A 115,343-nucleotide genomic window follows, 5' to 3' on the forward strand; every position below is an offset into this window, starting at 1 on the left:
TGAATCGGTGACGACGGCCGGGTAGGGCGAATGGCCGGCCAGCACTGAATCGATGGCTGCCTTCACCGGCTGCATCTGCTCGGCATCGAGCGGGTGCTCTCCGTAGGCGGGAGCGTAGCCGCCGGCGAGCAGGAGCCGATTACGCGCGTTCAACGGGAGATCGAGCGACTCGCCGATGCGGAGCAGTAACGACCGGCTGGCGTTGGACCGCCCCGTTTCCACGAAGCTGAGATGGCGAGGCGAAACACCAATCTGGTGCGCCAGCTCCATCTGGCTCATCCGCCGGCGAGTGCGCCATTCGCGCACCCCGATACCCGCCGACACCGTCCCAACTTATCGCCGCGTGGCAACTGCGACCACTACCTCGCAGGTAATCGACACAGCTACCTCGACGGCCAAGACTGCGTTCATGAGCACAACACCACCAGCACAGCCCACCGTCTTGCGGCGCTCGTTCACCGCGGCGGCGATCGGCCGGATCATGCTGGGCGCGGCCGCATTCATGTCGCCGAGGTCCCAGACGCGGATGAACGGTTTGCCAGACGACACGCTCTCTACGGAAACGAGATATCTGATCCGGATCTTCGGAGCCCGCGCCCTGGGCCTGGGCCTCGGCTATCTGGCGAGCGATGAGGCTCATCGTCGGCGCTGGCAACGCATCGGTCTGGTAGTCGACACCTTGGACAACCTCAACGCGGTGATGGAGTTGCGGAAACTCGATCGCGGCGATAGCCGGATCCGTGCGCTGCTCAGCCTTGTCGCGGTGACCGGTCCGTACGCCGCGCTAGGCGCATTGGGCGTGGTGCACAGCCGGTTCACGCGCGCGCGTTGCGGCACTGTGACACACATGTGACTGATGCGACCAGTGTGTCACCTGATGTATCTGTCGTACCCTGTGGCATGTGCCACTGCCGCGGCGTGACGTCCTCAAACTCGCGGCCGCAACGCCGGGTCTGCTGGCCCTCGGGTTCGCGGGGGCGTCCACGTGCGCGGCACGGGCTTCGGCGGCGTCACTCGGGACACTGCTGGACTACGCGGCCGGCGTCATCCCCGCCCAGCAGATCAGGGCCGCCGGCGCGGTCGGGGCGATCCGCTATGTGTCGGACCGGCGGCCCGGTGGCAACTGGATGCTCGGCAAGCCGATCCAGGTCGCCGAGGCGCGCGACCTGAGCAGTAGTGGACTGAAGATCGTCTCGTGCTACCAGTACGGCAAGGGCGCCACGGCCGATTGGCTGGGCGGGGCCGCCGCTGGCACCCAGCACGCCCAGCGCGGAATGCAGCTGCACGCCGCCGCCGGAGGGCCCGCCAGCGCTCCGATCTATGCCTCGATCGACGACGACCCGTCGTATGACCAGTACAAACGACAAGTGCTGCCCTATCTAAAGGCGTGGGAGTCGGTCATCGGCCACCAGCGCACGGGTGTATACGCGAACTCGAAAACCATCGACTGGGCTTTGCATGACGGCGTGGGCTCGTATTTCTGGCAGCACAACTGGGGCTCGCCCAAGGGTTACGCCCACCCCGCTGCGCACCTGCACCAAGTCGAGATCGACAAGCGGTCCGTCGGCGGTGTCGGCGTTGACATCAACGAAATCCTCAAGCCGCAATTCGGGCAGTGGGGTTAGGCAGATCCAAACCGGCGCCGGCGACTGCGACGGTCGGCCAACCGCCCGCGGGAATCGACAGGCCGAAGCAATCGCCGCTCCAGCAAACACTCGTTCGCTCAATTCGGAGCGCCGGAGTCGTCGGACGGCGCACGCGTGCGCTGGCGGCCCGGTGCGAACTACCGCTGAAAGCCGAAATTTTTTACATAACGATTACATAACAATACTGCTTTGATCAGCGCCGTTGTTGCTACTCGACCGTAACCACCTACATGCAGGAGGTTTATCGGCACCGCCCGCGCCCGCCGTCGAAGCGGCTGTTACCCACGACACGGTTACCCGCGCGTAGAACTCACCAGTAACCGATCACCATGGTCTCCACCCCCAAATTCTTATGACACCCTTATGTGAGCCGAAGCCGTCTGCCGTGCCATGGGCCGGCCAATTGGCAGGCCCGCTGACGATACGAACGGTCAGTCGATTTTGGCGCCGATTCAACGCGGAATCGACGACGCCGGCCCGCCCGCGCTGACCGGGCCGCAAGACAGACGTCAAGAAAACTTCAAGAAAACGTTTAGACGCGACAGGGGAGATGTAGGCGTGACGATTCACGAGCACGAGCAGGTTTCCGCTGACCGCGACGGGACCGGCCCGCATAGCACGCATGCTCTGGTCGACCGCCTAGCCGCCGGCGAGCCCTATGCCGTCGCGTTCGGCGGCCAGGGCAGCGCTTGGCTGGAAACCCTCGAAGAGCTGGTGTCGTCGGCCGGAATCGAATCCGAGTTGGCCACGCTGGTCGGTGAGGCGGATCTGCTGCTCGAGCCGGTCGCCAAAGAATTGGTCGTGGTGCGTCCCGTCGGCTTCGAGCCGCTGCAGTGGGTTCGCGCGCTGGCGGCAGAGGAATCGGTCCCGTCCGACAAGCACCTGACATCGGCCGCGGTGTCGTTGCCTGGCGTGCTGCTCACCCAGATTGCTGCCATCCGCGCGCTGGCCCGTCAGGGCATGGATCTCATTGCCACCCCGCCGGTTGCTCTAGCAGGGCATTCGCAGGGCGTGCTGGCAGTCGAGGCGCTCAAAGCCGGGGGAGCCCGCGATGTCGAGCTGCTAGCCCTGGCCCAGCTCCTCGGCGCCGCCGGGACGCTGGTCGCGCGTCGCCGCGGCATCTCCGTTCTGGGTGACCGGCCGCCGATGGTCTCGGTCACCAACGCCGATCCGGCGCGCATCCAGCGGCTACTCGACGAGTTCGCCCAAGACGTTCGCACCGTGCTGCCGCCGGTGTTGTCCATCCGCAACGGCCGGCGGTCCGTCGTCATCACCGGAACCCCCGAGCAGCTCTCCCGCTTCGAGCTCTACTGCCGGCACATCTCGGAGAAAGAAGAGGCCGAGCGCAAGAACAAAATCCGCGGTGGCGACGTCTTCGCACCCGTCTTCGACCCGGTGCGGGTAGAGGTCGGATTCCACACCCCGCGGCTGGCCGACGGTATCGACATCGTCGGTCGCTGGGCGGAACAGGTCGGCTTGGACGTCGGCTTCGCCCGTGAGCTTGCCGAATCCATCCTGGTGAAGAAGGTCGACTGGGTGGACGAGATCACCCGCGTGCACGACGCCGGCGCACGCTGGATTCTCGACCTCGGTCCGGGCGACATCCTGACCCGGCTGACCGCGCCGGTGATCCGGGGCATCGGTGTCGGCATTGTGCCCGCGGCAACCCGGGGCGGTCAGCGCAACCTCTTTACCGTCGGGGCCACGCCCGAGGTGGCGCGAGCCTGGTCCAGCTACGCGCCGACCGTGGTGCGCCTGCCCGACGGCCGCGTCAAGCTCTCGACCAAGTTCACCCGGTTGACCGGCCGTTCGCCGATCCTGCTGGCGGGCATGACCCCGACCACCGTCGACGCCAAAATCGTTGCGGCCGCGGCCAATGCCGGGCATTGGGCCGAGCTGGCCGGCGGCGGCCAGGTCACCGAAGAAGTCTTCGCCAACCGCATCAAACAGATGTCCGGACTGCTCGAGCCCGGCCGCACCTATCAGTTCAACGCACTGTTCCTCGATCCTTATCTGTGGAAGCTGCAGGTCGGTGGTAAGCGGCTGGTGCAGAAGGCACGCCAATCCGGTGCCGCGATCGACGGCCTGGTGATTAGCGCCGGTATCCCGGACCTGGAGGAAGCCGTCGAGCTGATTCACGAGCTCAACGACGTCGGAATCAGCCACGTCGTGTTCAAGCCCGGCACCATCGAGCAGATCCGCTCGGTCATCCGCATCGCCACCGAGGTGCCCACCAAGCCGGTGATCATGCATGTCGAGGGCGGGCGTGCCGGTGGCCACCATTCCTGGGAAGACCTCGACGATCTGCTGCTGGCCACCTACTCGGAATTGCGGTCACGGCCCAACATCACGGTTTGCGTCGGCGGCGGCATCGGCACCCCGGAACGGGCGGCCGAATATCTGTCTGGGCGCTGGGCACAGGCGCACGGCTTCCCATTGATGCCCATCGACGGCATCCTGGTCGGCACCGCCGCGATGGCCACCCTGGAATCCACCACGTCGCCGTCGGTCAAGCGGATGCTGGTCGAGACCCAAGGCACCGACCAATGGATCAGTGCCGGAAAAGCCCAGGGCGGCATGGCTTCCAGCCGTAGCCAGCTCGGCGCCGACATCCACGAGATCGACAACACCGCTTCGCGTTGTGGTCGGCTGCTCGACGAAGTCGCCGGTGACGCGGAAAAGGTCGCAGAGCGGCGCGACGAGATCATCGCCGCAATGGCAAACACGGCCAAGCCGTACTTCGGCGACGTCGCGGAGATGACCTACCTGCAGTGGCTGCGGCGGTACGTCGAATTGACCATCGGCGAGGGCAATTCGACCGCAGACACCGCTGGACTGCTGGGCCCGGACAGCCCGTGGCTGGCCGACACCTGGCGCGACCGCTTCGCGCAGATGCTGCAACGGGCCGAAGCTCGCTTGCACCCAAAGGATTTCGGCCCCATCGAAACTCTCTTCGGCGACCCGGCGCTGCTGGAGAACCCCGAGCAGGCCATCGACACACTGCTGCAGCACTATCCCGACGCCGAGACCGTGCAGCTGCACCCGGCCGATGTGCCGTTCTTCGTCACGTTGTGCAAGACGCTGGGCAAGCCGGTGAACTTCGTGCCGGTCATCGACAAGGACGTGCGGCGGTGGTGGCGCAGTGACTCGCTGTGGCAGGCACACGACGCGCGCTACGACGCCGACCAGGTGTGCATCATCCCCGGCACCGCATCGGTGGCCGGGATCACCCGGATGGACGAACCCGTTGGTGAATTGCTGGACCGTTTCGAGCAGGCCGCCATCGACGAGGTGCTCGCCGCCGACGGACAACCGCAAGACGTCACGTCGCGTCGCCGGGGTCGCCCCGACGTGTCCGGGCCGCTGGCCGTCGTGCTCGATGCCCCCGATGTGCTGTGGGCCGGCCGGATCGCGACCAACCCCGCTCATCGTATCGCCGAGCCGAACGAGTGGCAGGTGCATGACGAGCCCGGAAACCCAAGGGCCACACACTCTTCCACCGGTGCCAGGCTGCAGGTGAACTCCGCCGACGAAGTGGTGCTCAGCGTTCCGGTATCGGGTACCTGGATCGACATCCCGTTGAGGTTGCCGGCCAACACCGTCGACGGCGGTGTTCCGGTGGTGTCCATCGAGGACGCCAGCACCGCCATGCGGTCCGTGCTCGCGATCGCCGCCGGCGTGGATGGCCCGGAGTTCCTGCCCCCGGTCGACGACGGAACCGCCACCGTCACGGTGGACTGGGACCCCGAGCGGGTTGCCGACCACACCGGTGTCACCGCCACCTTCGGTGAGCCGCTCGCTCCCGGGCTCACCACCGTGCCCGACGCGCTCGTCGGCCATTGCTGGCCAGCCGTTTTCGCCGCCATTGGATCGGCCGTCACCGACACCGGCATTCCGGTGGTGGAGGGGCTGCTGAGCCTGGTGCACCTCGATCATGCCGCCCACGTCGTCAGCCAGTTGCCGACCGTTCCGGCTCAATTGACCGTCACGGCAACCGCTTCCCAGGCGATCGACACCGAGATGGGCCGCGTCGTGCCGGTCTCGGTGACGATCACCGACAGTGACGGCACGGTGATCGCAACCCTGGAGGAGCGATTCGCGATCCTGGGCCGCACCGGCTCGGCGGAACTGGCCGACCCGGTCCGCGCCGGTGGCGCGGTGTCGGAGAACGCGACCGACACCCCGCGCCGTCGTCGTCGCGACGTCCGGATTACCGCACCCGCCGACATGCGGCCGTTCGCCGTTGTCTCCGGTGACCACAACCCGATTCACACCGACCGCGCCGCCGCACTGCTGGCCGGCCTGGAATCACCGATCGTGCACGGCATGTGGTTGTCGGCGGCCGCGCAGCACGCCGTGACCGCCACCGACGGTCAGGCCCGCCCGCCGGCGCGGCTGATCGGCTGGACGGCGCGATTCCTGGGCATGGTCCGCCCCGGCGACGAGGTGGATTTCCGGGTCGAGCGGGTCGGAATCGACCAGGGCGCCGAGGTTTTGGAGGTTACCGCGAAGATCGGGTCGGACCTGGTGATGTCGGCGACCGCCCGGCTTGCCGCGCCCAAGACGGTCTACGCGTTCCCCGGTCAGGGCATTCAGCACAAGGGCATGGGCATGGAGGTCCGGGCCCGGTCCAAGGCGGCCCGCAAGGTCTGGGACAAGGCGGACAAGTTCACCCGCGACACCCTGGGCTTCTCGGTGCTGCACGTGGTGCGCGACAACCCGACCAGCATCATCGCCAGCGGTGTGCACTATCACCACCCCGACGGCGTGCTGTACCTGACGCAGTTCACTCAGGTCGCTATGGCGACGGTGGCAGCCGCACAGGTCGCCGAGATGCGCGAGCAGGGCGCCTTCGTGGAAGGGGCCATCGCGTGTGGTCACTCCGTCGGCGAGTACACCGCACTGGCCTGCGTGACGGGAATCTACGAGCTGGAAGCCTTGCTGGAGACCGTGTTTCACCGCGGCTCGAAGATGCACGACATCGTGCCGCGCGACGAACTGGGCCGCTCCAACTACCGGCTGGCCGCCATCCGGCCGTCGCAGATCGACCTGCCCGATGCCGAGGTCACCGCGTTCGTCGCCGAAATCGCCGAGCGCACCGGAGAGTTTCTCGAGATCGTGAACTTCAACCTGCGCGGTTCGCAGTATGCCATCGCCGGGACGGTCCGCGGGCTGGAAGCGCTCGAGGAAGAGGTCGAGCGGCGACGCGAAATCACCGGCGGCAAGCGATCATTCATCCTGGTGCCGGGCATCGACGTGCCATTCCACTCGCGGGTGTTGCGGGTCGGTGTCGCCGAATTCCGCCGCTCGCTGGACCGGGTGATGCCGCGTGACAAGGATCCCGATCTGATCATCGGGCGCTACATCCCCAACCTGGTGCCGCGGCCGTTCACCCTGGACCGCGACTTCATCCAGGAGATCCGCGATCTCGTTCCCGCCGAACCGCTCGACGAAATCCTCGCCGACTACGACACCTGGCGCCGCGAGCGGCCAGGCGAGATGGCGCGGACGGTCTTGATCGAGCTGCTGGCGTGGCAGTTCGCCAGCCCCGTGCGCTGGATCGAGACGCAGGACCTGCTGTTCATCGAGGAGGCCGCCGGCGGCCTGGGGGTTGAACGGTTCGTCGAGATCGGCGTGAAGTCGGCGCCGACGGTCGCCGGACTGGCCACCAACACCCTCAAGCTTCCCGAATACGCCCACAGCACAGTGGAAGTACTCAACGCCGAGCGTGACGCGGCCGTGCTGTTCGCCACCGACACCGACCCCGAACCGGAACTCGAGGAGGAGTTGGGTGGCCCGGAGCCGATCGCGGAAACGGTTGCGGCAGAGGCTGCCCCCGCCGTCGCTCCGGCTCCCGCCGCAGCTGCGTCGGGCGCCCCCAGACCGGAAGACATTTCGTTCGATGCGGCCGACGCGACCCTGGCGCTGATTGCACTGTCCGCCAAGATGCGCATCGACCAGATCGAGGAGCTGGACTCCATCGAGTCCATCACCGACGGTGCCTCGTCGCGGCGCAACCAGCTATTGGTGGATCTAGGTTCCGAGTTGAACCTGGGTGCCATCGATGGCGCCGCCGAGTCCGACCTGGCCGGGCTGCGGTCGCAGGTCACGAAGCTGGCACGGACCTACAAGCCGTATGGGCCAGTGCTTTCCGATGCGATCAACGACCAGCTGCGAACGGTTCTGGGACCGTCGGGCAAGCGGCCCGGCGCCATTGCCGAGCGGGTCAGCAAGACGTGGGAGCTCGGCGAAGGCTGGGCCAAACACGTCACGGTCGAGGTCGCGCTGGGCACCCGGGAAGGCGCCAGCGTTCGCGGTGGTGCTCTTGGCCACCTACACGAGGGCGCGCTGGCCGACGCCGCCGCCGTCGACAAAGTCATTGACGCCGCAGTGACTTCGGTCGCCGCGCGCCGCGGCATCGCGGTGGCGTTGCCGTCGGCGGCGGGCGGTGGCGGCGCGACCGTCGATGCCGCCGCATTGTCGGAATTCACCGAACAGATCACCGGCCGCGACGGAGTCCTGGCCTCGGCGGCTCGGCTCGTGCTGGGCCAGCTGGGCCTGGACGACCCGGTCAGTGTGTCGCCGGCCGCAACCGATGCCGAGCTCATCGACCTCGTCACGGCCGAATTGGGCGCGGACTGGCCGCGTTTGGTGGCGCCGGTGTTCGACGGCAAGAAGGCTGTCGTTTTCGACGACCGCTGGGCCAGCGCGCGCGAAGACCTGGTGAAGCTGTGGCTGACCGACGAGAGTGACATTGATGCCCAGTGGTCTAGTCTCTCGGAAAGGTTCGAGGGCGCCGGGCACGTGGTCGCCAGCCAGGCCACCTGGTGGCAGGGCAAGTCGTTGGCCGCGGGCCGTCAGATTCACGCGTCGCTGTACGGGCGGATCGCCGCCGGTGCCGAAAACCCGGACCCCGGCCCCTACAGCAAGGAAGTCGCGGTGGTGACCGGCGCGTCGAAAGGTTCGATCGCCGCGTCAGTGGTCGCACGACTGCTCGACGGCGGTGCCACCGTCATCGCGACCACCTCCAAGCTCGACGACGACCGGTTGTCGTTCTACCGCAACCTGTATCGCGACCACGCTCGTTACGGCGCGGCGCTGTGGGTGGTGGCGGCCAACATGGCGTCCTACTCCGACATCGACGCCCTGGTGGACTGGGTGGGCAACGAGCAGACCGAAAGCCTTGGGCCGCAATCCATTCACATCAAGGATGCGCAGACTCCGACGCTGCTGTTCCCGTTCGCGGCACCGCGCGTGGTGGGTGATCTCTCCGAGGCCGGTTCGCGCGCCGAGATGGAGATGAAGGTTCTGCTGTGGGCGGTGCAGCGACTGATCGGTGGTCTGTCGAAGATCGGCGCCGAGCGTGACATCGCATCCCGGTTGCACGTGGTGCTGCCCGGCTCGCCCAACCGTGGAATGTTCGGCGGTGACGGCGCTTACGGCGAAGCCAAGTCGGCGCTGGATGCCGTGGTGAGCCGCTGGCACGCTGAATCCTCCTGGGCGGCACGGGTGAGTCTGGCGCACGCGCTGATCGGCTGGACCCGCGGCACCGGGCTGATGGGCCAGAACGACACGATCGTCTCGGCCGTCGAAGAGGCCGGTGTCACCACGTACTCCACCGACGAGATGGCTGCCATGCTGCTCGCGTTGTGCGACGTGGAATCCAAAGTCGCAGCGGCTAATTCGCCGATCAAGGCCGACCTGACCGGCGGGCTCGCCGAAGCCGACATCGACATGGCCGAGCTGGCCGCCAAGGCGCGCGAGGAAATGTCGTCGGAGGCGGCCGCCGAGAACGCGCCGGCCGAGGGCACCATCGCGGCGCTGCCGTCGCCCCCGCGGGGATACACGCCTGCACCGCCTCCGCAGTGGGACGACCTCGATGTCGACCCCGCGGACCTGGTGGTGATTGTGGGTGGCGCCGAAATCGGCCCGTATGGTTCGTCGCGCACCCGGTTCGAGATGGAGGTCGACAACGAGCTCTCCGCGGCCGGCGTGCTGGAGCTGGCCTGGACCACCGGGCTGATCCGGTGGGAGGACGACCCCCAACCGGGTTGGTATGACACCCAATCCGGCGACCTCGTCGACGAGGCTGAACTGGTCGAGCGTTATCACGACGCCGTCGTCGAAAGAGTGGGAATTCGCGAGTTTGTCGATGACGGCTCCATCAACCCCAACGAGGGCTCGCCGCTGCTGGTTTCGGTGTTCCTGGACAAAGACTTCAGCTTTGTCGTCTCGTCGGAGGCCGACGCCCGCGCCTTCGCCGAGTTCGACCCGGAGCACACGGTCATCCGCCCGCTTCCCGACTCCGGCGACTGGCAGGTTATCCGCAAGGCCGGCACCGAGATTCGCGTGCCGCGCAAGAACAAGCTGTCGCGGCTGGTCGGCGCCCAGGTGCCGACCGGGTTCGACCCCACGGTGTGGGGAATCAGCCCGGACATGGCGAGTTCCATCGACCGGCTCGCGGTATGGAACATCATTGCGACCGTCGACGCGTTCCTGACCGCTGGGTTCACCCCCGCCGAGGTGATGCGTTATGTGCACCCAAGTCTGGTGGCCAACACCATGGGCACCGGCATGGGCGGCGGTACCTCGATGCAGACGATGTACCACGGCAACCTGCTGGGCCGTAACAAGCCCAACGACATCTTCCAGGAAGTGTTGCCGAATATCGTTGCCGCGCATGTGGTTCAGTCCTACATCGGCAGCTACGGCGCGATGATCCACCCGGTTGCCGCCTGCGCGACGGCCGCGGTGTCCATCGAGGAGGGCGTCGACAAGATCCGGCTCGGCAAGGCCGAGATGGTAGTGACCGGCGGCATCGACGACCTGACGTTGGAAGGCATCATCGGCTTCGGTGACATGGCGGCCACCGCCGACACCGGCATGATGCGCGGCCGCGGCATCACCGACTCGAAGTTCTCTCGACCGAACGACCGGCGGCGGCTGGGCTTCGTCGAGGCCCAGGGTGGCGGGACCATCCTGTTGGCGCGCGGCGACCTGGCGCTGAAGATGGGGTTGCCGGTGCTGGCGGTGGTGGCGTTTGCCCAGTCGTTCGGCGACGGGGTGCACACGTCGATCCCGGCGCCCGGGTTGGGAGCGCTGGGAGCCGGCCGCGGCGGCAAGGACTCGCCCCTGGCCCGCTCGCTGGCCAAGCTGGGCGTCGGCCCCGACGACATCGCGGTGATCTCCAAGCACGACACGTCGACGCTGGCCAACGACCCCAACGAGACCGAGCTGCATGAGCGGCTGGCCGACTCGATGGGCCGATCCGCGGGGGCGCCACTGTTCGTGGTGTCGCAGAAGAGCCTGACCGGGCATGCCAAGGGTGGTGCGGCCGTCTTCCAGACGATGGGCCTGTGCCAGATGTTGCGGGACGGCGTGATTCCGCCCAACCGCAGCCTGGACTGCGTCGACGACGAGCTGGCCGGCGCCAAACACTTTGTGTGGGTGCGTGACACGCTGCGGCTCGGCGAGAAGTTCCCGCTCAAGGCCGGAATGCTGACCAGCCTCGGGTTCGGCCACGTGTCTGGTTTGGTCGCGCTGGTTCATCCGCAAGCCTTCATCGCCTCGCTGAGTGCGGACCAGCGCGCGGACTACCAGCGCCGTGCGGAGGCCCGGCTGTTGGCCGGCCAGCGGCGGCTGGCGTCGGCCATCGCCGGCGGCGAGCCGATGTATCAGCGGCCACCGGATCGTCGCTTCGACCACGGCGCGCCGGAAAAGCGTCAGGAGGCGACGATGCTGCTGAACCCGGCTGCCCGGCTGGGCGATGACGACGCGTACCAGGTCCCTGCGGGATAGGGCGGGGCATCCACTAACCTGGCGACCCATGGGCATTGTCGGAGTGGGGATCGACCTCGTCTCCATTCCCGATTTCGCCGAGCAGGTCGACCAGCCGGGAACGGTGTTCTCGGCGACGTTTACTCCCGGTGAGCGCCGCGACGCCTCCGACAAGAGTTCCTCGGCGGCGCGTCATTTGGCGGCCCGGTGGGCCGCGAAGGAGGCGGTGATCAAGGCCTGGTCCGGGTCGCGGTTCGCGCAACGGCCGGTGTTACCGGAGGACATCCACCGCGACATCGAAGTGGTCACCGACATGTGGGGCCGGCCGCGGGTGCGGTTGACCGGGGCGATCGCCAAGCATCTGGCCGACGTCACTATCCACGTGTCGCTGACGCATGAAGGCGACACCGCGGCCGCAGTTGCCATCCTCGAAGCGCCCTAGTTCAACGCTGTAGGCGTTGAGTCTGCGGTTGCGGTGCGGCTTACTCGCAAAACTCCTACCTGAGCGCAAAGTCAATTGGCGTCAGTAGGCCCCGGCCAACCAAAGTGATGCCTCGACATACGAGCGGCTTCCCGCGGAAGAAGGTGGCGTATTACTACACGCTGTGGTACTACAGAGAATAGTAGAAAGCCGTGCCCGCACCGGAGCGGATTCGGTCTTGAGGGGATGATCGCCGTGAGCCTCAACGTGGATGGCCTGGACACCCGATACCACCCGTCGGCTGCGCTGCGCAGACAGCTGAACAAGGTGTTCCCCACGCACTGGTCGTTCCTGTTGGGCGAGATCGCGCTGTACAGCTTCATCGTGCTGCTGATCACCGGCGTGTATTTGACGCTGTTCTTCGACCCGTCGATGACCGAGGTCACCTATCACGGCGTGTACGGCCCGCTGCGCGGGGTGGAGATGTCGCGCGCCTACGAGTCGGCGTTGAACATCTCCTTCGAGGTCCGCGGCGGGCTGTTCGTGCGTCAGATCCACCACTGGGCGGCGTTGATGTTCGCTGCGGCGATCATGGCGCATCTGGCCCGGGTTTTCTTCACCGGCGCGTTCCGGCGGCCCCGCGAGATGAACTGGGTGATCGGCTCACTGCTGTTGATCTTGTCCATGTTCGAGGGCTACTTCGGCTACTCGCTGCCCGACGACCTGCTCTCCGGGATCGGGCTGCGCGCGGCGTTGTCGTCGATCACACTGGGCCTGCCCGTGATTGGGACATGGCTGCATTGGGCGTTGTTCGGCGGCGACTTTCCGGGCACCACGCTGATACCCCGGCTCTACGCATTGCACGTGCTGTTGCTGCCCGCGATCATTCTGGCGTTGATCGGGCTACATGTGGCGTTGGTTTGGTTCCAGAAGCACACCCAGTTCCCCGGCCCGGGACGCACCGAGCACAACGTCGTCGGCGCGCGGGTGATGCCGGTGTTCGCGGTCAAATCCGGCGCCTTCTTCGCCACCATCGTCGGCGTGCTGGGCCTGATGGGCGGCCTGCTGCAGATCAACCCGATCTGGAACCTGGGCCCCTACCAGCCATCTCAGGTCTCGGCCGGTTCCCAGCCGGACTTCTACATGATGTGGCCGGACGGCCTACAGCGGCTGTGGCCGGCCTGGGAGCTCTACATCGGCCACCACACGGTGCCGGCGACGGTCGCCGTCGCATTGATCATGGGCCTGGTTTTCGTTCTGTTGATCGTTTATCCGTTCTTGGAGAAGCGGTTCACCGGTGACTATGCGCACCACAATCTGCTGCAGCGCCCGCGTGATGTGCCGGTGCGCACCGCGGTGGGCGCCATGGCGATCAGCTTCTACATGGTGCTCACGCTGGCGGCGATGAACGACATCATCGCGTTGAAGTTCCATATCTCGCTGAACGCGACGACCTGGATCGGGCGCATCGGCATGGTGATTTTGCCGCCGTTCGTCTACTTCATCACCTACCGGTGGTGCATCGGCTTGCAGCGCAGCGACCGCGCGGTGCTCGAGCACGGCGTGGAGACCGGCATCATCAAGCGGCTGCCGCACGGCGCCTACATCGAGTTGCACCAGCCGCTGGGCCCGGTCGACGAGCACGGCCACCCGCTACCGCTGGAATACCAAGGCGCACCGGTGCCCAAGCGCATGAACAAGCTGGGCGCCGGCGGACGGCCCGGCTCAGGCTTGTTCGTCCCCGATCCGGCGGCGGAGGACACGGCACTCTCGCAGGCCAGGCACGTGGCCGAGCGCCGCGCCCTCACCGCCCTCCGTGACGGTTAAGGCCGCGAGCAGACGCAAAGTCCCCCGATTTCGTGCCGAAATAGGGGATTTTGCGTCTGCTCGCCACAATTACTCGTCGAGGCCGTGCTCGATTGCGTAGCGGGTAAGCTCCACCCGATTGGCGACTTGCAACTTGCGAAATGTCGCCTGCACATGGTTCTCCACCGTTCGGTGGCTCAACGAGAGCTTCTGGGCTATCTGCTTGGCAGACAACCCTTTTGCCACGTAACGCAACACCTCGGTCTCGCGATCGGTGAGGCTCGGGCGCGTCGGCCCCGGGTCCGGGTTCTGCGCGATGCGCCGGTATTCGCCCAGCACCAGCCCCGCCAGGCTAGGGGTGAACACGGCCCGGCCGGCCGCGGTGGCCCGCACCGCGTCGCTGAGCTCAGACCTCGAAGCGCTTTTGACCAGATACCCACTGGCGCCTGCCTTCACGGCGTCCAGGACGTCGTCGCGTTCGTCCGAGGCCGACAGCACCAGCACCCGCGACGAGGGCGAGACCCCCAGCACCTCCGTCGTCGCCTGCACGCCGGTGCCATCGGCAAGCTGCATGTCCATCAGCACAACGTCGGGTTTGACCACTGCCGCACGACGTTTCGCCGCGGTGACCCCGTCGGCGGTGGCCACCACAGTGAACCCCTCCTCGGCAAGGTCGCGCGCCACCGCGTCGCGCCAGATCGGATGGTCGTCGACGACCATCACCGTCGGTACGGCGTCTTCAGCCATGGCCCGCCCTTCTCGAATTCGAACGCGGCAGCCGCAGCTCCCACTCGGTGCCCTCGCCTGCCGCAGTACGTAATTCTGCGTTGCCGCCCAGCGATACCATCCGTCCCACAATAGATTTCGAGATGCCGAGGCGTCCCTGGCCCGCCGCTTCCTCCAACCGTCCGGCCCCAATGCCGACGCCGTCGTCGCGAATGCTCACGGTGACCGAATCGCCCAGGTCTTCCAGCAGGACGAAAGCGTGGGCTTCCGGCCCGGCGTGCAGCCGCACGTTGTCGAGGGCGTTTCCCACGGCGGCATCCAGTTCGGCGGCCACCTGCCGCGCAAGCGGCACCGGGGTTCCCGGCAAGACGATCGACACCCGGTCACCCTCCCTACGGCGCAGCAGGGTGCGTAGGTCGACGGTTTGACTGTCGCCATCCTGCTCGATGCCGGCCGAGGTTATCCAGCGTCGCAGCGCGCGTTCCTGTTCGCCGGCCAAGTCCGCCAATTCGGATGTGGCACCGCCGATCTCGTGACCTCGTTTGGCGACCAAGGCCAGCACCTGGATGACGCCGTCGTGGACTTGCCGCGACAGCCGTTCCCGCTCCTCCACCGCGGCGGAGAGCTGGGCGGCTCGCTGCAATTCATCGTGGGCGCGGCGCGCCGTGCGGGCGGCCATACCTATCGCCAACCCGATCGTCAGCTCGATGATGATCGTCGCATTGTGTCCAAGGTTGAGAGTGAGGTAGTTCTTCACCGCGAAATTGGTGGCCATCACTATCAGGCCGGTCAGCATTCCGCCGGCCGGACCGAACTGCAGGGCCGCCGAGATCGTGGGGTTGCTTGCCCACAACGTGGTTGGCCAGGTTTGGTTGTCGGCCGCCCACTGCGGAGAGGCGACGATTCGGTTGGATCCCATGAGCAGGACCACGACGATGATCTCGGAGATCACCCAGGTCGGGCGGCGACCAAAACCGCGCAGGTAGGCGACCGCGCACGCCGCACTCCAGCCGATCAGCACCCAGAACAGCAGCCAACCCGTCAGTGGGTGGCGCAGGTCGGAGTTGATCGCAAGCTGGAAGCCCAGCGCGTAAAGGCAACTCAGCAGCCGGAAAACCTGCGCTGCGCGCCACAGCGGCGTGGTCGGGTCCGGACCGGAGGTCGGCACACGGCCAGACTAATGCCGCGGTCGCACACCACGCGTCAGGGCGGCACCGTTGTCATTTTTCGGACTGTCATTGTCGGAGCGTCGCCGCGGCCAACGCCTTGACATCGGGCAGTGAATGCCACAGTGCGTGACGCCCTGGGACAGGCAGGTCGCGCACCTCCATGTGAGCGCGCCGGCAGACATTCAGCAGGTGTGTCACATCGGCAACCCGGGAAAGCTTGCTTTCGACGCCATGCACGATCTCGACGGGGAACTGCTGGATGAGGTTCGCGCGCAACAGGTCCGAGACAAGGTGCCCCCGGCTGAGTGCGAAGCCCAGACGCGCCAGGTCCCGGCGGGAACGGTCGGGTAGTTCGGCGTCGCGTCGGTCGGGCGGCAGCACCGCGCCCGGAAAACCGCGGTTGTTCTCGAGATAGTCGTTGATGATGGTGTTTTCGGAGCGGACTGCTCGGATGAGGCGGGGCAGGCTCCACCGTCGAATGGCCACCGGTTCCACCAGCACCATGTCTGTAATTCGCAGGAGTCCGGGATCGGCCGCGGCCGCGCAGGCGAAGCTGCACCCAATGGAATAGCCGACGACGGCCATCGGGTCCTGCCGCAATGTCGGGTTGTGCTGTTGGGCGATGTGCACCAGTCTGCGTGCGACCGCGCTGAAGTCGCCTCGGCGCAATGCGCGGCGTTCCGTCTTGGTCAGCCGCGCCTTGCCATAGCCATAGCCCGGAACGTCGACGGCAGTGAGTTGGGCATTCCAGGCAGCGGCCAGCAACCTGAGCCGTTGCAGTTCGAACTGCTCGATACAAGCGCCCAGACCCATGAATAGCAGCACCTGGCGGTGCACGGCGTCAGCTCCGACGGTGACCGCGCGTAAACCGTCGATGGTCGAGCAACTACCGTGGTCTTCCTCCCAAAGAGGTTGCATCACAATCCTTATACTCGATTTTCACGGTCGTTTGCGGTAGCAGTACTGGGCGTCAACGCGTAGCCTCGCCACGAGCACGCCACTTGGTCAACGCCAACCGCACATCGGCGGCTTCGAAGAACTCACGGCATTGAGCGTTGGCTCCGAGGAAGTCGGTGATCGGGTTGAACTCGTCCCACACGCTGATGCTGTGCGGCAAGGCGTCTTCATCGATGACTGGCCACCGGTGTTGTTCGCGATCGACACTGAAGTCTTGGTAGATTTCGGCCAGTCGCAGTTGCCATTTGGCCATACAGGGTGCCAGGGTGTTCGCGAATGCGTTGAGGTTGGGGTTCAGCGTCACCTGCCGGATTTGGTTGGTCAGTGCGGGAATGAACCCACCGCGGGCCCGCAGATGGGTGAGTGCGTTGAGCCAGTCGAAGGCCTCATGGCCGCTGTAGGGCGTTTGCAGCAGTTCGTAAAATGCCGCCCGGGATTCGTCGACCCATTTCCATTGCGGGTTAAGGGTTTTGTATTGCGCCGGGTCTTGAAGTTCGGCGAACATCTCGTCGCCCAACGGCGTGTGCGGCTGGGAGAGCCGTTCGATGCTGAGGGGTTTGGCATCCAGCCACAGGCTGGCGGCGCTTATGAACAGCGGCGCGTGCGTGGCCGTCAAGTTCGTCAGCGCCCACAGTGGCATGGTGGGATCCAGACTATGCGCCCAGTCCAGTACGCCCAGACCGGTGGAGATCGGGTACAGGTGGCCGTCGGGCCCGGGCACGTCGATGCGCACGTGCGCCCAATTATCGCGGCGTTGTCCGCCCAGCTCGAAGTCCGCGATGACGCCGTCGATGGGCGGGTACTCGTCGGGCTTCTGCAACACGGTGACGGCGGCGCGTGGGCTGGCGACCGGGATGAACTGCACCCCGTAGTGTTTGCCGAACTTCATGTAGCCGTGTTTCTTGGTGGGATCATCCTCGGCGATCAGATACGTTTTCATGACCGCCGCCCTTCTGCCGCGGTGTCGTCGTAATCGGTGATCGGCGGTCGGTCGGCCCAGGAGGCGATGATTCTTTTGGTTCCGTCGCCGAGGTCTTCTTGAGTGAGTTCTCCGTTGAAATCCTCACGCAGCCACGAACGCAACGCTGCCAGCGTGCTGCCCTGCGCACACCAGTCCTCATCGCTGATCACCGGCAGATGATCACGGACGGCAAGATGGTAACGCAGGGCGCGCCCCTCGCCGGTCGTGTAGCCTTCCAGCACAAGCGCTTTGGGCACGTCACGAAATTCCGGCCGTCGGAGGTTTTGGCCCACGTTGTGAACCAACGCGGTCGTCATGCGGATGGCCACCTTGTGATCTTGTTTCCTCATATGCTCGGCGTCCCAACGGATGTCGTAGCTGACCTCCCGCCGGGAGATGCCGTAGGGGCCGATGAGTTTCTCGACCAGGTAGCTCAGTTCCATCCGCTGTGATGCGTAAATCCCCACCCGGGTGCTGAAATGCGTGAGGTAGGCCGCCAGTGTTTGCAGCTCGACGGCGTCTTGGTAGGCAACGCATTCGGCGCGGCTGGCCGCTTCGGCGGCGGCCTTCGCAGGCCCGAGGTCGTCGTGCACCACACCACCCAGCTCGGACCTGCCCGCCTGGACGGCGTCGCGTGCCACCAGCGCCGCCGCGGCGATCATGCGGTCGTGGTTGCGCAAGGTGCTGCCCAACAGCAGCGTGAGCGTGGCACACAGATAGGCCAGCGGCGTCAGCGGGGGTGGCCACAGATGCAGCAGGCTGCCGGTGGCCACCATGCCGCTCACGATCAGCAGGGACAGCGGTGGGGCATATGGTCGGATCCAGTGCATGACCGGGGGCATGACACTGCTCTCGGTGTAGTTGGGCGGGTCGAGCAGGGCACTGGCCATGCCCGAGTTGACGTAGAGGATGGCGGCTGCCAGCGCAGCGATCTTGACCCAGTCCCGGCCGCCATGAGTCGGCACCAGACAGACCGCAAGGACGTTCAACGGACATGCCGCGATGCCGAGGATGCCCGTAGCGTTGAGCAACATGGTCTGGAAATGTTTGTTGGCCATGTCGCGCATCCGGCGCACCCACGACCAGCGCGGCTCGGGCGTCGAGTCGAAAACGTACCTGTTCAAATAGATTTCGAGCAGCACCTGCAGCAGCGCCGGAGCCAGCATCAGCCAGCACCACCAGGGGGCCCGGAGCGCCCCAAAGCTGGCGCCGATCAACAACAGCAGCAGCGCGCGCGTGAGGGGTGGTCGTAGCCGGTCGTAGGATTTGACACGCGCTTCGGCGACCTTTTCATGCCATTCGCTGAACGTCGCCGGCGCCACCAGGTCAACCACGAGTTGCAGCCACGGTGATGCGGTGCGGGTGGGGTCGCCGGGCAGCTGCCACCAGTGCTCAAGGTCCTCGTCCCGGCGGGTGTGCGAACGAAGAAACTGGGATTTGAACCACTGAGTCGGATGGGGCGGCACCGCGTACCGCCCTATTGGCCTCGGGCGGCGGGAGTGGGGGCGGCCTCCAGCGGACGCATACAGCCAATATGGCAGATGCACGGCGGCGCCTAGCTGGATTTCGCGAGCCAGTATCTCCGGCACTATAGGTCGCCGACCATGATGAATCCATCCTGAATCGCCCGCGCGGTCAAGGCGGCCTTGGTCGACGCCGGCCGGCCGACCGCCTCGTACTTTTCGCGAATGCGCTGGATATGGGTTCGCACGGTGCTCAGCGAAATGAACAGCGCCTGCGCTACCGCGACCTTGCTGTCGGTCCTTAGCCATGCGATCAGCACTTCCTGCTCGCGGACCGACAGATCTGGCTTAGGCGCCGGTGTCGTCGGGGCACACCCGCCGGTCAGGCATCCGGCCCCGGGGGGTGTGTCCCGATGCGGGCTGTCATGCGTTGCCGCCGTGGGCATTTCGACCTCACAACATTGGCCTGTGTAGGGGCATCGCGGCCGCTGTTGCGATGGGTTTTCTCGGTGTGACGGCTGAGCCCCTAGCCCGGCAGCCAGCCCATCGCGACGCCGGGCAGCTTCGCCTCCGCCGAAGTTGTGGATTCGCCTCGGTTCGAGGCTTAATGCCCTATTACCGAACGAGCTGTCACAGAAGACGGTCATGGCCATCATCGTCCGACGTCGAGCGCCTTGCCCATTGTCTGCAGGCAATGCGGCCATGACCGGCCGATATTCGACGACGATTGCAAAAAACACCACTAATGGCCACATTGGCAACATCCGTCACGGTGGTCGGCTCGATGCGCTGCGGCGGTGGGATGCGGCAAGAAGGAAGTCGCTAGCCTCGACGACATGACCGAGCTGATCGAGCGTGTCCGCGAAGTGCTCCCGTCGGTGCGTCGCGATCTCGAAGACCTGGTGCGGATCGAATCGGTGTGGTCCGACCCGGCGCGGCGCGACGAGGTGCACCGCAGTGCCCAAGCCGTCTCGGACCTGTTGTCGCAGGCTGGATTCAGCGACGTGCGCATTGTCAGCGAAGGTGGGGCGCCGGCGGTCATCGCCCGATATCCGGCACCCCAGGGTGCACCTACGGTCCTGCTGTATGCCCACCACGATGTGCAGCCCGAAGGCGACCGGACCCAATGGTCGTCGCCGCCCTTCCAGCCGAGCGAGCGCGGCGGACGGCTGTACGGCCGCGGCAGCGCCGACGACAAGGCAGGCGTCGCAACGCATTTGGCGGCATTTCGGGCGCACGGCGGGCAACCGCCGGTCGGTGTCACGGTGTTCGTGGAAGGCGAGGAAGAATCCGGGTCGCCATCGCTGGCTCGGCTGCTTGCCGTGCACCGTGAGGCGCTGGCCGCTGACGTCATCGTCATCGCCGACTCGGACAACTGGAGCACTGAGGTTCCCGCGCTGACGGTTTCGCTGCGCGGCTTGGTCGACTGCGTGGTGGAGGTCGCCACCTTGGACCACGGGTTGCACTCCGGGTTGTGGGGCGGCGCAGTTCCTGATGCGCTGAGTGTGCTGGTGCGGCTGCTGGCCAGCCTGCATGACGACGACGGCAACGTGGCGGTGGCCGGCTTGCACGAAACCGACACCAGCGCACTGAATTTCCCGGACTTCCCAGCCGAGCGGCTACGACGGGATTCCGGAATGCTGCCCGGCGTCGTCGAGATCGGCTCCGGTTCGGTGCCGCAGCGGCTTTGGGCGAAGCCGGCGATCACGGTGATCGGCATCGACACCACATCGGTTGCGGCAGCGTCGAACACACTGATTCCGCGGGCCCGGGCCAAGATCAGCATGCGAGTCGCACCGGGCGGCGACGCCGAGGCGCACCTCGACGCGCTGACCGCCCATCTGCAGCGCAATGCACCGTGGGGTGCACAGGTCACCGTCACCCGCGGCGAGACAGGCCAGCCCTACGCCATCGAGGCCAGCGGCCCGGTCTATGACGCCACGCGGGCCGCGTTTCGGGAGGCGTGGGGTGCCGAGCCGATCGACATGGGAATGGGCGGCTCGATTCCGTTCATCGCCGAATTCGCCGCCGCCTTCCCGCAGGCCAAGATTCTGGTCACCGGCGTGGAAGACCCTGCGACACAAGCGCATAGCGTCAACGAAAGCCTGCACCTCGGGGTGTTGGAACGCGCGGCCATCGCCGAGGCACTCTTGCTGGCCAACCTCGCCAAGCTCGGATAAATGGGCTTGCGGGTGGCTATGACGCGCCCAGAAGTGCAATTGGCGGGCGGTGCATCGTCAGCCCGGCCTGTGACTGCCTCCTGGACAGGGAGTGCTCATCTGTTTGCCCGGCTCCGAGCGACTAATTGCCTTGGTGCGCAGCGGTTGCCGCTGTGAGCCGGGCAAAGACACACATGCTGCCAATCTTGTGACTTGTGAGACGGATGATGAACGCTCGGCTAAACAGTCAGCCTGCGTCGCCAAACGACGGTCAATGTCCGTTCGGGCGCTGTGAGACGGTGTTGTTGTTTCCGGTCTTGTTGATTGTGGGCGAACCGGAGTGGTAGATCATCACGTTGTCGTCCCCGAAAACACTGATGGTGTCGGCGCTGTCGACAGCGACGCGATTCGCGCTTCCAAACACCTCAAGTCTGCGGCAGTGGCCGGTGATGGTGTACGTGTTGTTGTCGCCGTCCAGCTTCACGGTGCCGTTGTTACAGTCGATCGTCTCTTTCGCGCCGCTGTTGATCATCACGAGGTTGCCCTGCACGGTGGTCTTCCCGCCGAAGTGCCAGAAGAACATCCCGACGGCGATCGCAGCCATGACCGCCAGCGCCAGCAGGACCCGTCCTGGCATTGTCGTCGCGAGGTACCAGACAATGCCGAATCGCCGACGTGAGGTGCCGCCGAGGACAGGCATGTCGTCCCGTCCAGCGCCTTGTTCACCGAATGACGTGGCGGACGGCGGGGATGGCTTCGCGGGGGAAGGAGTGTCCGGCGGTGTGGCTGAATCGGTGCTCGCAGGCTGCGGCACGGCCCCCTGCGTTTGGCTGATTCGCCGCTCCAGGTCCCGTATGTACTGCTCAGGGTCCACCGGATTCATCGCCGGTTCCTTCCGCTGCTCATCTGAGAGTGCGCCGTCAGTCTGCCGCACAGCACTTGCGACATTCTTGTCTGTTAAGCGGCGCTGAGCAGCTTATTGATGAACGACGCCGTATGCGCGGCCTTGACGTTGTATTGCGCGACGGCAATCTTGCCCTTTTCGTCGACGACGAAGGCGGACCGGATGACTCCGGTGACGGTCTTGCCGTACATCATCTTTTCCCCGTAGGCACCCCAGGCCGTCAGCACCTTGCGGTCCGGATCGGACAACAGCGGGAACGTCAGGCCCTCCGCGTCACGAAACTTCGCGAGCTTCTCCGGCTTGTCGGGGGAGATGCCGACGACATCGATGCCGGCGTCGTTGAGTTCATGCAGATTATCGCGAAAAGCACAGGCTTGTTTGGTGCATCCCGGAGTGGAGGCCGCCGGGTAGAAGTACACGACGACGCGGCGTCCCTTGTAGTCGGCCAGGGACACCGGGTTGCCGTCGGCGTCGGGCAGCTTGAATGCGGGCGCCTTGTCGCCTGGGGCCAGCCGCGGGGTCTGGGTCACATGCCTCCCTTTCTGTTCACCGGATCGTCGGCATCGGTATCGGCTGATCTAGGGTAGTTCGGGCAGGTGCATCAGCCGATAGTGGGCGACTGGGAGGACAGACACGTGGCGGAACGCGACCCCGATGCCATCAAGCAGGAGATCGACGTCGCCCGTGACCAGTTGGCGGCCACCGTGGACTCCCTTGCCGAGCGGGCCAATCCCCGCCGTCTGGCCGACGATCTGAAGGCCCGCGTGATCGAGTTCGTCAGAAAGCCCGCCGTGACGGCTTCACTGGCTGGGGTGGGGGTGCTGGTCGTTGTGGTGGTGGTGCATCGGGTCCGCAACCGCTGAATCTCAGCGGGTCGTGTAGCCGCCGTTGGCGAAGATGGTTTGCCCGGTGATCCACCAGCCGTCGCTCACCAGGAAGCGGATGAGCCGAACTATGTCGACGGGATCGGTGAGACCTGTCTCGGTGAATTTCGACAGGTCCGCGGCCGTCTGGTTGAACCGGGCCGATTCCTCGGTTTCCTGGCCGTAGAAGAACGGCGTCTCCATCGGACCCGGCGCCACCGCGACGACAGAGATACCGCGTTCCCCGAATTCCTTGGATGCCGCCCGGGTGAAATGCTCCACCGGGCTTTTGGAGCCGGCGTAGATCGAGTACAGCCCGGTGAACGCGGCCAGAAGTGACGTCACCAGGGTGACGAGTTTGCCGCCATCAGAGAGCTGCTTGCCCGCTTCCTGAATGAAGAAGAACGCAGCTTTGGAATTGATCGCGAAGATCTTGTCGTAGTCACTCTCGGTGATCTCTGGAATCGGCTTCTTGATCACCATGCCGGTGGTGTTGACCGCGATATCGATCGACCCCATGGCTGCATTCGCGTCGTCGAACAGCCTGGTCACCGCGGCGGCCGAGGTTAGGTCGCCCTGAAATGCGTACGCGTCCGGGCCGGACGCTTCGATGGCGGCGACGGTCTCCTCGGCGGCAGGCTTGGTGGCGTCGCTGTTGTAGTGAATCGCGACCGACTTGACGCCCTGGCCGGCAAGATCTCGGGCGAGCAATCCGCCCAGATTCTTCGCACCGCCGGTGATCAGAACTGTCTTGCCCCGCAAGTTGTGGTCGGTCACTAGGAGCCCCTCTCGTTTGGTGTCTTGCGGACGACGCTACGACCCATTCACACAAATGACCAACAGGATTTAGTAGTCTGCACACAATCACCATTTGTTGATTGGAGCGGCGCACCGTGGCGACGGAAACGCCAATCGACCTGTACCGGCTGACGCAGTTCGTCGCGGTAACGGATCACGGGAATCTCTCGGCGGCCGCAGAACACCTTCATCTGACCCAGCAGGCGTTGAGCACGGCGATGCACCGACTTGAGCGCGCGCTCGGTGTGGGCTTGTTCGAGCGCCGCGGACGCCGACTGGTGCTCACCGCGGCCGGCCGCAAACTGCGTGAGGGCGCACCGTTAGTGCTTTCGGCCGCAGCCGCACTCGCCACTGCGACGCGGCAGGTTGCGGCCGGAAGCAGCCCGCCTTTCGTCGTCGGGCATACGCCCGCGATCACCGCGGAAGAAATCTTCACGATCATCGAGCCACTGCGGAGGGAGCTGCCGGAGCTGTCCGTCACGGCACGTCAGATGTTTCCGGACGAGATGCAGCGGGCGCTGCTCGATCGCTCGATCGACGTCGGTCTTCGTCGCGGCGCCACCACGCCCGCCGACCTGGCGGGAACCGTCATCGGCTACGACGAACTGCGGGTCGCCGTGCGCGCCGGCCACCCGCTGGCCGCCCGGGCTCGAATCGCCCTGACCGATATCGCCGCCCACACCCTCGTCGTGTGGGCGCCGCCGACGTTCTCCTTCTACACCGACTTCCTGGTATCCGCTTGTCGCCGAGCCGGTTTCGAGCCGGCGCTGGTGGTGAACAAAACGCAGGGCACACCCCCGGTCACTGCGGTCGCCGACAACGACTACGTCGCCCTGGTCACCGCGCCCAGCGGTCCTGCACTACAAGGTCGCGTTGCGGTGCGGCCCTTGATCGATCCGCCGCTGGTGCCGGTCCAGGCGCTGTGGCTGCCGCACACCGTGTCAGGACCGCGAAGTCTACTGCTCGCGCGACGTTCAGCCGGCTGAAGGGGGCAGATCGGCACGCACGCTGCTTTGGACGTGCACGGGAATGTCGTCTGCCCACGGCTGAGCGTCGGCCATGTCCGCGACGTTGACGTAGCCGCGCTCGAACTCGCCCGTCGCCGCATCGACGAGCCGGTATTCCTGTCGCTGCTGATGAATTGGCTGCGAGTCGAGAATCACCACCCGCACCTCGCCGGGCTCGAACCCGCAGCGCTCCTGCAACGCCTCGATCAGGCATTCGTTGTGCATATGGCCGTCGCCGAAGTTCCAGCCGAGAACCATCGCGCAGAGGTTCTCGCCCTCGCACACGTTGTAGTCGTCCTCGTCGTAGCCGGCCAGCGCGCGATGCACCAGTGTGTAGAGCGCGCGACCGTGCGTGTTCATCCCACGGAACGCATAGGCGAGATGAATTGGGACCAAGGTTTCTTCTTTGGTCTTGTACAGCCGCTCGAGCTGAAGGTGATACATCGGTCCCAAAGCACGGGCGCCCACCCGAATCTTCTCGTCGGCCGACGGTTTGACGCACCACTGAGTGGTGTCCCAGTTACCGGCGTAATACCGCATGCCGGGCAAAAAGGAAACCTTGCGCGGGAACAGGTTTCCGGCGACGACGGTTCCGGCCATGACGGCGAACAGTACGGCCACCGGCAACGGGTGGGCAAGGTTTGACAGACCCAGTTGGGCGTGCGCGACGAATAGCCACAACACCCCGAAGATCATGAAGACGTTCCACTCGAGGGGCACACCCATGGGGAAGGCCAGCAGGATGTTCAGGTGGAAGATGATCATCACGACCGCGGCGATAGTCGTCGGCCAGCCACCGTGCGAGAAGAGCAGGACCAAAGGAACCAGCCCTTCCACCGCGGTGGAGAAGTGCGCAATGAAACCCGCTAACGCGCTGGGGCGCAAGTCATTTGGATAGGCCCTGAACAATGACCGCTTGAGAAACCCGGAGGGGATGAATGGGTTGTTGGCCAGCATCGTCGAGATCACGAACGGAAAGTGTTTGTTGAGTTTCGAGATCGCCGCACCCAGCCAGATGACCATGAAGGCCACCTTCGCCCCCACGACACCGTCGGCTCCGGAGAACAGGAACACCAGCGCCAGCGGCGCGTACACCTCGCCGCGGGCGGCCAGGAAGATCACCTTGTCGCGCAGGCCAAGCACAGCCAGCACGGACAGGATCGCCACGGTCTGCCACCACGGCAGCACGCCAATTACCGTGCCCAGCGCGGGAATTGGGCCCGTGCCGTCGGACACCAGCGCGACGACGAGCAACACCAGCAGGGTGCCGTAGAGCAGTGCGTCGAGCGGGGTTCTGGTGCTGCCTTGGGTCAACGGCACCCGGTTGGGCCACGGCGGCAACCGGATGGTGCCGGGGCGCAGCCAGTAGAGGATCGAACCCATGGGCGGAAAGTAGCGGCCGGCCAGCGGCCCGAAGCAGCAGCCGAGGCCGACGACTTCGAACAGCATCGTGTAGAGCACTGCCTTCTGAAAGACGATCGGCTCCGACCACCACGCGGTGACGTCGGTGAAGCCGTCGATTCCCTTGGTGGACAACGCGCACAGCCAGGCACCGAGGATGTACAGCGCAATTTTCACGCCATACATCACATGCATCACCAACGGAGTGCCGAACCCGTTCTCGGCGATATGGCGAGTCATCGGCACGATGCGCTCGGCACGAGTGCGCTTACTCCATTCCGCCAGGTCGACGACGGGCAAGTTGGGTTGGATGAATCCCACTGCAGGCTCCTTCGGCCCGTGCTGATCGGCATTCCGGTCAGCAAGAACGTACTCCTGTCCCGGGCCGGCGGTCCGCCACTTGACACTTTCGCACAGGCACGGGCGCGGGCCACACTTGTGCAATGAAGGTATACGAGCTCACCGCCCCGCCAGCTTCCTTCGCACCGCGCTGCCCACGCCCGGCCTCGACATCAGCGAGGCCGTCCTGATGGTCGCCGCGAGTAATCCTGACCCCAACGAGCGCCGCACCCTGCACGGACTCTCGGACGTACGGGCGTTCTTTCACAACAACAAGGTGCCGCTGTACTTCATCTCGCCGACCCCGTTCAACCTGCTCGGGATCGACCGCTGGGTACGGAACTTCTTTTACCTCAACTACTTTGACTCCTTTGAGGGCGTACATTCGCGCGTGTTCGTGCCCCGGCGCCGCGACCGCATCGATTTCGATTCCATGGGCGATGTATGCAATCACCTCCTGCGTGATCCCGAGACAAACGAGTTCATCGCGGGCCGAGGACCCGGTGGCAAGGCCTGCTTCGTGATGCTTGACGAGAAGACCCAGGCCCTCGCGGAGGACGCAGGGCTTGCAGTCATGCATCCCCCGGCCGAACTGCGCCACCGCCTCGGCTCCAAGCTCGTCATGACGCGCCTGGCCGACGAAGCAGGTGTGACGAGCGTGCCGCACGTGATCGGGCGGGCCGGGTCCTACGACGAGCTGTCGGCGCTCGCGCAAGGCGCCGGGCTAGGCGATGACCTCGTCGTCGTGGCCGCCTATGGCGATGCCGGCAGCGCGGTGTTCTTTGTGCGCGGCCAGCGCGACTGGGACACGCACGCCGCTGAACTGGCCGGGCAGGAAGTCAAAGTGATGAAGCGCATCCGCAATGTCGAGGTGTGCATCGAGGGCACCGTGACCCGCCACGGCACCGTGATCGGCCCCGCGATGACGAGTCTCGTCGGCTACCCGGAACTGACGCCGCACAAAGGCGGGTGGTGCGGCAATGACATCTGGCGCGATGTACTGCCACCCGCACAGACCCGCGCCGCGCGAGAAACCGTACGGAAGCTGGGTGACATCCTGAACCGCGAGGGATACCGCGGCTACTTCGAGGTGGACCTTCTTCATGACCTGGACTCCGACGAGCTCTATCTGGGTGAGGTGAACCCGCGCATCAGCGGTGCCAGCCCGATGACGAACCTGACCACCGAGGCCTACGCCGACATGCCGCTGTTCCTCTTCCACCTGCTCGAGTACATGGACGTGGAGTACGAGCTTGACATCGAGGAAATCAACTCGCGTTGGGAGCGGGGCTACGGCGAAGACGAAATCTGGGGTCAGCTGGTCATGTCCGAGACCTCCCCGGATATCGAGATTTTCACCGCGACGCCACGAACCGGTGTGTGGCGGATCGATGACGACGGGCATGTCTCCTTCGCGCGCCCCGCCAACGACTGGGCGACCCTGCTCGACGGCTCCGAGGCCTTCTATATGCGCGTCGCGGCGCCGGGCGACTTACGTCTCGAGGGTGCCCAACTCGGGGTGCTCTTCACGCGCGGGCATCTGCAGACCGCGGACTACCAGCTCACCGAGCGATGCCGGCGCTGGGTCAAAGGCCTTAAGGGGAAGTTCGTCTCCACACCACTGACGCCGACTGCGCCGATCGTTTCGCGCCTCGTGGCACGAGCGTGAGCAGCGTCCCGAGCGGGATCTCACTGGACAATTGGTTGTCGCCGCCGTATGCGCACTGGTCTTTCCAACACGTCGAAGACTTCGTGCCCACGGCGGTGATATCGCGCGGGACCGGCCGGGTGGCGTCGTTGCCGACAGCCACCAGTTCCCTGGCAGAGATCCGGGTGATCAACACCGGCGGCGTCGCCACCACCGTCGGCACGGTGATGGCCACCACCGCGACCGACGGGTGGGCCGTCGCCCACCGCGGTTCGATGGTTACCGAGGTATACCTCGACGGCTTGGGGGCCAAGACCCGGCATCTGCTGTTCTCGGTGAGCAAGACGTTGGTGGCAGCCGTGGTCGGCGCGCTGCACGACGGCGGAGCGATTAGGCTTGACGCACCCGTCACGGATTATGTTCCGGCCCTGGCGAATTGCGGCTACGCCGGTGCGACGGTGCGGCACCTGCTGGACATGAGGTCGGGTATCGCGTTCTCGGAAGATTACGGCGACCCGTCCGCCGAGATTCATGTTCTCGACCAGGCGATCGGCTGGGCACCCAGGACCGGGCCGAGCGTCCCATCCACGTTGAAGGACTTTCTGCTGACCTTGCGGCAGAAGTCGGCTCACGGCGGCCCGTTCGAATATCGCTCGTGTGAAACCGACGTGCTCGGCTGGATCTGCGAGGTCGCAGGAGGGCAGCGGATGCCCGAACTGATATCGGAGCTGCTGTGGAGTCGCATCGGCGCCCAATGCGACGCAACCATCGGCGTAGATGCCGACGGCACAGGGCTTTTCGACGGCGGCATCAGCGCCTGTCTTACCGACATGATCCGGTTCGGGTCGCTGTTCCTGCGCGACGGTGTCTCGTTGACCGGCCGGCAGGTGGTGCCGGCGGCGTGGATCGCCGACACGCTGGACGGCGGGCCCGACTCGCGTCAGGCGTTCGCCGCCAGCCCCGACGACACCGAAATGCCCGGCGGGATGTACCGCAACCAAACCTGGTTTCCCTTCCCGGGCAGCAACGTCGTCTTGTGCCTGGGCATGTGTGGCCAGATGATCTACGTCAACCGCGCCGCGGAGATGGTCGCCGCCAAGTTGTCCACCCAGCCGCACTCCCATGAGCCGCACATGTTGGACGCATTGCGTGCATTCGATGCGGTGGCACGCGAACTGGCTGAAATGCCCGGTTAGCGAGCAGGTTTGGGGGGAAATTCAGCGCGTGAGCGGATGGCATCGCGATAGGCGTAGACCCGGTTCGGAATCGTTCCCAGCACCGCGATGGTGTGGCCGTCACGCCCGTACGCGGCGACGAACTCCCATCCGCGGGGATAGCCCTCGATGACCTCGACTGCATCGTAATCGGTTGGGATACCGAGCATTTGCAGCTTGACGTCGTATTGATCGGACCAGAAATACGGCACCTCGTCGTAGACCACGGCGCGGTCAGGGCCTGCCAGTAGCGTACGGGCCGCGGCCGCGCCCTGACGTCCCGCGTCGTCCCAGTGCTCGGTACGCAAGTGCCGCTCATAGATCGGATGCCACCACCGGGCGACGTCTCCGGCGGCGACGACGCCCGTGCCGCCTTCGGCAGCACCCGTCGCATCGCAGACCACACCATCGTCGACGCGTAATCCCGAGCCGTCGAGCCAGTCGGTGGCTGGAGTCACGCCCAGTCCGACGATGACGAGATCGGCCGGGACCTGCATACCGTCGCTCAGCCGAACCGCTTGCACCCGACCGTTTCCGACGAACGCGTCGACGCCGACACCGACCCGCAAGTCGACGCCATGCCGGCGATGCAGCTCAGCCCAGCACGTCGCCATCTCCTCACCCAGCGCGCCCAGCAACGGGGCGGCGGCCTTCTCGACGAGCACCACGTCCAGCCCGAGCGATCGGCAACTCGCGGCGACCTCGGCACCGATGAACCCGCCGCCCACCACGACCACCCGGGTACCTGACCCCAGGCGCTCCCGAATCGCCAGGCAGTCCTCGACGGTGCGCAGCATCAGCACGCCGTCGGGAACCGGACCGCCCGGCCATTCGCGCGGGAATGCGCCGCTGGCGATCACCAGTCCGTCGAATTCCATTGATAGATCTTGGTTCTCGTCACGCACGTGAACGGTGCGGGCGGACATGTCCAGCTTGATCGCCGACGCGCCTCTCAGCACGCGTGCCTCGAGCTCGAATTGAGGCGCAAGGTCGACGCCCGCCCGGTGTACCTTTCCGGTGAGCAGTTTCTTCGAGAGCGGGGGACGGTGGTACGGGGCGTGCCGCTCGGTGCCCACGATGGTCAGGTCACCGTCGTAGCCCTCCTGTCGGAGCGTCTCCGCCGCGCGTGTTCCCGCCACGCCGGAACCGACGACGACAACCCGCTTGAGCTGACGATTGGGCATCGCGTCAGTCCTTCACCGTGATTGCCTGGGTGGGGCAGGACACCTCGGCACCGATCAACTGCTGTCGCAACTCCTCCGGCGGCTCCTCTTGGAGTACGTGCAGTCCGTCTTCTCGTACGTCGAACACCTCGTGGCAGATGCTCATGCAGACGCCGTTGCCGTCGCAGGTGTCCAGATCCACTAAAACCTTCATCGAACCGTCGCGCCTTCCATCGACTCCTCGGAACTGTCGGGTCCCTTTGATTGGGACCGCGCTCGCTCACGGGCAGCTTTGGCCACCGGTGAGTAGTTCAAGTAGTCGACCGCCATCTGCGTCGACGCCTCGTCGTTGGGATGATGGCTGGGCCGCATATACCGCACGGGAGTCGTCACCAGAAGCTTCCACGGCCCGGGCAACCGATACTCGCGGGCTGCCCAGAGCCAGTCCCGCCAGCGCCACTTGCGATCGATGGTCGGGTCTTGGGCCATCAGGTAACGAGCTCCGGCGATCCACCAGGCGATGAACAGCGGCGCGGTGAACAGCATCGAGAACGCCCTGATCCAATAGTTGCCGCAGACGTGCTGGTAGACGTCGAACACCAGGGAGCGGTGCTCGACCTCCTCGGCACCATGCCAGCGCAGCAGATCCAGCATCATCGGATCGGCCTTCGCGTAATCCAGACCCCGGTTCGTCAGCACCCACTGGCCCAACATCGCCGTGAAATGTTCCAATGCGGCCACGTCGGCCAGCCGCCGATACAGCCACCAGCGCTTCATCGCGGGCGGGAACCATCTGGGCGGATCACCCAACGTCACCGACAACAATCTGCCGAGGCGCTCGGTGTAGGGCCTGGTTTCGATGCCCTGTTCGGCTAAGTGGTCCAGCACTATTTGATGGGCCCAGGCGTGCCAGGACTCCTGCTGGATGAACGGCTTGATCGCCGCTTCCAACTCTGGATCGTCGACCAGGGACGACGCTTCGAGGACGGCCTTGATGAAGTGCCGCTCGCCCTCGGGCAGCAACAGATGCAGGACGTTGATCATGTGCGTGGAGAACGGGTCGCCCGGCACCCAATGCAGTGGCGTTTCCGACCAGTCGAAGCGCACCATCCGGCGATACTTCGGGTGTCCCTCGTGGTGAAGTTCGACTTCTGGCATGAATTCCTCCCGCCGACCGATGCAGCTCGGCCTGTTCGTTCCGCGCGCTTGAACCCAAGGGAAACCCCGCCCGACTTCCGCTGCACATCCGGCATCGAGGGCCGCAGCCACTTGGGACGTTCCAATTCGCCGTCTACCCGCCCAAGTCAGTGGTTATACGTAGCGATCCAGGATTCTTGGAAATGTTGTTTCACGAGCCTGGCCGCGCGGAGATATCGCACTTGACAGCTCGACACCCGCGCGGCACCTGTGTGACCGCTGTGGCTGTTGTGACTCGGCAACGGCTAACGGAGAAAGCGCGAAAAGGCCGCTATGCCAGCGGTTTTAAGTGGGACTGTGCGCCGTCAGGGTTTCGAACCCCGGACCCGCTGATTAAGAGTCAGCTGCTCTACCAACTGAGCTAACGGCGCTTAGACGGCCGAGACCGCGTACGCGACAATAACAGGCGTCCTGCCGCGGCGCGAAATCCCCGGACCCGTCCAGGATAGCTGCTGAGCCACCAGCAATCTGTGGCATCTACGGCGGCTCAGCCGGACTGGGGTCACCGCCGCGTGGCGGCCAGCCGCCGCGGTACCAAATAACCTGTGCCACAAAGCATCCCATCTAAGAACTCAGAACAACGTACCGCAGTAAGGAACCCGCTCGGTGCCGAATACCGCGTCCAGCTCACGCAACGCACCGGGGCGCAGCTCAGCGATGCGATTCGCTCGGCGAAGCTCGGCTACTCGATGTGCGCCCATGAAGATGGTTCCCAGTTCACCCAGACCGAGTTGGACGTCGGCCGGCCCGTCATGCGGTGTGCACTTCCCGACGCCATCCCGGGTCTGGAGCAGGAAGCGTCCGCCTGCGACGTTGAGGGGATCGGTGACTTCCAGTACGACGTCGGCGTCGGCGGCATACTCGCGCGCACCCAGCACTTCAGGCACGTCCATAATTCGCATCCACAGAAAATCGCACACGCCGGTCGTTTTCGCCGCAATAGGGTCCTTGACTTTCAGCGTAAGCGGATCATCAACGGGCACCTCGATGATGATGTTGTCAAACATTTTCGAGCCCAGTAGCGCCGCCAGCAGCTCGGTGTGGGCTGCGTCGGTCACCGGACAGAAGTCTTGGACCACCATCGTGCCAAAAGGACGCCGATACGCATGTGGCGACGCTCCGACCACTCGATATGCCAGAAAGCCGTCGGGATGCATGATGAAGTTCAGTGCCGATCCGTTTTCCCGTTGCGTCGCACGGTCTTCCAAGAAGTCGGCCCACCACGCGCTGTCCCGGCTCAGCGCCCCGGGAGTTATCGCACACCACCTTTCGTAGAGCTCAGGTAAATGGCGGGCGGCCTCCGGAGCGCCGACTTCGCGCGCCCGATTTCGAGCGGGTTTGTCGCGCAGGTCCGTGAATCGCGGCTCGATGTTCAAGGTCCGGGCGTAGCTGGCCACCCCGGCGCCCAAGATTTCATAAATCGCCGGCTGGGTAGGAACACCACACAGAATGGGACAACCGCGCTCCTGGAGAATTCCAAAGCCCTGGATGCTGAGACGCTGCCAAATTCCCTTTCGTTGATGTGTCGGAGCGACGGCGATCATCGCCAGCCACCCGGCATCCAGGGTGGCGCCACCGGGCACGGTCAGCCGCAGCCGGTAGTAAAGGGAAGTGCCGACTATGAAGGGGTGCTGCGGATCGGAGACATCCTCGGCGACCAGAATGTCGTCCAGGTTGACCCGTCGTTTCCAGGCTTCGACGTCGCCCGGCTCCATCGAAACGCCATAGGCGCGGGCCTGATTCTCATAGACCGCCTGCCAGTCGTCATCGGTCGCAAATCTCGTTCTGATGGCATCGTCCGTCGTGTTCATTGCTCACCCAACTGATCAACCAACGCTGTTGTTTCCTCGGGTACCGCTTGGTACCGGTACCCGAGCGGCTGGCCGCCAAACTTCGCTGCACGGGTCAGACGTCCACATCGGGGGTATAGCGAAACGTCGGAGGATGTCGAACCGGGAAGGACCTAGATGCTGCAAGCCATCACTCGACTTGCCATCGCCGCGCCCCGGCGCATCATCGCGATCGCGATATTGGTCCTGGTAGGTGCTGCCGCCTTCGGCCTACCGGTGATCAACAGCCTTTCGGCCGGCGGCTTCCAGGACCCGACCTCGGAGTCCTCGCGGGCGACCGACCTACTCCGGCAGAAGTTCGACCACACGGACCAGAAGATGCTGATCGTGGTGAGCACACCTGCCGGTGTCCGCAGCGAACAGGCGCGCCAGGTTGGCAGCGACATCGTCGGACAGCTGAAACGGTCGCCGTGGGTCCTCGATGTGTCTTCGCCGTGGACCCTGCCGCCCAATCAACCCCCGCAAGTGGCGGCAAAGCTGGTCAGCAAGGACAACAAATCGGGGCTGATCGTGGCGGACCTGCGCGGCGGCGAGAACAACGCGCAGAAATACGCCAGCACGCTCTCGCGCCAGCTGGTCCACGACCGCGACGGCGTCACCGTGCGCGCTGGCGGCATGGCCGTGGCGTACAACCAGATCAACCAGCAGAACGAGCGCGATCTGTTATTGATGGAAGCGATTGCGATTCCGCTGAGCTTTGCGGTACTGGTCTGGGTGTTCGGCGGTCTGGTTGCGGCAGCACTGCCGATTGTGGTGGGCGGTCTGGCCGTTGTCGGCACGTTGTCGGTGTTGCGGCTGATCAGCTTCACAACCGATGTGTCGACGTATGCACTGGATCTGAGCGTCGCGATGGGCCTCGCCCTGGCGATCGATTACAACCTGCTGATTATCAGCCGCTATCGGGAGGAACTCGCCCGGGTGGGCGATCGAGAGGAGGCGCTGCTGCGGACGATGACGACCGCTGGGCGAACCGTGCTGTTCTCGGCCACCACCGTCGCGTTGTCGATGGCGGTGATGGCGCTGTTCCCGATGTATTTCTTGAAGTCGTCCGCTTACACGGTCGTGGCCACGGCCGTCATAGTCGCGGTAACGGCCGTCGTGCTGACCCCGGCGGCGATCGTGCTGTTGGGGCCACGGCTGGACGCGCTGGATGTTCGGCCGCTGATTTGTCGGATGCTGCCGCGCGCGAAGTGGTGCCGGGACCATGCACACAAGCCGGCCCACTCGCTGTTCTGGTACCGATCGACCAAATTTGTCTTGCGCCACGCCGTGCCGGTCGGTCTCAGCGTGGTCGCACTGCTGCTCCTGCTGGGCGTCCCGTTCCTGGGGGTGAAGTGGGGCTTTCCCGACGAGCGCGTGCTGCCCCCGTCGGCGTCGGCGCGTCACGTCGCCGACATGTTGGACACCGAATTCACCGGCGAGGTGGGCACGGCGATCTCCGTCGTCGTCCCCGATGCCCGCGACGTCACGCCCGTCGACCTGGAGCGCTACGCCGCGCGGTTGTCGCGGGTCCCGGACGTTTCCGCGGTCACCGCGCCGACGGCGACTTTCGTCGCCGGAAACAAGTTGGGGCCGCCCGCAGCCCCGGCCGGCTTTGGCCGCGGCAGCGCCTTTCTTACCGTGGCCAGCACGGCACCCCTGTTCTCACATGCCTCCGACACACAGCTCGATCGATTGCACCGGGTCGCCGGGCCGGCGGGGCGGTCCGTGGAGCTGGCCGGCCTGGCCCAGATCAACCGCGACAGCGTCGACGCGATCACCGACAGGCTGCCGCTCGTGCTCGGCATCATCGCGGCCATCACCTTCGTGCTGCTTTTCCTGCTGACCGGAAGTGCGGTGCTTCCGCTACAAGCGCTGGTGTGCAACGTGTTGTCGCTGACGGCGGCCTTCGGGGCCATGGTGTGGATCTTCCAAGACGGCCACCTCGGCGCCCTGGGAACAACGCCTAAAGGCACGCTGAACGCCAACATCCCGGTGTTGCTGTTTTGCATCGCTTTCGGGCTGTCCATGGATTACGAGGTGTTCTTGGTCTCGCGTATCCATGAGTACTGGCGAGCCGCCCAAGCCTCGAGGGAGACGCCGCCAAGTGCTGCCGACGCGTGCGCCGACACCGACGAAAGCACGGCGTTGGGCATTGCCGGCATCGGGCGTGTGGTCACCAGCGCTGCGTTGGTGATGTCGATCTCGTTCGCCGCATTGATCCCGGCCCACGTGTCGTTCATGCGAATGCTCGGCGTTGGGTTGACGCTTGCCGTGCTGGTCGACGCGACCCTGGTTCGGATGGTGCTGATTCCGGCTTCTATCCATCTGCTCGGCCGGTGGACCTGGTGGGCGCCCAGACCGTTGGCCTGGCTGCGTGAACGGGCCGCGACCGGTGAAGCCGCCGCCGTCGCGGTGGGACGGCGCCGCTGGGCGCTCGACTCGTCCGACCCGACCCCTGACCACGAGTTGGCCATCACCCCAGCGGACGGCAACTAGGAATGGCCCATCCGGATATCGCCGCGCTGCTTGCCCTGAGTGCCGCGCTGTGCATTGCGCTCGGCGACGTGCTGCAGCAACACGTGGCGTACCGGATCACCGACGGGGCGGTTGGCCACCTCGGATTGTTCGTCAGCCTGCTGCGCAGTCGGCGGTGGTGGTACGGCACGTTGCTGCTCGCGGCGAGCATCGGCTTACAGGCGGCCGCGCTGGGGCAGGGTTCGGTGCTATTGGTGCAGGCGCTGCTCATGCTTTCGCTGCTGTTCGCGCTGCCGATCAATGCCAGGTCGTCGCGGCGCGCCGTAAGAGGGGGCGAGTGGATTTGGGCCGGCTTGCTTACCGCGGCGGTGATCGTGATCGTCACCGTCGGGAATCCGCAGGCCGGTCGGTCGAGTGCGTCGCTTTCGACCTGGGCCGCTGTGGCCGTCGTGCTAGGCCCACTGCTGGTGGCGTGCGTCGTGGCCGGCCGGATCTGGGGCGGCGCTGTGGCGGCGGTGCTGTTCGCCTTGGTATCGGGTTCGTTGTGGGGCGTGTTTGCGGTGCTGACCAAGGAAGTCATGGCCCGGCTCGGCGATGGCGGATGGGCGGTGGCCCGAACCCCTGAGCTGTACGCCTGTGTGCTGGTTGCGCTGGGCGGTGTGGTGTGGAGCCAGTCGGCGTTCCGGGCCGGGCCCTTGACCGCGTCGATGCCGACCCTGCAGATCTCGCAGCCGGTCGTTGCCGCAGTGCTGGGTGTACTTGTGCTCGACGAAACCCTGAATACCGGCGTGGGCGGTCTCATCGCCCTGACGGCCGCAGCGCCGGTGGCCGCTGCCGCCGTGGTCAAACTCGCTCGGGTGGAGGCTGTCGCGGCCCGCGGCAGCACCGAGGCGAAGCTGAACGATTCCGTCGACCAGCCGGCGTAGGCGTTCCGCGTTTGCGGACGCTCGGATGCTGGCTTAGTGTCACGAGCTTGTGTCAAAAAAGCCCGGACCGAGGCGCTCTTGCCCATGTTGGTTCGGGCAGCGGCTGTAACCCATTAGAATATCTGCAACTATTCGGGTCACTGGTGACCAAAACTAAGCCAAATTGCCTGAAAGGTGGCTTGATGACGCCCTCGCGCAGACCACGATTATCGCTGTTGCTGGCGATGATCTCGGTTGCTGTGTTTGGCGTTGCCTGCAGCAGCACTCCGGCCGCCGCCCCGGTGAAAGCCATCACAGACAAAGGCACGCCGTTTGCCGACCTGCTGGTGCCCAAGCTCACCGCCTCGGTGACCGACGGTGCCGTCGGCGTCACCGTGGACGCGCCCGTGACCGTCAGCGTTGCCGACGGTGTGTTGGCCTCGGTCACCATGGTCAACGACAACGGCAGGTCGGTGGCGGGCCAGCTCAGCCCCGACGGATTGCGCTGGTCGACGACGGAGCAACTCGGCTACAACCGGCACTACACGCTGAACGTGAAGGCGCACGGATTGGGCGGTACGGCGACCCGGCAGCTGAGCTTCGCGACCAGTTCGCCCGAGCACCTGACAATGCCCTACGTCACCCCCAGCGACGGTGAGGTCGTCGGCATCGGCCAGCCGGTGGCGATCCGGTTCGACGAGAACATCGCAAACCGCATGGCGGCCCAGAAGGCCATCACCATTACCACCAACCCGCCGGTCGAAGGAGCCTTCTACTGGCTGAACAACCGCGAAGTGCGTTGGCGCCCAGAGCATTACTGGAAGCCGGGCACCACTATCGATGTTGCGGTCAACACCTATGGCGTCGACCTGGGTGAGGGCATGTTCGGTGAAGATAATGTGAAGACGCACTTCACAATTGGCGACGAGTTCGTCGCGACGGCCGACGACAACACCAAGATGGTGACCGTGCGCATCAACGGTGAAGTCGTCAAGACCATGCCCACCTCGATGGGCAAGAACAGCACCCCGACCGCTAACGGCATCTACATCGTCGGTGCGCGGTTCAAGCACATCATCATGGACTCGTCGACCTATGGGGTTCCGGTCAACTCGCCCAACGGATATCGCACCGATGTCGACTGGGCCACGCAGATTTCCTACAGCGGTATCTTCGTGCACTCGGCGCCGTGGTCGGTCGGCGCCCAAGGCAACACCAACACCAGCCACGGGTGTCTGAATGTGAGCCCCAGCAACGCCGTGTGGTTCTACGAGCACGCCAAGCGCGGCGACATCGTCGAGGTGATCAACACCGTGGGCGGCACGCTGCCCGGGACCGACGGCCTGGGTGACTGGAACATTCCCTGGCCGCAGTGGAAGGCCGGCAACGCCAACACCTGACGCCTTGGCGCAAAAATCCGCCGCCCAAACGTGCGCCCTCATTTGCGAAGAGCCCGTAATGTACCGTTCACCCGGACGTCACCAACGCACGCAGCTCGGAATCGCCCCGACGAACCCAGAAGCTTAATGAGCAGGAGGATCGCACCCGTGAGCACAGATGTCAACGAAGACAAACTTCGGGCTGTAAAAGACCGCTGGTGGTTTTATGAATTTGAGCTTCCGGACGGCACCTGTACGCAATGTTACCTCCCCGAGAATATGCGTTCTGTGCACTCTTCGCGCCGACGTTATCTGCTTGACGCGATCCGGAAGTACGTCACAAACCCGCAGGATTTGACGGCAATCGACTTGGCTTCGCATGAAGGTTTCTTTTCCATCGAACTTGCTAAGCACTTTTCTCTGGTCCGAGGTTTCGAATTCCGATCGGAAAGTGTAGCAGCGGCACGACAAATATCCGATGTCCTGGGAGTGACAAACATAGAATTCGCCGTCGCCGATCTGCAGAATATGAAATTCGACGAAAGCCTGTGCGCCGATTTTGTACTCGTCTACGGGCTCCTTTACCACACTGAAAACCCCATCGGTGTCTTGCGCCTGGCTTCCCAGTTATCGCGTCGCCACATCTTGGTCGAAACGCAGGTGTTCCCGTATGACGTGACCGGGCAGATCGAGGATGGCGCCTATTTCAACCAACGCCCCGTCGAGGGGGTCTTTGCGTTGACGCCAGACGCTCCTATGGCACCGGAAGGCGGTTCGACCGAGATCGCACTGGTCCCTTCGCTGAATGCGCTTCTATTCTTGCTGCGCACCTTCGGTTTTCGCGATCTGCAGGTGATAGGTCCCGATCCAGATGATTACGAGCAGTTCCGCCGTGGCGCCCGCGCGGTCGTCTACGGCTCAAAATGAGTTGGCCAATGCCCGTTGGTGGCCCGTGCCCGCCCGGCGGGCATGCTCCCCATGGGCTATGCGCCACGCGCCACGTTCGACCGGGACGTAATGGTTCGGGAGCAAGTCTTGACGCGCACCGCGACCGTGCCGGTGAACGTGTACCAGCCATTGCTAGGGCCGGTAATTTCCACGATCCCGCTTTTGGGATCGCCGCAGCCGTGCCACCTCCGTGCCGGTTGTGGGATACCGGAGTGTGGGGAGCGTAACCCTGGCATCTGACGTCTGCTGGCAACACTCGCAAACGCAACAGGATGCGTGTAGGTCGCAGCACAATGCGTTCGCGCCACAAGCGGAAACGCAGCTGGGACCGTCGCTAGCCGCCACAGGATTGGCAAACTCGCTTGTTTGCCTATGACAGCAGAACCGTCGCACCGCCCGAGTACGCCGAGTCGTGCAACTGCAACTTGCTCGCATTTGTGCCGGGCGGGACATCAAACGCCACGCGAACCTGAAGCGAGAGACCCGGATTGATGTCAGCACTCGCATTGTTCGGACCCATCATCAGCTCGGCCTGGAAGTGCGCGCCGTACTGGCGCCCTGATGAGTCAATAAGTTTCTGGTTCGACGCAAAGTAGGTCTGTGGTTTGTCGCCAATGTTCTTTACAGAGAGCGTGACCAGGTAGAAAACGCCCTGCGCCTTGACTGGTTCGCTGTACGGGTTGCCGCTAGGGTCGGCGACCTCGTTTGCCTGCGTGATATCGAGTACTTGAAATTCAAACTTGCCATCACGCACTGCTGACCCCGAAGGGGCGGCAGCATCCGGCGAAGAGGCTGCGTTCGGCTGGTGCATCGTGTACGAGCCCGTTGCGCCCGCTCCCGATTTGGACGGCATCATGCATCCCGCCAACGACCCAGCTACGACTAGGGCCAGCAAGCATCTTGCGGCCCACAGACGTGTTCGCATCCTTCAACTTCCCTTCGCTGTCTATAGAGTGCGTCACTCGGTCGGAGAGCTTACGGCGTTTATGCAGCCCATTTTGGAGAATTGGCGGCTCGCCTTGCTGTGCGCCGGCTTAAGGGTGCAATAGCGTTGCAAAGGGTCTCGGTAGTAACAGGCCAGAGGAAGAAAATACCCTCTGATCTATGGGGTGGCTGACGGGACTCGAACCCGCGACACCCAGGATCACAACCTGGTGCTCTACCAGCTGAACTACAGCCACCGTGGCCGCGAGCCGGTTCCCTGCATATCGCAGCGAACCAACGAGCGGCGACGTCGATATTAGCGGGTGGGTGGCTCGTCGGCCGAATCGATTGATTCCGCTGTGCCCGAACTGTTCTGCAGTTCGGCGGCAACAGCAGCGATTTCGCTGGTAGACGGCCCGGGGGGCGGCACGAATGCGGTGCGCCGGTAGAACTGCAATTCACGGATGGATTCGTGGATGTCGGCAAGTGCGCGGTGGGTGAGCCCCTTGGTCGGCTGGCCGAAGTAAATCCGCGGATACCAGCGCCGGCAGAGTTCCTTGATGGAGCTGACGTCGATCATTCGATAGTGCAGAAATGAGTCCAGTTGGGGCATGTCGCGGACGATGAACGAGCGATCGGTGGCTATCGAGTTACCCGCCAGCGGGGCGGTCTTGGGTTGTTTGACGTGCTCGCCGACGTAGTCGAGCACCATCGCCTCGGCAGTCGCCAGGTCGACTGTGGACGCTTTTACCTCGTCGATCAGCCCGGAGCGCGAGTGCATCTCGGCGACCACGTCGATCATCGACGCGAGCGCGGCGTCGTCTGCGTGAATCACCACGTCGATTCCCTCGCCGAGAATGTTCAAGTCTGCGTCGGTGACCAGGGCCGCGATCTCGATGAGCTTGTCGGAACGGAGATCCAAGCCCGTCATCTCGCAGTCGATCCACACCAATTCGTCGCGCACAGCGCTCTACAGTAGGCGCACGCCGGGCTTCGCCCTGCTTCCCCCTGAGGAAGTAGGGTGAGGCTTTGCCGGAGTTGACACCGAACCAGGCGGAAAGAGGGGCGCGGCAGCATGAGCACCGAATCGGCGGCTGACGGCGGCGGACCCGCCAAGCGCATCGCGGCAGGTTATGCGGTAGCAGGCCAAGCGCTGGAATTGGGCACGGTCGTCGTCGACGGTGAAGCCGATCCGAGCGCCCAGATCCGTATTCCGCTGGCCACCATAAACCGCCACGGTCTGGTGGCCGGAGCCACTGGAACGGGCAAGACCAAGACGCTGCAGCTGATCGCCGAGCAGCTCAGTGCCGCGGGTGTGGCGGTGGTAATGGCCGATGTCAAGGGCGACCTGTCCGGTCTGTCGCGGCCGGGTGAGGCCAACGACAGGACCGCCGCGCGAGCCAAGGACACCGGCGACGACTGGCAACCGACTGGATTCCCGGTGGAGTTCTTGTCGCTGGGCACCGGTGGCACAGCTGTCCCGGTGCGGGCCAGAATTTGCAGCTTCGGGCCGATCCTGCTGTCAAAGGTGTTGGGCCTCAATGCCACTCAGGAATCGACCCTAGGGCTGATCTTCCATTGGGCCGAGCAGCGGAAGTATCCGCTGTTTAGGCTCAGGGACTTGCGCGAGGTCATCAGCTATTTGGCCAGCGACGAGGGCAAGGCCGAGCTGAAATCGATTGGGGCGGTTTCAGCTACCAGTGCCGGCGTCATCCTGCGCGCCCTGGTCAACCTGGAAGCGGAGGGCGCAGATACCTTCTTCGGCGAACCCGAGCTCGATCCCGATGACCTGCTGCGCGTGGACGACCAGGGTCGCGGCGTCATCTCGCTGCTCGAGTTCAGCGGCCAGACGTTGCGCCCGGTGATGTTCTCCACCTTCCTGATGTGGGTGCTGGCTCACCTGTTCCAGCGCCTGCCCGAGGTAGGTGACGTGGACAAGCCCAAGCTGGTGTTCTTCTTCGACGAGGCGCATCTGTTGTTCGCCGACGCGTCCAAGGCCTTCCTCGAACAGGTCGAGCAAACCGTCAAGCTGATTCGCTCCAAGGGCGTCGGGGTGTTCTTCTGCACCCAGTTGCCGACGGATCTGCCCAACGACGTGCTGTCCCAATTGGGTGCTCGCGTGCAACACGCGCTGCGGGCATTCACGCCTGACGATCAAAAGGCCCTCAGCAGAACGGTGCGCACCTATCCGAAAACCGATGTCTATGACCTGGAATCGGCGCTGACATCGTTGGGTATCGGTGAGGCCGTCGTCACGGTGCTGTCTGAGAAGGGCGCACCGACGCCGGTGGCGTGGACCCGCATGCGGGTGCCTCGTTCGCTGATGGGCGCCATCGGCGCCGACGCCGTCAGTGCCGCGGCCCAAGCCAGTCCATTGCATGCAAGGTACAGCCAGACCGAATACTCTGACGCGGCCTACGAGATGCTGCGGGCCAAACAGGCTGCGGGACCGCCCTCGTCGGAGGAGCCCAGCGCCGATTCTGCGCCGTCGCCAACCGACACCGAGGTGCCGCCGATGCCGAAACCGGCCAAGCAGCACAAGGATCCCGCGTTGTGGGAAGAGGTACTGAAGAATCCGACCGTGAAGAGTGCCATCAACACCAGCGTGCGTGAGATCACCCGCAACATTTTCGGCACCGGGCGCCGCCGTCGGAAATAGTCGCTATCCGCCGAGCTTCTTGTAGAAGCTGCCCACGATCGGCGCCACGATGGCACGCGGAGCGTACTGGCTTGCCACTGACATGGCTTTGGACGTCAAGCCCGGCACGACGCGCATCTTGTTGCGCTCCAACGCATCCAGTGACACGCGGGCGGTGTGTTCCGTTGAGATCCACAAGAAGTCGGGCACCAGTCGTTCGACCAGGGAGGCTTCGGACTCGTCGGGTAGCTCGGTGCGCACCGGACCCGGCGCCAACAGCGTGACATGCACACCAGAACCGCGCAGTTCGCCGCGCAACGATTCACTGAACGTATTCGCGAACGCCTTCGTCGCGGCATAAGTAGCGTTATAAGGAATCGGCGAGTTGCCTGCCGCCGAACCGGAAATCAAGATTCCGCCGGCCTTGCGGTCGATCATGCCCGGCAGTACCGCCAACGTAAGGTCGTGCACCGCTACGGCATTCAGCTGTACCTGAGCTTTTTCCCCGGCCGGGTCGAGGTTCGCGACGGGACCGAAAGTCGCCGTCCCCGCGTTGGCGCACAGGATCGAGACGGGACGATTGGCCAACTCGTCGCACAGCTTTGCCCGTTCCTCGGGGTCGGCCAGGTCGGCGGGTCGCACTTCGACGGCGACGCGGTATTTGTCGACCAGCCGGGCGGCCAGGGCGGTGAGTACGTCCTCGCGTCGCGCCGTGACGATCAGGTTGTGTCCGCGGGCCGCGAGTTCGGTGGCCAGCGCTTCGCCGATATTTTGCGAAGCTCCGGTCACAACAGCGCGGGCCTCGGGACTGGGAGCGGGGATCGGCATGCGCCAATCGTAGACAGGGCGTGCTACGAGGTGATCTTGTAGCCGGGCTTGGCTGGCGCAGCGCGATTCTTGGGGCGATGCTCGCGCCCCGCCGATTGACGCTGCCCTTCTGTCGTTTAGGGCTTTCAGTGTGAGGCCAGGGCTTTCGGTGTTAATCGTCGGCGTCGAGCGTGAATCGTCGGCTTCGCGAGTGAGACCTGGGCGGGAATTCGCGCCGATGTCCGCCCTACACGCACAGCGAACGCCGTGAATTCACATTCAAAGCCGTCGCTACACGCTGGAAGCCCTCACTACCCAGTGCAACAGCTATGCGTAGCTCGCAGACGCCCACCCCAATACGCGGCGGGTCGTCTGCCGATCAATAAGCAGCGATCGCAAGCGCGGCGTAGCCGGGCGCGGCGGGTCGTCATGCCGATCAATACGCAGCGATCGCAAGCGCGGCGTAGCCGGGCGCGGCGGGTCGTCATGCCGATCAATACGCAGCGATCGCAAGCGCGGCGTAGCCGGGCGCAGCGGGTCGTCTGCCAATCAATAGAGTCCCCGGCATGAGCCAGCCGGCGTCAGCCACGGTCGCGCGGTCTCGGGTTGCTGCCTGGGCGCTGTGGGACTCCGGGACCACCGGGTTGAGCGCAATCGTGACGACCTTCGTGTTCTCCGTCTACCTGACCAGTTCGGTGGGCGTTGGCATCGCCGGCGGCACTAAGCCGGAGAGCTGGCTGGGCCGTGCGGCGGCGGTCGCCGGGCTGACGATCGCGGTGCTGGCGCCGGGCATTGGCGTGTGGGTGGAATCGCCGCACCGCCGGCGGGTTGCGTTGAGCATGTTGACCGGCATGGCTGTGGTACTGGCCACCGCGATGTATCTAATTCGCCCCCAGCCCCTCTACTTTTGGGTCGGGCTGGTGCTGATGGCTGGCACGGCGGCGTGCACCGACCTGGCCAGCGTCCCGTACAACGCAATGCTGCGCCAACTCTCGACGCCCGCAACGTCAGGCCGCATCTCCGGCTTCGGCTACGCGGCGGGCTACGGCGGCACCGCCCTGCTGCTCCTGCTGGCCTACTTCGGATTGTTTTACGGCGAAGGCGACAAGCGCGGCCTGCTGCACGTGCCCGTCCACGACGGGCTCTACGTCCGGATAGCGATGCTTCTTGCCGCCGCTTGGTTGGCCGTGTCAGCCCTGCCATTGCTACTCGTTGCACAGCGTTTGCCCGACGCCAACGAGGGACCGCAGCAAACCAACATCGTTGCCGGTTACCGCAAGCTGTGGAGCCAGGTTAGGACGGAATGGCGGCGCGACCGTAACCTGGTCTACTTCCTCGTTGCCAGCGCGCTCTTCCGGGACGGCCTCTCGGCGATCTTCGGCTTCGGCGCGGTCCTGGGTGTCAGCGTTTACGGCGTCTCACGAGGTGATGTCTTGATATTCGGTGTCGCGGCCCTCGTGGTGGCCGCGGTGGGAGCGGTGCTTGGCGGCTTCGCCGACCACCGGATCGGGTCCAAGCCGGTCATCATCGGATCGCTGCTGATGATCCTCGGCGTCGCCATCACCTTGATGTGCCTGTCCGGTCGGGCGGCCTTCTGGGCGTGCGGACTGCTCTTGTGCCTGTTCATCGGACCCGCTCAGTCGTCGTCGCGCACGTTGCTGCTGCACATGGCCAAGGCAGGCCAGGAGGGGATGGCCTTCGGCCTGTACACGATGACCGGACGAGCGGCGCAGTTCGTGGCGCCGACGCTCTTCTCCGTATTCGTCGACATCTTCGGCGTCCCGCGTGCCGGCATGGGTGGAATCGCGGTGGTCCTGGTAGCAGGAATCCTGGCGATGCTGGTGGTTCGAGTCCCGCCGCGACGTGTCACCGTCGACGAGCCGACCTAGCTCGGTGGAGCGTTGCAGATGGTCAGCCCCACGCCCTCGCGCTGCAGCACCTGGACCCCTGCCACCGTGAGCGTGCAGGTGACGTTGTGGCCGATGTTGATGACCGTGAGGATCGGTGGGTGAAGGGACGACTTGGTCAGGCTGACCTCTTTGCTCCACGGGAGCGCGACATTGAACTCGGTCTGCATGACATCGCCGGTGTCGATGTAGGTGATGCTGATTGCCCGGCCGTCGCCGGTGACGTTGTAGACAACGCTTTGCATGACGGCCGGTCCCGTCGTCGTCTCGGTAGGCGCCCCCGTCGGCGGCGGCAGAATCCGGGGGCGCCGCGTGGTCGACGGCGCTGCCGACCGCGACGGCGCAGCCGAACTCGACTCCGGCATGGCGGGCAGCGGCGGCACGGCGGTCTGCGTCTTGACCGCGCCGTTCGCCAAAAACAGGGCGATGACCAGGCCGACGACCAGCATCACCGATGCGCCCGCCAGGAACCACAACCAACGCGGTGATTTCGGCCCTTCGGGCAGCGGCTGTGTTGGCTCTCCCCGAGGCATTCCGCCGGCCAGGGCCTGCTCTTCTCGCCAGTACGCGGGCAGTTCCAGGGTCGGGTTCGCCCCGGTAGGATTCGATGCCCATTGAGCGCCGGTGCCGGGGTAGGACTGCGCATATGGTGCCTGCTCGGCGTAGGCGGGGTCGACGTGAGGCTGTTCCTGAGGAGCGCTCACGTCAGACGCCGCCTGAGAGGCATCCGACCACTCCGGACGACGCGGTTCGGTCATGCCCACCTCATGGATTGCAGGGTACCTGCGACGGGCGCCTCGGTGAGTTCTTCCTGGCAGCGCGCGCTGATGTCTGGCCCGATCAACCGCTGGCCGATAGCGCCGCCATCGTCATCGCCCGCATGACGGCGCGCGAACGCGGCGCACCCACCTTCCCGCCATCGGCCGATTTCATGCTGTGCGGGGTCGAGTTGAGCAGTCCGAAGGCGGCATGGGCCATCAGCCGGGCGTCGGCTTCGGCGAGTTCGGGGTTCAATTCGCGCAGCACCCCCACCCAGATCTCCACGTATTGCCGCTGGGCTTTGCGCACCTGGCGCTGAGCCGACGCGGGCAGGTGGGCAAGGTCTCGGTCTTGGATCCGGATCAGGTTCGGTTCGCCCAGTGCGAAGTCCAGATGAAAATCGATCAGGCCGTCCAGCGCCGCGGCGGCGTCGCGACGATTTTCCGTGACCTCTCGGGCACCGGCGAGTAGCCGGGCGCTGATCCCGACCAGCAACTCGACCAGCAATGATTCCTTGTTGGGGAAATGCCGATAGATGGCCGGACCGCTGACACCCGCGGCCGCACCGATGTCTTCCAGGCGCACCGCTAGGAAGCCGCGTTCGGCGAACAGCCGTTCGGCGGCCGCCAGCAGCTGCAGTCGCCGGTCGGACTTCAACTGGCTGCGCCGATTTGGAACTTCGGCAGAACCCTGCCGGCCGTCCGGGGCGGAGGCTGTCACCGTGGACCTCCAGCTGGCTCGTCCTGGACACTTCGGTTAATCGTCACTAACGTAGCACGAGTTATGTGTTATTAACTCAATTCACACGGTGAGCGCAGGCGGAGGAACCGTGGCCACCCAAGCAGCTCAACAGCCTCGCCCGCTGTCCTATGACCGGGGACCGAGCCAACCTCCGCTGCTCGAGAGCACTATTGGCGCCAACTTGGCCACCACCGCTGCGGAATTCGCGCACCGCGACGCGCTCGTCGACGTATGGGCGGGCCGGCGATGGACCTATGCCGAACTGCTCGCCGCCGTCCGCCGACTTGCGACCGGCCTGTTGCGCGCCGGGATCGGCACCGGTGATCGCGTCGGCATCTGGGCACCGAACCGGTGGGAATGGACGCTCGTCCAGTACGCGACCGCCGAGATCGGCGCGATTCTGGTATCCATCAATCCGGCCTACCGGAGCCGCGAATTGGAGTATGCGCTAAGGCAATCCGGGGTGGTGATGGTGATCGCCGCCTCAAGTTTCAAGACCATGGACTACGCGGCGACGCTCGCCGAAGTCGCTCCACAGTGCCCGGACCTGCTCGACGTGGTGCTGATGGAAAGCGACCGATGGGCAGAGCTGACCTCGACCGAGGCGGACCTGACCGCGCTGACGAACATCGCGGCCGCGCTGGACCCCAACGATCCCATCAACATCCAATACACCTCTGGCACAACGGGATCCCCGAAGGGCGCCACGCTCAGCCACCGCAACATCCTCAACAACGGCTACCTGGTGGGCGAGCTGCTCGAGTACACCGAAGTCGACCGGATCTGCATCCCGGTGCCCTTCTACCACTGCTTCGGCATGGTGATGGGCAATCTGGCGGCCACCAGCCGCGGCGCCTGCATGGTGATTCCTGCTCCCGGCTTTGAGCCTGCCGCCACTCTGCGCGCCGTCCAGGATGAGCGCTGTACCAGCCTCTACGGGGTGCCGACGATGTTCATCGCCGAGCTGGGTCTGCCCGACTTCGCCGACTACCGACTCGACAGCTTGCGCACCGGAATCATGGCCGGCTCGTCATGTCCGGTCGAAGTGATGCGCAAGGTGATCGACCGCATGCACATGGCGGGCATCTCGATCTGCTACGGCATGACCGAGACCTCACCGGTGTCAACCCAGACGCGTCGGGACGACTCGCTGGAGCGGCGCGTCGGCACCGTCGGGCGAGTGGGCCCGCACCTGGAAATCAAGGTGATCGACCCGGGCACTGGAAAGACCGTTCCCCGCGGCGAGGCCGGCGAGTTCTGCACCCGCGGCTACTCGGTGATGGCCGGCTATTGGAACGACCCGGAGAAGACGGCCGAGGTCATCGATACCGACGGCTGGATGCACACCGGTGACCTGGCCGCGATGGACGAGTGCGGTTACGTCCAGATCATGGGCAGGATCAAAGACATCGTCATCCGCGGCGGGGAAAACATCTCTCCACGCGAGATCGAGGAGTTTCTCTACACTCATCCCGACATCGTCGACGCCCAGGTCATCGGGGTGCCGGACGCGCGTTACGGCGAGGAGCTGATGGCGGTGGTCAAGCTGCGCGACGGGGCGGCCGGGCTGACCATCGAGCAGTTGCGCGAGTTCTGCAGTGGCCAGATCGCGCACTTCAAGATCCCGCGCTATCTGCGGATCGTCGACGAATTCCCGATGACCGTCACCGGCAAGGTCCGCAAAGTGGAAATGCGTCAACAGGCCATCGAGTACCTGCGGGGAGAGCACTGAGCACCGGCGGGAACCCGGGGTCTCTGGACGCGCGCAGCGGGCAATGGTATCCTCAGCGCCAGTTAATGAAGATTAACTGAATCGGAGGCCCGGGTAATGGACAAAGTGGTTGCTACCGCCGCAGCGGCGGTTGCCGACATCACCGACGGGTCGTCCTTGGCGGTCGGAGGGTTCGGCCTTTGCGGTATCCCCGAAGCGCTGATTGCCGCGCTCGCCGACCGTGGCGTCACCGATCTCGAGACGGTGTCGAACAACTGCGGCGTCGACGGCGTTGGACTTGGAGTGCTATTGCAGCACAAGCGAATTCGCCGCACCATCTCGTCATATGTGGGGGAGAACAAGGAGTTCGCGCGTCAGTTCTTGTCGGGCGAGCTCGAGGTGGAGCTGACTCCGCAGGGCACTCTGGCGGAGCGGCTACGAGCCGGCGGCATGGGTATACCGGCCTTTTTCACGCCGGCCGGGGTCGGCACCCAGATCGCCGACGGCGGATTGCCGTGGCGCTACGACGCGTCGGGCGCGGTGGCGGTGATGTCGCCGCCGAAGGAGACTCGCGAATTCGACGGTGTCACGTATGTTCTCGAGCGGGGCATCCGCACCGACTTCGCGCTGGTGCACGCCTGGAAGGGCGACCGGCACGGCAACCTGGTGTACCGCTACGCCGCGGGCAACTTCAATCCCGAATGCGCCCCGGCCGGACGGATCACGATCGCCGAAGTCGAACACCTCGTCGAACCCGGCGAAATCGATCCGGCCACCGTGCACACTCCCGGGGTGTTCGTGCAGCGGGTGGTGCACGTACCCAACCCGCCCAAGCGGATCGAAAAGGAGACAGTGCGGTGAGCTGGACCAGGGAAGGCATGGCCGCACGGGTGGCCGCGGACTTCGAGGACGGCCAGTACGTCAACCTCGGCATTGGAATGCCCACACTGATCCCCAACCACATTCCCGACGGCGTGCATGTCGTATTGCATTCGGAGAACGGGATCCTCGGTGTGGGCCCGTATCCGACGCGGGAGAACCTCGACGCCGACCTGATCAATGCGGGCAAGGAGACGGTCACCACGCTGCCGGGTGCCGCGTTCTTCGGTTCGTCGACCTCGTTCGGAATCATCCGCGGCGGGCATCTGGACGTGGCTGTGCTTGGGGCCATGCAGGTTTCGGTCGCCGGTGATCTGGCGAACTGGATGATCCCCGGCAAGATGGTCAAGGGGATGGGCGGCGCGATGGACCTGGTGCACGGAGCGCGCAAGGTGATCGTGATGATGGAACACGCCGCCAAGGACGGCAGCCCGAAGATCCTCGAACGGTGCACGCTGCCGCTGACCGGCGTGGCGTGTGTGAACCGCATCGTCACCGAGCTCGCCGTCATCGACGTCTGCGATGACGGGCTGCACCTGATCGAGACCGCCCCAGGGGTGTCGGTCGAAGAGGTGATCGCCAAAACCCAACCGCCCCTTGCGATTCAAGTGGCGGCGCCGTGACGACGGCAACCGCCGCACCGCTGTTCGCCGACGAGCACCGTCGTCTCGTCGGCGAGCTCAACGCCAAACTGGCCGCCGCGGCTCTGGGCGGCAACGAGCGCGCGCGGCAACGCCACGTCAGCCGCGGCAAGCTGTTGCCGCGCGAACGCGTCGACCGATTGCTCGATCCGGGCAGTCCGTTCCTCGAGCTCGCCCCGCTGGCTGCCAACGGCATGTACGGCGACGAGTCGCCGGGTGCCGGGATCATCACCGGCATCGGGCGGGTGTCGCAGCGCGAGTGCGTGATCGTCGCCAACGATGCGACGGTCAAGGGCGGTACCTACTACCCGATGACGGTCAAGAAGCACCTGCGCGCACAGGAAGTCGCGCTGCAGAACCGGCTGCCGTGCATCTACCTGGTCGACTCCGGCGGCGCATTTCTGCCGCGTCAAGACGAGGTGTTTCCCGACCGCGAGCACTTCGGACGGATCTTCTACAACCAGGCGACCATGAGCGCCAAGGGAATTCCGCAAGTGGCCGCGGTGCTCGGCTCCTGCACGGCGGGCGGTGCCTACGTGCCGGCGATGAGCGACGAGGCCGTCATCGTCCGCGAGCAGGGCACGATATTCCTGGGCGGCCCGCCATTGGTCAAGGCCGCCACCGGCGAGGTCGTCACGGCCGAGGAGCTGGGCGGCGGCGATCTGCACTCGCGGGTATCCGGCGTCACCGATCACCTCGCCGACGACGACGAGCACGCACTGCGGATCGTTCGCTCGATCGCTGCCACCTTCGGGCCGCGCGAGCCCGCCCAGTGGGACGTCCGTCGCCCGGTCGAGCCCAGGCACGCCCAGAGCGAGCTCTACGATGTCGTGCCCCCCGACCCGCGGGTGCCCTACGACGTGCACGAGGTCGTGGTGCGACTGGTCGACGGTGGCGAATTCAGTGAGTTCAAGGCCAATTACGGCAAGACGCTGGTGACGGCCTTCGCGCGTATCCACGGCCATCCGGTCGGGATCGTCGCCAACAACGGCGTGCTGTTCGGCGAATCCGCTTTGAAAGGTGCCCATTTCATCGAGCTGTGCGACAAGCGAAGGATCCCGCTGTTGTTCTTGCAGAACATCGCCGGGTTCATGGTCGGCCGCGACTACGAGGCCGGCGGCATCGCCAAACACGGCGCCAAGATGGTCACCGCGGTGGCGTGTGCCCGAGTCCCCAAGCTGACGGTGGTGATCGGCGGATCTTATGGCGCGGGCAACTATTCGATGTGCGGACGAGCCTATTCCCCGCGCTTCTTGTGGATGTGGCCGAACGCGCGGATCTCGGTGATGGGCGGCGAGCAGGCCGCATCGGTGTTGGCTACCGTGCGCGGGGAGCAGTTGTCCGCGGCCGGCCAGCCTTGGTCGCCCGACGAGGAGGAAGCGTTCAAGGCTCCCATCCGGGCTCAATACGAAGACCAGGGCAACCCCTATTACTCGACGGCCCGCCTGTGGGACGACGGCATCATCGACCCGGCCGATACCAGAACATGTGTCGGACTTGCTCTTTCGGTCTGCGCGCATGCTCCGATGGAGCCGGTCTCCTACGGCGTTTTCCGGATGTGACGAGATGTTCGACACCGTTTTAGTGGCCAATCGCGGCGAGATCGCGGTGCGGGTGATCCGGACGCTGCGCCGGCTGGGCATCCGGTCGATCGCGGTCTACAGCGACCCGGACGCCAGGGCCCGGCATGTGCTCGAAGCGGACACCGCGGTGCGGCTGGGCCCCGCCCCGGCCCGCGACAGCTACCTCGACATCGCCAAGGTGATCGGCGCCGCGACGCAGACCGGCGCGCAGGCCATCCATCCCGGATACGGATTCCTTTCCGAGAACGCCGATTTCGCTGCGGCCTGCGAACGGGCCGACGTCGTCTTCCTGGGACCGCCCGCTCGTGCGATCGAGGTGATGGGCGACAAGATCACCGCCAAGAACGCCGTCGCCGCCTTCGACGTTCCGGTGGTGCCAGGAGTGGCCAGACCGGGGCTGACGGATGACGAGCTGGTTGCCGCGGCCGACGAGATCGGTTACCCGGTGCTGGTCAAGCCGTCCGCCGGCGGTGGCGGCAAGGGCATGCGCATGGTCCAGGATCCGGCGCGGCTGCGTGAGGCGTTGGTGAGCGCCCGGCGTGAGGCGGCGTCCTCGTTCGGCGACGACACGCTGTTCCTGGAACGATTTGTGTTGCGGCCCAGGCATATCGAGGTGCAGGTGCTTGCCGACACGCATGGCAACGTGGTGCATCTCGGCGAGCGTGAGTGCAGCCTGCAACGGCGTCACCAGAAGGTCATCGAGGAGGCCCCCTCGCCGCTGCTCGACCCGCAGACCCGGGCGCGGATCGGAGCGGCGGCCTGTAACACCGCCCGCAGCGTCGACTACGTCGGCGCCGGCACGGTGGAGTTCATCGTGTCCGCCGAGCGCGCGCACGAGTTCTTCTTCATGGAGATGAACACCCGTCTGCAGGTGGAACATCCGGTGACCGAGGCGATCACCGGGCTGGACCTGGTCGAGTGGCAACTGCGGGTGGCGGCCGGCGAGAAGCTGCCCTTCGCCCAGGACGACATTCGCCTCACCGGGCACGCGATCGAGGCGCGGGTGTATGCCGAGGACCCGGGGCGGGGATTCCTGCCCACTGGCGGTCGGGTGCTCGAGGTATTCGAGCCGTCGGGGCCGGGAGTCCGCGTGGATTCGTCGCTGTTGGCCGGCACGGTGGTCGGCAGCGATTACGACCCCATGCTGAGCAAGGTCATCGCGTATGGCGAGGACCGAGAACAGGCGCTGGCGCGCCTCGATAACGCGCTCGCGCAGACCGCCGTTCTGGGTGTGCAGACCAATGTCGAGTTCTTGCGGTTTCTGCTCGATGACGACCGCGTGCGCGCCGGCGACCTGGACACCGCGTTGTTGGACGAGCGACTGGCCGACTTCACGCCGCGGCCGGCGCCCGACGATGTATTCGCCGCCGCAGGTATGTACGTGCAATGGGCGCTGGCTCGACGCGCCACGGACAGCCTGTGGGCGGCGCCGACGGGATGGCGCGTCGGCGGCGTCACCGCCGCGGTGCGCACGGCCATGCAAACCGCGTTGCGTACCGAGACGGTATCGGTGTGGGGGCTTCCCGGCAGCGCGACCGTCCAAGTCGGCGATGGCGAAATCCGTTCCGCCAGTGCGCAAGTCGAGTGCGGTCGGCTGACCCTGACGCTGGACGGGCTGCGACGTGAATACCGATGGGCCGAGGCCGACCGTCACCTGTGGATCGCCGACGAACGGGGAACCTGGCATATCAGGGAGGCCGAGGAGCAGAAGATTCACCGGACTGCGGGCGAGCGGGCCGCCGAGGTCGTCAGTCCCATGCCCGGCAGTGTGATCGCCGTGCCGGTCGGTTCGGGTGACGAGGTGGCAGAGGGCGACGTGGTGGTCGTCGTCGAGGCGATGAAGATGGAACATTCGCTCGCGGCGCCGGTTTCGGGACGGGTGGAGATTTTGGTGTCGGTCGGGGATCAGGTGACGGTGGACCAGGTGCTGGCCCGGCTGGTCCCGGATGCAACAGAAGAGGATCAAGGAACATGACGACAACCCTCACGGGCACGCTGCCCAAGGAATACGAGGACCTGCGTGACACGGTGGCGGACTTCGCGCGCACCGTCGTCGCGCCGGCGTCGGCCAAACACGATGAAGAGCACAGCTTTCCGTACGAGATCGTGGCCAAGATGGGCGAGATGGGACTGTTCGGCCTGCCCTTCCCGGAAGAGTACGGCGGCATGGGCGGCGACTACTTCGCGCTGGCGCTCGCGTTGGAAGAACTTGGGAAAGTCGACCAGTCGGTGGCCATCACGCTGGAAGCCGCGACCGGTCTCGGTGCAATGCCGATCTACCGGTTCGGCACCGAGGAGCAAAAGCAGAAGTGGCTCCCGGACCTGGTCGCCGGCCGTGGGCTCGCCGGTTTCGGACTCACCGAGCCGGGAGCGGGCTCCGACGCCGGCGGCACCCGAACCACGGCGCGTCTGGAAAACGGCGAGTGGGTTATCAACGGCAGCAAGCAATTCATCACCAACTCGGGCACCGACATCACATCGCTAGTTACCGTCACGGCGGTCACCGGAACCATCGCTGAGGGTAAGAAGGAGATCTCAGCGATCATCGTGCCCAGCGGCACACCGGGATTCACCGTGGAACCGGTTTACAGCAAGGTCGGCTGGAACGCGTCGGACACGCACCCGCTGTCCTTCGCCGACGCACGCGTGCCGGAGGAGAACCTGCTGGGCCCGCGTGGCAGCGGCTACGCCAACTTCTTGTCGATCCTCGACGAGGGCCGCATCGCGATCGCCGCGCTGGCGACCGGTGCCGCGCAGGGCTGCGTCGACGAGAGCGTCAAGTACGCCAAGGAACGCCAGTCGTTCGGCCAGCCCATCGGCTCCTATCAGGCGATCAGCTTCAAGATCGCGCGGATGGAGGCACGCGCGCACGTCGCCCGCACGGCCTACTACGATGCCGCGGCAAAGATGTTGGCGGGCAAGCCTTTCAAGAAGGAGGCCGCGATCGCGAAGATGGTCTCCTCGGAGGCCGCGATGGACAACGCCCGCGACGCCACCCAGATCCACGGTGGTTATGGCTTCATGAACGAGTACCCGGTGGCCCGCCATTACCGCGACAGCAAGATCCTCGAGATTGGCGAGGGCACCACGGAGGTGCAGCTGATGCTGATCGCGCGATCGCTGGGGCTGTCGTGAGCGGACCGACCGGCGCGGGGAAAACGGTTGTCCAGCGGGGCTTGTGGTTTGAAGAGTTCGAGGTCGGCACCACCTACCTGCATCGGCCCGGCCGTACGGTAACCGAGGCCGACAACGTGTTGTTCACCACGCTGACGATGAACACCCAGTCGCTGCATCTCGACGCGGCCTGGGCCGCCGAGCAGCCGGGCTTTGGCGGTGAGCGGCTGGTGAACTCGATGTTCACCCTGTCGACGCTGGTCGGGCTTTCGGTTGCCCAGCTGACGCTGGGCACCATCGTCGCCAACCTCGGTTTTTCCGAGGTGTCTTTTCCCAAACCGGTTTTCCATGGCGACACGCTGTACGCGGAAACCACGTGCACCGGCAAGCGGGAATCGAAGAGCCGGCCCGGCGAAGGCATCGTCACGCTGGAGCACATCGGGCGCAATCAGCACGGCGACGTGGTTGCTCGCGCGACGCGGACCACACTGGTGCAAAAGCGGCCCAGTGCAGAGGAGCCCGATGAACGTGCATGACCTGCGTGCCTTGGGTCCGGGTTGGCTGTTTTGTCCAGCCGACCGGCCCGAGCGGTTCTCGAAGGCCGCCGCAGCCGCCGACGTGGTCATCCTCGACCTCGAAGACGGCGTGGCGGCAGCCGATAAGGCCGCCGCCCGCAAGGCATTGCGGGACACCCCGCTGGACCCGGAGCGCACGGTGGTGCGCATCAACGCGACCGGCACCGCCGAGCAAGCCGCCGACCTGGACGTCCTGGCCGACACCGCCTACACCACCGTGATGCTTCCCAAGTCCGAATCGGCTGCCCAGGTGGCCGCCCTTGCGCCGCGGTCCGTCATCGCGTTGGTAGAAACCCCTCGGGGGGTGGTGTTCGCCGCCGAGATCGCAGCGGCCGAAGGCACGGTCGGAATGATGTGGGGCGCCGAGGACTTGATCGCCACCCTCGGCGGCAGCTCCAGCCGGCGGGCCGACGGCAGTTATCGAGATGTGACCCGTCATACCCGCTCGACGATCTTGCTCGCGGCGTCCGCGTTCGGCCGGATTGCGCTGGACGCCGTGCATCTGGACATCCAGGACGTCGAGGGTTTGCAAGCCGAGGCCGATGACGCCGTGGCGGTAGGGTTCGACGCCACGGTGTGCATCCACCCGAGTCAGATCCCGGTCGTGCGCACGGCATACCGGCCCAGCGACGGAAAACTCGACTGGGCGCGGCGGGTATTGGCCGCCGCCAAAACCGAGCGCGGCGTGTTCGCGTTCGACGGGCAGATGGTCGACTCCCCGGTGCTCAAGCACGCCGAAATGCTGCTGCGGCGCGCGGGAGAACCGGCGTCCGGCTGAAGGTTGCTGGCCGGTCAGCGTCGAGCGCAGCGACAGCGCTGCCGGGGCCAATCCGCCCGGACGATCCTAATGGTTGCGACACGGCTGCGGCGCTGTCGTCGTTCGCGGCACTGTCTTGCGATTTGAGCGCATAATTGACAGTGCGCGCGTGTTGCGGTGAGCCGAGCGGTTTGGGCCTGATCAACTCGACAATGGCCCGCCCCGGCTCGCGGCAGCTCGCGGTCCGGATTTTTGCTAGGCCTTGGTCAAGGCCCGCCGCAACACCCGCGCCGAAGCGAAGGAATGGGCGGTATGGCGGGGAATTCACAGACGCCGGCGACGGTCGGCCTCGAGCCGGTGCAACTCGTCGCCCCGGACGGGACGCCGACGAACGAATGCCGTTACAGCCGCGACCTTCCCGCGGAGACACTGTGCTGGCTCTACGAGATGATGGTGGTCACTCGTGAGCTGGATAGCGAGTTCATCAGCCTGCAGCGTCAGGGGCAGCTGGCGCTCTACGCGCCATGCCGCGGCCAAGAAGCCGCCCAGGTCGGCGCTGCGGCGTGCCTGCGCAAGACCGACTGGCTGTTTCCGCAGTACCGGGAACTGGGTGTCTACCTCGTGCGCGGTATCCCGCCGGGACATGTCGGGGCGGCGTGGCGCGGAACCTGGCACGGCGGGCTGGAATTCACCAAGAAATGCTGCGCTCCGATATCGGTTCCGGTCGGCACCCACGCTTTGCATGCCGTCGGCGCGGCGATGGCGGCCCAGCGGCTAAGTGAAGACTCGGTCACCGTCGCCTTTATCGGCGACGGCGCCACCAGCGAAGGCGATGTGCATGAGGCACTGAACTTCGCGGCGGTGTTCCACGCGCCCTGCGTGTTCTACGTGCAGAACAACCAGTGGGCGATCTCGGTGCCGGTATCCCGGCAGACGGCGGCGCCGTCCATCGCGCACAAGGCTATTGGCTACGGCATGCCCGGTATCCGGGTGGATGGCAACGACGTGTTGGCGTGCTATGCGGTGATGGCCGAGGCCGCCGCGCGGGCCCGGACGGGCCAGGGCCCGACGTTGATTGAAGCAGTCACCTACCGGCTCGGCCCGCACACCACGGCCGACGATCCCAGCCGATACCGCACCCAGCAGGAAGTGGACCGGTGGGCCGCACTGGACCCGGTTCCCCGCTACCGCACCTATCTGCAGGGCAGGGGAGTGTGGTCGGACCGCCTCGACGAACGGGTCACGGCCCGGTCCAAGAGAATGCGGGCCGAACTGCGCGATGCCGTCTTCGATGCGCCCGATTTCGATATCGACGAGGTGTTCACCACCGTGTACGCCGAAATCACTCCTGGATTGCAAGCGCAGCGGCAGCAGTTGCGCGACGAACTGGCCCGGACCGATTGAGGAGGAGCGATGACCCAACTCGCTGATCCGCCGGCCAGGCCGGACGAAACCCCCAGGGTGGAACTCGGCGCGCAGTCGCTGACCATGGTGCAGGCGCTCAACCGCGCCCTGCACGACGCCATGGCCGCCGACGACCGGGTCCTGGTGTTCGGCGAGGACGTCTCGGTCGACGGTGGAGTGTTCCGGGTGACTGAGGGCCTGGCCGAAACATTCGGCGAGAACCGCTGTTTCGACACGCCGCTGGCAGAGTCCGCCCTGATCGGGATCGCGATTGGGCTGGCGCTACGCGGCTTCGTGCCGGTGCCCGAAATCCAGTTCGACGGGTTTTCCTACCCCGCGTTCGATCAAGTGGTCAGTCATCTGGCGAAATACCGCACCCGCACCCGCGGCGAGGTCAACATGCCGGTGACGGTCCGGATACCGTCGTTCGGTGGTATCGGTGCGGCCGAACATCATTCGGACTCCACCGAGTCGTACTGGGCGCACACCGCTGGTTTGAAGGTGTTGGTCCCGTCGACCCCCGCCGACGCCTACTGGCTGTTGCGGTACGCGATCAAGTGTCCGGACCCGGTGATGTATCTGGAACCCAAGCGTCGCTATCAGGTCCGTGGCACGGTCGATACCGCGTGTCCCGAGCCACCGATCGGCCAGGCAGTGGTGCGTCGGCCCGGCGACGACGTCACCGTGGTCACCTACGGTGCCCTGGTGAGCACCGCGCTGGCTACCGCCGAAACAGCTGCACAGCAACATGATTGGAGCATCGAAGTCATCGACCTGCGATCGCTGGTTCCGTTGGACTTCGACACCATCGCAGCGTCGATTCACCGGACCGGGCGCTGCGTGGTGATGCACGAGGGACCGCGCAGCCTGGGCTACGGAGCCGGCCTGGCCGCGCGGATCCAGGAGGAGATGTTCTACGAGCTCGAGGCGCCGGTGTTGCGCGCCTGCGGTTTTGACACTCCTTACCCGCCGGCCCGGTTGGAGCACCTGTGGCTGCCCGGTCCGGATCGGTTGCTGGACTGCGTCCGGCGCACATTGGAGCTTCCGTGAGCGCGGACGTCGCGCAGGACGGGGTCAAGTCGTTCCGGGTTCCCGACCTCGGTGAGGGACTCGAAGAGGTGACGGTGTCGTACTGGAACGTCGAGGTCGGCGATTACGTCGAACTCAACGAGGTCTTGTGCTCAGTGGAGACGGCTAAGGCAGAGGTCGAGATTCCGAGCCCGTACTGCGGTCGGATCGTCGAAAGGCGCGGCAGCGCAGGCGATGTGCTCAAAGTTGGCGCGGTGTTGGTCCGTATCGACACCGCGGCGGTCGAAGCGCCCAACGGCGAGGCGCCGGATACGTCGTCGCCGCCCACCTTGGTGGGCTACGGAGCCGACGCCGGCATCGATTCGAGCCGACGGCGCGACCGGCCGCTGGCCGCTCCGCCGGTGCGCAAGCTGGCCAAGGAGCTGTCGGTCGACCTGGCTTCGCTGCAGCGCGGCGCGGGCGAAGTGATCACCCGCGCCGACGTGCTGGCCGCTGCTCACGCTTCCGGAACCGAACCGGAGGTGCGGCCGGTGCATGGTGTGCAGGCGCGGATGGCGGAGAAAATGACGTTGTCCCACAACGAGATTCCGGACGCACGGGTCAGTGTGACCGTTGACTGCACGGATTTGCTGAGGCTTTGCGAGCAGTTCCGTGACCGGGGCCAGGAGATCACGCCTTTCGTGCTGACGCTGCGCCTAGGCGTTATCGCGTTGACCCACAATATGATTCTCAACGCAACCTGGACCGACGCGGCCGACGGTCCACAGGTGCATATGCACCGCGCCGTGCATTTGGGTTTTGGCGTCGCCACCCAGCGGGGGCTGCTCGTTCCGGTGATCACCGACGCCCAGAACAAGACGACGCGTGAACTAGCCTGTCGCACCGCCGAATTGATCGCCGGCGCACGCGACGGCAGCCTCACCCCGGCGGAGCTGCGGGGCTCGACGTTCACCGTGTCGAACTTCGGGGCGCTGGGCGTCGACGACGGAACGCCGGTGATCAACCATCCCGAGGCCGCGATTCTGGGTATGGGGGCAATCAAGGCACGCCCGGTGGTGGTTGACGGCGTGGTGGTTGCGCGACCGACGATGACGCTGACCTGCGTCTTTGATCACCGCGTGGCCGACGGGGCCCAGGCCGCCCGTTTCCTGTGCGAGCTGCGCGATCTGATCGAGGCGCCGCAGACCGCGCTGTTGGACCTGTAGCTAGACACCGACTGGGCCCCTTGCCCACCCTCGTCGTCGCGAATCTGCACCCGGTGGTGCGCCATGCGCCGTGCGCAGTCACCTGTGCGCAATGCGGGGCTGCGGTGTGAAGAAGGGAATCGAACCCTCTGCACTGCCCTCCGTGCGCCAGGAGACCGGCTTGGCCCGCCGGTCAGGGGCTTGTGCACGCCTTCGCGACAACTACCTGCTCCACGTCGGTCCGATCAGTCCAGCAGCTCTACCTCCCAGTTGGAGCGTTGGATTCGCACATCGAGCTCGCGGAGCTCGCGGGCGACGTCGTCGGCCTGTGCTCGCAACTCGGCAACTGGCAACGCGGACAGCATTTTCAGCTCGGAACGCAACTGACGCGCGTACCCGGGCTGGCCCTTGCCCGCGGCTGCATCTGCGGCAGCGGTGAGCACGGAGTGTCGCAGCCGCAGTGCGTCTCGACGGGCCAGGGCGTCGGTCAACGTCCCGTCCGCGCCGATCGCGGTGGCGGCGTTGGTGCGATTGATCCGCCTGATCAGCGCTTCGTACTGGTTGAGCACCTCGCCGGCCTCGGCAAGCAGCGAGACGGCATCCTCGGCAGGCTCCTCGCCCTCCTGGAAGCGGGCATTGCTCACGACCCGGCTGCGTAGCTGCTCGATCCGGCGTGCCGAATCTGCGCGCAGCGCCAACGCTTCCGCCAGCTTCATGCTTTCCGCTCCCCTTGTTGACAATCGACCGCGGCGAACCTTCGAGTTGGGGCCCACCTGGCAGCCCGTAGCATAATGGCCCTAATTCTATTGGCTGGCAAAACATTATTCGCCGCCTAAGACCTGGGCCACTTGGTCCGATACGGATGAAGCCGTTGATCGCTGATCAGGGCAGCGAATTCGTTAGAATCCTAAGGCGTCGCGCAGCTTGAGGGATCGAAGGACCAATCGTGGCAACCGCAGCAGAGACGAAGACCATCAGTAAGAGGGTCGCGTACCTCCGGTTGGCGACGGTCTTGTTGGTCGTGGCGGTCATCGCTGCAATAGGGATCGGTTTTCTTTGGTTCAACGCCCCGACCCGGGGCGAGGCGTGCTCGGTGCTGCACGCTGCCACGCAGGACGCGAGCGGGCGCGCCATGTCCTGCGACCCTAAGACGCCCGGAAGCGACGAGTTGGTCTGGCAATACATGCCCGACTCTGAGTTGGAAACGCAAAACGATCGCGGCTAGTCGCCGGATGGCCTTGCCAGGTAGAGACGCGGACGTTCGCGGCGGAGCTGCTCACATACGAAAGGACCCAGCCCGTAAGAGCTGGGTCCAAATTCGTGGGGTCGGCCGGTTAGCGGCAGGGGCCCCAGTACCAGTAGATCGGCACGCCGTTGCGGTCGTAGACCTGGCAGTACACCGCCTTGGGGGCGTTGTCCGTCGGGGCGGCGTTGGCCACGCTGGTGAATCCGAGAGCAGACAGGCCGAGAGCCGAGGCGATCAGGCTCGAGCCCACTGCGGTGCGGACGATGGTGCGGATGCGGTTGTTGTTCATGTTGTTTCACTCCTTGGGAGTCGGTGGGTTGATGTGCTGAGACAAACAATTGCGACAGCCCCTTGACGCATCCTTAAAAGATCCTTAACGCATCGAGCCGCATGCTGCCGGCGTCGGAAGCGGCCGGCCGCGAGCCCTCCGCGGGCCGGCTCGTCCCAAGAATCTTCCAAGGATTCGTCAACGCCCCCGGCCGAGGCTTTTATCACGCATTCGTCACACATCGGTATCAAGGAGGACGCAATGCTGCGAGCTCACGAGTTCACCCCCTTCGGCACTCCCAACAGCGTTGTCGCGCCAGAGCCGCCGTCCGCCGCACTTGCCGGTGTTGCCTGGACGCAGACAAGTGCCGATCCGCTTTTCATCGAGATCGACCCCCTCGAGTTGGGCTATCGCACCGCTCCTAAGGGCTTCCTTGACAACAGAGCACGACACCGGGACCATCGCCGCACGACGTTCCCAACTCTGTCGCTGACCGCATTGGGACGGGCGCTCCATCGGTTCGGCGGGAGCAGGCGGCACTTTGCCGGCGCGTGAGCGCAGGCCCAGCCCCGTGCGTTGTGGCCGATGGGGCGGATGCGCCAAATGATGCACCTGCGTGGCTAACGGTTCCCTGAGCGGTCGCGCCGCAGTCCGCAACCGGCGAGGATTGGTCGCATTGCGTCTACCTGCGCCACGACGGCACAGCGCGGAATCCTGGGAAGCCCATGAAGAAACAAGCGGTAGCGGCAGTCGCGGTCGGACTCGGCATGGCGTTCGCAGCAGCGCCCGCGGCCCAGGCCGATGACGACTGGATAGCGATGGCGATATCCGACTCGACGGGCCAAATCAAGGTCACCTTGGGCGCTAGCAGCCAGGGCGCCGCCGAGCAGACGGTGATGAAGGAGTGTCGCAAGACCATCAGCGACTGTCGACTGTTGGCCAGCGGCCAGGGCGGGTGCGTCGCGCTCGCCCTCAACGCGCCGAAGAGCAAGTACTACGGAGGATGGGGTCCGACCCGTGATGACGCGGAAGCCGCGGCCCTGGCAAATGCCCGTGGCGGAAGCGTCCTGAAAGACCACACCCACTGCCAAGGCGATCCAGCGAGCTGAGACTGAGCGGTGCCGGCTCCGTTCGCTCAGCGAATTCTCAGCATATTCTTCGATCCAGGTAAGCTCGGCTCACAGGACGCACACAGTCGCTGGCCTCAGTATCAATAGTCATGACGACTGACTCCCTTCGCACGAACCCCATGGTCGACGAGTTGATCGCCACGGTCACTTCATATGGCATTGGTGAGATCTCCGCCGATCTACGGGCCAGCTTGGAGGAGATCGCCTTCGATCTAGCTGAAGACGACGGCGCAGCGTGGTGGGTACGGTCGACTTCCCCGTCCCGGGCCATGCGCCTGGCAAGCTGATTCTCAGCGACCCTCGTTACCGAGCCGGATTCACGACTTCAGCTTGCGTTGACACGCATCGAACGGTCCGGCATCGCGCTAGCTTGTAGGCTATTTGGCGGCTAGAACTCCGCAGGCACGTACGCTCCAATCGACAAGCCCAACGGCAGCGTTCATATGCGCTTGGAGACGTAGACGTAGGAGCCGCAGGTCGGATGGGGACGAACGACAGCCTTCAGGGGTTCCGTGAACCGTCTTCTCCGCAAGAGCGCACGAAGCTGCTCGACCAGGCGATCGCTGGGTTTGTCGGCGAGGGTGGACGCCTGGTGGATCGTCATGACTGGACGGCCGTTGTGCTCGTGGGCAAGCCGGTCAACCACGTCCTGCATTTGGTACTGACCATTCTTTCCCTCTGCGGTGGCTGCATATGGGCGCCTGTGTGGCTGCTGATCTCGGCAATCGGGGGGGAGCGCCGCCAGTACCTGACCGTCGACGAGTACGGCCAAATAAGTCAGCGGCGCGAACCGCTCGAGACATACCGCAAGGTGATGATCGGCGTAGCCGCGGCGCTGTTCGTGCTGTGGTTTGTCGGCACCATCGTCTTTGCCTCGACGATGTGCGTTGGTCCGGTGTGCAACATCAACGGACGCTAAGCGCTACGGCTTCAGCATGTGGTCGAGAACTCTCTCGGCTCGGGCCGCCTCTCGCGGGTTGGCTCTTGACCCGGACAAGTGCAGAAAACCAATGCCGGCTGCGAACGTCGCGTCGGCGCGCGTGCTGGCCTCATCGCGGTCAAAACCAAAGTCCTCGAACGCTTTTCGCACCGCGCGCCGTAGCCGGCGGTCGGCCGCACGCACGCTGTTGGCGACGGCCTCATCCGAACGCGCCCACTCGCGCATCGCTCGCTCGAGCGTCCAATGGCGAGGGCTGACCAACGACTTCATCATCTGCGACAAACGTTCTCGCGGCGGCAGCGCGGCCAGCTCCTCGAACTTTCGGCGGTCTTCGTCACGCAGCTCGGCCCAGGCCTGCACGAGGGCGCCGCGGTATCCCGGCATATCGTCGAAATGCCAATAAAAGCTGCCTTTCGTGACACCAAGACGTTGACACAGCCGGTCGATCTTCAGTGCCTTCATGCCCTCCTCGGCGATGATCGCAAAGCCGGCCTGAATCCAGTCGTCCACCGACAATCGAGCGCTAGCCGTCGTGCGCCTTGTTGCCACATAAGCAGCTTACGGTTACCCGGCTCACCACTGCGGCGGCTCGCGACGCGGCAACTACCCGAAGTGCCTGGGCTACCAATGAGCCGGAATCGCCACGCGCTGAGCCGCTTTAGTCACGGTTAACCCCGTCTAAGCCTCATGGGTCATGCCGCTCAGGCGGATCACGAGACTTCGCGGGTCCGCCTTGGCGCTGCACCGTGCACAGGTACGGCGAGAAAGTTGCGCTGAAGCGCGGCTCGTTGCTTGGTACGGTCCGAACATGACGTTGAGAGACGGTGCAACACACAGCGCGACAGCGCAGTCGCCGCCGAGCGCTCTGGGACGCCGGCGGCGCAAGATCCTGCTCACCGGGGCGATAGCGGCCGCCGTAATCACCGTCCTCGGCTGGATGGTCGGCTACATGATCGACCATGAGGTCTTCGGCCCGCCGACCAGCACTCCGGCCGCTTTTGCTCCAGGTCCGGTTCTCGTCGGCGCCTATCGCATGGACTTCGACGGGGCAAAGCGGACCAAGAACGGCACCCTCGACCCCGCTACCGACACCTCCAGCGCTCAGTGGGCATTTCGTTCATGGTGCCGACCCACAGGGTGCGTTGCCAACGGAACCAGGCTCGATGACCACAACCCTCAAGTCGCACGCACGCCGGCTACCACAGACGAGTTGCATTTCGTCGACGGTCACTGGCAGGCCGCCCCTGTTCAGAGCCAAATCCAGCAACCGCGGTGCCTCGGAGCAGGCGGAACCGTCGTCGCAGGTGCAGAGACCGAAGCGGTTACCTGGTCGTTGGAGCCGCAGCCTAACGGCACGCTGCGAGGCGTTCAGACCGAGACCGTTCTCACCAATGAATGCGGCAATCAAGGAACGGTGTACCAAACCCCCGTCGTCGTGATCCCGACCGGCGAGGTGCCGCGCGGTGTCACCGTCGCCGACCCAGCGGCCATAACCGAGGTCCCGGCCACCAGCGCCCCGGCCCCAGCAGCTGCGGGTCCGGTACTCGACGGCACCTATCGCGTGGACTTCGACTGGGCAAAGCAAACGGCCAACGGCAACCCAACAACCGGTGACCCTGCCACCGCCCAGACCAGTAATTGGTGGGCGTTTCGTTCGTCGTGCACGGCCACGGGATGCATATCCACAGGATCCCGGCTGGCCGACTCCAACCACAACGAGGCCAAGGGTGGTGCCCGCGTTCTCCGCTTCGCCGACGGCCATTGGCAGGACACGCCTTATCTGCATCGACCAGAACCCTGCCGAGGAACAAGCGGAACAGTCACCGACAGCTCATCACTGAGTTGGTCGTTGACGCCACAGCCTGACGGCACGCTGCGAGGCGTTCAGACCGAAACCGTTCTCACCAATGAATGCGGCAATCAAGGAACGGTGTACCAAACGCCCGTCGTCGCGACCCGGACGGGCGAGGTACCGCCCAGTGTCACTCTGGCCGATCCGGCCTTGTTCGCGGCTCTACCTGCACCACCCGCCAACAGCCCGCACCGCTAGACGTTTGCCGCGCGGCTGAGCATGCCGGTGCGTTCGGTGCAGAGTCTGTGCGCCCTAATGCGGCGATGCCGGCGAAATTGTCCGCACGAGATGCAGGCTGATCGCCACTCTGCGACGATGACGGTCAGGTGAACTATGAAGCAACTGTTCTTGACCCTGACAAGCCTTGCCGCCATTGTCGGCATGGCCATGCCCGCACACGCCGATAGCACCGATGACGCATTCATCGCGTCACTGAATGCGGCCGGTATCAGCTATTCCGACCCCGATGCGGTGGTCGGGGCAGGTAAATGGGTGTGCGACAAGGTCAACGGGGGCACGGAGATGTCGGATGTCATCAAGACACTCACATCCAAGAACCCCGCACTGAACCCGGACAAAGCCACCAAGTTCGCCGCGATCGCTGCCAACGCGTATTGCCCGGAAGCCGTCTCTACCGGTAGTGCCCCAAGTAGCGCACCGAGTAAAGCCCCCAGCGCGCCGAGTAGTGCGCCGAGCGCTCCCAGTAGTGCGCCGAGTGCTCCGAGTAGTGCCCCGAGCGCTCCCAGTAGTGCCCCGAGCGCTCCGAGTAGTGCCCCGAGCGCTCCCCGAGAACTCCCTCGCAGCGTCATTTCTTAGCAGCGCGCGCTAGTCCCGTGTGCCCCCTGCTGCCGAGCGCCCCCTATTGAGTGCCCCTATTGAGTGCCCCCGGCACGACTCGAACGTGCGACCTAGGGATTAGAAGGCCCTTGCTCTATCCACCTGAGCTACGGAGGCAATGTGCAGGTCAGTCTATCGAACGGTGTCGGGCGACCGATTTTCTGCACTGCGACGCGCGCGAAAAGTCTTGCCCGTCCGCAACTATCGGTTATGGTGTGAGCCGCGACACACGAGCTACACCGGCTGGCAATCAGCCGTTTACGCAACGACGCGTGAGGGGTGGCGTTGACCATGGTCATGAACGTGACTTCGCGGTGCTCTCGGGCTGGTGCCGAAGCGCTGCGACAGGGAGCTCAGCTGGCGGCCGACGCCAGAGATACCTTCCGGGCCGGCGCTTTGTTGCTGCGCGGCTCGCCGTTCGCCGTCGGCTGGGTAGCCGGTTGGCTGTCGACGGAGTTTCCCCCGCATGTCGTCACCGGTCACGCCTTGTCGCGGGTATCGGGCCGTTCGATCGGCCGCGTCGGCGCGACCTGGGCCGCGCAGCGGGCGGACGAAGCCCTGACCGCCGCGCTCGAGGAATCGTTCGGCCCGGACTTTCGCGAGTTGGTATGCCATCCGGCGGGCGATCCGTCGGCGCGGGCGCGTCGCGCCGGCCTGTTGCCGATGCCCGGGCCGCACCGCCGCTACGCTGCGCACACCTCCGACATCTCCTACGGCCCGGCAGGCCGGGATAATTTGCTGGACATCTGGCGGCGTTCGGACCTCGCGCCCGGCGACCGTGCCCCGGTGCTGCTGCAGGTCCCCGGCGGCGCATGGTCCCTCAATGGCAAACGTCCTCAGGCCTACACGTTGATGAGCCGAATGGTGGAGCTCGGCTGGATCTGCGTGTCGATCAACTACAGCAAGAGTCCTCGCTGCACGTACCCAGCGCACATCATCGACGTGAAACGAGCGATTGCCTGGGTCCGCGAGAACATCGGGGACTATGGCGGCGACCCGGACTTCATCGCGATGACCGGCGGGTCCGCGGGTGGGCACCTGGCTTCCCTGGCCGCGCTGACCGCCAACGACCCGACGTTTCAGCCTGGATTCGAAACAGCGGACACCACGGTCCAAGCGGTCGCCCCGTACTACGGCGTCTACGACTTCACCGACTTCGACAACATGCACGAAATGATGCTGCCGTTCCTCGAGCAGTTTGTGATGAAGGCCCGGTACGCCGACGGACCGGAGCGATTCAGGGCGGCTTCGCCGATTTCGTACGTGCACCCCGACGCGCCGCCCTTCTTCGTCCTGCACGGCGACAAGGACGAAGTGGTTCCCAGCGGCCAGGCCACCGCATTCTGCGCCGCGCTTCGGGCCGCCGGTGCTACCACCGTCGCCTACGCCGAACTGGCCAACGCGCATCACGCTTTCGACATCACGCCGACGGTGCGATCCCGGCTGGCCGCCAATGCCGTCGCGGACTTCCTGGGCGTCGTCTACGGACGGCGTACCAGCGCGATGATGGATCCGCTGCCCCTGGCCTCGACCCCCGCCAGCTGAGTCGGTCCTCGTCTGCTTTCACCGGCGCGCCAACCGGACTAGCGTTGTGTGGGCAATCGGTACGGCTGGACGCAAAGCAGGAGGCTTGAGCGGCGGTGACGGGATTGGCGCGTCGGCGGGGTCGTGAAAATGGCTGAAACCGTCGAGACCTTGAGATTGTCCGACGAGCTGGGACCGGTCGATTATCTGTTGCATCGCGGTGAAGGCAACCCGCGCACCCGCTCCGGAATCATGGCGTTGGAGCTGCTGGACACCACGCCCGACTGGGACAGATTGCGGACCAGATTCGAAAACGCATCCCGAAAGGTGTTGCGGCTGCGGCAGAAGGTCGTAGTGCCGACGTTGCCGACGGCGGCGCCGCGCTGGGTAGTGGATCCCGACTTCAACCTGGATTTCCATCTGCGCCGTGTTCGGGTGTCCGGTTCCGGCACCCTGCGCGAGGTGTTCGACCTGGCCGAGGTCATCTTGCAGTCCCCGCTGGACATATCGCGGCCGCTGTGGACGGCCACCCTGGTGGAAGGGCTGGCCGACGGCAGAGCCGCGATGTTGCTGCATATCAGCCATGCGGTCACCGACGGCGTGGGCGGCGTGGAGATGTTTGCGGAGATTTACGATTTGGAGCGCGATCCGCCGCCGAAACCCACGCCGCCGCAACCCATTCCGCAAGACCTCACGCCGAACGACCTGATGCGGGAGGGCCTCAACCACCTGCCCATGGCCGTCGTCGGCGGTGTGCTCGGCGCCGTGTCGGGAGCGGTGTCCGCGGCCGGACGAGCGATCTTGGATCCGGTGTCCACCGTTTCCGGGATCGTCGGCTACGCCGCTTCGGGGGTGCGGGTGATGAACCGGGCGGCCGAGCCCTCACCACTGCTGCGTCGGCGCAGCCTGGCCAGTCGCACCGAAGCGATCGACATCCCGCTGTCGGACCTACATAAAGCCGCGAAGGCCGCGGGAGGGTCCATCAACGATGCCTACCTCGCCGGCCTGTGCGGTGCGCTGCGGCGCTACCACGAGGCGCTGGGCGTGCCGATCAGCACGCTGCCGATGGCGGTGCCGGTGAACCTGCGCGCCGAAGGTGACGCCACCGGTGGCAACCAATTCACCGGTGTCAACCTGGCGGCGCCGGTGGGGACCGTCGACCCAGTGGCCCGGGTGAAGAAGATCCGCGCCCAGATGACCCAGCGCCGCGACGAGCCCGCGATGAACATCATCGGGTCCCTGGCGCCGGTGCTCAGTGTGCTGCCGACCGCGGTACTCGAAGGGATTACCAGTTCGGTGGTCGGCTCGGATGTGCAAGCCAGCAATGTCCCGGTCTATCCGGGCGACACCTTTATCGCGGGGGCAAAGATTTTGCGGCAGTACGGCGTTGGGCCGCTACCCGGTGTGGCGATGATGGTGGTGCTGATCTCGAGGGGCGGGTGGTGCACCATCACCGCCCGCTACGATCGGGCGTCGGTCCGCGAGGAGGCGTTGTTCGCCAAGTGTCTGCTCGACGGATTCGACGAGATCTTGGCGCTCACCGGTGCAGGCGCGGCGCGCGCGGTGCCGGCTTCGTTTACCGCTGAGCCCAACGGTTCGGCGTCTCGATCGGTGTCGAGCTCATGACGGCTTCCCGAGAGCAAGACGAACGCAGGTCGTCGAAGGATCTGCGGTTACCCGGGTCGGTCGCCGAAATCATGGCCAGTCCGCCGGGACCGAAGGTCGGCGCGTTCTTCGACCTGGATGGGACGTTGGTCGCGGGCTTCACCGCCGTCATCCTCACCCAGGAGCGGTTGCGGCGCCGGGACATGGGTGTGGGCGAACTACTCGGCATGGTTCAGGCCGGCTTGAACCACACGCTCGGGCGCATCGAGTTCGAAGACCTCATCGGCAAGGCCGCCACGGCGCTGGCCGGACGACTGATAGACGACTTGGACGAGATCGGTGAGCGGTTGTTCGCCCAACGGATCGAGTCGCGGATCTACCCGGAAATGCGTGAGCTCGTCCGGGCCCACGTGGCGCGTGGCCACACCGTGGTGCTCAGTTCGTCGGCGCTGACCATCCAGGTCAACCCGGTGGCCCGCTTCCTGGGCATCAACAACTTGCTGACCAACAAGTTCGAGACCGACGAGGAGGGGATGCTCACCGGTCGCGTCCTTAAACCCATCCTGTGGGGGCCGGGCAAAGCCGCTGCGGTGCAACGCTTTGCGGCCGAGCACGACATCGACCTCAAGCAGAGCTACTTCTACGCCGACGGCGACGAGGACGTTGCGCTGATGTATTTGGTCGGCAACCCGCGGCCGACCAACCCGGAGGGCAAGATGGCGGCCGTTGCCAAGCGCCGCGGCTGGCCGATCCTGAGGTTCAACAGCCGCGGCGGTGTGGGACTGCAACGGCAAATCCGCACGCTCGCCGGATTTGGTTCGATGTTCCCGGTGGCGGCCGGGGCGGTCGGATGGGGGATCTTGACCGGCAGCCGACGCCGCGGGGTGAATTTCTTCACCTCGTACTTTTCGCAGTCGTTGCTGGCCACAGCCGGGGTGCATCTGAACGTCATAGGCAAGGAGAACCTGACCGCGCAGCGCCCCGCGGTCTTTATCTTCAACCACCGCAATCAGGTTGACCCGGTCATTGCCGGTGCACTGGTGAAAGACAACTGGGTGGCCGTGGGCAAGAAGGAGCTGGAAAGCGACCCGATCATGGGCACCCTGGGCAAGTTGTTGGACGGCGTATTCATCGACCGGGACGACCCGGTCGCCGCGGTGGAGACGCTGCACACCGTCGAAGAGCGCGCCAGGAACGGCCTGTCGATCGTGATCGCCCCGGAGGGCACCCGACTCGACACGACCGAAGTCGGGCCGTTCAAGAAGGGGGCGTTTCGCATGGCGATGGCGGTGGGAATTCCCATCGTTCCCATCGTGATTCGCAATGCCGAGCTCATCGCCTCGCGCAATTCGACGATCATGAATCCGGGCACCGTCGACGTCGCGGTGTTCCCACCCATACCGGTCGACGACTGGACGCTGGACACATTGCCCGAGCGCATCGCCGAGGTGCGGCAACTGTATTTGGATACCCTCGCCGACTGGCCGGTCGATGAGTTGCCTGAGTTCGACATCTACCGCCGCAGGAAGGCGGCGCCCAAGCGCGCCCGAAAGTCCGTGACCGGCAAGGCGACTGCTGGGAAAAAGGCGCAACCGAAAAAGGCGCAACCAAAGAAGGCCGCGGCAAAAAAGGCCGCGCCCGCGAAGACTGCGGCCAAGAAAGCAGCGACCAAGACGGCGGCCAAGAAGTCCGCCGCTAAAAAGTCCACCGCGAAGAAGTCCACCGCCAGGACGTCGGTCAACTCCGCACAGCCCAGTACCGACCAAGCGAGCGCAGCATCGACAAGCGGGTCCAGAGGACGAACGTGACCAACCCGGTCGCCGACTCCGGCGCCATCGTCACCGCACAAGACACCCTCGTGCTGGCGTCGATGAATACTCCGGTCGAGTTGCAACTCGTCATGGATTGGCTAGGCCGGCAACGGGATAGGCATCCGGAGACCAAGTTCGAGGTGTTGAAGCTGCCGCCGCGGACGGCACCTCCGTCGGCGCTGACAGCGCTTGTCGAGTACCTCGATTCCGACGTCGGGGGAGACGGCTCCGTCCTTCCGGTGCAGGTCATTTGGTTGCCCCCGGCCGATCGCAGCAAGCTGGACAAGGTGGCCGGGCTGCTTCCCGGGCGCGATCCCTACCACCCCAACCAGCGTCAGCAACAACGCATCGTGCGTACCGACCCGCGCCGCGCGAAGGTACTGACCGGCGAGTCGGCCAAGGTGTCCGAACTGCGCCAACAGTGGCGTGACACTACCGTCGGAGAAGACCCGCGCGATTTCGCGCAATTCGTCACCCGGCGGGCGATCCTGGCGCTGGCCCGCGCGGAGTACCGGGTGCTGGGACCGCAATACAAGTCGCCCCGCCTGGTGAAGCCAGAGATGTTGGCATCGGCGCGATTTCGTGACGGGCTCAAGCGCATCCCGGGGGCCACCGTCGAGGAAGCCGGGAAAATGCTCGACGAGCTCGCGACCGGATGGAGCCAGGCGTCCGTCGACGTGATATCCGTCCTGGGCCGGCTGCTCAGTCGCGGATTCGATCCCGACTTCGACTATGACGAATACCAGGTCGCGGCCATGCGCACCGCGCTGGAGGCGCATCCCGCGGTGCTGCTGTTCTCCCACCGCTCCTACATCGACGGCGCTGTGATACCGGTTGCCATGCAGGACAACCGGTTACCGCCGGTGCACATGTTCGGCGGGATCAACCTGTCCTTCGGCATCATGGGCCCGCTCATGCGGCGCTCGGGGGTAATCTTCATCCGCCGCAACATCGGTGACAATCCGCTGTACAAGTACGTGCTCAAGGAGTACGTCGGCTATGTCGTCGAGAAGCGGTTCAACCTGAGCTGGTCCATCGAGGGCACCCGGTCGCGCACGGGAAAGATGTTGCCGCCCAAGCTCGGTTTGATGAGCTACGTGGCCGATGCCTACTTGGATGGGCGCAGCGATGACATTCTGCTGCAAGGGGTTTCGATCTGCTTCGACCAGCTGCACGAAGTCGCCGAATACGCCGCATACGCGCGCGGCGGGGAGAAGACGCCCGAGGGCTTCGGCTGGCTCTACAACTTCATCAAGGCGCAGGGCGAGCGTAACTACGGCAAGATTTACGTCCGCTTCCCCGAGGCGGTCTCGATGCGGCAGTATCTCGGGCCGCCGCACGGGCCATTGGCTCACGACCAGGACGCCAAACGACTTGCCATGCAGAAGATGTCGTTTGAGGTCGCCTGGCGCATTCTGCAGGCGACGCCAATCACGGCGACGGGTCTGGTGTCGGCATTGCTGCTCACCACGCATGGCATCGCGCTGACGCTCGATCAGCTGCATCACACCTTGCAGGATTCGCTCGACTACCTGGAACGCAGGCAGACCCCGATGTCGACAAGTGCACTGCGGTTGCGCTCGCGCGACGGGGTGCGCGCGGCAGTGGACGCGTTGTCCAACGGACACCCGGTCTCCCGCGTCGACAGTGGCCGTGAACCGGTCTGGTACATCGCACCCGAACACGAACACGCCGCGGCGTTCTACCGGAACTCGGTGATTCACGCCTTCCTGGAGACCTCCATCGTCGAGCTGGCGCTGGCGCATGCAAGGCACGCATCCGGCGACCGCATGGAGGCCTTCTGGGCCCAGGCGATGCGGTTGCGCGACCTGTTGAAGTTCGATTTCTACTTCGCCGAGTCGACGGCGTTCAAGGCCAACATCGCCGAAGAGATGGCATGGCACGACGATTGGGAGAGCCACGTCGCCGCCGGCGGCGACGAGATCGACGCGATGCTGTACGCGAAGCGGCCGTTGATGTCGGACGCCATGCTGCGGGTGTTCTTCGAGGCCTACGAAATCGTCGCCGACGTGTTGCGCGATACGCCACCGGACGTGGACCAGAAGGAACTGACCCGGTTGGCGTTGGGCGTCGGTCGCCAATACGTGGCGCAGGGCCGGGTGCGCAGCAGCGAACCGGTGTCGACGCTGCTTTTCGCCACCGCACGCCAGGTGGTCGCCGACCAGGATCTGATCGCGCCAGCGCCCGACCTCGCCGAGCGCCGGATCGCGTTCCGCGGCGAACTGCGCAACATCCTGCGGGATTTCGACCACGTCGCAGAAATCGCGCGTAACCAATTTCGCGCCCGGGAGTCCCAGGCCCGTCGGGGGCGCTCCCGAGACAAGGCGGAGAGCCAAGCTCAGTAGCCCGGGCGCCCGCCCATACCCTGGGTGGATGACGGTTGCCCGCCCCGCCGGTCTGATCTGGCCGCTGGTGACCGGCGTCGCGGTGCTTGCGGGTGGCACGGCGGCTGGAATCGGGGCGTTGTCCCTGGCGAACGCTCTGGCCGCCACCGGCTTGCCCAATCCCGGCCCGGCCACCACGCTGGGCCTGCCGTTCGTCCGCGCGGTCGGTGAGATCGCCGCCGTGCTGGCCGTCGGGGCGTTCCTGTGCGCCGCGTTCCTGGTGCCGCCGCAGCGCACCGGGGTGCTCGACGTCGGCGGATACCGCGCCCTGCGGCTCGGAACGGTGGCGTCGGGAATCTGGGCGGTGTGTGCCGTCTTGCTGGTTCCGTTGACCATCTCTGACGTCTCCGGTCATCCGGTCACCGAGCACCTGAACTTTTCGACGTTGTGGTCGGTGACCAGCATGATCACCGCCGCGTCGGCCTGGCGATGGACCGCGGCGCTGGCCATCATCGTCACCCTGACCAGCCTGTCGGTGCTGCGCTGGTCGTGGACACCGCTGCTGCTGGCCGGATCATTGGTGACGCTGGTGCCCCTCGGCTTGACCGGTCACTCCGCGGCGGGCGGCTCGCACGACCTGGCCACCAACAGCCTGCTGATCCACCTCGTCGCCGCCAGCCTGTGGGCCGGTGGCCTATTGGCTTTGCTCACCCATGTGCTGCGCGGTGGCGAGCACACTGACTTGGCGGTCCGGCGCTTCTCCGCGATCGCATTGTGGTGCTGGATCGCCATGGCGCTCAGCGGCGCCGTCAACGCCGTGGTGCGGGTGCTGCCGTCGGACTTGCTGACCACCGGTTATGGACGGCTGGTGGTCGCCAAATTCGTCGCGCTGTGCGCCTTGGGCATCCTGGGCTGGCGCCAGCGGCGCGCGGGAGTCGCTGCGCTGCAAGCGGATTCGCGACCGCCAACGGGGTTGCTGATTCGGCTGGCGCTGATCGAGGCAGCGGTTTTCGGGCTTACCTTCGGGATCGCCGTCGGGCTGGGCCGCACGCCGCCGCCACCACCGCCCATCCGGATACCGTCGATTCCCGAAGCCGAGATTGGCTACGACTTGGACGGGCCGCCAACCTTGGCTCGGGTGCTGTTCGACTGGCGGTTCGACCTCATCTTCGGCACCGCGGCAATCGTGTTGGCAGGGCTGTACGTGGCCGCGGTACTGCGACTACGCCGCCGCGGCGACACCTGGCCGCCGGGCAGGACACTGGCCTGGCTGTTGGGCTGTGGAGCGTTGCTTTTTGTGACCTCGTCGGGTGTGGGTCGATACATGCCGGCGATGTTCAGCATGCACATGGTGGCCCACATGGGGTTGTCCATGCTGGTGCCGATCCTGCTGGTGCTCGGCGGCCCGGTCAGCCTGGCCCTGCGGGCGCTGCCGGCCGCCGGCCGAGACGATCCGCCGGGTCCGCGGGAATGGCTGTTGGCCGCGTTGCACAGCCGATTCTCGCGGCTCCTCACCAACCCGGTGGTCGCCACCGTGCTGTTCGTCGCCGGGTTCTACGGGCTCTATTTCGGCAGCATTTTCGACGATGCGGTGGGCAGTCACGCCGGTCATCTGGCGATGAACGTGCACTTTCTGCTCAGCGGCTATCTGTTCTATTGGATCGTGATCGGGGTGGACCCCCCGCCGCGACCGATCCCGCCGCTGGCCAAGGTGGCGGTGGTGTTCGCCTCGCTACCGTTGCACGCGTTCTTCGGCGTCGAACTCATGGGCACTCGCCGGGTCCTCGGCGGCGATTATTACCGGTCTTTGGGACTTACCTGGCATACCGATCTCTTGGGCGATCAACGGTTGGGCGGTGGAATCGCTTGGGCGGCAGGGGAACTGCCCCTGGTTCTGGTGATGATCGCGTTGCTGGTGCAGTGGGCGCGCAGCGACCGGCGCACCGCGCGGCGGTTGGACCGGGCGGCCGAACGCGACGACGATGCCGACCTGGCCGCCTACAACGCGATGCTGGCAGAACTCGCGCGTCGCGACGCGCGCCGCTAGGACTGGCTATTGCCGCGACCTCGTGGACGCCGTTCGCTGCGACTTGGTGAACGTCTTTCGCTGCGACTTGGTGAACGTCTTTCGCCGCGACTTGGTGAACGTCTTTCGCTGCGACTTGGTGAACGTCTTTCGCCGAAGCTGTAAATCTGCAGCGAAATGTCGAGAAGAGGCCTGCAAATTTACCGGCTCGGCGCTCGGTCCTTTCGGTTCCGGGCCGACGTCGGCGTCGCCCAGGGGTTTCCGCCCGCGAATCACATGGCCGCCGGTGCTCTTATCCACAGTCACGACTTCCTGCACAGCCCGGGACGGCCACCACGAAGACTTGCCCGGCTTGTCGGTACCCCGGCGCTGAATGGGCACCAAGCAAAAGTGCTGCCTGGAACTAGGAAGGAATCGAGTCAATGTTTGAAACACCGCTCACCGTCGTCGGTCACATCGTCAACGATCTGCAGCGCCGCCAGGTCGGCGACCAGGAGGTCATCAAGTTTCGGGTGGCCAGCAACTCGCGGCGCCGCACCGCCGACGGCAGCTGGGAACCGGGAAACTCGCTGTTCATCACCGTCAACTGCTGGGGCAAGCTGGTCACCGGCGTGGGCGCTGCACTGGGCAAGGGCGCGCCGGTGATCGTGGTCGGCCACGTCTACACCAGCGAATACGAGGATCGGGAGGGCATCCGTCGATCGTCGCTGGAGATGCGGGCCACGTCGGTGGGGCCGGATGTGTCCCGGGCGATCGTGCGCATCGAGAAGCCCGGTTATACGGGTCGGGCCTCGGGTGACGGTCCCGCGCCCGCGATAGCCGGGAGCGACGCCCCTCACGAGGGCAGCGTGACGACAGCTGACCCAGCCGAGCCGGCCGCGGTCGCGAGTGGCCGCTCCGCCCTACCGCTGTCGGCCTAGCGGCGACCGCAAGCGCGGCGGAGCCGGGCGTCGCGGGTCGCCGCCATCGGCCTAGCGGCGACCGCAAGCGCGGCGACCAGCCGGGTGTCGCGGGTCGCCGCCATCGGCCTAGCACGGCATTTCCCCGCGAGCGGATACCACCGTCCGCTCGCGGGGAGTGTCGGGCGACCGCCTCAGCCCTGTTCGGCGGTGCATAGGATGGGCCGCGAGATAGATCTGAAAGACCAGAAAGGCATAACTGCGGCATGGCTGAGTTCATCTACACGATGAAGAAGGTCCGCAAGGCGCACGGCGACAAGGTAATCCTGGACGACGTCACGTTGAGCTTCTATCCGGGTGCCAAGATCGGCGTCGTCGGCCCCAACGGGGCCGGCAAATCGAGCGTCTTGCGGATCATGGCCGGGCTGGACAAGCCGAACAACGGCGAAGCCTTCCTGGCGACCGACGCTACCGTCGGCATCCTCCTGCAGGAGCCGCCGCTGAACGAGGAAAAGACCGTTCGCGGCAACGTCGAGGAAGGGCTCGGCGACATCAAAGTCAAGCTCGACCGCTTCAACGAGGTCGCCGAGTTGATGGCGACCGACTACTCCGACGAGTTGATGGAGGAGATGGGCCGGCTACAAGAGGAGCTGGACCATGCCGACGCGTGGGACCTCGACTCACAGTTGGAGCAGGCCATGGACGCACTGCGCTGTCCACCGCCGGACGAGCCCGTGACGCATCTGTCCGGCGGTGAGCGCCGCCGGGTGGCGTTATGCAAGCTGCTGCTGGCGAAACCGGACCTGCTCTTGCTCGACGAGCCGACCAACCATCTGGACGCCGAGAGTGTGCAGTGGCTCGAACAGCACCTAGCCGCGTACGCGGGTGCGGTTCTGGCCGTGACACACGACCGATACTTCCTGGACAACGTGGCGCAATGGATCTTGGAACTGGATCGCGGGCGTGCCTATCCCTACGAAGGCAACTACTCCACGTACCTGGAGAAGAAGGCGGAACGCCTTGCGGTACAAGGCCGCAAGGACGCCAAGCTGCAGAAGAGGTTGACCGAAGAGCTGGCCTGGGTCCGGTCCGGAGCCAAAGCACGTCAGGCCAAGAGCAAAGCACGCCTGCAGCGCTACGAGGAGATGGCCGCCGAGGCCGAGAAGACCCGCAAGTTGGATTTCGAGGAGATTCAGATCCCCACCGGTCCGCGGCTGGGCAACGTGGTGGTCGAGGTCGAGCACCTCGACAAGGGGTTCGAGGGACGCACGCTGATTAAGGACCTGTCGTTCACGCTGCCTCGCAACGGCATCGTCGGCGTCATCGGTCCCAACGGCGTGGGCAAGACCACGTTGTTCAAAACCATCGTCGGGCTCGAGCAGCCCGATAGCGGAACCGTCAAGGTGGGCGAGACCGTCAAGCTGAGCTACGTCGACCAATCTCGGGCCGGCATCAACCCGAAGAAAACCGTGTGGGAAGTCGTCTCGGACGGGCTGGACCACATCCAGGTCGGCCAGAATGAGATTCCGTCCCGGGCCTACGTCTCGGCGTTCGGCTTCAAGGGCCCCGACCAGCAGAAGCCGGCCGGGGTGTTGTCGGGTGGCGAACGCAACCGGCTCAACCTGGCGCTCACCCTCAAGGAGGGCGGCAACCTGATCCTGCTCGACGAACCAACCAATGACCTTGACGTCGAAACGCTGGGCTCATTGGAGAACGCACTGGAGAAGTTCCCGGGCTGCGCGGTGGTGATTTCCCACGACCGCTGGTTCCTGGACCGGACGTGCACCCACATCCTGGCCTGGGAAGGCGACGACGACAACGAAGCCAAGTGGTTCTGGTTCGAGGGCAACTTCGGCGCATACGAAGAGAACAAAGTGGAACGCCTCGGCGCCGAAGCCGCTCGCCCGCACAGAGTGACCCACCGCAGGCTCACACGCGACTAGTCTCAGCTCTGCCACTGTCTCGCAGAGCGTGGTATCCGTCGCGAGTTGGGAGCAATCGGCATGACGATCGATCCCCGAGCTAGGCACGACGTCGCGGCGTGGACCTCGTTCACGCAGAGCAGCGACATCCCGGAGTGGATCTCGAAGGCCTACGTCGAAAGTTATCGAGGTCCGCACGACGACGCAGAGCAGGCCGCACCGGCGGCCGACCCCGCCTCGCTGGTGACGCCGGCGATGCTGGGCGCCCACTATCGGCTCGGTGAGTTCCGGCCGGCCGGTCAAAGCTGCGTCGGCGTCCACCCGGCAGACGACCCCGGCGGCTTCGGGCCCGCGCTGCAGGTGGTGACCGACCACGGCGGCATGCTGATGGATTCCGTCACGGTGCTGCTGCACCGGCTCGGCGTTGCCTACACAGCGATCATGACCCCGGTGTTCGACGTACATCGCAGCCCCACCGGCGAGTTGTTGAGCATCGAACCGAAGCCCGAAGGCAGCTCGCCCTATGTCGGCGAGGCGTGGATTGACGTCCAGCTTTCCCCGTCAGTCGACAGCAAGACCCTCGCCGAGGTCGAACGCCTGCTGCCGAAGGTGTTGGCCGACGTCCAGCGCGTCGCGGCGGACGCGGCGCGGATGATCGCCATGCTGGGCGAGCTGGCCGGAAAAGTCGACAGCAACGCCGACGGCCGCTACTCGGCGCCGGACCGCGAAGAGGTTGCGGCGTTGTTGCGCTGGCTGAACGACGGAAACTTCCTGCTGCTCGGTTACCAGCCGTGCCGCGTGCAGGACGGTTTGGTCATCGGCGACGGCACCACCGGCCTGGGCGTACTGCGCGCCCGCTCCGGCACCCGTCCCCGGCTGACCGACGACACCAAGTTGCTTGTCCTTGCTCAGGCCGCGGTGGGCAGTTACCTGCGCTACGGGGCCTACCCGTACGCCATCGCGATTCGCGAGAACCTGGCCGACGGCGGCGTTTTGGAGCACCGCTTCGTCGGCCTGTTCACCGTCGCGGCCATGAATGCCGACGTCTTGGAGATCCCGATGATCTCCGGACGCGTACGCAAGGCCCTGACCATGGCCGACAGCGACCCCGCCCACCCGGGCCAACTGCTGCTCGACGTCATCCAGACCATGCCGCGGCCGGAGCTTTTCACATTGAGCGCCGAACGGCTGTTCGCGATGGCCAAAGCCGTGGTGGATCTGGGGTCGCAGCGGCGTGCGCTGTTGTTCCTGCGCGCCGACCGCCTGCAGTTCTTCGTGTCCTGCCTGGTGTATGTGCCCCGCGACCGCTACACCACCGCGGTGCGGTTGCAGATCGAAGACATCCTGGTTCGCGAGTTCGGAGGGACGCGCCTGGAATTCACCGCTCGGGTCAGCGAATCACCTTGGGCGCTAATGCATTTCATGGTGCGGCTGCCCGAGGGAGACCCGAATGCGGCCCCGGTCGACGTGTCGGAAGCCAATCGGCTCCGGATCCAGGCGTTGCTCAGTGAAGCCGCCCGCACCTGGGCCGATCGCCTGATCCAAGCCGCGGCAGACCTCTCCCACGGCGCCGTCTCACGATCCGACGCCGAACATTACGCAACTGCCTTCTCCGAGGCCTACAAGCAGGTCGTCACGCCGGCCGACGCCATCAACGACATCACCATCGTCAACGACTTGGCCGACGATTCGGTCAAGCTGGTGTTCGCCGAGGGCGACGAGCGCGGAGTCGCCCGACTGACCTGGTTCCTCGGCGGGCGCAGCGCCTCGCTGAGCGAGCTACTGCCGATGCTGCAGAGCATGGGCGTTGTGGTGCTCGAGGAGCGCCCGTTCACGGTGACCCGGCCCGACGGGCTGCCGGTGTGGATCTACCAGTTCAGGATCTCGCCGCATCCGACGATCCCCGTTGCCGCGACGGAGTCCGAACGCGACGAAATGGCACAGCGGTTCGCCGACGCGGTGACCGCGATTTGGCAGGGCCGCGTCGAGGTCGACCGATTCAACGAACTCGTCATGCGGGCAGGGTTGACCTGGCAGCAGGTCGTGTTGCTGCGCGCCTACGCGAAATACCTGCGGCAGGCCGGTTTTCCGTACAGCCAGTCCTACATCGAATCGGTGCTCAACGAGCATGCCTCCACCGCGCGGTCCTTGGTCAACCTGTTCGAGGCGCTGTTCGACCCCGGGCCGTCGGGGGCGTCGGGCAGTCGCGATGCGCAAGCGGCCGCCGCCGAGGTCGCGGCGGACATCGACGCGCTGGTCAGCCTGGACACCGACCGCATCCTGCGCGCCTTCGCGTCGTTGGTTCAGGCCACGCTGCGGACGAATTACTTTGTGACACGCGAAGGTTCGGCCCGCAGCCGCGACGTGCTGGCGCTCAAACTGAACGCCCAATTGATCGACGAGCTGCCGCTGCCGCGTCCCAAGTTCGAGATCTTCGTCTACTCGCTGCGGGTGGAAGGCGTGCACCTGCGCTTCGGCCCGGTGGCCCGGGGCGGCCTGCGTTGGTCCGACCGCCGCGACGACTTCCGTACCGAAATCCTGGGCCTGGTCAAGGCGCAAGCGGTCAAGAACGCCGTGATCGTGCCCGTCGGCGCCAAGGGCGGCTTCGTGGTGAAGAAGCCGCCGCTGCCCACCGGCGACGCCGTCGCCGATCGCGACACCGCCCGCGCCGAAGGCGTTGCCTGCTATCAGCTGTTCATCTCCGGGCTGCTCGACGTCACCGACAACGTCGACCACGCGACCGGAGACGTCAATCCGCCCCCGGAAGTTGTTCGGCGCGACGGCGACGACGCTTACCTGGTGGTCGCCGCCGACAAAGGCACCGCCACGTTCTCCGACATCGCCAACGACGTCGCCAAGTCCTACGGCTTCTGGCTGGGTGATGCGTTCGCCTCCGGCGGGTCGGTGGGCTACGACCACAAAGCGATGGGTATCACCGCTCGGGGTGCGTGGGAGGCGGTCAAACGGCATTTCCGCGAGATGGGCGTCGACACCCAGACCGAGGACTTCACCGTCGTGGGCATCGGCGACATGAGCGGCGACGTCTTCGGCAACGGCATGCTGTTGAGTAAGCACATTCGGCTGATCGCCGCGTTCGACCACCGGCACATCTTCCTGGATCCGGACCCCGACGCCGGTGCTTCCTGGGACGAGCGCAAGCGGATGTTCGACCTACCCCGCTCGAGCTGGGAGGACTACGACAAGTCGCTGATCAGCGAGGGCGGCGGGGTGTACAGCCGCGACCAGAAAACCATTCCGATCAGCGCGCAGGTCCGCGCCGCCCTGGGCATCGAGGGGGACGTCAAAGAGCTGGCGCCGCCGGCTCTGATCCGGGCGATCCTGCAGGCTCCGGTGGACCTGCTGTTCAACGGCGGCATCGGCACCTACATCAAGGCGGAGACCGAATCCGACGCCGACGTCGGAGACCGCGCCAACGATCCGGTGCGGGTCAACGGAAATCAGGTGCGCGCCAAGGTAATCGGCGAAGGCGGCAATCTCGGGGTCACCGCCCTGGGTCGCGTCGAGTTCGATCTGTCCGGTGGGCGCATCAACACCGACGCGATGGACAACTCGGCGGGCGTGGACTGTTCCGACCACGAAGTCAACATCAAGATCCTGATCGACTCGCTCGTCACGGCGGGCAAAGTCCAGCCCGACGAGCGCACCCCGCTGCTGGAATCGATGACCGACGAGGTTGCGCAGTTGGTGCTGGCCGACAACATCGACCAGAACGACCTGATGGGCACCAGCCGGGCGAACGCTCCGAGCCTGCTGCCCGTGCACGCCGATCAGATCAGGCACCTGGTGGCAGAACGTGGCCTGAACCGCGACCTGGAGGCGCTGCCGTCGGAGAAGGAGATTCACCGGCGATCCGAGCTCGGGATGGGCCTGACTTCGCCCGAGCTCGCCACGTTGATGGCGCACGTCAAGCTGGCCCTCAAAGAGGATGTGCTGGCCACCGAACTGCCGGACCAGGACGTGTTCGCGTCCAGGTTGCCGGAATACTTCCCCAAGCCGCTGCGGCAGCGGTTCACCCCGGAGATCCGGTCGCATCAGCTGCGTCGCGAGATCGTCACCACGATGCTGATCAACGATCTGGTCGATACCGCCGGCATCACCTACGCGTTCCGGATCACCGAGGATGTCGGCGTCACTTCGATCGACGCGGTGCGCACCTGGGTCGCCACCGACGCCATCTTCGGCATCGGCCACATTTGGCGGCGCATCTTGGCGGCGGACCTGCCGGTCGCCCTGTCGGACCGGCTGACCCTGGATACCCGTCGGCTGATCGACCGGGCCGGACGTTGGCTGCTCAACTATCGCCCGCAGCCGCTGGCCGTCGGCGCGGAGATCAACCGGTTCGCCGCGAAGGTCAGGTCGTTGACGCCGCAGATGTCGCAATGGTTGCGCGGTGACGACAAAGCCATCGTCGAAAAGGAAGCCAAGGAATTCACCGAGCAGGGCGCACCCGACGATTTGGCCTACCGCGTCGCGGCGGGCCTGTATCGCTACAGCCTGCTCGACATCATCGACATCGCCGACATCACCGAGATCGAGCCGACCGAGGTCGCGGACACCTACTTCGCCCTGATGGACCGGCTGGGCACCGACGGGCTGCTGACCGCGGTGTCCCAGCTTCCCCGACATGACCGCTGGCATTCTTTGGCGCGCTTGGCAATTCGCGACGACATCTATGCCTCGCTGCGGTCGTTGTGTTTCGACGTGCTGGCTGTCGGGGAGCCCGACGAGAGTGGCGAAGAGAAGATCGCCGAATGGGAACACACCAGTGCGTCGCGGGTGGAACGGGCGCGCCGCACGCTCACCGAGATCTACGAGAGCGGCGCCAAGGATCTCGCGACGCTGTCGGTCGCGGCGCGACAGATCCGCCGAATGACAAGGACCAGCGGACGAGGATCGTCTGGATGAGCGTCGGGTTCGTCGCGCCGGTGCCGGTGCGCTGGTCGGACATCGACATGTACCAGCACATCAACCACGCGACCATGGTCACCATCCTCGAAGAGGCGCGCGTCCCCTTCCTCAAGGAGCCATTCGGCGCGGACATCACCACCATCGGGCTGCTCATCGCCGACGTGCGAGTCACCTACAAAGATCAACTGCGCCTTTCCGATTCGCCGCTGCAGGTGACGATGTGGACCAAGCGGCTGCGTGCGGTCGACTTCACGCTGGGCTACGAAGTGCGTTCGGTCAACGCCGATCAGAAGTCCAAGCCGGCCGTCATCGCCGAGTCACAACTCGCCGCGGTGCACATCAAGGAACAGCGGCTGGTGCGCCTGTCTCCACACCATCGGGAGTATCTGCAACGGTGGATCAGGGAATAGCGCAGGGACCCGAGCGTGGGCTCTGGCTGCGCGACGCGGCCCACCGCGACGATCTGGCCACGTTCGTAGACCACGCGATGCGGCTCGACGACGCCGCGGTCATCCGGCTCCGCGCGCGATCCGCCGGACTGCTGACCGCTTGGGTCGCAACGGGTTTCGACGTGTTGGCCAGCCGGGTGGTGGCCGGCAAAATGCGCCCGGGTGACATGTCGGTTGGTGCGGACGGGCTGGCCCGCGGGCTTTCGGCAATGGACTCCTCCGGCTACGTCGACCCCGGTTTCCCGATGGATTCGGCATGGCGGGGCGCACTGCCACCGGAATCCGGTTTTGTCCACCTGGACGACGTGCCCGCTCGGGTGCTGCTGGACCTGGCAGCCAGTGGTGCCCGACTTGCCAAGGAGCACGGCAGTTCTCATGGTCCGCCGACGTCACTGCTGGACCAGGAGGTGATTCGGGTCAGCTCGGCCGACGTCAGCGTCGGGTTACCCATGCGCTGTGTGTTCGCTTTGACCGCAATGGGTTTCCTGCCGCAGGCACCCGATGACCAAGCCGACGAAATCATCCGGGTCCGGATCATGCCGTCGTGGCTACGGGTCGACGCCCGGTTCGGCTCGGTGTTCCGGCGCCGCGGTCAGGCCGCGCTGATGCTGCGCTGAATTATGTTGGCAACCGTGCTATTCCAGGTCGAATGCGGCGCGGATTGCTTCAGAAAGCAGCGGCTCCTGCTCCGGTAGCAGATAGCCGATATGCTGTCCTATCGCGTTTGCGGGGATGGTGGTGATGTTGTCGCAACTGACGACAGACGTCTGCGCAAGTCCATTCCCGGTACCGACCGTTACCTCGGTGGACAAGCCGCGAATGGTGCTGGTGATGGGCGCAATGGTTACCCGCGTAAGGTGCGGCCGGACAAGCTCGCGAGTCAAGACGACGACGGGTCGTGTTTTGTCGAGGTGAGCGAGATGGATTGGCCGCATCACTCGGCGTCAAGGGACAGCTTCGCGGCGAATTCGGCCAGTGCGTCGAGGTCGGGATCGGGTCCGCTGGCGGCATAGATCTCGGCGTCGCGGGCGGCGAGCTGGCGGCGCTGCTCGCGTTCGAGAGCACGTAGTACAACTGCGGCGCGGCTGGGTGCGCGCTTCTCGCTCACCTCGCGATCGAGGAAGGCGACGACTTCATCGGGTAGCCGGACAGCAATCTGGGTGCTCATACCAAAACGGTACCAAAATGGGATGCAATCCGCCTCATACCAGCCAGGCCGCGCTGTCAGGTGGCAATCGATCGCCCCGCAAAGTCGCGCTGGCCAGGATGACCCTCCCGGGCGGCAGCTTGATCGGGCGCTTGCCGGCATTCAGGGCGCATACCACGCCGCCGGGGCGCCGGAAGATGAGCATCCCGCGCGGCGCGCTGAGCCACTCGATACCGCCGCCAGCAAATTCCGAACGGCCCCTGCGTAATTCGAGTGCCTGACGAAAAAACGACAACATAGAGCCCGGATCGGCACGCTGCTTCTCCACGGTCAGAGCCGTCCACTGCGCCGGCATCGGCAACCAGGTGTCCGCACAGGTCGAGAAGCCGAACGGGGGAGTGTCACCGGACCACGGCATCGGAACCCGGCAGCAGTCCCGGCCGCGTTCGGTATGTCCCGAGCGCTCCCACGTCGGATCCTGCAGCACCTCGTCCGGCAAGTCGACGTCGGGCAAACCGAGTTCTTCACCGTTGTAGATGAACACCGCACCCGGCAGGGCGAGCATCAGCATCGCCATGGCCCGCGCCCGGCGCAGCCCGATCGCGCCACCGCCATAGCGGCTGACCTCGCGGCCCACGTCGTGATTCGACAGCGTCCAGGTCGGCGTGGCACCCTGCAGCGCGACCGCTGCCAGTGAATTGTCTACCGCGTCGCGGATTTCGGCCGCGTCGAACTCGGTTTGAGTCAGCCGGAAATTGAACCCGAGGTGCAGTTCGTCGGGACGCAGGTACTCCGCCCAGCGGACGTTGTCGCGAACCCAGACCTCCCCGACCGTCACGGCGCCGGGATAGTCATCCACGATCGCGCGGATGTCCCGATGGATCGCATGCACGTTGGGGTGGTCGAAGCGGGGATCGTCGTCGGTGTGGCGCAACACCTTGGAGTCGCCGGGGGCGTCCGGCAGGTCCGCCGGCTTGGCCATCCCGTGCGCCACATCGATGCGGAAGCCGTCCACGCCGCGTTCCAGCCAGAACCGCAGCGTTTTCCCGAAGTCGTCGAAGACATCCGGGTGGTCCCAGTTCAGATCGGGCTGCTCGGCGTCGAACAGGTGCAGGTACCACTGGCCAAGATTGCCGTCGGGTTCGACCACACGGGTCCAGGCCGGCCCGCCGAAAACCGACTCCCAGTTGTTGGGCGGCAGCGACCCGTCCGGGCCGGCGCCGTCGCGGAAGAAATAGCGATCCCGAGCCGCGCTGCCGGGCCCGGCGGTCAGCGCCGCCCGAAACCACGGATGCGCCGAGCTGGTGTGGTTGGGCACCACGTCCATGGTGACCTTGATGCCCCGCTGGTGCGCCGCTGCAATCAGCCGCTCAAACGCGGCCAGGCCGCCGAACAACGGGTCGATGTCACGGGGATCGGCGACGTCGTAGCCGTGGTCGGCCATCGGCGAGACGGTGACCGGATTGATCCAGATCGCGTCGACCCCAAGGTCTTTCAGGTAATCAAGATGCGAAGTCAACCCGTCCAGGTCGCCGACGCCGTCGCCGTTGCTGTCGGCGAACGACCGCGGATACACCTGGTAAAAGACGGCGTCCGACCACCATGGCTGAGCGCCCATCAAAAGGGAGAGTTGACGAGGGAGTGGGCGGCCATTTCCAGGTACTCGAGCAACTCGCGGCGGTGCTCGTCGTCCAGGGTCTGCGAGTCGATCGAGGCCACCGCGGTGTGCATGCACCGCAGCCAGGCGTCCCGCTCGATGGGCGTGATCCGGAACGGGACGTGACGCATCCGCAGCCGGGGATGGCCACGCCGGTCGGAGTACGTTCGCGGGCCACCCCAGTACTGCTCGAGGAACATGCGCAGCCGCTCCTCGGCGCCCTCGAGGTCGTCTAACGGATATACCTCGCGCAGTATCTCGTCCTCGGGGACCTGCGCATAGAAGCGCGAAACGATCGTATTGAAGGTCTCGGCACCGCCGACAGCGTCGTAGAAAGACTGTTGCACCTGATCCATCTCCCCCATTGTGAGGCATCGCCACAGCCGGTGGATGGCGCCGGTTGTTCACGGGGTCGTCACGGCACGCACCTGCAATATGGATGCGTTTGGCGTCGAATCATGGTGGACTGTTCCGCGGAGGATTTATGGCGCAGCGCAAGAGACGCCGCAGCCACCGCAGTTCCGGTGCCGCGGCAGGATTAACCGGCCCACCGGCCGCGCCGTGCCTACATAGTGTCGAGGGTTATCCGCGTGCCGACACCCATCCGCCCACCCGTCACGAGAGCGCGTCGATATGGAGCCGACGGCGGGTGTTGCTGCTGAACTCCACCTACGAGCCGCTCACCGCTTTGCCCATGCGCCGCGCGATCGTCATGGTGATGTGCGGTAAGGCCGACGTGGTGCACGACGACCCGGCCGGGCCGGTAATCCACTCGGCGACGAGGTCGATCGTGGTGCCGTCGGTGATCCAACTGCGGACGTATGTGCGAGTGCCCTACCGCGCCCGGGTGCCGATGACCCGGGCCGCGCTGATGCATCGCGACCGCTTCTGCTGCGCCTACTGCGGCGGCAAGGCCGACACCGTGGACCATGTGGTGCCGCGGAGTCGTGGTGGCGACCATACCTGGGAGAACTGCGTCGCATGCTGTTCGACGTGTAATCACCGCAAGGGCGACAAGCTGCTCGCCGAACTCGGCTGGGCGCTGCGCCGGACGCCGCTGGCGCCGACCGGCCAGCACTGGCGTCTGCTGTCCACCGTCAAGGAACTGGACCCCTCGTGGGCCCGGTACCTGGGCGAAGGCGCAGCCTGAGCGCAATCTCGAGTCCTGACTGCAGCGGCACCGCCGGTGGGATACGGTTTGCGTCGTGAGCGTTCTGCAGATCCATCTCCTGATCGTCGGAATCCCGCTGGTACTGGTGGCGGTGCTGGCACTGCTGATCTGGTCGCGCAAGGGGCCCCACCCCGCGACCTACAAACTGTCCGAGCCCTGGACACATCCACCGATCCTGTGGGCCGCCACCGACGAAGCGGTCGGCGGCGGGCATGGACACGACGGTCACGGCGAAGCGCAGTTCACGGTGGGAGGTGGCGCCAGTGGCACATGGTGAGGTTGCGACGATCGAGCCGACCGAGCTCCCCAGGGGCTGGGCGCTGACCACCAGCGGCCGGCTGTCCGGGGTCACCGAGCCCGGAGAGCTCTCCGTGCACTACCCGTTTTCCATCAAGGATCTCGTCGCCATCGACGACGCCCTGAAATACGGCTCGCGGGCGTCGCATGCGCGGTTCGCCATCTACCTGGGTGACCTGGGCAGCGACACCGCCGCGCGGGCGCGCGAGATGCTGGCCAAGGTACCGACTCCGGACCACGCCGTGCTGCTCGCCGTCTCACCCAACCAGCGCGTCATCGAGGTGGTGTACGGTTCGGCGCTGCGCGGTCGCGGCGCGGAGTCGGCGGCGCCGCTCGGGGTTGCCGCCGCTTCGTCGGCATTCGAGCAGGGCGACCTGGTCGACGGGCTGGTCAGCGCCATCCGCGTGCTCAGCTCGGGGATTGCCCCGGCCTAATCTCCGCGCGAGCCTTGGCTCCACCGGTAAACCGCTACCAGCAGGCGCTACAGGCCGCCGGGCTGCTCGGCGACACCGGATCGGGCGGTTACTCCCAGTGGCTGGCCAATGCCGAACACCGGCAAGCGGACCCGGCGGTGGTGGTCGAAATCGCTCAACAGCACGCCATCGCACCCGACAGTTTCGGGGTGCTGCGCGCCATGGAGGAGATCAAGGACCCGCTGGGCAAGTCGTTCTACCTTCTGCCTCGGGGCATTCGCGGAGACGATGCGCGCGAGGCGGTGCTGATGACCTACGTCCTCAACGCCGGCACCGATTACGGCAAGGCGGGGGAGCGGCCCGGAGTCACCAACGACTTCCCCGAGACGCCGTATTCAGCCGCCGAGGTGCAGCGCATCGCCGACCGCCAGCGGGCCAACCGGTGGAGCTACCGCCAGGACGTCGGGTTCGTCGACCGGAGCGGCGGACGGCTGGTGACGACGCCCAACGGCATGCTGATGGCCCTGGGCGGCAACCGGATCCTGCGGCTGTTCAGCCGGCACGGCGGCACCGCGTGGGGTGACATTTTCATGGTCAACATCGGCGCCGAGAACCCAGACGACGCCGCCCAGCTGCTCCGCTTGATCATCGAGTCCGGGCACGCCTGGTATGCCGACCGCACTGGCCGGCCCGTCGAGACCAACCTCGCGCTGGACCGCGTCCTGCACCACGAGGAGCGGCACAGCGCCCAGTGGGCCGCCAGGGGCCATGCGGGCATGATCGCGAACTATGGGCGGGAAGTCATCCGCGAGCGGATCTTTCGCAAGACCAACCGGATCGAGCAGGACGCCGGCCTGTCCGACGGCGGCTACCGCTGATCTTCCTCGGCATCGAACTTCCGGGCCCGCAGCGAGCGCTTCACCGCCGCCTGACCTTCCAGGACCAGCCGGCGCAGGGCCGGCGGAACCTCGGATTCCGGCGCGGCCAAAAACCTGTCGGCGGCCGCGACACCGTCGTCGCTGATGTCCCAATGCGGGTACAGGCCCACCACCACCGACTGGGCGACTTCGCTGGATCGCCGGGCCCAGACTCCCGGGATCGCCTCGAAGTAGCGCGTCGTGAACGGTTTGAGCAGCTCGGCCTGACCCGGCGCGACGATGCCCGCGATGATCGCCCGGCCGGCGGCGTTGGCCAGCGTGTCGTCCTCGACGACGGTGGTGAACGCCTCTTCTTTGACGCTGAACTGCGGCCGTGCGGCTGACGCCTGGGCGCCGTGGCGCTTGCCGGCTGCGGTCGGGTCGCGCTGAATCTCGGCATCGATCCGCGGCGACTCGGGCCCGTCGGCGTCGATGGCCCCGGCGGTCGCCAGCGCGGTCACGATGCGCCAACGCAGATCCGTGTCGACAACCAGGCCGGCCAATCCCAGCTCGGCGGGGTCGGCATCGAGCAGCGCAGTGAGCACCTCCACGTGCCGCGGCGAGAGCACCGACGAGCACAGCGCGTTGACGTAGGCGAGCTGATGATCCGATCCGGGTTCTGCGGCGCGGGCCAATTCCAGCACCCGGTCGGCGAACTGCGGCCAGCCGTGCTCGGCGGCCCAGCCCTGCTCGGCGTAGGAACTCAGCGCCGTCTGCGCCTGCAACAGCAGGCGCTGCAGCACTGTGAGCTCGGTTTCGCCCTGGACGCCGCCGGACACCAGGGCCACGAAGTCGCGGGCCCGCAGCTCGGCGTCGCGGGTCATCTCCCAGGCCGCCGACCACGCCAGCGTGCGGGGCAGCGGATTAGCGATGTCGGCGATCCGCTGCAGCGCGGTCTGCAGGGACGCCTCATCCAGCCGCAGCGAGCAGTAGGTCAGGTCGTCGTCGTTTACCAGGATCAGCTTGCCCCGCGAAACACCAACCAGCGCAGGCACTTCCGTCTCCGGGCCGTCCACGTCGAGTTCCTCGCGGTGCACCCGCACCAGCTTGCCGGCGTGGTCCTCGTCGTAGATACCGATCGCCAGCCGGTGCACTCGGGTCTCGCCGGCTCCCGGCGCGGCGCCGCTCTGTGTCACGGTGAAGCGGGTGAACCTGCCGTCCGCATCCACGTCGAATTCCGGCCGCAGGGTGTTCAGGCCGGTGGTCTTCAACCACTGCTGGCCCCAATTCGACAAGTCACGCCCGGACGCCTTCTCCAGCGCGCTCACCAGGTCGTCGAACGTGGCGTTGCCGAACGCGTGGGTCCGGAAGTAGTCGCGCAGACCGGCCAGGAAGTGCTCCAGCCCCACGTAGGCGACCAGCTGCTTGAGCACCGAGGCGCCCTTGGCGTAGGTGATGCCGTCGAAGTTCACCTCGACGGCGGCCAGGTCGGGGATGTCGGCGGCGATCGGGTGCGTCGACGGCAGTTGGTCCTGACGATAGGCCCACGACTTTTCGACGGTGGCGAAAGTCGTCCAGGCCTCGGTGAATTCGGTGGCCTCGGCCTGGCACAGCACCGAAGCGAAGGTGGCGAAGGACTCGTTGAGCCACAGATCGTCCCACCAGGTCATCGTGACCAGGTCGCCGAACCACATGTGTGCCATCTCGTGCAGCACGGTCTCGGCGCGTCGCTCATACGAAGCCCGGGTGACTTTGCTGCGAAAGACATAGTCTTCGAGGAAGGTCACCGCGCCGGCGTTTTCCATTGCGCCGGCGTTGAATTCGGGCACGAACAGCTGGTCGTACTTGCCGAACGCGTACGGCATGCCAAAGTGCTTGTGGTAGAAGCCGAATCCCTGCTTGGTTTGGGTGAACAACCGCTCGGCGTCCATATGCTCGGCCAGCGACGCCCGGCAGTACAGGCCCAGCGGGATCTCGCCGTGTTCATCGGAGTACGCGTCCGCCCACGATGCGTAGGGGCCGGCGATCAGGGCAACCAGGTAGGTGCTCATCCGCGGCGTGGTGGCGAAGGTGTGGATGCCGTCGGAGACGTCGGTCGCCGCGGCGTTGGAGATGACCTTCCAGTGCTTGGGTGCAGTGACCCGCACGTCGAACGTGGCCTTGAGATCGGGTTGGTCGAAGCAGGCGAACATCCGCTTCGCATCGGCGGTTTCGAATTGGGAGTACAGGTAGGTTTCGTCGTCCACCGGGTCGACAAAGCGGTGCAGGCCCTCGCCGGTGTTGGAGTAGCGGCAGTCGGCGTCGACGACGAGCTCATTGCGTTGGGCCAGTCCCGTCAGTGGGATGCCGGTCGATTCGTCGTAGCCCGAGACGTCGACTTCCCGGCCGTTGAGGCGGGCGCTGCGGACCGTGTCGGCGGCGATGTCGATGACGGTGTCGGCGCCGGGGAGGGCGTCGAACACCACGGTGGTGGTGGACCGGAAGATCCGTTCGCCTGGACCGCCGTCACCGTCCGTCAGGTCGAGATCGATGCGGTAGTTGTCGACGGTGATCAGGGTGGCGCGTTCGGCAGCCTGGTCCCGGGTGAGGTTAGGAAGAGCCACGCGTCCCAACTTAGACGTCGGGACGGGAACAGGCGCGCGGCGATTACGGTTGTGGGAAACGGTGTTCTGACCGTCTTGAACCTCGAGGAGAGGACTGCGCAATGGCTGACAAGGCCGCTACGAAAAAGGCCGCCGAGAAATCCGCCGCCGATTTCTGGTTCGACCCGCTGTGTCCGTGGTGCTGGATCACGTCCCGCTGGATCCTCGAGGTGGAGAAGGTCCGCGACATCGAGGTGCATTTCCACGTCATGAGCCTGGCGGTGCTCAACGAGAAGCGTGAGGACCTGCCCGAGCAGTACCGGGAAGGCATGAAGAAGGCCTGGGGGCCGGTGCGGGTGGCGATCGCCGCCGAGCAGGCACACGGCGCCAAAGTGCTCGACCCGCTCTACACCGCGATGGGCACCCGCATCCACAACGAGGGCAACAAGGACCTCGACGAGGTCATCAAGCTGTCGCTGGCCGACGCCGGACTGCCGGCGGAACTAGCCGAGGCCGCCACCAGCGACGCCTACGACGACGCTTTGCGCAAAAGTCACCACGCCGGGATGGATGCCGTCGGCGAAGACGTCGGCACCCCGACCATCCACGTCAACGGCGTGGCGTTCTTCGGGCCGGTGCTGTCGAAGATTCCGCGCGGCGAAGAGGCCGGCAAGCTGTGGGACGCGTCGGTGACGTTCGCCGCCTATCCGCACTTCTTCGAACTCAAGCGGACCCGCACCGAGCCGCCCCAGTTCGACTAGGAGCCCCGGCCGAGTGTGAAACACCCGACGCAACACGCCGGTGCAACGTCGCGGAGTTCACTCTCGCGGGATGCTGGCGAGGGCGTCGGGCACAATGTCGGCATGCGCGTCTACCTGGGGTCAGACCACGCCGGATTCGAGCTCAAACAACAGATCGCCGAGCACCTGAAGAAGACCGGGCACGAACCGGTCGACTGCGGCGCCTTCAGCTACGACGCCGACGACGACTACCCGGCGTTCTGCATCGCCGCCGCGACGCGCACCGTGGCCGACCCGGGCAGCCTGGGCATCGTGCTGGGCGGTTCGGGCAACGGTGAGCAGATCGCCGCGAACAAGGTTCCCGGGGCCCGCTGCGCGTTGGCGTGGAGCGTCGAGACCGCGCAACTCGCCCGACAACACAACAACGCCCAACTGATCGGCATCGGCGGGCGCATGCACACCCTCGAGCAGGCGCTGGCCATCGTCGACGCGTTCGTGTCCACACCGTGGTCGAAAGCCGAACGCCACCAACGGCGAATCGACATTCTCGACGAATACGAACGCACCCATCAGGCGCCGCCGGTCCCCGGCGCGGTGTCCTGACGAAAGCTCCGAAACCATGCCCGAAGGGCATACCCTGCACCGGCTGGCCCGGCTGCACCAGCGCCGGTTTCGCGGCGCGCCGGTTTCGGTGTCCAGTCCGCAGGGACGATTCAGCGGGCCCGCGGCTGTAGTCGACGGGCGGGTGTTGCTGCGGGCCACGGTCTGGGGCAAGCACCTGTTTCATCACTACGCGGGCGGCCCGATCGTGCACGTGCATCTCGGCCTGTACGGCAGCTTCACCGAATGGCCGCGTCCGGCTGACGGGCCGCTTCCCGACGCGGTCGGACAAGTGCGGATGCGGATGGTGGGCGCCGAGTACGGCACCGACTTACGCGGGCCGACCGTCTGCGAAGTGGTGGACGAGGGCCAGGTCGCCGACGTCGTGGCCCGGCTCGGACCCGACCCTTTACGCGCCGACGCCGATCCGTCCTGGGCGTGGAGCCGGATAGCCAAGTCCCGCAGGCCTATTGGCGCGTTGCTGATGGACCAGACGGTCATCGCCGGCGTGGGCAACGTCTACCGCAACGAATTGTTGTTCCGGCACGGCATCGACCCGTATCGGCCCGGCCGAGGGATTAGCGAGGCGGAGTTCGATGCCGCGTGGACCGACCTGGTGGCGCTGATGAAGGTGGGCCTGCGCGGCGGCAAGATCATCGTGGTCCGGCCCGAGCACGATCACGGTCCGCCGTCATACCGGCAAGGGCGCCCCCGCACCTACGTGTACCGGCGCGCCGGCGATCCTTGTCGCGTGTGCGGGACGACGATCCGCACCGCGGTGTTGGAGGGCCGAAACGTCTTCTGGTGCCCTACCTGTCAGGCCTGAAGCCGGATTGGTCAGTTCGGGATCACGCCAAGCGCGGCGTAGACCTGGTTGCTCAGGGCGACGCTGCGCGGATCCGCATTGGCCTTCGTGGCGTCAAAGCGGTTCGCAACGTAGGCGTAGCCGATCCGGTGTTCCAAATCCACGAACCCGAACGAGCCACCCAGGCCGCCGTGGCCGAACATCCGCGGGTTTGGCCCGTTGACGCAGCGTTGGTTGAGCATGTAGCCCAAACCCCAGCCGTGGTCGGCGACTCGAGGTCCGAGCACCAGGTCGGGTGCGAAGCCGCCCTGCGGCGTGCGCGCCAGTTCCATGTGCTCGCGGCTGAGCAGCTTCTCCTGGGCCAGTGCGTTGTAGAACGTCGCCAATCCCAGCGCTGATACCTGACCGTTGGTGCCGGGGAACTCGAGCTGGCGCCACAGCTGCAAGTTTTCGGTGTCGAGGTCGTCGTCGGGCAGGAATCCCATCGCGATCGACATCCCGGCCTTGGGATGTTCGTCCAGGCTGGTCGGCCAGCCGGGCGCGTGCAGTTCGGCCAGCAGCTGCCGCCCGGTCGGCTTGTTCACCCGTTCCGCGCAGCGGAGCTGCTCGGCCGGGGACAGTCCGATGTGGATGTCGGCGCCGATCGGCTCGGCGATCTCGGCTCGCAGATACTGGCCAACGGTGCGGCCGGTGACCCGCCGGAATACTTCCCCGAGGATGAACCCGTAGGTGGTCATGTGGTAGCCCTGGGCGGTGCCCGGCTTCCACCACGGTTCGGCGACGGCCAGCTGCCGGCAGACGTAGTCCCAGTCGACGAGTTGCTCGGTGTTCAGCCGGGTCCGCGGCCCGATGACGCCGGAGCGGTGGCTCATCACCATGGCCAGGGTGATGTTCTCCTTGCCGGCTTGACCGAACTCGGGCCAGTAGCGGGCCACCGGCGCAAACAGGTCTAGTTCGCCGCGGTCGGCGAGCTGGTGCACGCAGGTAGAGGTGATGCCCTTGGTCCCGGACAGCACGGTGGTCAGCGTGTTTTGCTCCCAGGGCCGGGTGCCGGCAGCATCGGCCGAGCCGCCCCACAGGTTGACCACAAGTTCGCCGTCGACCCAGACGGCGACCGCGGCGCCGACTTCCGCGCGCTCGACGAAATTGCGCGCGAACGCCTCACGCACCCCGATGAACTCAGGCGTGCAGGAACCCTGGATGTCAGCATCCGTGTGAAGGTCGCTCATGGCGCCTTTCTTTCCCGCAAACACCTGATCCGAGCGGGCGACGGGAATCGAACCCGCGTCGCTAGTTTGGAAGACTAGGGCTCTACCATTGAGCTACGCCCGCGTGCATTAGTCGAGGGCGACTGTACGTCGCGGCAGACGTCAAATCTAATCGAAGCCGTTTGGTGACCGCTCCGTGAGGCGCGCAAGGCCCGTGGGTCTGCGCGAAGCGGATGACGGACCTGACGATGAAGGGCTCTAGGATCGACGACGTCAGCGCGGGGTGTAGCGCAGCTTGGTAGCGCATCCGCTTTGGGAGCGGAAGGCCGCAGGTTCAAATCCTGTCACCCCGACCAGCCACGACTACAGCAACCACGACTGAGGAGCACACCCGTGAAGAGCAGTGTCGAGCAATTGAGCCCCACCCGGGTGCGCATCAGCGTGGAGGTGCCGTTCACCGAGCTCGAGCCCGATTTCCAGCGCGCCTACAAGGAGCTGGCCAAGCAGGTACGACTGCCCGGCTTCCGGCCCGGCAAGGCGCCCGCGCGGCTGCTTGAGGCGAGGTTCGGCCGGGAGGCGATGCTCGACCAGGTCGTCAGCGACGCGCTGCCCACCCGGTATGGGCAGGCCGTGGCCGAATCTGAAGTCCAGCCCCTGGGAAGCCCGGAGATCGAGGTGACCCGCAAGGAGTACGGCCAGGACCTGGCCTTCACCGCGGAGGTCGACGTCCGGCCCAAGATCACCTTGCCCGACTTGAGCGCCCTGAAGGTCGAGGTGGAACCGGTCGAGGTCAGCGACGACGACGTCGAGGCCGAGTTACAAGCGTTGCGGTCCCGGTTCGGCACCCTGACGGAGGTGGACCGACCGGTGCAGACGGGTGACTTCGTCACCATCGACCTTTCGGCCACCGTCGACGGCGAGGAAGTGCCGAACGCGTCCGCCGAGGGCCTGTCCCACGAGGTCGGCTCTGGCCGGTTGATTGCCGGACTCGACGATGCCCTGGTCGGCATGTCGGTCGGCGAGTCGCGGGAGTTCACCGAGAAGTTGGCGACCGGCGCACACGCCGGGCAGGATGCGCAGGTCACCGTTACGGTCAAGGCGATCAAAGAGCGGGAGCTGCCCGAGCCCGACGACGAGTTCGCGCAACTGGCCAGCGCCTTCGACACCATCGACGAGTTGCGGACCAACCTCGCCGATCAGGTACGGCACACCAAGCGCGCCCAGCAGGCCGAGCGGGTTCGCCACGCGACCCTCGATGCGCTGCTCGAGCAGGTCGACGTGCCCCTGCCGGAGTCCTATGTGCAGGCGCAGCTCGAGGGCGTCATGCAGCAGGCGCTCAGCGGCCTGAACAACGACGAAGCCAAGTTCGACGAGCTGCTCGCCGCGCAGGGCACGTCGCGCGAAGAGTGGGATGCCGAGGCGCGGACCGCGTCGGAGAAGGATGTCAAGCGGCAGCTGCTGCTGGACGCGTTGGCCGACGATCTCGAGGTCCAGGTCGGCCAGGACGACCTGACCGAACGGCTGGTGACGACAGCTCAGCAGTACGGCATCGCGCCCCAGGAGTTGATCGGTTACCTGCAGGAGAACAACCAGCTGCCGGCCCTGTTCGCCGACGTGCGGCGCGAACTGGCCGTCAAGGCCGCGGCCCGGGCCGCAACCGTCACTGACACCAGCGGCAATACCATCGACACCGACGAGCTCTTCGGCACCCATGAGCACACTCACGGCGAGGATGCCGAGCAACCGGCCGAGGAAGCCGCAGACGATGCCGAGGTGATACAAAGCCCGGAGGCCGAATCCTGATGTCCGGCTGCGGGCATGAAGCTGTAAGCGAACGCGGCCATTTCAGGGGATGCGTGGCAGGCACACCGCGGGTTGGGTTGGTTAGTGTCGTGCATACAGAACTCGAGAAAGCAGGTGTCCCACTGTGAGCCAAAGGACTGACATGCGTTCGAACTCGGTGGGTTTAAACCTCACGGACTCGGTGTATGAGCGCTTGCTCTCCGAGCGCATCATCTTCCTGGGGTCGGAGGTGAACGACGAAGTCGCCAACCGGCTGTGTGCACAGATTCTGCTGCTCGCCGCCGAAGACACCGAGAAGGACATCAACCTCTACATCAACTCGCCGGGTGGATCGATCAGCGCCGGCATGGCGATCTACGACACCATGGTGTTGGCGCCGTGCGACATCGCGACCTACGCGATGGGGATGGCCGCCTCGATGGGCGAGTTCCTATTGGCGGCCGGCACCAAGGGCAAGCGTTTCGCCTTGCCGCACGCCAGGATCCTGATGCACCAGCCGCTGGGCGGGGTGACCGGCAGCGCGGCCGACATCGCGATTCAGGCCGAACAGTTCGCCGTGATCAAGAAAGAGATGTTCCGGCTCAACGCCGAGTTCACCGGCCAACCGATCGAACGCATCGAAGCGGATTCCGACCGCGACCGCTGGTTCACCGCGCAGGAAGCCCTGGAGTACGGCTTCGTCGACCACATCATCACCCGCGCCGCACACATCAGCAACGGAGAAGCTCAGTGAATCCCATGACCCAACCCCAGGCGCGCTATATCCTGCCGTCCTTCATCGAGCACTCCAGCTTCGGCGTCAAGGAGTCCAACCCGTACAACAAGCTGTTCGAGGAAAGGATCATCTTCCTCGGCGTCCAGGTCGACGACGCGTCGGCCAACGACATCATGGCGCAGCTCTTGGTGCTGGAATCGCTGGATCCGGACCGCGACATCACCATGTACATCAATTCGCCGGGCGGCGGCTTCACCTCACTGATGGCGATCTACGACACCATGCAGTACGTCCGGGCCGACATCCAGACGGTGTGCCTGGGTCAGGCCGCCTCGGCCGCCGCGGTGCTGCTGGCCGCCGGGACGCCCGGTAAGCGCATGGCGCTGCCCAACGCCCGGGTGCTGATCCACCAGCCGTCGTTGTCGGGAGTGATCCAAGGCCAGTTCTCCGACTTGGAAATCCAGGCCGCCGAGATCGAGCGGATGCGCACGCTGATGGAGACCACGCTGGCACGCCATACCGGCAAGGACGCCGCGGTGATTCGCAAGGACACCGACCGGGACAAGATCCTGACCGCCGAAGAGGCCAAGGACTACGGGATCATCGACACCGTTTTGGAATACCGGAAGCTTTCCGCGCAGAGCGCCTAACCTTTTCGGACCTCCGCCGATCCTGCGGTGGGGGCGGGCAAATTCGAGAGATGGTAGCCCTGAGCGCAGTCTCGATGCCATGAGCGCAGACTCATGGTTCCGGGCCTAGGCGCGACGCCAACTCGGCGATGTCGGCCGGCCCGACCCGGCAGCATCCGCCGACGATGCTCGCCCCGGCCGCAACCCATTTCGAGGCCAATTGCGTTGTGAAAGTGCGCGGCCCGGTCCAGGCCCGGCCGTCCCAACGCTCTCCGCTGTTCGGGTAGACGATCACCGGCTTGCCGACGTCCGCAGCGCGTATCGCCGGCAAGACGTCGTCGGGTGAACAGCAGTTGACCCCGACCGCGACGATCTCCGGAACCCCGGCCGCCACCGCGAACGCCTCGGACAGGGACTGACCGGCGCGGGTGCGATCGCCGTCGATGGTGTAGCTCAGCCAGGCCGGAACTTTGAGCGTGCGCACCAGGTTGACCAGCGCTTCGCCCTCGTCGACGTCAGGAACGGTTTCCAGGGCGAGCACATCGGCGCCCGCCGCGGCCAGCACCTCCAGCCGTGGCCGATGCCAGCGCATCAACTCAGGGACGGACAGCCCGTAGCGGCCGCGGTACTCGGAGCCGTCGGCAAGCGCTGCGCCGTAGGGCCCGACCGAGGCTGCCACCAAAAGTCCGGCGGTGCCCACCTCGTCTCGCGCGGTTTTGGCGAGTTCGACACTGCGGCGCAGTAACGCGATGGCGTCGTCGCGTCCGAGCCCGTGGGCCGCGAAGCCCTGGAACGACGCCTGGTAGCTCGCCGTCGTCGCGATCATGGCGCCGGCGCGAAAGTAGGCGACATGCACCGCGACGATCTGCTGTGGAGCATCTGACAGCAACCTGGCCGACCACAACGGGTCGGTCAGGTTGTTCCCGCGGGCCTCCAGTTCGGTGGCTAGGCCTCCGTCGCTGATCAGCACGGATTCGCCGGGCCGCGGGACTCCGAAAGTCAATCCCACACGGCCACTGTAGGGTGGTTGCGCCCCAGATCGGCTCCCGTTCAGCGGGGCTCGTGCGCCTCGCTCGGGTAACGACCGCGACACGCCAGAGACACGGATAGCGCGTCTGAACGAGCCGTGGACGCCATCTGGCTATATGTTTCATTGAGATCGACAGGCGTGCACACCCACGAATACCAAACACGCGATTCGTCTCTAACGGTCGCGGTCAGCAGCAGCAAGCGGGTAGCGTCGGGGAATACACGCGGCACGGTAAGACGGACAGGCGACGAGGAAGCAAGAAAGTAGGCCCTGAAGCATCATGGCGCGCATCGGAGACGGCGGTGACTTGCTGAAGTGCTCGTTCTGCGGAAAGAGCCAGAAACAGGTCAAGAAACTCATTGCGGGCCCCGGTGTGTACATCTGCGATGAGTGCATCGACCTGTGCAACGAGATCATCGAAGAAGAACTTGCCGACGCCGACGACGTGAAACTCGACGAGCTCCCCAAGCCGGTCGAGATCCGTGAATTCCTAGAGGGATACGTCATTGGCCAGGACACCGCCAAGCGGACGTTGGCCGTGGCCGTCTACAACCACTACAAGCGGATCCAGGCTGGCGAGAAGGGTCGCGACTCCCGGCACGAGCCGGTCGAGCTGACCAAGTCCAACATCTTGATGCTCGGGCCCACCGGCTGCGGCAAGACCTACCTGGCCCAGACGCTGGCCAAGATGCTCAACGTGCCGTTCGCCATCGCCGACGCCACCGCGCTGACCGAGGCCGGCTACGTCGGCGAGGACGTGGAAAACATCCTGCTCAAGCTGATCCAGGCCGCCGACTACGACGTCAAGCGCGCCGAGACCGGCATCATCTACATCGACGAGGTCGACAAGATCGCCCGCAAGAGCGAGAACCCGTCGATCACCCGCGACGTCTCCGGTGAGGGCGTTCAGCAGGCGTTGCTGAAGATCCTGGAGGGCACCCAGGCGTCGGTGCCCCCGCAGGGCGGCCGCAAGCACCCGCACCAGGAGTTCATCCAGATCGACACCACCAACGTGTTGTTCATCGTGGCCGGTGCGTTCGCCGGTCTGGAGAAGATCATCTACGAACGGGTGGGCAAGCGTGGGCTGGGCTTCGGCGCCGAAGTTCGCTCCAAGGCCGAGATCGACACCACCGATCACTTCGCCGAAGTGATGCCCGAGGACCTCATCAAGTTCGGGCTGATCCCCGAGTTCATCGGCCGGCTGCCGGTGGTCGCCTCGGTGACCAACCTGGACAAGGAGTCGCTGGTCAAGATCCTGTCCGAGCCGAAGAACGCGCTGGTCAAGCAATACATCCGGCTGTTCGAGATGGACGGGGTCGAGCTGGAGTTCACCGACGATGCGCTGGAGGCCATCGCGGATCAGGCGATTCACCGCGGCACCGGCGCCCGCGGCCTGCGGGCCATCATGGAGGAAGTCTTACTGCCGGTGATGTATGACATCCCGAGCCGCGACGACGTCGCCAAGGTGGTCGTCACCAAGGAGACCGTGCAGGACAACGTGTTGCCGACGATCGTGCCGCGCAAGCCGTCGCGCGCCGAGCGGCGCGACAAAAGCGCCTGACATCAAAGCCGCGAAAGCGGCGAATTAGAACGTGTTCCAGTCCCCCTCGGGGGCGGTCGAACCGGCCCGTGGATCGGCGCCGTTCTTAAGTGACCAAAACCACAGTTTGGCTGCGTTTTCCCGTCGTGCATGCCGCTGACGTCGGCTTTTAGCCCTCAATGAGGCGCCGACACAGGGCCGCGCGCCGCAACGTAATCCTTAAAGTAATGCCATAATTGATACCGCTAGTGACATAAATGTCAGGACGGGGGGAAGTCACTCCCTAGCGCGTGATGTGAAACCGCGACGGAGTGCCTGTCCAGATAACCAGGTGGAAGGGCGAAGACGTGGATTCGAACGGCAACGAAGCCGGGGCAGAGTCTCGCAACGGTGCTCGCGGTACCGGATCCGTTCGGCAACGCCTGGAAAACGTGGTCATCCGTTTCGCCGGCGACTCCGGTGACGGGATGCAGCTGACCGGTGACCGGTTCACTTCGGAGGCCGCGCTATTCGGCAACGACCTGGCCACCCAGCCGAACTACCCGGCCGAGATTCGAGCCCCCGCAGGCACTTTGCCCGGGGTTTCGTCCTTCCAGATCCAGATCGCCGATTACGACATCCTGACTGCCGGTGACCGCCCCGACGTGCTGGTCGCCATGAACCCCGCGGCGCTGAAAGCCAACCTCGGCGACCTGCCGCGCGGCGGCATGGTGATCGCGAATTCCGACGAGTTCACCAAGCGCAATCTGACAAAGGTGGGTTATGTAACCAACCCGCTGGAGAGCGACGAGCTCGACGAATACGTCGTCCACGCCGTCCCGATGACCACCCTGACGCTGGGCGCCGTCGAGGCCATCGGCGCGTCGAAAAAGGACGGCCAGCGCGCCAAAAACATGTTCGCGCTGGGTCTGTTGTCGTGGATGTACGGTCGGCCGATTCAGACCAGCGAGCACTTCATCAGGGAGAAGTTCGCGCGCAAGCCCGATATTGCCGAGGCCAACGTGCTGGCGCTCAAGGCCGGCTGGAACTACGGCGAAACCACCGAGGCGTTCGGCACCACCTACGAGGTGTCCAAGGCGTCGTTGCCGGCCGGCGAATACCGCCAGATCTCCGGCAACACTGCGTTGGCTTACGGGATCGTGACGGCCGGAAAGTTGGCCGACAAACAGGTCGTCCTCGGCAGCTACCCGATCACCCCTGCGTCGGACATCTTGCACGAGCTGTCGAAGCACAAGAACTTCAACGTCATCACGTTCCAGGCCGAGGACGAGATCGGCGGTATCTGCGCCGCCATCGGAGCGTCATACGGTGGGGCGTTGGGTGTGACCAGCACTTCGGGTCCGGGCATTTCGCTCAAGTCGGAAGCGCTCGGGCTTGCCGTGATGACCGAGCTGCCGCTGATCGTCATCGACGTGCAGCGCGGTGGGCCGTCGACGGGTCTGCCGACCAAGACCGAGCAGGCTGACCTTTTGCAGGCGCTGTTCGGCCGCAATGGCGAGTCGCCGGTGGCCGTGGTGGCGCCGCGGTCTCCGGCTGACTGCTTCGAAACCGCGGTCGAGGCCGTGCGGATCGCGGTGTCGTATCACACCCCGGTGATCCTGCTGTCCGACGGCGCCATCGCCAACGGCTCCGAGCCATGGCGGATCCCCGACGTCAGCTCGTTCAAACCGATCAAGCACATCTTCGCCAAACCGGACGAGCCGTTCGAGCCATACGCCCGGCACCCGGAAACCCTGGCCCGCCAGTTCGCGGTTCCGGGGACCCCGGGGCTGGAACACCGCATCGGCGGATTGGAAGCGGCCAACGGCTCCGGCGACATCTCCTACGATCCGACCAATCACGACCTCATGGTGCGGATACGCAAGGCCAAGATCGACGGCATCAGCGTCGCAGATCTAGAAGTTGACGACCCGACCGGTGACGCCGAACTGCTGCTGATTGGGTGGGGCAGTTCCTACGGCCCGATCGGCGAAGCCTGTCGGCGGGCGCGGCGCCGGGGCACTAAGGTCGCGCACGCGCATCTACGGCATCTGAACCCGTTCCCGGCGAATCTGGGCGATGTGTTGCATCGGTATCCGAGGGTGGTCTGCCCGGAGATGAATATGGGCCAGCTGGCGATGTTGCTGCGGGCCAAGTACCTGGTCGACGTGCACTCGGTGACCAAGGTCAAGGGTGTGTCCTTCCTGGCCGACGAAATAGGACGCTTTATTCGGGCCGCGCTAGCCGGGCGACTGGATGAGCTCGAGCAAGACAAGATGATGGTCGCCAAATTGTCGGCGGCCAGGGTTGGAGCGGGAGCATGACCGACCTGATGGGAAATCTGGCGGGCACTGAACTCGGTGTCACTCCGAAACTCACCAAGAACGCCTGTGTGCCCACTCTGTCTCCTGGGGAACAGCCGCAGAAGGGCAAGGACTTCACCAGTGACCAAGAGGTCCGGTGGTGCCCGGGCTGCGGTGACTACGTCATCTTGAACACCATCCGCAACTTCCTGCCCGAGCTGGGGCTGCGCCGCGAGAACATCGTGTTCATCAGCGGCATCGGATGCTCTAGCCGGTTTCCCTATTACCTGGAAACCTACGGCTTTCACTCCATCCATGGCCGGGCGCCGGCGATTGCCACCGGTCTGGCGCTGGCTCGCGAGGACTTGTCGGTGTGGGTTGTCACCGGCGACGGCGACGCGCTGTCGATCGGCGGTAACCACCTGATCCACGCGCTGCGCCGCAACGTCAACATCACGATTCTGTTGTTCAACAACCGGATCTACGGGCTGACCAAGGGCCAGTATTCGCCGACCTCGGAGGTCGGCAAGGTCACCAAGTCGACGCCGATGGGTTCGCTGGATCACCCGTTCAACCCGGTTTCGCTGGCGCTGGGCGCCGAGGCGACCTTCGTCGGCCGGGCACTGGATTCCGACCGCGCCGGCCTGTCCGAGGTGCTGCGCGCCGCGGCGCAGCATCGCGGTGCCGCGTTGGTCGAGATCCTGCAGGACTGCCCGATCTTCAATGACGGCTCCTTCGACGTGCTGCGTAAGGAGGGCGCAGACGAGCGAGTGATCAACGTCCGCCATGGCGAACCGATTGTGTTCGGGGCCAACCGCGACTACTGCGTGGTGAGGTCCGGTTTCGGGCTGGAAGTGGCCAAGACCGCCGACGTGGCCGTCGAGGAAATCGTGGTGCACGACGCGCACGCCGACGACGCGGCCTACGCGTTCGCGTTGTCCCGGCTTTCCGATCAAAACCTCGAGCACACCGTGCTGGGAATCTTCCGCCACGTGAGCCGGCCCACTTATGACGACGCTGCGCGTTCACAGGTCGAGACCGCTCAGTCGTCGAAGCCGTCGGACGACGCCGCCCTGCAAGCCCTGCTGCGCGGCCGCGACACCTGGACCGTCGACTGACGTGACCGAGCTTTCACTGGCCGGGGTCGTCCTCGCCGGAGGCGAATCGCGGCGAATGGGTCGAGACAAGGCCACCCTGCCTGTTCCCGGCGGAACCGCCACGCTGGTGGAGCACGTGGTGGGCGTCGTCCAGAAGCGTTGCCAATACGTTTATGTGATGGCGGCTCCGGGCCAGCCGTTGCCGGTACTAGATGTTCCTGTTCTGCGTGACGAACTGCGCGGGCTCGGGCCGTTGCCGGCTACCGGGCGCGGGTTGCGAGCCGCGGCTGAGGCCGGTGCGCGGCTTGCGTTCGTGTGCGCGGTCGACATGCCGTATCTGACAGTCGAATTGATCGACGATCTCGCCCGCCGGGCCGTCGAGACCGGGGCCGAGGTGGTGTTGCCGTGGGACGGGCAGGACCATTACCTGGCCGCGGTGTATCGGACCGACCTCGCTGACCGGGTGGACGCGTTGGTCGGCGCCGGGGAGCGCAAGATGCGCGCGCTGGTCGACGCTTCGGACGCTCAGCGGGTCGTGATGCCGAAGTCAAGGGCGCTGACCAATCTCAACTCGGCCACCGATTTGCGCGCTCTGACCCCGCCCGCGCTTGGATCTTAATTCGTCGAGCGGCCTCCGAGTTGGCCATTTCTCATATCGCTATTCCGACGCTTTATCCGACTATTTCTTATCTTACGAAATACGGCCATTGACGGGTCTCCCGAATATGTCTGCAAATGGTATCGATCTACAGCGTCCTGCAAAGCCCACGAATTGTGTTGCCACAGTAGAGATTTGGGACACCGAGGACCGTTTGGAGATGGAATGGACGCGCGCAAGGGCCCTTGCTTAACTGGAATTCTGGCAAACTTCGCTGTCGGAAATAGCGTGCTGGCACGCCACTGGGCGAGAGGTACCGAGGGCCAGGCATCGTTGCGTCCGATGGTTACGACCGCAAGCGGCGGCTACGGACGACCAAATTTGTTGGTGTAGAACATAACTCATCCAGCCGCGGGAGGTTGGCACGGGCACGTCCTTAACCTTCCCCGATCACCGACGTGTGCTGTGGCGGTTACTGTTTTGTTAAGCCAATGTGGTTCTGGTGCTGGATATTTCGTTGGATTGCCGTGGGGTGCGCCGCGGCTCGGCGCGCGCGCGTCACGGCGGCGGTCACTGACTCGTACCGGGCGCTTCAGTTGGTGTCCGCCGAGCGCTGCTGACGCGCGGGCGGGTGTAACCGGCAAATTCCGTGTCGCAGCTCACAAAATGCGCGTGATTCCGCTCACGATAACGCACTGTCAACGTCCTGGTGATGGTCACCAGAAATGCTGCGCTGACCTGCAGTAACAAATACCGGATCGCGTCGTGATCACGTCGTTATAGGCGCGAGATAGCGGCGCGCCAAAGATGACGGATGCTTTTCCGTCTCGTACTGTCCTTTCATGGCCCGGCAGCCGGGCGCATTAACGAACAAAAATTGAATCCACGGACCCGCGTGTGAGCGGGGTTGCGGACGGCAGCTGTCTCAGCAGCCGCCGCGGCCGGCGAGAGCACCGCCGGGCAGCTCGAGAGCGCCCCGCTGGCGTGCCAGAACGAGACGGCACGTCCCGAAGCAGCTAGTTCCGGATGGATCCGGATGTATTCAGCACCCCAACCCACCTTGGTGGGCTGGCTTCGGCGCGCGCGCACCGCGAAAGGAACAATGTTGAGGAACGTCCGTAAGACGCTCATCGTCGCCGCGATCACCGGGGCGCTCGTGACTGTGCCGTCCGCCGCTACCGCCAACGCGGAGCCGGCGGGCTTTGACCCGAACGTGCCCCCCGCCGGACCGGCGCCCGACGCCGCGCCGGCCGCGCCGGAGGAATTCGACCCGAACGCGCTGCCGGACGCCCTGGCGCCGATCGACACGCCCCCGGTGGCGGAACCCGCTGCGTTCGACCCGAACGTCCCGCCGCCCCCGGCGCCGGATGCCCCGCCGCCGCCCGCCCCGGCCGGCTTCGAGCCGAGCACGCCGCCGCCGGCAAACGCGGCTCCGGTCGAGGCGCCGCCCGCTCCCAAGGCCTACAGCGTCAACTGGGACGCGATCGCGCAGTGCGAGTCCGGCGGAAACTGGGGCATCAACACCGGTAACGGGTTCTCCGGTGGCCTGCAGTTCACCCCCAGCACCTGGCGGGCCAACGGTGGCTCGGGTTCGGCGCACACCGCCAGCCGGGAAGAGCAGATTCGGGTCGCCGAGAATGTCCTGCACTCGCAGGGCATCGGTGCGTGGCCGGTCTGCGGTCGACGCGGCTGATCACACGCTGAAAACGAGAATGCCGGGCGCGGTGCGCCCGGCATTCTCGTTTGCTTAGGAGCCGGGGCTGTTAGCCACCAACTACGAGCGCTACCACGGCCAGGGCTGTGCCAGCGCATTCAACGCCAGAGTGATGCCATCCCCAAGGGAAGTTCGGGTGGCCAACGTTTCTGGGACAAACGCCCAGCACTTTGTACATACTTTTGGCCACACTGTGGTGGTGACTGTTGTCCCGCTGGGCGAGGCCCGCAATCATCTTTCCGAGTACGTGGCCCAAGTTGAGCGGACCCATGAGCGGATCACCATCACCCGGCACGGTCATGCCGCCGCGGTGCTCATCTCCGCCGATGATCTCGCCTCGATCGAGGAGAGCCTCGACGTGCTGCGCACGCCCGGCGCCCTGAAGGCGATCCGTCAGGGGCGTGCTGATGCGGCAGCGGGCCGCTTCGTTGACGCTGACGAGATCAAGGCCCTGTACACGTCGCGGTGAGCAACCCACCCGATGAGGTCGCGATCACCGCCCGCCAGGTGAATTTAGCCGCGTAGCTCCGGAGTAGCGTCGGTCCGGTGACCGCTTCGCCGCGCGAATTCGACATCGTGTTGTACGGGGCAACCGGCTTCGTCGGAAAGCTCACCGCCGAATACCTCGCCCGAGCGGGCGGGGACGCCCGCATCGCGCTGGCCGGCCGCTCGACCGAACGGCTGGAGAAAGTGCGTGCCACCCTGGCGCCGTCCGCCCAGTCCTGGCCGGTCGTCACCGCCGACGCCGCATCGCCGTCGACGCTGACCGCAATGGCGGCCCGGACCCAGGTGGTTATCACCACGGTCGGGCCTTACATGCGCTACGGATTGCCGTTGGTGGCGGCGTGTGCGCAAGCGGGCACCGACTACGCCGACCTGACCGGCGAGCCGCCGTTCGTACGCGAGAGCATCGACCTCTACCACAAGCAGGCCCATGACACCGGCGCCCGCATCGTGCACGCCTGCGGATTCGACTCGATCCCGTCGGACATCAGCGTCTACGCCCTGTACCGCAAGGCACGGGAGGACGACGCCGGCGAGCTCACCGACACCGACTTCGTCGTGCGCTCCATGGCCGGCGGGTTATCCGGCGGGACCATCGCCTCGATGCTGGAAATCTTGCGCGCGGTTTCCGCTGACCCAGAGTTGCGTCGTCAATTCGCCGACCCCTACACGTTGAGTCCGGACCGCGCCGCCGAGCCCGACGTCGGTCGACAACCCGACTTGCCGTGGCGGCGAGGCCGCCAGATCGCGCCCGAACTGGCCGGCCTGTGGACCGGGGGATTCATGATGGCGCCGACCAACACTCGAATCGTGCGCCGCAGCAATGCCTTACTGGACTGGGCGTACGGCAGGCAGTTTCGCTACAGCGAAAACATGAGCCTGGGATCCTCTGCCGTGGCGCCGGTGGCGTCGGCCGTCATAAGCGGGGTCGGCAACGCGATGACCGGCTTGGGCAGCCGCTACTTCCGCCTGCTGCCGCGTGGTCTGGTTGAGCGTGTCGTCCCGAAACCGGGCAGCGGCCCCAGCGAATCGACCCGGGAGCGTGGCTACTACCGGACCGAGACGTACACCACCACAACCAGCGGCGGCCGCTATGTGGCACGGATGGCGCAGCGCGGCGACCCGGGCTACAAGGCGACCGCGGTCTTGCTGGGGGAGTCGGGTCTCGCGCTGGCAACCGACCGCGACAAGCTCTCCGACCTGCGCGGTGTCCTCACCCCCGCGGCCGCGATGGGTGATGCGTTGTTGGCGCGCTTGCCGGCTGCCGGCGTGTCGCTGCAGACCGAGCGGCTGAACTGACCGACCACTTGGAATCGGCTTGCGCCAAGGGCTGTCGATCACCGTGGCGTGCGTCTAGGGTCGTAGATGGCTTTGCTTTCCATTTCAGCAGCGAAGGTGGTCGCAAAACGATGGCCGGTCTTGATGACCTTTACGCTCAAATCCCCACTTCTGATATCGCAAGCAAGTTAGGTGCCGACGAGAACGAGGTCGACAGCGCGATTCACACGCTGGTACCGGTACTGCTTGGCGGACTACAGCACAACTCGGACGACCCCGAACACGCCAGCAAGATCGAATCGGCGGCCAATAGCGCGCGCGGGCTGCTGGACGCCGGCGGTGGTGTCGACCAGGTTGACGAGAGCCATGGACATCAGGCGGTTGCGACGCTCTTCGGCGGCAACGACACCGATCAGGTGGCGGCGGCGCTTGCCGACGGGGGCGCGGGCAATCGCGACTTGATCAAACAGTTATTGCCAGTGGTGCTCCCAATTGTGTTGGCTTACATCGGAAAACAGCTTACCTCCGGTGGCGCCGGGCAGACCGCTCCAGCGCAGAAGAAGGAGGCCTCGGGCGGCCTGGGTGAAGTGCTGGGCAGCATTCTCGGCGGCGGCTCCGGCGACAAATCGCTCGGTGGCGTCCTCGGCAGTGTGCTGGCCGGCAAAGGTGGCGGGCTGGGCGAGATCCTCGGCGGACTGCTCGGGGGCAAGAAGTAGCCTGACGCCGCACTGCATTTCGCAGTGTTCATTCGTCGTTTCGTAGTGGTTTCGATATGCATGGAAAAGGTTTGAGAAGGTGATGCCCGGGTTCAACCAAGATCAGTAGGCGCCCGTCCGCCGGGCACGACAGCGAGATACGAGAGATCTGAGACATCCGAGATATGAGAGGAAATGCCATGGCAGACACGCTCACCCAAGGCCAGAAGCTGGTGCGAGGCGAATCGCTGGTCTCGAACAACGGGGCCTACACCCTGACCCTGCAGGACGACGGCAACCTGGTTCTGGCCTCGCGCGGCAACCCGATCTGGTCGACGTCGACCAACGGCCAGGAGGTGGTGCGCGCCGAGGTGCAGCCAGACGGCAACTTCGTCCTCTACACGGCGGACAAGCCGGTGTGGCACAGCGACACCAAGGGCAAAAAAGACGTCAAACTCGTGCTCCAGGACGATCGCAACCTCGTGTTGTACGCCGCTGACGGACCCGCCTGGTCGACCAAGACCGAGACCGACCAGCCGCCGCCTCCGGCGCCGGAGGCCGCCGAGGAGCCTGCCGCCGACGACACCGAAAAAGAAGCCGTCTCCGACGCTGTCGCCGAGCCGGTCGGGGAAGCCGCGCCAGAGCCGGCACCGGAACCCGCCGCGCGCACCTACACAGTGGAGTCCGGCGACACGCTGTGGGCCATCTCGGAGCGGTTCTACGGAGACGGCAGCAAGTACCAGGTCATCGCCGATGCCAGCGGCATCAGCAACCCCGACCTCATCCACCCCGGGCAAGTGCTGACCATCCCCTGATCGCGCCAAACGCCGAGCGGCCGGTGTCAGCCGGGTGCGACGGATTGTCCGCGCGCCCTGCGCACCGGCCGCCCTGCGCACCGGCGTGTGCCGGTTCCTAGAATTGACCGGTGACTGCCAGCCAGCGCCCCGCCGCCGACTCGCTGCCCAAATCGTGGGATCCGGATGCGATGGAGGGCGCGATCTACCGGAAGTGGCTGGAAGCCGGCTATTTCACCGCGGACCCGTCCAGTAGCAAGCCGGCGTTTTCGATCGTGCTGCCGCCGCCGAATGTGACCGGCACCCTGCACATGGGCCACGCGCTGGAACACACCATGATGGACGCCTTGACCCGCCGCAAGCGGATGCAAGGGTACGAGGTGCTGTGGCAGCCGGGGATGGACCACGCTGGCATCGCCACCCAGAGTGTCGTCGAAAAGCAGCTCGCGGTCGACGGCAAGACCAAAGAGGACTTCGGCCGTGAGCTGTTCGTCGACAAGGTTTGGGATTGGAAGCGCGAGTCCGGCGGCGCCATCGCCGGTCAGATGCGGCGGCTCGGCGACGGGGTGGACTGGAGCCGCGATCGGTTCACCATGGACGAGGGGCTGTCGCGCGCGGTACGCACGATTTTCAAGCGCCTCTACGACGCCGGGTTGATCTATCAGGCTGAGCGACTGGTCAACTGGTCACCGGTGCTCGAGACGGCGATCTCGGATCTCGAGGTCAACTACCTTGACGTCGAAGGCGAGTTGGTGTCGTTCCGATATGGTTCACTCGACGACGCGCAGCCACACATCGTGGTGGCCACCACCCGGGTCGAGACGATGCTGGGCGACACCGCGATCGCGGTGCATCCCGACGACGAGCGCTACCGCCACCTTGTCGGGAAGACGCTGCCGCACCCGTTTGTGGACCGCGAACTCGTGATTGTCGCCGACGAGCATGTGGACCCCGAATTCGGCACCGGCGCAGTCAAAGTCACGCCCGCTCACGACCCCAACGACTTCGAGATCGGGCTGCGCCACCAGCTGCCGATGCCGTCGATGATGGACACCAAGGGCCGGATCGCCGGCACCGGAACGCAATTCGACGGCATGGACCGTTTCGAGGCCCGCGTTGCGGTGCGCGAAGCCCTGGCCGCGCAGGGCCGGGTGGTCGAGGAGAAACGGCCCTACCTCCATAGCGTCGGGCATTCCGAGCGCAGCGGCGAGCCAATCGAGCCGCGCCTGTCGCTGCAATGGTGGGTCAGGGTGGAATCGCTGGCCAAGGCCGCCGGCGACGCGGTTCGCAACGGGGACACCGTAATTCACCCCGCGAACATGGAGCCACGCTGGTTCGCCTGGGTCGACGACATGCACGACTGGTGCATATCGCGGCAGCTGTGGTGGGGCCACCGCATCCCGATCTGGTACGGGCCCGACGGCGAAAAGGTGTGCGTCGGGCCGGACGAAACGCCCCCCCAGGGCTGGGTGCAGGATCCCGACGTGTTGGATACCTGGTTCTCGTCGGCGCTGTGGCCGTTCTCCAGCCTCGGCTGGCCGGCTCAGACGCCCGAGCTGGAAAAGTTTTATCCCACAAGCGTTCTGGTCACCGGATACGACATCCTGTTTTTCTGGGTGGCACGCATGATGATGTTCGGCACCTTCGTGGGCGGCGACGACATCATCACGCTCGGCGGTCGCCGCGGCCCGCAGGTGCCGTTCACCAACGTGTTCCTGCACGGGCTGATCCGCGACGAGTTCGGTCGCAAGATGAGCAAGTCCAAGGGCAACGTCATCGATCCGCTGGATTGGGTGGAGAAGTACGGCGCCGACGCGCTGCGCTTCACCTTGGCCCGCGCCACCAGTCCCGGCGGCGACGCGTCCGTCGGCGAGGACTACGTCCGCGCCTCCCGCAACTTCGGCACCAAGCTGTTCAATGCCACCCGGTACGCGCTGCTCAATGGCGCCGAACTGGCACCATTACCCGCGCACGGCGAGTTGACCGATGCCGACCGCTGGATCCTGGGCCGGTTGGAAGAGGTTCGCGCCGAAGTTGATTCGGCACTCGACAACTACGAGTTCAACCGAGCCTGCGAATCGCTGTACCACTTCGCCTGGGACGAATTCTGCGACTGGTACGTCGAATTGGCCAAGGCCCAGCTGGCCGACGGCCGTGCGCACACCACGGCCGTGCTGGCCGCGGTGCTGGACACCCTGCTGCGCTTGCTGCACCCGGTGATCCCCTTCCTCACCGAGGCATTGTGGCAAGCCTTGACGAAAAGGGAGTCGCTGGTGATCGCCGACTGGCCGGTCTCCTCGGGAATAGGCCTGGATCCTGTTGCGGCGCAGCGGATCAGCGACATGCAAAAGCTGGTGACCGAGATTCGTCGGTTCCGCAGCGATCAGGGGCTGGCGGACCGGCAGAAGGTACCGTGCCGGCTGAGCGGAGTAGATGAAGCGGATCTGAGCACCCAGGTTGGCGCGGTGACGTCGCTGGCCTGGCTGACGGCGCCGGGCCCGGATTTCGGTGCGACCGCGTCGCTCGAGGTTCGGGTGGGTCCCGACCTGAGCGGCACCGTCGTCGTCGAGCTGGACACCTCGGGCACCATCGACGTGGCGGCCGAGCGGCGCCGTCTGGAAAAGGACTTGGCCGCAGCGCAAAAGGAGCTGGCATCGACCACCGCCAAGTTGGCCAACGCCGACTTTCTGGCCAAAGCGCCAGAAGGCGTCGTCGGCAAGATCCGCGACCGCCAACGGCTGGCCAACGACGAAACCAACCGTATTACCGCGAAGCTGGCTGCGCTGCAATGAATTTCGAGCCGGTAGAGCGGCCGCGGAGTATCCGCGCGGCTCCCACCCCGGATGAAATCGCGTCGCTGCTACAGGTCGAGCACCTGTTGGATCAGCGCTGGCCGGAAACCCGCATCGAACCCAGCCTGACCCGGATCAGCGCGTTGATGGATCTGCTTGGTTCGCCGCAACTGGGCTATCCGTCGATCCATATCGCCGGGACCAATGGCAAGACCTCGGTGGCTCGGATGGTCGACGCACTGCTCACCGCGCTGCATCGTCGTACCGGCCGGACCACCAGCCCGCACCTGCAGTCGGCGGTCGAACGCATCGCCATCGACGGAGAGCCGATCAGCCCGGCGCAGTACGTGGCGACCTATCGAGAGATCGAGCCGTTCGTGCACATGATCGACGAGCAGTCGCACGCCGCCGGGGGACCGGCCATGAGCAAGTTCGAGGTGCTCACCGCCATGGCGTTCGCCGCGTTCGCGGACGCGCCGGTGGAGGTCGCGGTGGTCGAGGTGGGCATGGGCGGACGGTGGGACGCCACCAACGTGGTCAATGCGCCGGTGGCGGTGATCACCCCGATCAGCATCGATCATGTCGACTACCTCGGGTCCGACATCGCCGGGATTGCCGCCGAGAAGGCCGGCATCATCACCCGGGCCGCCGAGGGCGCGCCGGACACCGTGGCGGTTATCGGCCGGCAGGTGCCCCAGGCGATGGAAGTGCTGCTGGACGCGTCGGTGCGCGCCGACGCCGCGGTCGCCCGGGAGGATTCCGAGTTCGCGGTGCTGGGCCGACAGGTCGCGGTCGGCGGACAGGTGCTGGAACTGCAGGGCCTAAGCGGGGTCTACTCCGAGCTCTTCCTGCCGCTACACGGCGAACACCAGGCGCACAACGCGGCGCTGGCGCTTGCGGCGGTGGAGGCGTTCTTCGGTGCCGGCGCGCAGCGCCAGCTCGATGTCGATGCGGTTCGGGCGGGTTTCGCCGCCGTCGACAGCCCGGGCCGGCTGGAGCGGGTGCGCAGCGCACCCACGGTTTTCGTCGACGCCGCGCACAACCCGGCCGGCGCGGCCGCGCTGGCCCGCACGCTGGCCGACGAATTCGACTTCCGAATGCTGGTCGGGGTGCTTTCCGTGATGGCCGACAAGGACGTCGACGGGATCCTCGCGGCGCTCGAGCCGGTGTTGGATTCGGTGGTCGTGACCCATAACGGATCGCCGCGCGCCCTGGATGTCGAGTCGCTGGCGTCAGCGGCGCGAGAACAGTTCGGCGCCGAGCGGGTGCTCACCGCCGAGAATCTGCGCGACGCCATCGACACCGCCACCGAGCTGGTCGACGAGGCAGCCGCGCAAGAGGAGGCATTCTCCGGCACGGGAATCGTCATCACCGGTTCGGTGGTGACCGCCGGGGCCGCCCGAAGCTTGTTCGGTCGTGATCCGCAATGACCGACCAGACTCCTGCGCCCCAGGCTGATCCCTGGAAGAGCTTCGCGGCGGTGATGGCCGCGACGCTGCTGCTAGAGGCGATCGTGGTGTTGCTGGCGATACCCGTGGTGGGCGCGGTCGGTGGCGGGCTGACGGCGGCGTCGCTGAGCTACCTGATCGGCGTGGCCGTATTGCTGATTTTGCTGGCCGGGCTGCAGCGCAGACCGTGGGCCATCTGGGTGAACCTGGGCGTGCAGGTGGTGCTGCTCGCCGGTTTCGCGGTGTATCCGGGTGTCGGTTTCATCGGCGTGCTGTTCGGCGGCGTGTGGGCGCTGATCGCGTATCTGCGCGCCGAGGTGCGGCGCCGGCAGCAGCAGCGACCGATTGCGCCGGACTGACTGCGGGCGCCGGGATCCGTTGCGCCGAGCCTGCGGTGATGGCGCCGAGCCTGCGCTGGTGGCGTGATTTCCGCGGGTGCACCAGCCCTGGCCGCAGTCTCAATCCGCGACGTACCCGCGGGACCGGTACGCTGTGCGCCGTGACCGAACGGACCCTGGTTTTGATCAAGCCGGACGGCGTCGAAAGGCGGCTGATCGGCGAGATCATCAGCCGGATCGAGCGCAAAGGCCTCAACATCGCCGCGCTGGAGCTCAGACATGTCAGCGGGGAGTTGGCGAGCCGGCACTATGCCGAGCACGAGGGCAAGCCCTTCTTCGACTCGTTGCTGGAGTTCATCACGTCCGGCCCCGTCGTGGCGGCCATCGTCGAGGGAACTCGAGCGGTCGCGGCCGTTCGGCAACTCGCCGGTGGTACCGATCCGGTGGACAAGGCCACGCCCGGCACGATTCGCGGTGACTTCGGGCTGGAGACGCAGTTCAACCTGGTGCACGGGTCGGATTCGGCCGAATCGGCACAGCGCGAGATCGCGCTGTGGTTTCCCGAGGTCTAGCCGCGTCGGAAGCGCACACCGGCGCGGCCGCTGCAGCCCCAGAGTCACAACTGGATGACCCGGCTCAGTGATGTGGGATACTGATTGGCGGGTGAACGTCGCCGGACCGGCGTCCTGCCCGAATGAAGACTTAGACAAGCGCGACCATCGCCATTCGTGATGCGGCGCGGCATGCCGAGCCATCATTCAGCACGGCGCCGAGTGGGTTCTGTTGAGCTGCTCGGCGCGAGACCATCACAAGCCCGGGAGAAGTGACCCGGGCCCATAGCGAAGCCCTCGCGTGGCCGCGTCGCTCGGACGCGCCCGGGGGCTTGAGGAGAATACGTGGTAGACGGTGCCCCATCTTCAGAAGCAGCAAACGAGCAGACACCGGACGAGGAACTGCCGGACCGCCTGAGAGTCCATTCCCTGGCCCGAACCCTGGGAACCACCAGCAAGCGGGT

98 protein-coding genes and 5 tRNA genes (2 of these 103 only partly in view) are annotated in these 115,343 nt (G+C 65.5%); 69 read left to right on the forward strand and 34 right to left on the reverse strand.

Annotated features, from left to right (window positions below; translation table 11 throughout):
• Positions 1-324: the 5' portion of an MmyB family transcriptional regulator gene (locus AC5Y2L_RS06375; RefSeq protein WP_499933934.1), read on the reverse strand. It extends 534 nt beyond the left edge of the window; only the first 324 of its 858 coding nucleotides appear in the window; its start codon is at positions 322-324; the stop codon falls past the left edge of the window.
• Positions 325-409: 85 nt separating this feature from the next.
• On the opposite strand from AC5Y2L_RS06375, the gene AC5Y2L_RS06380 reads away from it, so the two are divergent.
• From AC5Y2L_RS06380 to qcrB, 5 genes are all read left to right on the forward strand, one after another.
• Positions 410-853 carry a hypothetical protein gene (locus AC5Y2L_RS06380; protein ID WP_499933936.1) on the forward strand — a complete coding sequence of 148 codons (444 nt, stop codon included), beginning with the start codon at positions 410-412 and terminating at the stop codon, positions 851-853.
• Positions 854-902: 49 nt separating this feature from the next.
• Positions 903-1,625, forward strand: a complete 723-nt coding sequence (locus AC5Y2L_RS06385; RefSeq protein WP_499933937.1) for a DUF1906 domain-containing protein — start codon at positions 903-905, stop codon at positions 1,623-1,625.
• Positions 1,626-2,204: 579 nt separating this feature from the next.
• Positions 2,205-11,444, forward strand: coding sequence for a fatty acid synthase subunit beta domain-containing protein (locus AC5Y2L_RS06390; RefSeq protein ID WP_499933938.1), 9,240 nt, complete (start codon positions 2,205-2,207; stop codon positions 11,442-11,444).
• A 28-nt stretch (positions 11,445-11,472) separates the two neighbouring features.
• Positions 11,473-11,865: a holo-ACP synthase AcpS gene (acpS, locus tag AC5Y2L_RS06395; RefSeq protein WP_499933940.1), complete on the forward strand. Its 393-nt coding sequence runs from the start codon at positions 11,473-11,475 to the stop codon at positions 11,863-11,865.
• 234 nt (positions 11,866-12,099) lie between these two features.
• A complete protein-coding gene (qcrB, locus tag AC5Y2L_RS06400) occupies positions 12,100-13,671 on the forward strand; it encodes a cytochrome bc1 complex cytochrome b subunit (protein ID WP_499933942.1) in 1,572 nt (523 codons plus the stop codon).
• 69 nt (positions 13,672-13,740) lie between these two features.
• Here qcrB and AC5Y2L_RS06405 read toward each other — a convergent pair whose 3' ends face one another.
• From AC5Y2L_RS06405 to AC5Y2L_RS06430, 6 genes are all read right to left on the reverse strand, one after another.
• The gene (locus AC5Y2L_RS06405) at positions 13,741-14,397 is read right to left on the reverse strand and encodes a response regulator (protein ID WP_499933944.1); all 657 of its coding nucleotides are present in this window, start codon (positions 14,395-14,397) and stop codon (positions 13,741-13,743) included.
• Entirely contained in the window at positions 14,390-15,544 is a 1,155-nt protein-coding gene (gene macS / locus AC5Y2L_RS06410; protein ID WP_499933945.1) for a MacS family sensor histidine kinase, read from the reverse strand. Before macS ends, AC5Y2L_RS06405 begins: the two co-directional genes overlap by 8 nt.
• A gap of 67 nt (positions 15,545-15,611) precedes the next feature.
• Positions 15,612-16,463, reverse strand: coding sequence for an alpha/beta fold hydrolase (locus AC5Y2L_RS06415; RefSeq protein WP_499933947.1), 852 nt, complete (start codon positions 16,461-16,463; stop codon positions 15,612-15,614).
• Between the two features lie 52 nt (positions 16,464-16,515).
• Positions 16,516-17,442, reverse strand: coding sequence for a hypothetical protein (locus tag AC5Y2L_RS06420; RefSeq protein ID WP_499933948.1), 927 nt, complete (start codon positions 17,440-17,442; stop codon positions 16,516-16,518).
• Positions 17,439-18,929 (reverse strand): hypothetical protein, encoded by a 1,491-nt coding sequence (locus tag AC5Y2L_RS06425; RefSeq protein WP_499933949.1) that lies wholly within the window; start codon positions 18,927-18,929, stop codon positions 17,439-17,441. The genes AC5Y2L_RS06420 and AC5Y2L_RS06425 overlap by 4 nt, the downstream gene beginning before the upstream one ends.
• Before the next feature lie 122 nt (positions 18,930-19,051).
• Positions 19,052-19,372 carry a helix-turn-helix transcriptional regulator gene (locus tag AC5Y2L_RS06430; RefSeq protein WP_499933951.1) on the reverse strand — a complete coding sequence of 107 codons (321 nt, stop codon included), beginning with the start codon at positions 19,370-19,372 and terminating at the stop codon, positions 19,052-19,054.
• Between the two features lie 390 nt (positions 19,373-19,762).
• Between AC5Y2L_RS06430 and AC5Y2L_RS06435 the strand changes: the two genes are divergently transcribed.
• Complete coding sequence (locus AC5Y2L_RS06435) at positions 19,763-21,106, forward strand: dipeptidase (protein ID WP_499933952.1); 1,344 nt, start codon at positions 19,763-19,765, stop codon at positions 21,104-21,106.
• A 250-nt stretch (positions 21,107-21,356) separates the two neighbouring features.
• Here AC5Y2L_RS06435 and AC5Y2L_RS06440 read toward each other — a convergent pair whose 3' ends face one another.
• Positions 21,357-21,968, reverse strand: coding sequence for a DUF3060 domain-containing protein (locus AC5Y2L_RS06440; RefSeq protein WP_499943692.1), 612 nt, complete (start codon positions 21,966-21,968; stop codon positions 21,357-21,359).
• Positions 21,969-22,042: 74 nt separating this feature from the next.
• The gene (gene bcp / locus AC5Y2L_RS06445) at positions 22,043-22,519 is read right to left on the reverse strand and encodes a thioredoxin-dependent thiol peroxidase (RefSeq protein WP_499933956.1); all 477 of its coding nucleotides are present in this window, start codon (positions 22,517-22,519) and stop codon (positions 22,043-22,045) included.
• Positions 22,520-22,624: 105 nt separating this feature from the next.
• Here bcp and AC5Y2L_RS06450 point away from each other — a divergent pair, with 105 nt between their 5' ends.
• Entirely contained in the window at positions 22,625-22,852 is a 228-nt protein-coding gene (locus AC5Y2L_RS06450) for a DUF3618 domain-containing protein (RefSeq protein WP_499933957.1), read from the forward strand.
• Between the two features lie 3 nt (positions 22,853-22,855).
• Here AC5Y2L_RS06450 and AC5Y2L_RS06455 read toward each other — a convergent pair whose 3' ends face one another.
• On the reverse strand, positions 22,856-23,629 hold the full coding sequence (locus tag AC5Y2L_RS06455; protein ID WP_499933959.1) for an SDR family oxidoreductase: 774 nt from the start codon (positions 23,627-23,629) through the stop codon (positions 22,856-22,858).
• A gap of 101 nt (positions 23,630-23,730) precedes the next feature.
• Between AC5Y2L_RS06455 and AC5Y2L_RS06460 the strand changes: the two genes are divergently transcribed.
• Positions 23,731-24,636 (forward strand): LysR family transcriptional regulator, encoded by a 906-nt coding sequence (locus AC5Y2L_RS06460; protein WP_499933960.1) that lies wholly within the window; start codon positions 23,731-23,733, stop codon positions 24,634-24,636.
• On the opposite strand, the gene AC5Y2L_RS06465 is transcribed toward AC5Y2L_RS06460, so the two are convergent.
• The gene (locus tag AC5Y2L_RS06465; protein ID WP_499933962.1) at positions 24,625-26,379 is read right to left on the reverse strand and encodes a DUF3556 domain-containing protein; all 1,755 of its coding nucleotides are present in this window, start codon (positions 26,377-26,379) and stop codon (positions 24,625-24,627) included. The genes AC5Y2L_RS06460 and AC5Y2L_RS06465 overlap by 12 nt on opposite strands.
• Positions 26,380-26,587: 208 nt before the next feature.
• Between AC5Y2L_RS06465 and AC5Y2L_RS06470 the strand changes: the two genes are divergently transcribed.
• Positions 26,588-28,066, forward strand: a complete 1,479-nt coding sequence (locus AC5Y2L_RS06470; RefSeq protein ID WP_499933963.1) for a biotin carboxylase — start codon at positions 26,588-26,590, stop codon at positions 28,064-28,066.
• Positions 28,063-29,241: a serine hydrolase domain-containing protein gene (locus tag AC5Y2L_RS06475; protein WP_499933964.1), complete on the forward strand. Its 1,179-nt coding sequence runs from the start codon at positions 28,063-28,065 to the stop codon at positions 29,239-29,241. The genes AC5Y2L_RS06470 and AC5Y2L_RS06475 overlap by 4 nt, the downstream gene beginning before the upstream one ends.
• On the opposite strand, the gene AC5Y2L_RS06480 is transcribed toward AC5Y2L_RS06475, so the two are convergent.
• The 5 genes from AC5Y2L_RS06480 to AC5Y2L_RS06500 all read right to left on the reverse strand — a co-directional run bounded on the left by AC5Y2L_RS06480 (position 29,238) and on the right by AC5Y2L_RS06500 (position 33,430).
• Entirely contained in the window at positions 29,238-30,443 is a 1,206-nt protein-coding gene (locus AC5Y2L_RS06480; RefSeq protein WP_499933965.1) for an NAD(P)/FAD-dependent oxidoreductase, read from the reverse strand. The genes AC5Y2L_RS06475 and AC5Y2L_RS06480 overlap by 4 nt on opposite strands.
• 4 nt (positions 30,444-30,447) lie before the next feature.
• Positions 30,448-30,636, reverse strand: coding sequence for a ferredoxin (locus AC5Y2L_RS06485; protein ID WP_499933967.1), 189 nt, complete (start codon positions 30,634-30,636; stop codon positions 30,448-30,450).
• Positions 30,633-31,580 carry a metal-dependent hydrolase gene (locus AC5Y2L_RS06490; RefSeq protein ID WP_499943694.1) on the reverse strand — a complete coding sequence of 316 codons (948 nt, stop codon included), beginning with the start codon at positions 31,578-31,580 and terminating at the stop codon, positions 30,633-30,635. The genes AC5Y2L_RS06485 and AC5Y2L_RS06490 overlap by 4 nt, the downstream gene beginning before the upstream one ends.
• Before the next feature lie 337 nt (positions 31,581-31,917).
• Positions 31,918-31,990, reverse strand: a tRNA-Lys gene (locus AC5Y2L_RS06495).
• Between the two features lie 201 nt (positions 31,991-32,191).
• On the reverse strand, positions 32,192-33,430 hold the full coding sequence (locus AC5Y2L_RS06500) for a GNAT family N-acetyltransferase (RefSeq protein WP_499933970.1): 1,239 nt from the start codon (positions 33,428-33,430) through the stop codon (positions 32,192-32,194).
• A gap of 156 nt (positions 33,431-33,586) precedes the next feature.
• Here AC5Y2L_RS06500 and AC5Y2L_RS06505 point away from each other — a divergent pair, with 156 nt between their 5' ends.
• From AC5Y2L_RS06505 to AC5Y2L_RS06520, 4 genes are all read left to right on the forward strand, one after another.
• A complete protein-coding gene (locus AC5Y2L_RS06505; RefSeq protein WP_499933971.1) occupies positions 33,587-35,947 on the forward strand; it encodes an MMPL family transporter in 2,361 nt (786 codons plus the stop codon).
• A gap of 2 nt (positions 35,948-35,949) precedes the next feature.
• Positions 35,950-36,852, forward strand: a complete 903-nt coding sequence (locus AC5Y2L_RS06510) for a DMT family transporter (protein WP_499933972.1) — start codon at positions 35,950-35,952, stop codon at positions 36,850-36,852.
• 182 nt (positions 36,853-37,034) lie between these two features.
• Positions 37,035-38,231, forward strand: coding sequence for a L,D-transpeptidase (locus AC5Y2L_RS06515; protein ID WP_499933974.1), 1,197 nt, complete (start codon positions 37,035-37,037; stop codon positions 38,229-38,231).
• 147 nt (positions 38,232-38,378) lie between these two features.
• Positions 38,379-39,137: a class I SAM-dependent methyltransferase gene (locus tag AC5Y2L_RS06520; protein WP_499933976.1), complete on the forward strand. Its 759-nt coding sequence runs from the start codon at positions 38,379-38,381 to the stop codon at positions 39,135-39,137.
• A 391-nt stretch (positions 39,138-39,528) separates the two neighbouring features.
• Here AC5Y2L_RS06520 and AC5Y2L_RS06525 read toward each other — a convergent pair whose 3' ends face one another.
• The 3 genes from AC5Y2L_RS06525 to orn all read right to left on the reverse strand — a co-directional run bounded on the left by AC5Y2L_RS06525 (position 39,529) and on the right by orn (position 41,046).
• Complete coding sequence (locus AC5Y2L_RS06525; RefSeq protein WP_499933978.1) at positions 39,529-39,912, reverse strand: DUF4352 domain-containing protein; 384 nt, start codon at positions 39,910-39,912, stop codon at positions 39,529-39,531.
• A gap of 351 nt (positions 39,913-40,263) precedes the next feature.
• Positions 40,264-40,339 (reverse strand) — tRNA-His (locus AC5Y2L_RS06530).
• A 59-nt stretch (positions 40,340-40,398) separates the two neighbouring features.
• Positions 40,399-41,046: an oligoribonuclease gene (gene orn, locus AC5Y2L_RS06535; RefSeq protein ID WP_499933979.1), complete on the reverse strand. Its 648-nt coding sequence runs from the start codon at positions 41,044-41,046 to the stop codon at positions 40,399-40,401.
• A 111-nt stretch (positions 41,047-41,157) separates the two neighbouring features.
• Here orn and AC5Y2L_RS06540 point away from each other — a divergent pair, with 111 nt between their 5' ends.
• Positions 41,158-42,741 (forward strand): helicase HerA-like domain-containing protein, encoded by a 1,584-nt coding sequence (locus tag AC5Y2L_RS06540; protein ID WP_499933980.1) that lies wholly within the window; start codon positions 41,158-41,160, stop codon positions 42,739-42,741.
• 3 nt (positions 42,742-42,744) lie between these two features.
• Here the strand turns inward: AC5Y2L_RS06540 and cmrA are convergent, their stop codons facing one another.
• On the reverse strand, positions 42,745-43,548 hold the full coding sequence (gene cmrA, locus AC5Y2L_RS06545; RefSeq protein WP_499933982.1) for a mycolate reductase: 804 nt from the start codon (positions 43,546-43,548) through the stop codon (positions 42,745-42,747).
• A gap of 545 nt (positions 43,549-44,093) precedes the next feature.
• On the opposite strand from cmrA, the gene AC5Y2L_RS06550 reads away from it, so the two are divergent.
• Positions 44,094-45,416, forward strand: coding sequence for an MFS transporter (locus tag AC5Y2L_RS06550; RefSeq protein ID WP_499933983.1), 1,323 nt, complete (start codon positions 44,094-44,096; stop codon positions 45,414-45,416).
• Here the strand turns inward: AC5Y2L_RS06550 and AC5Y2L_RS06555 are convergent.
• Both AC5Y2L_RS06555 and AC5Y2L_RS06560 read right to left on the reverse strand, forming a co-directional pair.
• The gene (locus AC5Y2L_RS06555) at positions 45,413-46,192 is read right to left on the reverse strand and encodes an MmpS family transport accessory protein (RefSeq protein WP_499933985.1); all 780 of its coding nucleotides are present in this window, start codon (positions 46,190-46,192) and stop codon (positions 45,413-45,415) included. The genes AC5Y2L_RS06550 and AC5Y2L_RS06555 overlap by 4 nt on opposite strands.
• Before the next feature lie 82 nt (positions 46,193-46,274).
• Positions 46,275-46,913: an SACE_7040 family transcriptional regulator gene (locus AC5Y2L_RS06560; protein WP_499933986.1), complete on the reverse strand. Its 639-nt coding sequence runs from the start codon at positions 46,911-46,913 to the stop codon at positions 46,275-46,277.
• Positions 46,914-47,022: 109 nt separating this feature from the next.
• Between AC5Y2L_RS06560 and AC5Y2L_RS06565 the strand changes: the two genes are divergently transcribed.
• The 11 genes from AC5Y2L_RS06565 to AC5Y2L_RS06615 all read left to right on the forward strand — a co-directional run bounded on the left by AC5Y2L_RS06565 (position 47,023) and on the right by AC5Y2L_RS06615 (position 59,832).
• Positions 47,023-48,666 carry an AMP-binding protein gene (locus tag AC5Y2L_RS06565; protein WP_499933987.1) on the forward strand — a complete coding sequence of 548 codons (1,644 nt, stop codon included), beginning with the start codon at positions 47,023-47,025 and terminating at the stop codon, positions 48,664-48,666.
• Between the two features lie 96 nt (positions 48,667-48,762).
• Complete coding sequence (locus tag AC5Y2L_RS06570; protein WP_499933989.1) at positions 48,763-49,506, forward strand: CoA transferase subunit A; 744 nt, start codon at positions 48,763-48,765, stop codon at positions 49,504-49,506.
• Entirely contained in the window at positions 49,503-50,147 is a 645-nt protein-coding gene (locus tag AC5Y2L_RS06575; protein WP_499933990.1) for a CoA transferase subunit B, read from the forward strand. Before AC5Y2L_RS06570 ends, AC5Y2L_RS06575 begins: the two co-directional genes overlap by 4 nt.
• Positions 50,144-51,727, forward strand: coding sequence for a carboxyl transferase domain-containing protein (locus AC5Y2L_RS06580; protein WP_499933991.1), 1,584 nt, complete (start codon positions 50,144-50,146; stop codon positions 51,725-51,727). Before AC5Y2L_RS06575 ends, AC5Y2L_RS06580 begins: the two co-directional genes overlap by 4 nt.
• Before the next feature lie 4 nt (positions 51,728-51,731).
• Entirely contained in the window at positions 51,732-53,723 is a 1,992-nt protein-coding gene (locus tag AC5Y2L_RS06585; protein ID WP_499933993.1) for an acetyl/propionyl/methylcrotonyl-CoA carboxylase subunit alpha, read from the forward strand.
• Complete coding sequence (locus tag AC5Y2L_RS06590) at positions 53,720-54,883, forward strand: acyl-CoA dehydrogenase family protein (protein WP_499933994.1); 1,164 nt, start codon at positions 53,720-53,722, stop codon at positions 54,881-54,883. The genes AC5Y2L_RS06585 and AC5Y2L_RS06590 overlap by 4 nt, the downstream gene beginning before the upstream one ends.
• Positions 54,865-55,398, forward strand: a complete 534-nt coding sequence (locus tag AC5Y2L_RS06595) for a MaoC family dehydratase (RefSeq protein WP_499934276.1) — start codon at positions 54,865-54,867, stop codon at positions 55,396-55,398. The genes AC5Y2L_RS06590 and AC5Y2L_RS06595 overlap by 19 nt, the downstream gene beginning before the upstream one ends.
• A complete protein-coding gene (locus AC5Y2L_RS06600; protein ID WP_499933996.1) occupies positions 55,385-56,215 on the forward strand; it encodes an HpcH/HpaI aldolase/citrate lyase family protein in 831 nt (276 codons plus the stop codon). Before AC5Y2L_RS06595 ends, AC5Y2L_RS06600 begins: the two co-directional genes overlap by 14 nt.
• Positions 56,216-56,506: 291 nt before the next feature.
• On the forward strand, positions 56,507-57,598 hold the full coding sequence (pdhA, locus tag AC5Y2L_RS06605; protein WP_499933997.1) for a pyruvate dehydrogenase (acetyl-transferring) E1 component subunit alpha: 1,092 nt from the start codon (positions 56,507-56,509) through the stop codon (positions 57,596-57,598).
• A 9-nt stretch (positions 57,599-57,607) separates the two neighbouring features.
• Positions 57,608-58,648 (forward strand): 3-methyl-2-oxobutanoate dehydrogenase subunit beta, encoded by a 1,041-nt coding sequence (gene bkdB / locus AC5Y2L_RS06610; protein ID WP_499933999.1) that lies wholly within the window; start codon positions 57,608-57,610, stop codon positions 58,646-58,648.
• On the forward strand, positions 58,645-59,832 hold the full coding sequence (locus AC5Y2L_RS06615) for a dihydrolipoamide acetyltransferase family protein (protein ID WP_499934000.1): 1,188 nt from the start codon (positions 58,645-58,647) through the stop codon (positions 59,830-59,832). The genes bkdB and AC5Y2L_RS06615 overlap by 4 nt, the downstream gene beginning before the upstream one ends.
• A 224-nt stretch (positions 59,833-60,056) precedes the next feature.
• Here the strand turns inward: AC5Y2L_RS06615 and AC5Y2L_RS06620 are convergent, their stop codons facing one another.
• Positions 60,057-60,527, reverse strand: a complete 471-nt coding sequence (locus AC5Y2L_RS06620; protein WP_499934002.1) for a DIP1984 family protein — start codon at positions 60,525-60,527, stop codon at positions 60,057-60,059.
• A gap of 230 nt (positions 60,528-60,757) precedes the next feature.
• On the opposite strand from AC5Y2L_RS06620, the gene AC5Y2L_RS06625 reads away from it, so the two are divergent.
• On the forward strand, positions 60,758-61,036 hold the full coding sequence (locus AC5Y2L_RS06625) for a hypothetical protein (protein WP_499934003.1): 279 nt from the start codon (positions 60,758-60,760) through the stop codon (positions 61,034-61,036).
• 109 nt (positions 61,037-61,145) lie between these two features.
• Here the strand turns inward: AC5Y2L_RS06625 and AC5Y2L_RS06630 are convergent, their stop codons facing one another.
• Positions 61,146-61,346 carry a hypothetical protein gene (locus AC5Y2L_RS06630; protein ID WP_499934004.1) on the reverse strand — a complete coding sequence of 67 codons (201 nt, stop codon included), beginning with the start codon at positions 61,344-61,346 and terminating at the stop codon, positions 61,146-61,148.
• Positions 61,347-61,586: 240 nt separating this feature from the next.
• Between AC5Y2L_RS06630 and AC5Y2L_RS06635 the strand changes: the two genes are divergently transcribed.
• The 4 genes from AC5Y2L_RS06635 to AC5Y2L_RS06650 all read left to right on the forward strand — a co-directional run bounded on the left by AC5Y2L_RS06635 (position 61,587) and on the right by AC5Y2L_RS06650 (position 63,374).
• Entirely contained in the window at positions 61,587-61,880 is a 294-nt protein-coding gene (locus tag AC5Y2L_RS06635) for a hypothetical protein (protein ID WP_499934006.1), read from the forward strand.
• 170 nt (positions 61,881-62,050) lie between these two features.
• On the forward strand, positions 62,051-62,434 hold the full coding sequence (locus AC5Y2L_RS06640; RefSeq protein WP_499934008.1) for a DUF4189 domain-containing protein: 384 nt from the start codon (positions 62,051-62,053) through the stop codon (positions 62,432-62,434).
• A 110-nt stretch (positions 62,435-62,544) separates the two neighbouring features.
• The gene (locus tag AC5Y2L_RS06645; protein WP_499934009.1) at positions 62,545-62,742 is read left to right on the forward strand and encodes a hypothetical protein; all 198 of its coding nucleotides are present in this window, start codon (positions 62,545-62,547) and stop codon (positions 62,740-62,742) included.
• A 194-nt stretch (positions 62,743-62,936) separates the two neighbouring features.
• On the forward strand, positions 62,937-63,374 hold the full coding sequence (locus tag AC5Y2L_RS06650) for a hypothetical protein (protein ID WP_499934010.1): 438 nt from the start codon (positions 62,937-62,939) through the stop codon (positions 63,372-63,374).
• Positions 63,375-63,377: 3 nt separating this feature from the next.
• Here AC5Y2L_RS06650 and AC5Y2L_RS06655 read toward each other — a convergent pair whose 3' ends face one another.
• Positions 63,378-63,944 (reverse strand): TetR/AcrR family transcriptional regulator, encoded by a 567-nt coding sequence (locus AC5Y2L_RS06655; protein WP_499934011.1) that lies wholly within the window; start codon positions 63,942-63,944, stop codon positions 63,378-63,380.
• 259 nt (positions 63,945-64,203) lie between these two features.
• On the opposite strand from AC5Y2L_RS06655, the gene AC5Y2L_RS06660 reads away from it, so the two are divergent.
• Positions 64,204-65,445: an Rv2253/PknI dimerization domain-containing protein gene (locus AC5Y2L_RS06660; RefSeq protein WP_499934013.1), complete on the forward strand. Its 1,242-nt coding sequence runs from the start codon at positions 64,204-64,206 to the stop codon at positions 65,443-65,445.
• A gap of 189 nt (positions 65,446-65,634) precedes the next feature.
• Positions 65,635-66,063: a DUF732 domain-containing protein gene (locus AC5Y2L_RS06665; RefSeq protein ID WP_499934278.1), complete on the forward strand. Its 429-nt coding sequence runs from the start codon at positions 65,635-65,637 to the stop codon at positions 66,061-66,063.
• A 64-nt stretch (positions 66,064-66,127) separates the two neighbouring features.
• Here the strand turns inward: AC5Y2L_RS06665 and AC5Y2L_RS06670 are convergent.
• Positions 66,128-66,201 (reverse strand) — tRNA-Arg (locus AC5Y2L_RS06670).
• A 174-nt stretch (positions 66,202-66,375) separates the two neighbouring features.
• Here AC5Y2L_RS06670 and lipQ point away from each other — a divergent pair.
• From lipQ to AC5Y2L_RS06720, 10 genes are all read left to right on the forward strand, one after another.
• Positions 66,376-67,629 carry an esterase LipQ gene (lipQ, locus tag AC5Y2L_RS06675; protein ID WP_499934280.1) on the forward strand — a complete coding sequence of 418 codons (1,254 nt, stop codon included), beginning with the start codon at positions 66,376-66,378 and terminating at the stop codon, positions 67,627-67,629.
• Between the two features lie 129 nt (positions 67,630-67,758).
• Positions 67,759-69,234 (forward strand): WS/DGAT/MGAT family O-acyltransferase, encoded by a 1,476-nt coding sequence (locus tag AC5Y2L_RS06680; RefSeq protein WP_499934015.1) that lies wholly within the window; start codon positions 67,759-67,761, stop codon positions 69,232-69,234.
• Positions 69,231-71,021, forward strand: a complete 1,791-nt coding sequence (locus tag AC5Y2L_RS06685; protein WP_499934017.1) for an HAD-IB family hydrolase — start codon at positions 69,231-69,233, stop codon at positions 71,019-71,021. The genes AC5Y2L_RS06680 and AC5Y2L_RS06685 overlap by 4 nt, the downstream gene beginning before the upstream one ends.
• Positions 71,018-73,390 carry a glycerol-3-phosphate 1-O-acyltransferase gene (locus tag AC5Y2L_RS06690; protein ID WP_499934018.1) on the forward strand — a complete coding sequence of 791 codons (2,373 nt, stop codon included), beginning with the start codon at positions 71,018-71,020 and terminating at the stop codon, positions 73,388-73,390. The genes AC5Y2L_RS06685 and AC5Y2L_RS06690 overlap by 4 nt, the downstream gene beginning before the upstream one ends.
• Positions 73,391-73,418: 28 nt before the next feature.
• Complete coding sequence (locus tag AC5Y2L_RS06695) at positions 73,419-75,416, forward strand: bifunctional copper resistance protein CopD/cytochrome c oxidase assembly protein (protein ID WP_499934020.1); 1,998 nt, start codon at positions 73,419-73,421, stop codon at positions 75,414-75,416.
• 401 nt (positions 75,417-75,817) lie between these two features.
• On the forward strand, positions 75,818-76,315 hold the full coding sequence (locus tag AC5Y2L_RS06700; RefSeq protein WP_499934021.1) for a single-stranded DNA-binding protein: 498 nt from the start codon (positions 75,818-75,820) through the stop codon (positions 76,313-76,315).
• 245 nt (positions 76,316-76,560) lie between these two features.
• Positions 76,561-78,237 carry an energy-dependent translational throttle protein EttA gene (gene ettA, locus AC5Y2L_RS06705; protein WP_499934023.1) on the forward strand — a complete coding sequence of 559 codons (1,677 nt, stop codon included), beginning with the start codon at positions 76,561-76,563 and terminating at the stop codon, positions 78,235-78,237.
• 60 nt (positions 78,238-78,297) lie between these two features.
• Complete coding sequence (locus AC5Y2L_RS06710; RefSeq protein ID WP_499934024.1) at positions 78,298-83,142, forward strand: NAD-glutamate dehydrogenase; 4,845 nt, start codon at positions 78,298-78,300, stop codon at positions 83,140-83,142.
• Positions 83,139-83,555 carry an acyl-CoA thioesterase gene (locus AC5Y2L_RS06715; protein ID WP_499934025.1) on the forward strand — a complete coding sequence of 139 codons (417 nt, stop codon included), beginning with the start codon at positions 83,139-83,141 and terminating at the stop codon, positions 83,553-83,555. The genes AC5Y2L_RS06710 and AC5Y2L_RS06715 overlap by 4 nt, the downstream gene beginning before the upstream one ends.
• Positions 83,552-84,211, forward strand: a complete 660-nt coding sequence (locus AC5Y2L_RS06720; protein ID WP_499934282.1) for a DUF8010 domain-containing protein — start codon at positions 83,552-83,554, stop codon at positions 84,209-84,211. Before AC5Y2L_RS06715 ends, AC5Y2L_RS06720 begins: the two co-directional genes overlap by 4 nt.
• Positions 84,212-84,229: 18 nt before the next feature.
• Here AC5Y2L_RS06720 and AC5Y2L_RS06725 read toward each other — a convergent pair whose 3' ends face one another.
• Genes AC5Y2L_RS06725 through AC5Y2L_RS06740 form a run of 4 tightly spaced genes read right to left on the reverse strand, consistent with a single transcriptional unit; the run spans position 84,230 to position 86,745 of the window.
• Positions 84,230-84,529: a type II toxin-antitoxin system PemK/MazF family toxin gene (locus AC5Y2L_RS06725; RefSeq protein ID WP_499934283.1), complete on the reverse strand. Its 300-nt coding sequence runs from the start codon at positions 84,527-84,529 to the stop codon at positions 84,230-84,232.
• Entirely contained in the window at positions 84,529-84,762 is a 234-nt protein-coding gene (locus tag AC5Y2L_RS06730; protein ID WP_499934027.1) for a YlcI/YnfO family protein, read from the reverse strand. The genes AC5Y2L_RS06725 and AC5Y2L_RS06730 overlap by 1 nt, the downstream gene beginning before the upstream one ends.
• A gap of 34 nt (positions 84,763-84,796) precedes the next feature.
• Positions 84,797-86,359: a glycoside hydrolase family 13 protein gene (locus tag AC5Y2L_RS06735; protein WP_499934028.1), complete on the reverse strand. Its 1,563-nt coding sequence runs from the start codon at positions 86,357-86,359 to the stop codon at positions 84,797-84,799.
• Positions 86,359-86,745, reverse strand: a complete 387-nt coding sequence (locus tag AC5Y2L_RS06740; RefSeq protein ID WP_499934285.1) for a globin — start codon at positions 86,743-86,745, stop codon at positions 86,359-86,361. The genes AC5Y2L_RS06735 and AC5Y2L_RS06740 overlap by 1 nt, the downstream gene beginning before the upstream one ends.
• A gap of 137 nt (positions 86,746-86,882) precedes the next feature.
• On the opposite strand from AC5Y2L_RS06740, the gene AC5Y2L_RS06745 reads away from it, so the two are divergent.
• The 4 genes from AC5Y2L_RS06745 to AC5Y2L_RS06760 all read left to right on the forward strand — a co-directional run bounded on the left by AC5Y2L_RS06745 (position 86,883) and on the right by AC5Y2L_RS06760 (position 89,157).
• Complete coding sequence (locus AC5Y2L_RS06745; protein ID WP_499934029.1) at positions 86,883-87,548, forward strand: HNH endonuclease; 666 nt, start codon at positions 86,883-86,885, stop codon at positions 87,546-87,548.
• 64 nt (positions 87,549-87,612) lie between these two features.
• Positions 87,613-87,846: an aa3-type cytochrome oxidase subunit CtaJ gene (gene ctaJ / locus AC5Y2L_RS06750; protein ID WP_499934286.1), complete on the forward strand. Its 234-nt coding sequence runs from the start codon at positions 87,613-87,615 to the stop codon at positions 87,844-87,846.
• Positions 87,833-88,300 (forward strand): DUF5130 domain-containing protein, encoded by a 468-nt coding sequence (locus tag AC5Y2L_RS06755; RefSeq protein ID WP_499934030.1) that lies wholly within the window; start codon positions 87,833-87,835, stop codon positions 88,298-88,300. Before ctaJ ends, AC5Y2L_RS06755 begins: the two co-directional genes overlap by 14 nt.
• A 62-nt stretch (positions 88,301-88,362) precedes the next feature.
• On the forward strand, positions 88,363-89,157 hold the full coding sequence (locus AC5Y2L_RS06760; protein WP_499934287.1) for a hypothetical protein: 795 nt from the start codon (positions 88,363-88,365) through the stop codon (positions 89,155-89,157).
• Here the strand turns inward: AC5Y2L_RS06760 and pepN are convergent.
• Positions 89,148-91,739 (reverse strand): aminopeptidase N, encoded by a 2,592-nt coding sequence (gene pepN / locus AC5Y2L_RS06765; protein ID WP_499934032.1) that lies wholly within the window; start codon positions 91,737-91,739, stop codon positions 89,148-89,150. The genes AC5Y2L_RS06760 and pepN overlap by 10 nt on opposite strands.
• 101 nt (positions 91,740-91,840) lie before the next feature.
• Between pepN and AC5Y2L_RS06770 the strand changes: the two genes are divergently transcribed.
• From AC5Y2L_RS06770 to AC5Y2L_RS06780, 3 genes are all read left to right on the forward strand, one after another.
• Positions 91,841-92,479 (forward strand): Rv2466c family mycothiol-dependent reductase, encoded by a 639-nt coding sequence (locus AC5Y2L_RS06770; RefSeq protein ID WP_499934033.1) that lies wholly within the window; start codon positions 91,841-91,843, stop codon positions 92,477-92,479.
• Positions 92,480-92,581: 102 nt separating this feature from the next.
• Positions 92,582-93,061, forward strand: coding sequence for a ribose-5-phosphate isomerase (locus AC5Y2L_RS06775; RefSeq protein WP_499934035.1), 480 nt, complete (start codon positions 92,582-92,584; stop codon positions 93,059-93,061).
• 16 nt (positions 93,062-93,077) lie between these two features.
• Positions 93,078-93,884 (forward strand): Fpg/Nei family DNA glycosylase, encoded by an 807-nt coding sequence (locus tag AC5Y2L_RS06780; protein ID WP_499934036.1) that lies wholly within the window; start codon positions 93,078-93,080, stop codon positions 93,882-93,884.
• A gap of 11 nt (positions 93,885-93,895) precedes the next feature.
• Here AC5Y2L_RS06780 and AC5Y2L_RS06785 read toward each other — a convergent pair whose 3' ends face one another.
• Complete coding sequence (locus AC5Y2L_RS06785) at positions 93,896-95,092, reverse strand: serine hydrolase domain-containing protein (RefSeq protein ID WP_499934038.1); 1,197 nt, start codon at positions 95,090-95,092, stop codon at positions 93,896-93,898.
• Between the two features lie 32 nt (positions 95,093-95,124).
• A tRNA-Gly gene (locus AC5Y2L_RS06790) sits at positions 95,125-95,195 on the reverse strand.
• Between the two features lie 155 nt (positions 95,196-95,350).
• Between AC5Y2L_RS06790 and AC5Y2L_RS06795 the strand changes: the two genes are divergently transcribed.
• From AC5Y2L_RS06795 to clpP2, 4 genes are all read left to right on the forward strand, one after another.
• Positions 95,351-95,427, forward strand: a tRNA-Pro gene (locus AC5Y2L_RS06795).
• 37 nt (positions 95,428-95,464) lie between these two features.
• Complete coding sequence (gene tig, locus AC5Y2L_RS06800; RefSeq protein ID WP_499934039.1) at positions 95,465-96,874, forward strand: trigger factor; 1,410 nt, start codon at positions 95,465-95,467, stop codon at positions 96,872-96,874.
• Between the two features lie 124 nt (positions 96,875-96,998).
• Positions 96,999-97,607: an ATP-dependent CLP protease proteolytic subunit ClpP1 gene (gene clpP1, locus AC5Y2L_RS06805; RefSeq protein ID WP_499934040.1), complete on the forward strand. Its 609-nt coding sequence runs from the start codon at positions 96,999-97,001 to the stop codon at positions 97,605-97,607.
• A gap of 5 nt (positions 97,608-97,612) precedes the next feature.
• Complete coding sequence (clpP2, locus tag AC5Y2L_RS06810) at positions 97,613-98,239, forward strand: ATP-dependent CLP protease proteolytic subunit ClpP2 (RefSeq protein WP_499934042.1); 627 nt, start codon at positions 97,613-97,615, stop codon at positions 98,237-98,239.
• Positions 98,240-98,330: 91 nt separating this feature from the next.
• Here clpP2 and mmuM read toward each other — a convergent pair whose 3' ends face one another.
• Entirely contained in the window at positions 98,331-99,221 is an 891-nt protein-coding gene (gene mmuM / locus AC5Y2L_RS06815) for a homocysteine S-methyltransferase (protein WP_499934289.1), read from the reverse strand.
• A gap of 307 nt (positions 99,222-99,528) precedes the next feature.
• On the opposite strand from mmuM, the gene clpX reads away from it, so the two are divergent.
• From clpX to rne, 14 genes are all read left to right on the forward strand, one after another.
• Positions 99,529-100,809 (forward strand): ATP-dependent Clp protease ATP-binding subunit ClpX, encoded by a 1,281-nt coding sequence (gene clpX / locus AC5Y2L_RS06820; protein WP_067239219.1) that lies wholly within the window; start codon positions 99,529-99,531, stop codon positions 100,807-100,809.
• A 326-nt stretch (positions 100,810-101,135) separates the two neighbouring features.
• On the forward strand, positions 101,136-103,091 hold the full coding sequence (locus tag AC5Y2L_RS06825; RefSeq protein ID WP_499934043.1) for a 2-oxoacid:acceptor oxidoreductase subunit alpha: 1,956 nt from the start codon (positions 101,136-101,138) through the stop codon (positions 103,089-103,091).
• Positions 103,088-104,188 (forward strand): 2-oxoacid:ferredoxin oxidoreductase subunit beta, encoded by a 1,101-nt coding sequence (locus AC5Y2L_RS06830; protein ID WP_499934045.1) that lies wholly within the window; start codon positions 103,088-103,090, stop codon positions 104,186-104,188. The genes AC5Y2L_RS06825 and AC5Y2L_RS06830 overlap by 4 nt, the downstream gene beginning before the upstream one ends.
• Position 104,189: 1 nt before the next feature.
• The gene (mobA, locus tag AC5Y2L_RS06835) at positions 104,190-104,786 is read left to right on the forward strand and encodes a molybdenum cofactor guanylyltransferase (RefSeq protein ID WP_499934046.1); all 597 of its coding nucleotides are present in this window, start codon (positions 104,190-104,192) and stop codon (positions 104,784-104,786) included.
• Positions 104,787-105,870: 1,084 nt separating this feature from the next.
• Positions 105,871-106,458, forward strand: a complete 588-nt coding sequence (locus AC5Y2L_RS06840) for a transglycosylase family protein (RefSeq protein WP_499934290.1) — start codon at positions 105,871-105,873, stop codon at positions 106,456-106,458.
• A 220-nt stretch (positions 106,459-106,678) separates the two neighbouring features.
• Positions 106,679-106,948, forward strand: a complete 270-nt coding sequence (locus AC5Y2L_RS06845; protein WP_499934048.1) for a type II toxin-antitoxin system Phd/YefM family antitoxin — start codon at positions 106,679-106,681, stop codon at positions 106,946-106,948.
• A 77-nt stretch (positions 106,949-107,025) separates the two neighbouring features.
• Positions 107,026-108,282, forward strand: coding sequence for a saccharopine dehydrogenase family protein (locus tag AC5Y2L_RS06850; RefSeq protein ID WP_499934049.1), 1,257 nt, complete (start codon positions 107,026-107,028; stop codon positions 108,280-108,282).
• Positions 108,283-108,392: 110 nt separating this feature from the next.
• Positions 108,393-108,977, forward strand: coding sequence for a DUF937 domain-containing protein (locus AC5Y2L_RS06855; protein WP_499934050.1), 585 nt, complete (start codon positions 108,393-108,395; stop codon positions 108,975-108,977).
• 179 nt (positions 108,978-109,156) lie between these two features.
• Positions 109,157-109,771: a LysM peptidoglycan-binding domain-containing protein gene (locus tag AC5Y2L_RS06860; protein ID WP_499934051.1), complete on the forward strand. Its 615-nt coding sequence runs from the start codon at positions 109,157-109,159 to the stop codon at positions 109,769-109,771.
• Positions 109,772-109,881: 110 nt separating this feature from the next.
• A complete protein-coding gene (locus tag AC5Y2L_RS06865) occupies positions 109,882-112,542 on the forward strand; it encodes a valine--tRNA ligase (RefSeq protein ID WP_499934053.1) in 2,661 nt (886 codons plus the stop codon).
• Positions 112,539-113,972, forward strand: a complete 1,434-nt coding sequence (folC, locus tag AC5Y2L_RS06870; RefSeq protein WP_499934054.1) for a bifunctional tetrahydrofolate synthase/dihydrofolate synthase — start codon at positions 112,539-112,541, stop codon at positions 113,970-113,972. Before AC5Y2L_RS06865 ends, folC begins: the two co-directional genes overlap by 4 nt.
• A complete protein-coding gene (locus tag AC5Y2L_RS06875; protein ID WP_499934056.1) occupies positions 113,969-114,349 on the forward strand; it encodes a DUF4233 domain-containing protein in 381 nt (126 codons plus the stop codon). The genes folC and AC5Y2L_RS06875 overlap by 4 nt, the downstream gene beginning before the upstream one ends.
• Before the next feature lie 140 nt (positions 114,350-114,489).
• Positions 114,490-114,900, forward strand: coding sequence for a nucleoside-diphosphate kinase (gene ndk, locus AC5Y2L_RS06880; protein WP_499934057.1), 411 nt, complete (start codon positions 114,490-114,492; stop codon positions 114,898-114,900).
• Positions 114,901-115,224: 324 nt separating this feature from the next.
• Positions 115,225-115,343, forward strand: partial view of a ribonuclease E gene (rne, locus tag AC5Y2L_RS06885; protein WP_499934059.1) — the start only. The gene runs 2,770 nt beyond the window's last position; 119 of the gene's 2,889 nt are visible here — the first part of the coding sequence; it begins with the start codon at positions 115,225-115,227; its stop codon lies off the right edge, out of view.

Source organism: Mycobacterium sp. NGS66 (assembly GCF_059812225.1).

Bases quoted from the DNA above. Each gene is read 5' to 3' on its own strand.
- AC5Y2L_RS06505 (WP_499933971.1), top strand. From the start codon at position 33,587: ATGCTGCAAGCCATCACTCGACTTGCCATCGCCGCGCCCCGGCGCATC.
- AC5Y2L_RS06490 (WP_499943694.1), bottom strand. From the start codon at position 31,580: ATGCCAGAAGTCGAACTTCACCACGAGGGACACCCGAAGTATCGCCGG.
- cmrA (WP_499933982.1), bottom strand. From the start codon at position 43,548: ATGCCGATCCCCGCTCCCAGTCCCGAGGCCCGCGCTGTTGTGACCGGA.
- AC5Y2L_RS06645 (WP_499934009.1), top strand. From the start codon at position 62,545: ATGACGACTGACTCCCTTCGCACGAACCCCATGGTCGACGAGTTGATC.
- AC5Y2L_RS06650 (WP_499934010.1), top strand. From the start codon at position 62,937: ATGGGGACGAACGACAGCCTTCAGGGGTTCCGTGAACCGTCTTCTCCG.
- AC5Y2L_RS06725 (WP_499934283.1), bottom strand. From the start codon at position 84,529: ATGCGGCCAATCCATCTCGCTCACCTCGACAAAACACGACCCGTCGTC.
- AC5Y2L_RS06570 (WP_499933989.1), top strand. From the start codon at position 48,763: ATGGACAAAGTGGTTGCTACCGCCGCAGCGGCGGTTGCCGACATCACC.
- AC5Y2L_RS06710 (WP_499934024.1), top strand. From the start codon at position 78,298: ATGACGATCGATCCCCGAGCTAGGCACGACGTCGCGGCGTGGACCTCG.
- ettA (WP_499934023.1), top strand. From the start codon at position 76,561: ATGGCTGAGTTCATCTACACGATGAAGAAGGTCCGCAAGGCGCACGGC.
- AC5Y2L_RS06555 (WP_499933985.1), bottom strand. From the start codon at position 46,192: ATGACCGAACCGCGTCGTCCGGAGTGGTCGGATGCCTCTCAGGCGGCG.
- AC5Y2L_RS06480 (WP_499933965.1), bottom strand. From the start codon at position 30,443: ATGCCCAATCGTCAGCTCAAGCGGGTTGTCGTCGTCGGTTCCGGCGTG.
- AC5Y2L_RS06780 (WP_499934036.1), top strand. From the start codon at position 93,078: ATGCCCGAAGGGCATACCCTGCACCGGCTGGCCCGGCTGCACCAGCGC.
- AC5Y2L_RS06715 (WP_499934025.1), top strand. From the start codon at position 83,139: ATGAGCGTCGGGTTCGTCGCGCCGGTGCCGGTGCGCTGGTCGGACATC.
- lipQ (WP_499934280.1), top strand. From the start codon at position 66,376: ATGGTCATGAACGTGACTTCGCGGTGCTCTCGGGCTGGTGCCGAAGCG.
- AC5Y2L_RS06585 (WP_499933993.1), top strand. From the start codon at position 51,732: ATGTTCGACACCGTTTTAGTGGCCAATCGCGGCGAGATCGCGGTGCGG.
- AC5Y2L_RS06730 (WP_499934027.1), bottom strand. From the start codon at position 84,762: ATGAGCACCCAGATTGCTGTCCGGCTACCCGATGAAGTCGTCGCCTTC.
- AC5Y2L_RS06860 (WP_499934051.1), top strand. From the start codon at position 109,157: ATGGCAGACACGCTCACCCAAGGCCAGAAGCTGGTGCGAGGCGAATCG.
- AC5Y2L_RS06590 (WP_499933994.1), top strand. From the start codon at position 53,720: ATGACGACAACCCTCACGGGCACGCTGCCCAAGGAATACGAGGACCTG.
- AC5Y2L_RS06875 (WP_499934056.1), top strand. From the start codon at position 113,969: ATGACCGACCAGACTCCTGCGCCCCAGGCTGATCCCTGGAAGAGCTTC.
- AC5Y2L_RS06510 (WP_499933972.1), top strand. From the start codon at position 35,950: ATGGCCCATCCGGATATCGCCGCGCTGCTTGCCCTGAGTGCCGCGCTG.
- acpS (WP_499933940.1), top strand. From the start codon at position 11,473: ATGGGCATTGTCGGAGTGGGGATCGACCTCGTCTCCATTCCCGATTTC.
- AC5Y2L_RS06405 (WP_499933944.1), bottom strand. From the start codon at position 14,397: ATGGCTGAAGACGCCGTACCGACGGTGATGGTCGTCGACGACCATCCG.
- AC5Y2L_RS06420 (WP_499933948.1), bottom strand. From the start codon at position 17,442: ATGAAAACGTATCTGATCGCCGAGGATGATCCCACCAAGAAACACGGC.
- AC5Y2L_RS06700 (WP_499934021.1), top strand. From the start codon at position 75,818: ATGTTTGAAACACCGCTCACCGTCGTCGGTCACATCGTCAACGATCTG.
- AC5Y2L_RS06745 (WP_499934029.1), top strand. From the start codon at position 86,883: ATGGCGCAGCGCAAGAGACGCCGCAGCCACCGCAGTTCCGGTGCCGCG.
- AC5Y2L_RS06830 (WP_499934045.1), top strand. From the start codon at position 103,088: ATGACCGACCTGATGGGAAATCTGGCGGGCACTGAACTCGGTGTCACT.
- AC5Y2L_RS06665 (WP_499934278.1), top strand. From the start codon at position 65,635: ATGCCCGCACACGCCGATAGCACCGATGACGCATTCATCGCGTCACTG.
- AC5Y2L_RS06485 (WP_499933967.1), bottom strand. From the start codon at position 30,636: ATGAAGGTTTTAGTGGATCTGGACACCTGCGACGGCAACGGCGTCTGC.
- AC5Y2L_RS06500 (WP_499933970.1), bottom strand. From the start codon at position 33,430: ATGAACACGACGGACGATGCCATCAGAACGAGATTTGCGACCGATGAC.
- AC5Y2L_RS06630 (WP_499934004.1), bottom strand. From the start codon at position 61,346: ATGAACAACAACCGCATCCGCACCATCGTCCGCACCGCAGTGGGCTCG.
- AC5Y2L_RS06470 (WP_499933963.1), top strand. From the start codon at position 26,588: ATGGTCGCCGCGAGTAATCCTGACCCCAACGAGCGCCGCACCCTGCAC.
- AC5Y2L_RS06620 (WP_499934002.1), bottom strand. From the start codon at position 60,527: ATGAAGCTGGCGGAAGCGTTGGCGCTGCGCGCAGATTCGGCACGCCGG.
- AC5Y2L_RS06785 (WP_499934038.1), bottom strand. From the start codon at position 95,092: ATGAGCGACCTTCACACGGATGCTGACATCCAGGGTTCCTGCACGCCT.
- AC5Y2L_RS06550 (WP_499933983.1), top strand. From the start codon at position 44,094: ATGAGCCAGCCGGCGTCAGCCACGGTCGCGCGGTCTCGGGTTGCTGCC.
- AC5Y2L_RS06770 (WP_499934033.1), top strand. From the start codon at position 91,841: ATGGCTGACAAGGCCGCTACGAAAAAGGCCGCCGAGAAATCCGCCGCC.
- AC5Y2L_RS06775 (WP_499934035.1), top strand. From the start codon at position 92,582: ATGCGCGTCTACCTGGGGTCAGACCACGCCGGATTCGAGCTCAAACAA.
- clpX (WP_067239219.1), top strand. From the start codon at position 99,529: ATGGCGCGCATCGGAGACGGCGGTGACTTGCTGAAGTGCTCGTTCTGC.
- AC5Y2L_RS06415 (WP_499933947.1), bottom strand. From the start codon at position 16,463: ATGCAACCTCTTTGGGAGGAAGACCACGGTAGTTGCTCGACCATCGAC.
- pdhA (WP_499933997.1), top strand. From the start codon at position 56,507: ATGGCGGGGAATTCACAGACGCCGGCGACGGTCGGCCTCGAGCCGGTG.
- AC5Y2L_RS06680 (WP_499934015.1), top strand. From the start codon at position 67,759: ATGGCTGAAACCGTCGAGACCTTGAGATTGTCCGACGAGCTGGGACCG.
- AC5Y2L_RS06735 (WP_499934028.1), bottom strand. From the start codon at position 86,359: ATGGGCGCTCAGCCATGGTGGTCGGACGCCGTCTTTTACCAGGTGTAT.
- AC5Y2L_RS06635 (WP_499934006.1), top strand. From the start codon at position 61,587: ATGCTGCGAGCTCACGAGTTCACCCCCTTCGGCACTCCCAACAGCGTT.
- AC5Y2L_RS06440 (WP_499943692.1), bottom strand. From the start codon at position 21,968: ATGAATCCGGTGGACCCTGAGCAGTACATACGGGACCTGGAGCGGCGA.
- AC5Y2L_RS06515 (WP_499933974.1), top strand. From the start codon at position 37,035: ATGACGCCCTCGCGCAGACCACGATTATCGCTGTTGCTGGCGATGATC.
- AC5Y2L_RS06540 (WP_499933980.1), top strand. From the start codon at position 41,158: ATGAGCACCGAATCGGCGGCTGACGGCGGCGGACCCGCCAAGCGCATC.
- AC5Y2L_RS06685 (WP_499934017.1), top strand. From the start codon at position 69,231: ATGACGGCTTCCCGAGAGCAAGACGAACGCAGGTCGTCGAAGGATCTG.
- AC5Y2L_RS06380 (WP_499933936.1), top strand. From the start codon at position 410: ATGAGCACAACACCACCAGCACAGCCCACCGTCTTGCGGCGCTCGTTC.
- clpP2 (WP_499934042.1), top strand. From the start codon at position 97,613: ATGACCCAACCCCAGGCGCGCTATATCCTGCCGTCCTTCATCGAGCAC.
- AC5Y2L_RS06600 (WP_499933996.1), top strand. From the start codon at position 55,385: ATGAACGTGCATGACCTGCGTGCCTTGGGTCCGGGTTGGCTGTTTTGT.
- AC5Y2L_RS06435 (WP_499933952.1), top strand. From the start codon at position 19,763: ATGACCGAGCTGATCGAGCGTGTCCGCGAAGTGCTCCCGTCGGTGCGT.
- bkdB (WP_499933999.1), top strand. From the start codon at position 57,608: ATGACCCAACTCGCTGATCCGCCGGCCAGGCCGGACGAAACCCCCAGG.
- AC5Y2L_RS06695 (WP_499934020.1), top strand. From the start codon at position 73,419: ATGACGGTTGCCCGCCCCGCCGGTCTGATCTGGCCGCTGGTGACCGGC.
- AC5Y2L_RS06430 (WP_499933951.1), bottom strand. From the start codon at position 19,372: ATGCCCACGGCGGCAACGCATGACAGCCCGCATCGGGACACACCCCCC.
- AC5Y2L_RS06660 (WP_499934013.1), top strand. From the start codon at position 64,204: ATGACGTTGAGAGACGGTGCAACACACAGCGCGACAGCGCAGTCGCCG.
- folC (WP_499934054.1), top strand. From the start codon at position 112,539: ATGAATTTCGAGCCGGTAGAGCGGCCGCGGAGTATCCGCGCGGCTCCC.
- AC5Y2L_RS06855 (WP_499934050.1), top strand. From the start codon at position 108,393: ATGGCCGGTCTTGATGACCTTTACGCTCAAATCCCCACTTCTGATATC.
- AC5Y2L_RS06640 (WP_499934008.1), top strand. From the start codon at position 62,051: ATGAAGAAACAAGCGGTAGCGGCAGTCGCGGTCGGACTCGGCATGGCG.